Source organism: Promicromonospora sukumoe 327MFSha3.1, from assembly GCF_000385135.1.
Classification (GTDB): Bacteria; Actinomycetota; Actinomycetes; order Actinomycetales; family Cellulomonadaceae; genus Promicromonospora; species Promicromonospora sukumoe_B.
In genome coordinates this window covers 2054568-2166711 of sequence record NZ_ARQM01000010.1, presented here as the reverse complement: position 1 = coordinate 2166711, position 112144 = coordinate 2054568, and the positions used below count along the sequence as shown (strand labels likewise).

The 112144-nt window shown below is 72.7% G+C and carries 109 protein-coding genes (2 of these 109 only partly in view); 67 read left to right on the top strand and 42 right to left on the bottom strand.

Features of this window, described 5'->3' with window-relative positions; all coding sequences use genetic code 11:
• Both H291_RS0113500 and H291_RS0113495 read left to right on the top strand, forming a co-directional pair.
• Positions 1-132, top strand: partial view of an NADPH-dependent F420 reductase gene (locus H291_RS0113500; protein ID WP_033325959.1) — the end only. Its footprint begins 552 nt before the window's first position; only the last 132 of its 684 coding nucleotides appear in the window; its start codon lies off the left edge, out of view; the stop codon is at positions 130-132.
• A gap of 46 nt (positions 133-178) precedes the next feature.
• Positions 179-1048 carry a helix-turn-helix domain-containing protein gene (locus H291_RS0113495; RefSeq protein ID WP_020015535.1) on the top strand — a complete coding sequence of 290 codons (870 nt, stop codon included), beginning with the start codon at positions 179-181 and terminating at the stop codon, positions 1046-1048.
• Positions 1049-1153: 105 nt separating this feature from the next.
• Here H291_RS0113495 and H291_RS0113490 read toward each other — a convergent pair whose 3' ends face one another.
• Both H291_RS0113490 and H291_RS30010 read right to left on the bottom strand, forming a co-directional pair.
• Entirely contained in the window at positions 1154-2542 is a 1389-nt protein-coding gene (locus tag H291_RS0113490; RefSeq protein ID WP_020015534.1) for an FAD-binding oxidoreductase, read from the bottom strand.
• A gap of 69 nt (positions 2543-2611) precedes the next feature.
• A complete protein-coding gene (locus tag H291_RS30010; protein ID WP_020015533.1) occupies positions 2612-3475 on the bottom strand; it encodes an alpha/beta fold hydrolase in 864 nt (287 codons plus the stop codon).
• A 122-nt stretch (positions 3476-3597) separates the two neighbouring features.
• Between H291_RS30010 and H291_RS0113480 the strand changes: the two genes are divergently transcribed.
• Positions 3598-4428: an SDR family oxidoreductase gene (locus tag H291_RS0113480; protein ID WP_020015532.1), complete on the top strand. Its 831-nt coding sequence runs from the start codon at positions 3598-3600 to the stop codon at positions 4426-4428.
• Between the two features lie 23 nt (positions 4429-4451).
• Here H291_RS0113480 and H291_RS0113475 read toward each other — a convergent pair whose 3' ends face one another.
• The gene (locus tag H291_RS0113475) at positions 4452-4973 is read right to left on the bottom strand and encodes a J-domain-containing protein (RefSeq protein ID WP_020015531.1); all 522 of its coding nucleotides are present in this window, start codon (positions 4971-4973) and stop codon (positions 4452-4454) included.
• Positions 4974-5045: 72 nt separating this feature from the next.
• Here H291_RS0113475 and H291_RS0113470 point away from each other — a divergent pair, with 72 nt between their 5' ends.
• Positions 5046-5654, top strand: a complete 609-nt coding sequence (locus tag H291_RS0113470; RefSeq protein ID WP_020015530.1) for a TetR/AcrR family transcriptional regulator — start codon at positions 5046-5048, stop codon at positions 5652-5654.
• 36 nt (positions 5655-5690) lie between these two features.
• On the opposite strand, the gene H291_RS30005 is transcribed toward H291_RS0113470, so the two are convergent.
• Positions 5691-6149 (bottom strand): methylglyoxal synthase, encoded by a 459-nt coding sequence (locus H291_RS30005; protein ID WP_020015529.1) that lies wholly within the window; start codon positions 6147-6149, stop codon positions 5691-5693.
• A 395-nt stretch (positions 6150-6544) separates the two neighbouring features.
• Here H291_RS30005 and H291_RS0113460 point away from each other — a divergent pair, with 395 nt between their 5' ends.
• The 4 genes from H291_RS0113460 to H291_RS0113445 all read left to right on the top strand — a co-directional run bounded on the left by H291_RS0113460 (position 6545) and on the right by H291_RS0113445 (position 9192).
• Complete coding sequence (locus H291_RS0113460) at positions 6545-7051, top strand: GNAT family N-acetyltransferase (RefSeq protein ID WP_198012466.1); 507 nt, start codon at positions 6545-6547, stop codon at positions 7049-7051.
• Positions 7052-7087: 36 nt separating this feature from the next.
• Positions 7088-7576, top strand: a complete 489-nt coding sequence (locus H291_RS0113455; protein WP_020015527.1) for an Imm21 family immunity protein — start codon at positions 7088-7090, stop codon at positions 7574-7576.
• Positions 7573-7755, top strand: a complete 183-nt coding sequence (locus H291_RS0113450; protein WP_020015526.1) for a hypothetical protein — start codon at positions 7573-7575, stop codon at positions 7753-7755. The genes H291_RS0113455 and H291_RS0113450 overlap by 4 nt, the downstream gene beginning before the upstream one ends.
• Before the next feature lie 255 nt (positions 7756-8010).
• On the top strand, positions 8011-9192 hold the full coding sequence (locus H291_RS0113445) for a glycoside hydrolase family 76 protein (protein ID WP_020015525.1): 1182 nt from the start codon (positions 8011-8013) through the stop codon (positions 9190-9192).
• A gap of 25 nt (positions 9193-9217) precedes the next feature.
• On the opposite strand, the gene H291_RS0113440 is transcribed toward H291_RS0113445, so the two are convergent.
• Complete coding sequence (locus tag H291_RS0113440; protein ID WP_020015524.1) at positions 9218-11311, bottom strand: beta-galactosidase; 2094 nt, start codon at positions 11309-11311, stop codon at positions 9218-9220.
• Between the two features lie 107 nt (positions 11312-11418).
• On the opposite strand from H291_RS0113440, the gene H291_RS0113435 reads away from it, so the two are divergent.
• The gene (locus H291_RS0113435; RefSeq protein WP_020015523.1) at positions 11419-12945 is read left to right on the top strand and encodes an alpha-N-arabinofuranosidase; all 1527 of its coding nucleotides are present in this window, start codon (positions 11419-11421) and stop codon (positions 12943-12945) included.
• 72 nt (positions 12946-13017) lie between these two features.
• Complete coding sequence (locus tag H291_RS0113430) at positions 13018-15351, top strand: rhamnogalacturonan lyase (RefSeq protein WP_026365722.1); 2334 nt, start codon at positions 13018-13020, stop codon at positions 15349-15351.
• 34 nt (positions 15352-15385) lie between these two features.
• Here the strand turns inward: H291_RS0113430 and H291_RS0113425 are convergent, their stop codons facing one another.
• Positions 15386-16150: a class I SAM-dependent methyltransferase gene (locus tag H291_RS0113425; RefSeq protein ID WP_084468024.1), complete on the bottom strand. Its 765-nt coding sequence runs from the start codon at positions 16148-16150 to the stop codon at positions 15386-15388.
• Between the two features lie 162 nt (positions 16151-16312).
• On the opposite strand from H291_RS0113425, the gene H291_RS0113420 reads away from it, so the two are divergent.
• Positions 16313-16810 carry an ArsR/SmtB family transcription factor gene (locus H291_RS0113420; RefSeq protein ID WP_020015520.1) on the top strand — a complete coding sequence of 166 codons (498 nt, stop codon included), beginning with the start codon at positions 16313-16315 and terminating at the stop codon, positions 16808-16810.
• A gap of 49 nt (positions 16811-16859) precedes the next feature.
• On the opposite strand, the gene H291_RS0113415 is transcribed toward H291_RS0113420, so the two are convergent.
• From H291_RS0113415 to H291_RS0113405, 3 genes are read right to left on the bottom strand one after another with little or no spacing between them, the layout of a single operon-like run.
• Positions 16860-17099: a hypothetical protein gene (locus H291_RS0113415; protein ID WP_020015519.1), complete on the bottom strand. Its 240-nt coding sequence runs from the start codon at positions 17097-17099 to the stop codon at positions 16860-16862.
• Between the two features lie 34 nt (positions 17100-17133).
• Complete coding sequence (locus tag H291_RS0113410; protein WP_020015518.1) at positions 17134-17679, bottom strand: SRPBCC domain-containing protein; 546 nt, start codon at positions 17677-17679, stop codon at positions 17134-17136.
• Positions 17676-17987 (bottom strand): ArsR/SmtB family transcription factor, encoded by a 312-nt coding sequence (locus tag H291_RS0113405; RefSeq protein WP_020015517.1) that lies wholly within the window; start codon positions 17985-17987, stop codon positions 17676-17678. The genes H291_RS0113410 and H291_RS0113405 overlap by 4 nt, the downstream gene beginning before the upstream one ends.
• Positions 17988-18043: 56 nt before the next feature.
• On the opposite strand from H291_RS0113405, the gene H291_RS0113400 reads away from it, so the two are divergent.
• The gene (locus H291_RS0113400; protein WP_020015516.1) at positions 18044-18457 is read left to right on the top strand and encodes a VOC family protein; all 414 of its coding nucleotides are present in this window, start codon (positions 18044-18046) and stop codon (positions 18455-18457) included.
• An 11-nt stretch (positions 18458-18468) separates the two neighbouring features.
• Here the strand turns inward: H291_RS0113400 and H291_RS0113395 are convergent, their stop codons facing one another.
• The 3 genes from H291_RS0113395 to H291_RS30000 are packed head-to-tail and all read right to left on the bottom strand — an operon-like array spanning position 18469 to position 19878.
• Positions 18469-18942: a hypothetical protein gene (locus H291_RS0113395; RefSeq protein ID WP_020015515.1), complete on the bottom strand. Its 474-nt coding sequence runs from the start codon at positions 18940-18942 to the stop codon at positions 18469-18471.
• 44 nt (positions 18943-18986) lie between these two features.
• Positions 18987-19337 carry a TraR/DksA family transcriptional regulator gene (locus H291_RS0113390; protein ID WP_020015514.1) on the bottom strand — a complete coding sequence of 117 codons (351 nt, stop codon included), beginning with the start codon at positions 19335-19337 and terminating at the stop codon, positions 18987-18989.
• A gap of 31 nt (positions 19338-19368) precedes the next feature.
• On the bottom strand, positions 19369-19878 hold the full coding sequence (locus H291_RS30000; RefSeq protein WP_020015513.1) for a MarR family winged helix-turn-helix transcriptional regulator: 510 nt from the start codon (positions 19876-19878) through the stop codon (positions 19369-19371).
• Positions 19879-20019: 141 nt separating this feature from the next.
• Between H291_RS30000 and H291_RS0113380 the strand changes: the two genes are divergently transcribed.
• From H291_RS0113380 to H291_RS0113365, 4 genes are all read left to right on the top strand, one after another.
• Complete coding sequence (locus tag H291_RS0113380) at positions 20020-21006, top strand: aldo/keto reductase (protein ID WP_026365719.1); 987 nt, start codon at positions 20020-20022, stop codon at positions 21004-21006.
• 66 nt (positions 21007-21072) lie between these two features.
• On the top strand, positions 21073-22164 hold the full coding sequence (locus H291_RS0113375; protein ID WP_020015511.1) for a Gfo/Idh/MocA family protein: 1092 nt from the start codon (positions 21073-21075) through the stop codon (positions 22162-22164).
• Positions 22165-22514: 350 nt separating this feature from the next.
• Positions 22515-24338, top strand: coding sequence for an HNH endonuclease signature motif containing protein (locus H291_RS0113370; RefSeq protein WP_020015510.1), 1824 nt, complete (start codon positions 22515-22517; stop codon positions 24336-24338).
• Between the two features lie 386 nt (positions 24339-24724).
• On the top strand, positions 24725-25003 hold the full coding sequence (locus tag H291_RS0113365) for a hypothetical protein (protein ID WP_020015509.1): 279 nt from the start codon (positions 24725-24727) through the stop codon (positions 25001-25003).
• A 62-nt stretch (positions 25004-25065) separates the two neighbouring features.
• On the opposite strand, the gene H291_RS0113360 is transcribed toward H291_RS0113365, so the two are convergent.
• Positions 25066-25755 carry a GntR family transcriptional regulator gene (locus tag H291_RS0113360; protein ID WP_020015508.1) on the bottom strand — a complete coding sequence of 230 codons (690 nt, stop codon included), beginning with the start codon at positions 25753-25755 and terminating at the stop codon, positions 25066-25068.
• A gap of 172 nt (positions 25756-25927) precedes the next feature.
• Here H291_RS0113360 and H291_RS0113355 point away from each other — a divergent pair, with 172 nt between their 5' ends.
• The 11 genes from H291_RS0113355 to H291_RS0113305 all read left to right on the top strand — a co-directional run bounded on the left by H291_RS0113355 (position 25928) and on the right by H291_RS0113305 (position 37769).
• Positions 25928-27652, top strand: a complete 1725-nt coding sequence (locus tag H291_RS0113355) for a GH39 family glycosyl hydrolase (protein ID WP_232216040.1) — start codon at positions 25928-25930, stop codon at positions 27650-27652.
• Positions 27649-28494, top strand: coding sequence for an aldo/keto reductase (locus H291_RS0113350; RefSeq protein ID WP_020015506.1), 846 nt, complete (start codon positions 27649-27651; stop codon positions 28492-28494). The genes H291_RS0113355 and H291_RS0113350 overlap by 4 nt, the downstream gene beginning before the upstream one ends.
• A gap of 49 nt (positions 28495-28543) precedes the next feature.
• The gene (locus H291_RS0113345) at positions 28544-29467 is read left to right on the top strand and encodes a carbohydrate ABC transporter permease (RefSeq protein WP_020015505.1); all 924 of its coding nucleotides are present in this window, start codon (positions 28544-28546) and stop codon (positions 29465-29467) included.
• Positions 29464-30315, top strand: coding sequence for a carbohydrate ABC transporter permease (locus tag H291_RS0113340; RefSeq protein WP_020015504.1), 852 nt, complete (start codon positions 29464-29466; stop codon positions 30313-30315). Before H291_RS0113345 ends, H291_RS0113340 begins: the two co-directional genes overlap by 4 nt.
• A gap of 97 nt (positions 30316-30412) precedes the next feature.
• A complete protein-coding gene (locus tag H291_RS0113335; protein ID WP_020015503.1) occupies positions 30413-31783 on the top strand; it encodes an ABC transporter substrate-binding protein in 1371 nt (456 codons plus the stop codon).
• A 56-nt stretch (positions 31784-31839) separates the two neighbouring features.
• A complete protein-coding gene (locus H291_RS0113330) occupies positions 31840-32607 on the top strand; it encodes an SDR family NAD(P)-dependent oxidoreductase (protein ID WP_020015502.1) in 768 nt (255 codons plus the stop codon).
• A gap of 48 nt (positions 32608-32655) precedes the next feature.
• A complete protein-coding gene (locus tag H291_RS0113325; RefSeq protein ID WP_020015501.1) occupies positions 32656-33411 on the top strand; it encodes a triose-phosphate isomerase in 756 nt (251 codons plus the stop codon).
• Between the two features lie 54 nt (positions 33412-33465).
• Positions 33466-34419 (top strand): sugar phosphate isomerase/epimerase family protein, encoded by a 954-nt coding sequence (locus H291_RS0113320; protein ID WP_020015500.1) that lies wholly within the window; start codon positions 33466-33468, stop codon positions 34417-34419.
• Entirely contained in the window at positions 34416-36173 is a 1758-nt protein-coding gene (locus H291_RS0113315) for a dihydroxyacetone kinase family protein (protein WP_020015499.1), read from the top strand. The genes H291_RS0113320 and H291_RS0113315 overlap by 4 nt, the downstream gene beginning before the upstream one ends.
• A complete protein-coding gene (locus tag H291_RS0113310; RefSeq protein ID WP_020015498.1) occupies positions 36170-36655 on the top strand; it encodes a ribose-5-phosphate isomerase in 486 nt (161 codons plus the stop codon). Before H291_RS0113315 ends, H291_RS0113310 begins: the two co-directional genes overlap by 4 nt.
• Positions 36656-36848: 193 nt before the next feature.
• Positions 36849-37769, top strand: coding sequence for an SMP-30/gluconolactonase/LRE family protein (locus H291_RS0113305; RefSeq protein WP_232216039.1), 921 nt, complete (start codon positions 36849-36851; stop codon positions 37767-37769).
• A gap of 35 nt (positions 37770-37804) precedes the next feature.
• Here the strand turns inward: H291_RS0113305 and H291_RS0113300 are convergent, their stop codons facing one another.
• From H291_RS0113300 to H291_RS0113290, 3 genes are read right to left on the bottom strand one after another with little or no spacing between them, the layout of a single operon-like run.
• Entirely contained in the window at positions 37805-38137 is a 333-nt protein-coding gene (locus H291_RS0113300; protein WP_020015496.1) for an ArsR/SmtB family transcription factor, read from the bottom strand.
• Positions 38134-38607 carry an SRPBCC domain-containing protein gene (locus H291_RS0113295; protein WP_020015495.1) on the bottom strand — a complete coding sequence of 158 codons (474 nt, stop codon included), beginning with the start codon at positions 38605-38607 and terminating at the stop codon, positions 38134-38136. The genes H291_RS0113300 and H291_RS0113295 overlap by 4 nt, the downstream gene beginning before the upstream one ends.
• 45 nt (positions 38608-38652) lie before the next feature.
• Positions 38653-39843 carry an MFS transporter gene (locus H291_RS0113290; RefSeq protein ID WP_020015494.1) on the bottom strand — a complete coding sequence of 397 codons (1191 nt, stop codon included), beginning with the start codon at positions 39841-39843 and terminating at the stop codon, positions 38653-38655.
• 188 nt (positions 39844-40031) lie between these two features.
• Between H291_RS0113290 and H291_RS0113285 the strand changes: the two genes are divergently transcribed.
• A complete protein-coding gene (locus tag H291_RS0113285) occupies positions 40032-40406 on the top strand; it encodes a hypothetical protein (RefSeq protein ID WP_157236849.1) in 375 nt (124 codons plus the stop codon).
• A 30-nt stretch (positions 40407-40436) separates the two neighbouring features.
• Here H291_RS0113285 and H291_RS29995 read toward each other — a convergent pair whose 3' ends face one another.
• Complete coding sequence (locus tag H291_RS29995) at positions 40437-41618, bottom strand: hypothetical protein (RefSeq protein ID WP_020015492.1); 1182 nt, start codon at positions 41616-41618, stop codon at positions 40437-40439.
• A gap of 80 nt (positions 41619-41698) precedes the next feature.
• Between H291_RS29995 and H291_RS0113275 the strand changes: the two genes are divergently transcribed.
• Positions 41699-44167 (top strand): glycoside hydrolase family 2 protein, encoded by a 2469-nt coding sequence (locus H291_RS0113275; RefSeq protein ID WP_020015491.1) that lies wholly within the window; start codon positions 41699-41701, stop codon positions 44165-44167.
• Between the two features lie 21 nt (positions 44168-44188).
• Here H291_RS0113275 and H291_RS0113270 read toward each other — a convergent pair whose 3' ends face one another.
• The gene (locus H291_RS0113270) at positions 44189-44878 is read right to left on the bottom strand and encodes a TetR/AcrR family transcriptional regulator (protein ID WP_020015490.1); all 690 of its coding nucleotides are present in this window, start codon (positions 44876-44878) and stop codon (positions 44189-44191) included.
• A 60-nt stretch (positions 44879-44938) separates the two neighbouring features.
• Here H291_RS0113270 and H291_RS0113265 point away from each other — a divergent pair, with 60 nt between their 5' ends.
• The 5 genes from H291_RS0113265 to H291_RS0113245 all read left to right on the top strand — a co-directional run bounded on the left by H291_RS0113265 (position 44939) and on the right by H291_RS0113245 (position 50483).
• Complete coding sequence (locus H291_RS0113265) at positions 44939-45379, top strand: DUF952 domain-containing protein (protein ID WP_020015489.1); 441 nt, start codon at positions 44939-44941, stop codon at positions 45377-45379.
• A gap of 76 nt (positions 45380-45455) precedes the next feature.
• A complete protein-coding gene (locus H291_RS34190) occupies positions 45456-47000 on the top strand; it encodes an AAA family ATPase (RefSeq protein ID WP_020015488.1) in 1545 nt (514 codons plus the stop codon).
• A 6-nt stretch (positions 47001-47006) separates the two neighbouring features.
• Entirely contained in the window at positions 47007-48158 is a 1152-nt protein-coding gene (locus H291_RS34185) for a helix-turn-helix transcriptional regulator (protein ID WP_020015487.1), read from the top strand.
• A 67-nt stretch (positions 48159-48225) separates the two neighbouring features.
• Positions 48226-49731, top strand: coding sequence for a multicopper oxidase family protein (locus H291_RS0113250; protein ID WP_020015486.1), 1506 nt, complete (start codon positions 48226-48228; stop codon positions 49729-49731).
• A 59-nt stretch (positions 49732-49790) separates the two neighbouring features.
• Positions 49791-50483, top strand: coding sequence for an SRPBCC family protein (locus H291_RS0113245; protein WP_020015485.1), 693 nt, complete (start codon positions 49791-49793; stop codon positions 50481-50483).
• 63 nt (positions 50484-50546) lie between these two features.
• On the opposite strand, the gene H291_RS0113240 is transcribed toward H291_RS0113245, so the two are convergent.
• Positions 50547-50978, bottom strand: coding sequence for a MarR family winged helix-turn-helix transcriptional regulator (locus H291_RS0113240; protein ID WP_026365716.1), 432 nt, complete (start codon positions 50976-50978; stop codon positions 50547-50549).
• 155 nt (positions 50979-51133) lie between these two features.
• On the opposite strand from H291_RS0113240, the gene H291_RS0113235 reads away from it, so the two are divergent.
• Complete coding sequence (locus H291_RS0113235; RefSeq protein WP_020015483.1) at positions 51134-51646, top strand: DUF6790 family protein; 513 nt, start codon at positions 51134-51136, stop codon at positions 51644-51646.
• A 16-nt stretch (positions 51647-51662) separates the two neighbouring features.
• On the opposite strand, the gene H291_RS0113230 is transcribed toward H291_RS0113235, so the two are convergent.
• Complete coding sequence (locus H291_RS0113230) at positions 51663-52880, bottom strand: cytochrome P450 (RefSeq protein ID WP_020015482.1); 1218 nt, start codon at positions 52878-52880, stop codon at positions 51663-51665.
• A 94-nt stretch (positions 52881-52974) separates the two neighbouring features.
• Here H291_RS0113230 and H291_RS0113225 point away from each other — a divergent pair, with 94 nt between their 5' ends.
• Both H291_RS0113225 and H291_RS29985 read left to right on the top strand, forming a co-directional pair.
• Positions 52975-53463: a MarR family winged helix-turn-helix transcriptional regulator gene (locus H291_RS0113225; protein WP_020015481.1), complete on the top strand. Its 489-nt coding sequence runs from the start codon at positions 52975-52977 to the stop codon at positions 53461-53463.
• 65 nt (positions 53464-53528) lie between these two features.
• Positions 53529-54242 (top strand): YdcF family protein, encoded by a 714-nt coding sequence (locus H291_RS29985; protein ID WP_198012465.1) that lies wholly within the window; start codon positions 53529-53531, stop codon positions 54240-54242.
• A gap of 22 nt (positions 54243-54264) precedes the next feature.
• On the opposite strand, the gene H291_RS0113215 is transcribed toward H291_RS29985, so the two are convergent.
• Together H291_RS0113215 and H291_RS29980 are read right to left on the bottom strand one after the other, a co-directional pair.
• The gene (locus tag H291_RS0113215) at positions 54265-55395 is read right to left on the bottom strand and encodes an SLC13 family permease (protein WP_020015479.1); all 1131 of its coding nucleotides are present in this window, start codon (positions 55393-55395) and stop codon (positions 54265-54267) included.
• Positions 55396-55482: 87 nt separating this feature from the next.
• On the bottom strand, positions 55483-56034 hold the full coding sequence (locus tag H291_RS29980) for a CGNR zinc finger domain-containing protein (RefSeq protein ID WP_020015478.1): 552 nt from the start codon (positions 56032-56034) through the stop codon (positions 55483-55485).
• Between the two features lie 131 nt (positions 56035-56165).
• Between H291_RS29980 and H291_RS0113205 the strand changes: the two genes are divergently transcribed.
• Entirely contained in the window at positions 56166-57050 is an 885-nt protein-coding gene (locus H291_RS0113205; protein WP_020015477.1) for an alpha/beta fold hydrolase, read from the top strand.
• Positions 57051-57121: 71 nt separating this feature from the next.
• Here H291_RS0113205 and H291_RS0113200 read toward each other — a convergent pair whose 3' ends face one another.
• The 8 genes from H291_RS0113200 to H291_RS0113165 form a co-directional block, all read right to left on the bottom strand.
• Positions 57122-57484 (bottom strand): MerR family transcriptional regulator, encoded by a 363-nt coding sequence (locus H291_RS0113200; RefSeq protein WP_020015476.1) that lies wholly within the window; start codon positions 57482-57484, stop codon positions 57122-57124.
• A gap of 13 nt (positions 57485-57497) precedes the next feature.
• A complete protein-coding gene (locus tag H291_RS0113195) occupies positions 57498-59405 on the bottom strand; it encodes a pyridoxamine 5'-phosphate oxidase family protein (protein ID WP_020015475.1) in 1908 nt (635 codons plus the stop codon).
• Between the two features lie 144 nt (positions 59406-59549).
• A complete protein-coding gene (locus tag H291_RS32025) occupies positions 59550-60425 on the bottom strand; it encodes an MFS transporter (RefSeq protein ID WP_269637096.1) in 876 nt (291 codons plus the stop codon).
• Positions 60426-60515: 90 nt separating this feature from the next.
• Positions 60516-60857 carry a hypothetical protein gene (locus H291_RS0113185; RefSeq protein WP_020015473.1) on the bottom strand — a complete coding sequence of 114 codons (342 nt, stop codon included), beginning with the start codon at positions 60855-60857 and terminating at the stop codon, positions 60516-60518.
• Positions 60858-60904: 47 nt separating this feature from the next.
• Positions 60905-61735, bottom strand: coding sequence for a carbohydrate ABC transporter permease (locus tag H291_RS0113180; RefSeq protein ID WP_020015472.1), 831 nt, complete (start codon positions 61733-61735; stop codon positions 60905-60907).
• A complete protein-coding gene (locus H291_RS0113175) occupies positions 61735-62703 on the bottom strand; it encodes a carbohydrate ABC transporter permease (protein ID WP_198012464.1) in 969 nt (322 codons plus the stop codon). The genes H291_RS0113180 and H291_RS0113175 overlap by 1 nt, the downstream gene beginning before the upstream one ends.
• Before the next feature lie 3 nt (positions 62704-62706).
• Positions 62707-64050 carry an ABC transporter substrate-binding protein gene (locus H291_RS0113170; RefSeq protein ID WP_020015470.1) on the bottom strand — a complete coding sequence of 448 codons (1344 nt, stop codon included), beginning with the start codon at positions 64048-64050 and terminating at the stop codon, positions 62707-62709.
• Between the two features lie 73 nt (positions 64051-64123).
• Positions 64124-65110: a LacI family DNA-binding transcriptional regulator gene (locus tag H291_RS0113165; RefSeq protein ID WP_020015469.1), complete on the bottom strand. Its 987-nt coding sequence runs from the start codon at positions 65108-65110 to the stop codon at positions 64124-64126.
• Between the two features lie 224 nt (positions 65111-65334).
• On the opposite strand from H291_RS0113165, the gene H291_RS29970 reads away from it, so the two are divergent.
• Both H291_RS29970 and H291_RS0113155 read left to right on the top strand, forming a co-directional pair.
• Positions 65335-66378: an ADP-ribosylglycohydrolase family protein gene (locus H291_RS29970; RefSeq protein WP_020015468.1), complete on the top strand. Its 1044-nt coding sequence runs from the start codon at positions 65335-65337 to the stop codon at positions 66376-66378.
• Complete coding sequence (locus tag H291_RS0113155; RefSeq protein WP_020015467.1) at positions 66375-67382, top strand: ADP-ribosylglycohydrolase family protein; 1008 nt, start codon at positions 66375-66377, stop codon at positions 67380-67382. Before H291_RS29970 ends, H291_RS0113155 begins: the two co-directional genes overlap by 4 nt.
• A 4-nt stretch (positions 67383-67386) precedes the next feature.
• Here the strand turns inward: H291_RS0113155 and H291_RS0113150 are convergent, their stop codons facing one another.
• Complete coding sequence (locus H291_RS0113150; RefSeq protein WP_020015466.1) at positions 67387-68784, bottom strand: CitMHS family transporter; 1398 nt, start codon at positions 68782-68784, stop codon at positions 67387-67389.
• Positions 68785-68988: 204 nt separating this feature from the next.
• Between H291_RS0113150 and H291_RS0113145 the strand changes: the two genes are divergently transcribed.
• Positions 68989-70776 (top strand): sensor histidine kinase, encoded by a 1788-nt coding sequence (locus H291_RS0113145; RefSeq protein ID WP_020015465.1) that lies wholly within the window; start codon positions 68989-68991, stop codon positions 70774-70776.
• Positions 70773-71465, top strand: a complete 693-nt coding sequence (locus H291_RS0113140; protein ID WP_020015464.1) for a response regulator — start codon at positions 70773-70775, stop codon at positions 71463-71465. Before H291_RS0113145 ends, H291_RS0113140 begins: the two co-directional genes overlap by 4 nt.
• A gap of 97 nt (positions 71466-71562) precedes the next feature.
• Here the strand turns inward: H291_RS0113140 and H291_RS29965 are convergent, their stop codons facing one another.
• A complete protein-coding gene (locus H291_RS29965) occupies positions 71563-72597 on the bottom strand; it encodes an SGNH/GDSL hydrolase family protein (RefSeq protein ID WP_020015463.1) in 1035 nt (344 codons plus the stop codon).
• Between the two features lie 205 nt (positions 72598-72802).
• On the opposite strand from H291_RS29965, the gene H291_RS0113130 reads away from it, so the two are divergent.
• On the top strand, positions 72803-73561 hold the full coding sequence (locus H291_RS0113130) for a polysaccharide deacetylase family protein (RefSeq protein ID WP_051109490.1): 759 nt from the start codon (positions 72803-72805) through the stop codon (positions 73559-73561).
• Here H291_RS0113130 and H291_RS0113125 read toward each other — a convergent pair.
• Together H291_RS0113125 and H291_RS0113120 are read right to left on the bottom strand one after the other, a co-directional pair.
• Positions 73524-75527, bottom strand: coding sequence for a S9 family peptidase (locus H291_RS0113125; RefSeq protein ID WP_020015461.1), 2004 nt, complete (start codon positions 75525-75527; stop codon positions 73524-73526). The two genes, H291_RS0113130 and H291_RS0113125, sit on opposite strands and share 38 nt — an antisense overlap.
• A gap of 88 nt (positions 75528-75615) precedes the next feature.
• Positions 75616-76353 carry a MerR family transcriptional regulator gene (locus H291_RS0113120; RefSeq protein WP_020015460.1) on the bottom strand — a complete coding sequence of 246 codons (738 nt, stop codon included), beginning with the start codon at positions 76351-76353 and terminating at the stop codon, positions 75616-75618.
• A gap of 142 nt (positions 76354-76495) precedes the next feature.
• Between H291_RS0113120 and H291_RS0113115 the strand changes: the two genes are divergently transcribed.
• Positions 76496-78361 carry a carboxylesterase/lipase family protein gene (locus tag H291_RS0113115; RefSeq protein ID WP_020015459.1) on the top strand — a complete coding sequence of 622 codons (1866 nt, stop codon included), beginning with the start codon at positions 76496-76498 and terminating at the stop codon, positions 78359-78361.
• On the opposite strand, the gene H291_RS0113110 is transcribed toward H291_RS0113115, so the two are convergent.
• The 3 genes from H291_RS0113110 to H291_RS0113100 all read right to left on the bottom strand — a co-directional run bounded on the left by H291_RS0113110 (position 78340) and on the right by H291_RS0113100 (position 81627).
• Positions 78340-79620 (bottom strand): NAD(P)/FAD-dependent oxidoreductase, encoded by a 1281-nt coding sequence (locus H291_RS0113110; protein ID WP_026365709.1) that lies wholly within the window; start codon positions 79618-79620, stop codon positions 78340-78342. The two genes, H291_RS0113115 and H291_RS0113110, sit on opposite strands and share 22 nt — an antisense overlap.
• 106 nt (positions 79621-79726) lie before the next feature.
• Entirely contained in the window at positions 79727-80962 is a 1236-nt protein-coding gene (locus H291_RS32575; RefSeq protein ID WP_020015457.1) for a sensor histidine kinase, read from the bottom strand.
• Complete coding sequence (locus H291_RS0113100; RefSeq protein WP_020015456.1) at positions 80959-81627, bottom strand: response regulator transcription factor; 669 nt, start codon at positions 81625-81627, stop codon at positions 80959-80961. The genes H291_RS32575 and H291_RS0113100 overlap by 4 nt, the downstream gene beginning before the upstream one ends.
• A gap of 332 nt (positions 81628-81959) precedes the next feature.
• Here H291_RS0113100 and H291_RS0113095 point away from each other — a divergent pair, with 332 nt between their 5' ends.
• The gene (locus tag H291_RS0113095) at positions 81960-83453 is read left to right on the top strand and encodes a SulP family inorganic anion transporter (protein ID WP_020015455.1); all 1494 of its coding nucleotides are present in this window, start codon (positions 81960-81962) and stop codon (positions 83451-83453) included.
• 28 nt (positions 83454-83481) lie between these two features.
• On the opposite strand, the gene H291_RS0113090 is transcribed toward H291_RS0113095, so the two are convergent.
• Together H291_RS0113090 and H291_RS29955 are read right to left on the bottom strand one after the other, a co-directional pair.
• Positions 83482-83931: a DUF7144 family membrane protein gene (locus H291_RS0113090; RefSeq protein ID WP_026365708.1), complete on the bottom strand. Its 450-nt coding sequence runs from the start codon at positions 83929-83931 to the stop codon at positions 83482-83484.
• A gap of 159 nt (positions 83932-84090) precedes the next feature.
• A complete protein-coding gene (locus tag H291_RS29955; protein WP_020015453.1) occupies positions 84091-85044 on the bottom strand; it encodes an alpha/beta hydrolase family protein in 954 nt (317 codons plus the stop codon).
• A 111-nt stretch (positions 85045-85155) separates the two neighbouring features.
• Between H291_RS29955 and H291_RS0113080 the strand changes: the two genes are divergently transcribed.
• From H291_RS0113080 to H291_RS34570, 21 genes are all read left to right on the top strand, one after another.
• Positions 85156-86118, top strand: a complete 963-nt coding sequence (locus H291_RS0113080) for a daunorubicin resistance protein DrrA family ABC transporter ATP-binding protein (protein WP_033325951.1) — start codon at positions 85156-85158, stop codon at positions 86116-86118.
• Complete coding sequence (locus H291_RS29950; protein WP_020015451.1) at positions 86115-86942, top strand: ABC transporter permease; 828 nt, start codon at positions 86115-86117, stop codon at positions 86940-86942. The genes H291_RS0113080 and H291_RS29950 overlap by 4 nt, the downstream gene beginning before the upstream one ends.
• Before the next feature lie 124 nt (positions 86943-87066).
• The gene (locus H291_RS0113070) at positions 87067-89406 is read left to right on the top strand and encodes a hypothetical protein (protein WP_020015450.1); all 2340 of its coding nucleotides are present in this window, start codon (positions 87067-87069) and stop codon (positions 89404-89406) included.
• Between the two features lie 7 nt (positions 89407-89413).
• Positions 89414-90139, top strand: coding sequence for a hypothetical protein (locus H291_RS0113065; RefSeq protein ID WP_020015449.1), 726 nt, complete (start codon positions 89414-89416; stop codon positions 90137-90139).
• 105 nt (positions 90140-90244) lie between these two features.
• The gene (locus tag H291_RS0113060; RefSeq protein ID WP_157236846.1) at positions 90245-91417 is read left to right on the top strand and encodes an AI-2E family transporter; all 1173 of its coding nucleotides are present in this window, start codon (positions 90245-90247) and stop codon (positions 91415-91417) included.
• A 76-nt stretch (positions 91418-91493) separates the two neighbouring features.
• Positions 91494-92633 (top strand): AI-2E family transporter, encoded by a 1140-nt coding sequence (locus tag H291_RS0113055; protein WP_020015447.1) that lies wholly within the window; start codon positions 91494-91496, stop codon positions 92631-92633.
• Positions 92634-92720: 87 nt separating this feature from the next.
• Complete coding sequence (locus H291_RS0113050; protein WP_020015446.1) at positions 92721-93338, top strand: GNAT family N-acetyltransferase; 618 nt, start codon at positions 92721-92723, stop codon at positions 93336-93338.
• 59 nt (positions 93339-93397) lie between these two features.
• Positions 93398-94804, top strand: a complete 1407-nt coding sequence (locus H291_RS0113045) for a replication-associated recombination protein A (protein ID WP_020015445.1) — start codon at positions 93398-93400, stop codon at positions 94802-94804.
• A 200-nt stretch (positions 94805-95004) separates the two neighbouring features.
• Positions 95005-95631 carry a 30S ribosomal protein S4 gene (gene rpsD, locus H291_RS0113040; RefSeq protein ID WP_020015444.1) on the top strand — a complete coding sequence of 209 codons (627 nt, stop codon included), beginning with the start codon at positions 95005-95007 and terminating at the stop codon, positions 95629-95631.
• A gap of 796 nt (positions 95632-96427) precedes the next feature.
• On the top strand, positions 96428-96838 hold the full coding sequence (locus tag H291_RS0113035; RefSeq protein ID WP_020015443.1) for a DUF948 domain-containing protein: 411 nt from the start codon (positions 96428-96430) through the stop codon (positions 96836-96838).
• Positions 96835-97089, top strand: a complete 255-nt coding sequence (locus H291_RS29945) for a hypothetical protein (protein WP_020015442.1) — start codon at positions 96835-96837, stop codon at positions 97087-97089. The genes H291_RS0113035 and H291_RS29945 overlap by 4 nt, the downstream gene beginning before the upstream one ends.
• 146 nt (positions 97090-97235) lie before the next feature.
• On the top strand, positions 97236-99929 hold the full coding sequence (gene alaS, locus H291_RS0113025; protein WP_020015441.1) for an alanine--tRNA ligase: 2694 nt from the start codon (positions 97236-97238) through the stop codon (positions 99927-99929).
• Positions 99930-99933: 4 nt separating this feature from the next.
• A complete protein-coding gene (gene ruvX, locus H291_RS0113020) occupies positions 99934-100521 on the top strand; it encodes a Holliday junction resolvase RuvX (protein ID WP_020015440.1) in 588 nt (195 codons plus the stop codon).
• A 43-nt stretch (positions 100522-100564) separates the two neighbouring features.
• Entirely contained in the window at positions 100565-101704 is a 1140-nt protein-coding gene (gene mltG, locus H291_RS0113015; protein WP_020015439.1) for an endolytic transglycosylase MltG, read from the top strand.
• A 382-nt stretch (positions 101705-102086) separates the two neighbouring features.
• Positions 102087-103097, top strand: a complete 1011-nt coding sequence (locus tag H291_RS29940) for an endolytic transglycosylase MltG (RefSeq protein ID WP_198012463.1) — start codon at positions 102087-102089, stop codon at positions 103095-103097.
• A 2-nt stretch (positions 103098-103099) separates the two neighbouring features.
• Entirely contained in the window at positions 103100-104050 is a 951-nt protein-coding gene (locus H291_RS0113005; RefSeq protein WP_020015437.1) for a shikimate dehydrogenase, read from the top strand.
• 196 nt (positions 104051-104246) lie between these two features.
• Entirely contained in the window at positions 104247-105476 is a 1230-nt protein-coding gene (aroC, locus tag H291_RS0113000; RefSeq protein ID WP_026365707.1) for a chorismate synthase, read from the top strand.
• Complete coding sequence (locus tag H291_RS0112995) at positions 105473-106123, top strand: shikimate kinase (protein WP_020015435.1); 651 nt, start codon at positions 105473-105475, stop codon at positions 106121-106123. The genes aroC and H291_RS0112995 overlap by 4 nt, the downstream gene beginning before the upstream one ends.
• Positions 106120-107277 (top strand): 3-dehydroquinate synthase, encoded by a 1158-nt coding sequence (aroB, locus tag H291_RS0112990; protein WP_020015434.1) that lies wholly within the window; start codon positions 106120-106122, stop codon positions 107275-107277. The genes H291_RS0112995 and aroB overlap by 4 nt, the downstream gene beginning before the upstream one ends.
• A 137-nt stretch (positions 107278-107414) precedes the next feature.
• Complete coding sequence (locus H291_RS32570; protein ID WP_020015433.1) at positions 107415-108473, top strand: hypothetical protein; 1059 nt, start codon at positions 107415-107417, stop codon at positions 108471-108473.
• A gap of 222 nt (positions 108474-108695) precedes the next feature.
• Positions 108696-109472: an excalibur calcium-binding domain-containing protein gene (locus H291_RS34570; RefSeq protein ID WP_020015432.1), complete on the top strand. Its 777-nt coding sequence runs from the start codon at positions 108696-108698 to the stop codon at positions 109470-109472.
• A 6-nt stretch (positions 109473-109478) separates the two neighbouring features.
• Here the strand turns inward: H291_RS34570 and H291_RS0112975 are convergent, their stop codons facing one another.
• From H291_RS0112975 to H291_RS0112965, 3 genes are all read right to left on the bottom strand, one after another.
• A complete protein-coding gene (locus H291_RS0112975) occupies positions 109479-110252 on the bottom strand; it encodes a glycerophosphodiester phosphodiesterase (RefSeq protein WP_020015431.1) in 774 nt (257 codons plus the stop codon).
• A gap of 41 nt (positions 110253-110293) precedes the next feature.
• Positions 110294-111286: an alpha/beta hydrolase gene (locus H291_RS0112970; RefSeq protein ID WP_020015430.1), complete on the bottom strand. Its 993-nt coding sequence runs from the start codon at positions 111284-111286 to the stop codon at positions 110294-110296.
• A 61-nt stretch (positions 111287-111347) separates the two neighbouring features.
• Positions 111348-111887 (bottom strand): TetR/AcrR family transcriptional regulator, encoded by a 540-nt coding sequence (locus tag H291_RS0112965; RefSeq protein WP_020015429.1) that lies wholly within the window; start codon positions 111885-111887, stop codon positions 111348-111350.
• Between the two features lie 111 nt (positions 111888-111998).
• On the opposite strand from H291_RS0112965, the gene H291_RS0112960 reads away from it, so the two are divergent.
• Positions 111999-112144: the 5' portion of an SDR family NAD(P)-dependent oxidoreductase gene (locus H291_RS0112960; RefSeq protein WP_157236843.1), read on the top strand. Its footprint extends 880 nt past the window's final position; only the first 146 of its 1026 coding nucleotides appear in the window; the start codon lies at positions 111999-112001; its stop codon lies off the right edge, out of view.

The window sequence follows — 112144 nt, the reverse complement described above, 5'->3', positions numbered from 1 at the left end:
GCACGCAACATCGAGCAGCTCAACGTCCTGGTGCACCTGCTCGCCGAGCACCAGTTCGACGGCGCGCTCGATCGGATCGCGCCGGCCGTCGCGGTCGCTGCTGGTGCGCCCCACCGCCCGGCGTCCCTATGAGTTTCAGTACCACTCGGTGCCCGAGACCCCGGTCCATACTGGGCGGATGAAGACGCAGACCGAGCTCGGCGCCGCACTCCGGGCGTGGCGGGGCCGCGTTCGCCCCGCCGACATCGGCTTCGCGGCCGGCGGCGACCGCCGGGTGCCGGGCCTGCGACGCGAGGAGCTGGCGTTGACGGTCGGCATCTCGGTCGACTACCTGGTGCAGCTCGAACAGGGTCGCGCCACCACCCCCTCGCCCCAGGTGCTCGGCGCGTTCGCGCAGGTGCTGCGCCTGAACGCGGTCGACCGGGAGCTGCTGTACCGCCTGGCGGGCGCGGTCGCCCCGGCGTCGGGCTCGGTACCGAGCGAGGTGCCCCGCGGCGTGCAGCGGATGATCGACCGGATGAGCGACACACCGGTGGCGGTCTTCACCGCGTCGTGGGACGCAGTGCAGTGGAACCCGCTGTGGGGCGAGCTGTTCGGCAGCCCGACCGAGCACCGTGCCCGCGCGAACAACCTCGCCTGGGGACATTTCGCCGCGGTGAACCCAGGCGGCACCTCGCGGGTCGAGCGTGATGCCGACCAGACGGACGCGTTCGAGCGCAGGATGGTGGCCGACCTGCGTCGGGCTCGCGACCGCTACCCGGACGACCGCGCCGTCGCCGAGCTGGTCAGCGGCCTGCGCGACGCCAACCCGCGCTTCGACGACCTCTGGTCCCGCTACGAGACCGTCCCGGCCGGCCGGTCGCGCAAGACCGTGGTCCACCCCGAGCTCGGCGAGATCACCCTGGACTGCGACATCCTCACGATCGAGTGTGCTGACCTGCACATCGTGCTCAACTGGGCCGAGCCCGGTACCCCTGACGCCGACAAGCTGGACCGGCTGCGCGAACGGATCGCCCCGCTGTCTCGCAGCGGGGCGGGGCAGGACTGACCAGCTGTCGCAAGGGCCAGATCAAGGCCCTTCGTCGACGCCCAGACGCCCAGACGCATCACGCGGCCGGCCCGAGGGCCGACCCCGTGGTGCGTCCGGTGCTGATCAGCCGGCCGACGGCTCGACCGGGTGGTTCCCGCGGACCAGGTCCGTGGGGTCGTAGCGGTGCTTGACCCGCCGCAGGCGCGCGAGCGTGTCGGCGTCGGCGAAGGGAGCCCCGCCGGGGCGCTCGGTGAAGTTCAGGTACGACGTCGGCGCCGCCCAGTCGCCCAGGGCGTCGCGCAGCGCGTCGAGGTGGCCGTGGATCGCCTTGACGGCGGCCTCGTCGGGGGTGAGTGCCGCCGAGAAGATCGCGTACCCCGCGTCGAGGGCGCTCACGGCACCGCCCCGCGTGCCACCGGCGGACGGCGCCGGAGCGAGTGCCCCGCCCAGGTGCCGGATCTCCGTGCCCAGCACAGGGAAGTCCTGGTCCGGTCCGGTGACGGACAGGAAGGCGTCCAGGGCGGCCGCGGGCAGGTCCCTGAGCAGGAAGCCGTCACCGGTGGCGGGCACCGGAGCCGGCGGGTCCATGTGGATGGCGGCCAGCTCCGCAGGACCGCTCGCCCGGACCGTGTCCAGGTCCGGACCGAGCGCGCGGAGCGGTGCGAGCGCGGCATCGGTGGCCTCCTGCCCGAGCAGCGAGACCAGCTCGACGACGGCGAACGACCGGCCGCGCACCGCCTCCGGCAGCTCGGGCAGCGGTGGGAACCGCAGCAGGCGACCGAGCGAGGTGATCTCGTCCGGTGCGGTGCCGGTCCATTCCCGCCAGGCGTGCAGCACCTCCGAGGCACGTTCGAGGGGGAAGAACAGGGTGCCGCCGTGCAGGTCGGACACCCGCACCAGGCTGATCTCCAGTGCCGTCACGACGGCGAAGCTGCCGCCACCGCCACGGATCGCCCAGAACAGCTCCGGGTCGCTCACGGCGTCGACGTGGCGCAGCACGCCGTCGGCGGTCACCACGTCGGCCGAGACGACGTGGTTGGCGGCCAGGCCGTGCGCGCGCCCCAGCCAGGACAGGCCACCACCGAGGGTGTAGCCCACGACGCCGACGTCGGCCGCGGTGCCCGGCAGGCCGGACAGCCCGTGCGGTGCGACGGCGGCGGTCAGGGCGCCCCACGTCACACCTGCCTCCACGCGCACGGTGCCCGCGGCGACGTCGGTGGTGGTGCTGGCGAGGCCCGAGGTGCGCAGCAGCACCGTGCCGGCCAGCGGGCCCAGGGGGCCGGCGTTGTGCCCGGTCGCCTGGGCCGCGACCCGGAGGCCGGCCTCCCGGGCGGCGTTCACGGTGGCGACCACGTCGCTCACGGTGGCGGCGAGGACGACGGCGTCGGGATGCTGGTCTGCCGTCAGCTGCCACGCCCGGCGTGCGTCGTCCCAGTCCGGTTCGCCGGGCAGGACGAGGCGGCCGTCGAGGTCGGCTCGCAGCCGATCGGCGTCCAGGGTCTGCGGGTGCATCGTGCTCCTCGTTCGTTGGGTTGCGGTGCGCCCGACCGTAGGTCCCCGCGATGCCTGCAGGCCGACTTATTACGTTTCCGAAAGGTCCTCCGACCTGTGGTTTCGTGCATCCGCTGCGACAGGGCCCGGTCCCCTCGTCACCGCTCGCAGGAACGGGACGACGTGGCCGAGGACGCCTTCCCGGTCGCTGAGCGTCGTCGCGTGGTCGTGTCCTTCGAGCTCCACGACCCGGGCGTCGCTCATGACCCGTGCCGCCTCGTGCGAGGCGTCCAGGCGTGCCCGGTCCCGGTCGCCCGCCAGCAGCAGGGTCGGTGTGGTGACGTGTGCGAGCCGGGCTGCCGGCACGCCTGGCTCGTGCTCGATCGCGGCGAGGATCGCGCGCATCGCCGCCGGGTCGTTCGCCCGGAACGCGAGTGCGGTCTGGGGGTCCAGCGGCGTCCCGCGATGACGTTCCCAGCCCTCCACGAACCCGGCCATGCCGCCGCGGCGCAGTGCCTCGTCGAAGGCCGGGAAGAACACCTCCGCCGGACCACCGGCCGTGCTGCGATGGGTGCCGCCGAGCGAGACGAACGACGTGATCCGCTCGGGTCGGACGTCCAGGAGCGTGAAGCCGATCCGTGCCCCGAGCGAGTAGCCGAGGTAGTGCGCCCGGGGGACAGCGAGCGCGTCCAGGACGGCTACGACGTCGGCGGCGAACCGCGCCGCGGTGTAGTCCGACGGCGACGACGGGCGGCCGCTGCGTCCGTGTCCGCGAAGGTCCAGCGTGACGACCTGATGACCCGCGAGGGCGTCGACGTACCCGAGGCCTCGCCACACGACCTGGGAGAGGCCGGTGCCGTGCACCAGCACGAGCGGCTCGCCGTCACCGTGGGTCCGGTAGGCGATCTCGGTTCCGTCAGGGGCCCGCACCACACCACGCCGCGTCTTGCTCACCCGCGGAGCGTAGCTCGCCGTATGGGTACGATGAGCGCACGGTTTGATATGTATCGTGCATACCGGTTCACGTGCGCCGATCCCGTGCGTGATGTCCCGTGCACCAGGACGTGAGGGAAGCGATGAGCAGCAGCGCAACGGTTGGCGTCGTCGTCGGTGTGGGCGGGATGGGCGAGATCGTCGCCCGGCGGCTGAGGCACGACCGCCTGGTGCTCGCCGACTTCTCGACAGAGCGGCTGGAGGCCGCGGCTGCCACCGTGTCCGAGGGCGGCCGGGACGTCACCGTGGTGCAGGTCGACGTCTCGGAGCGGGAGTCGATGACCGCGCTGGCGCGACAGGCGGCAGCTCTGGGAGCGGTCACGTCGGTCGTGCACACCGCCGGGGTCTCACCGGTCCAGGCGCCGCTCGCCGCGGTGATCGGGGTCGACCTCGTGGGTGTCGCCCACGGCTTGGACGCGTTCGGCGAGGTGATCGCCGCCGGTGGCGCCGGGGTGGTCATCGCGTCGATGGCCGGGTGGTTCGCCCAGCCGTCGCTGTCCGCCGAGGTGGAGCTCGCGCTGGCGACGACGCCGAGCGACGAGCTCGCGGCGCTGCCGGTGGTGGCGGCGCTGCCGGATGCCGGGGCGGCCTACTCGGTCGCCAAGCGTGCCAACCAGCTGCGGGTGCAGGCCGCGAGCCTGGTCTGGGGTCGCCGCGGCGCCCGCGTGAACTCGGTCAGTCCGGGCGTGATCGCCACGGCCATGGGCGAGGCCGAGCTCGAGGGGGCCTCGGGTGACCAGATACGCGCCCTGGTCGCGGCGTCGGGCACCGGCCGCGTCGGGCGTCCCGAGGAGATCGCGGACGCGGTCGAGTTCCTGCTGAGCCCGGCCGCCGGCTTCGTCACGGGCACGGATCTGCTGGTCGACGGTGGGACCGTCGCGGCGGTACGTCTGGGAGCGGTGGCGCGCGGCTGACCGTCCGGCCTTGCCGGCGCCGGCTACCGGCGCCGCCTGCGGCCGCGTCGTCGGCGACGGCGGCTCTCGTCGGCCGCCTCCGCACGAGCCCTGGCTCGTGCCTCCGCGGCCCGCGCCCTGCGCTCCGCCCAGGCGGCGACCGTCGCCTCGACGTCCCGCGGCATGGTGACCAGGGGCGGTCCGGCGGGCGGCTGGTAGCGCCCACGGAGCACCCGCTTGTTGAACTCCTCGATCTCCTGACGCACCTCCGCCTCGCCCCACATCTCGTCGAGGCGGGCGTCCAGCGCGGCGTCCTCCTTGCGCAGCTGGATCGACGGCGGCAGCAGGACGAGCCGCTCGCGCTTCATGAGGTTCTTGAGCCACCAGTCGGGGTCGTGGCGGTCGGGCAGGTCGAGCGGCTTGCCGCTCCCGGGCAGGTCGTCGAACTCGCCACGTGCGATCGCGTTGCGGACGTGCAGGTCGGCCAGCAGGGCGATCGCCACCTCCTCGTCGATGGCGACGGCGTACGGGTTGAAGAACTCGGGCGGCGGGTGCGGGTCTGACATCGGCGCTCCGTCTCATGGTTTCGCGGTACGCGTGTATTATGTCATGTGTATTGCCAACGGGAAGGGGGCAGGGTGCCGAAGCTGGTGGATCACCAGGAACGACGTGAGGCGATCGCTCGTGCGCTGTGGCGGGTCGTCGACCAGCACGGCTGGACCCGGGCGACCCTGCGTGAGGTCGCCGGCGAGGCAGGCGTCTCGCTGGGACAGCTGCAGCACTACTTCGCGTCCCGCACGGCGATGCTGACCTTCGCGATGGAGTTCGCCGCCGAGCGGACCACCGACCGGGTCGCCCGCGGGCTGGCCGCGCTCGACCAGCCTCCGCACCCCAGGGACGTGCTGCGCCTGGTGCTCACCGAGATGCTGCCCCTGCACGACGACGCCCGCGCGTCGTCCCGGATGAGCGCCGCCTACGTCCTGGAGGCCCTGCACGATCCCGTGCTGCGCAAGCAGGCGACCCTCGGGCTCCGGGACGGTCGCTCCATGGTCGAGGGCCTCGTCCGGCAGGCGATCGGGGAGGGCCAGATCGCTCCGGACCGGGACCCGGACGTCGAGACGAACCTGATCATCGCGCTGACCGGGTTCACCTCGCTGCTCGAGCTCGAGGTGATCGAACCCCGGGCCGCGCTGGCGGCCATCGACCAGCACCTGGACCGCCTCTTCAGCACCCGTACCGGGGCCTGAGGCAGGGGTTGTCCCGCGTGCGGCGGGCCCTTCGGTTCAGGCCGGGTCTTCGGCGGTCTGGTCCCAGGTACGGGGTGTGAGGTCGGGCCGGCGGCTCTCGTAGTCGCTGGACAGGAGCGGCGAGGAGATGATCATGTCCGCGGTGGCCACGTTGCAGGCCATGGGCACGTTCCACACGGCACCGATCCGCAGCAGCGCCTTGACGTCCGGGTCGTGCGGCTGGGCCTCGAGCGGGTCCCAGAAGAAGATCAGCATGTCGAGGCTGCCCTCGGCGATCTTGGCACCGATCTGCTGGTCGCCGCCGACCGGACCGGACAGGAACCGGTGCACAGGGAGGCCGAGCTCGTACTCGAGCATCGTGCCGGTGGTGCCGGTCGCGTAGAGCTGGTGCTCGGCGAGCGTGCCCCGGTTGTACTCGGCCCAGCGCAGGAGCTCGACCTTCATGTTGTCGTGCGCCACCAGGGCGATGTGACGTTGCTTGACGGCCGGGTTCATCGAGACCTCCGATCGGCGGCGGGGCGGGTCGTCGCTCGCCCCGGCGCAGGCGTCGTACTCGAAGTATCTGGCCGCTGCCGGTGGTTGTCGCCCGGGGCGTGCCGCGCCGTCCCGGCTGCCGCAGCCGTCCGACGTGCCCAAGGAGCGGGACCCCCGTCCCCCAGGTCGGGGGTCCCGGCTCCTGCCCGAGTGCGGGCCCAGACCCCGCGCTCGGGTCCCGACCCGGGTCAGCCAGCCCCCGGGCCTCTGCCCTGCCCGGAGCCTACGTGGGTCGTGGGGCCGGGGTTCACTCCGGGACGGGTGAAATAACCGGTTGGCGGATGGTGCTGTCCGAGCCGCCCGGGCTAATGGTTCGCCGTCGCGACGGCGCGGCCACTACGGTCGCTCGGGTGGACGTGGAACTTCGACCGCTGACGCCGCAGGATGCCCCGGAGATGGCCGCGGCATTTCGAGCGCTCGGCTGGCCCGGCAAGGCCGAGGAGGACTACGCCGCGTACTTCGCTCGCCAGCAGTCCGGTGAGCTCGTCGTCCTGGTCGCTTGGTCAGGCGAGCAGTTCGCCGGCTACGGCTGCGTGTCCTGGCGAAGTGAGTACCCGCCGTTCCGGGACGGGTCGATCCCGGAGATCCAGGACCTCAACGTGTTGCCGGACCACCGCCGACAGGGCGTCGGAACGGCGCTGCTCGACGCCCTGGAGGGCCTGATCGCTGACCGGAGCGCCGTGGCCGGGCTGGGTGTCGGCGTCTACGCGGACTACGGCTCCGCGATGCGCCTGTACATCGCGCGTGGCTACCAGTTCGACGGGCGCGGACTGATGTCGGCCGGCCGGCCGGTCGAGCCCGGGAGCACGGTGCGCATCGACGACGACGTCACCCTCATGCTGACCAAGAGTCTCCGGCCCTGACCGGCCGCCTCTAGAACTTTGAAGGAGATCTCCCGGATGAAGTGGCTCGAGTCAACCGGCGGCCCCATGGTCGTGATGCAGGCGGCCTCGGTACCCGAGTGGTCTGGGTATCGAGGTCCCGACTACGACCTCGCCTGCGCCGTCCACGACATAGGCATGGTCGACGTGGTCAGGGCCGGGCGCGCGTTCTCCGCACTTTCTCTTTCGGACGAGCCGATGTCCACGACCTGGTCGGAGGACCTGGGCTGTGTGGTCCAGTGGCGGTGGGCCGAGGACGAGGAGGACCTGTTCCGAACGATCAGGTCGTCCTGGGAAGGTCTCGTGTGGGACGTCGTCGGGCCGGTCGACTGGCAGGGAGCGGTCAGAGTGTTCGATGCCGCGACCCCTGGTGCTGAACTCGTGAGCGACGAGTTCCTCGAATGGCCCGTCAGTGACCGCGGCGCGTCGGTCATGGTGGCGGAGGTCGAAGCCGGCACGGCCGCGTGCCGGTTGATCAAGGTCGTCCCGATAGAGTCCGCGCCGTGAGCAGCGGATGGAGCGACATCATCAGCTCGGCGCAGGAGGGCACGAACGGCCCGTGGTCGTGCCCGGAGTGCGACGAGTTCGCCGTCGAGCTGGGCCAACGATTCGTGCGTCGCGGCGTCGTCGAGTCGACGCTGCTCTGCCTTGCCTGCGAGGCCGGGGCCGACGTACCGGCTCCGTAGTGCGACGACGGGCGTCGTTGACCGGTCAGGTTCTGGCCCCATAGCCTGTCCGCCGGGTGTTCCGGGCGCCAGGGACCGATCGGAGTCGAAGGAGACTTCGCGAAGCCTGGGTCTGGCAGGGGTGACGCAGGGAATCGAGTCGAGGAGGACACCGAGCGCCCGCTCGTCAAGATGACAGCGCTGACATCGCCGCGTCGTCGCCCCGCCGAGTGGCCCCACCGAATGACCGAGCACCACCGAACGAAGGAGCGAACGATGAGGTTCACCAGAGTTGCCGGCACGGTCGTCGCGCTGGCCTGCGCACTGGGGGCGGCGGCCCCCGCCGGTGCGCAGGTCGGGGACGCCTCCGCGGCGTCGCAGCGCACGCAGGTGCAGCGGGCGGTCGCCTCGTACGACGCGATGCAGGAGTACATGGCCGCGGACGACGGCTCCGGCCTCTTCCGCGAGCGGTACCCGAGCGGGGCCGACGACCGCACCTACTCGTTCGAGTGGCCGCACTCGCAGGCGCACGTCGCGACGCTCGACCTCACCGGGCTGCCCGGGGCCGCGGGGCGGTCGTTCCGGGACGACCTCGCCGACGTCGCCCGCGGGCAGGAGCACTTCTGGAATGCCGACGGCGGCACCACCGGGCTTCCCGGCTACGACTCGTACCCGCGCGCCCCGTACGGCGGTGGCGGCGACATGTTCTACGACGACAACGAGTGGGTGGCGCTCGCCAAGGTGCAGCAGTACCTGGCGACCGGCGACGAGGCGGCGCTGAGGCGGGCCGAGGAGATCTTCGAGCTCGTGGTCTCCGGGTGGGACACCGACCCGTCGCACCCGGCCCCAGGCGGCGTGTTCTGGACCCAGGCCACCTGGAGCACCGACCGCAACACCGTCTCCACCATGCCCGGCGCGCAGCTAGCCACGCGCCTGTTCATGATCACGGGGGAGCGCGACTACCTCGACTGGGCGCAGCGGATGGTGGGCTGGACCGACGAGCACCTGCTCGCGCCGAACGGCCTCTACTGGGACAACATCAAGCTCGACGGGTCGATCGACCGCACGCAGTGGTCGTACAACCAGGGCGTGCCGCTGGGCACCTACACCCTGCTGTACGAGGCGACGGGCGACAAGAGGTACCTGGCCAAGGCGAAGGCGATCGCGGCGGCGTCCTACCGCTACTACGTCACCGAGGGGCGGCTGGACGGCCAGCCGATGTTCTTCAACTCGATCTGGTTCAAGAACCTCCTGCTGCTGGAGTCCGTGACCGGCGGCACGAAGTACCGGAACGCCATGGCGGACTACGCCGACCACCAGTGGCGCACCGAGCGGGAACCCGCGACCGGGCTGTTCAACGCCGGTGACGAGCACACCGAGCTGCTGGAGCAGGCCGCGATGGTGCAGATCTACGCCACCCTGGCCTGGCCGCGCGGGCAGGCGTCCATCCTGTACTGAGCCGGCTCCGGGTCGGCCGGCGCCGTCAGCCGACCCGGAGCACGCGGACGCCGCCCGCTGGCACCGTCAGGGTCCCGCTGACTCTCTCGCCGGTGAGCAGCTCGGTCCCGGTCACCGGCGCCGCCTCGGTGCCGACGGTCGCGGACTCCTCGGTGTGGTTGAGCACGAACACCCACGACGTCGGCTCCTGGCCGGCCGGGGGAGCGGCGTCCGACCACCGGCGGACGACCTCCACACCGGCGGGCGCCGAGAACTCCGGGCCCACGCCCGCCTCCGCGACGAGCGTGCCGGCCAGGTCGTCGAGGCCTTCGCGGTCCAGGCGGGTCGCGACGTACCAGGCGTGCCCCTGCCCGACGGCGCGCCGGGTGACCGCGGGGCGGTCGGCGAGCGCGCCGTCCTGGTAGGACGCCATCACCTCGGCGTCGTCGGCGACGTGCGACTTCTCGGTCCAGAGGTCCGCGGTCGCCGCGCCACCGACCGCCTCGCCGACGACGTGCACGGTCTCGCCGTCCTGCAGGGGGTAGAACTCCTCGGTGCGCACGCCCAGGAGGTCGCGGAACGCGCCCGGGTACCCGCCGAGGCGCACGTGGTCGTGCTCGTCGACGATGCCCGAGAAGTAGGTCACGACGACGGTCGCGCCCCGCTGCGCGGCGGCAGCCACGTTCGCGGCGTCGGCATCCGTGACGAGATAGGTGGTGGGCAGCACCACGAGGTCGTAGCCGTCGAGGTCCGCACCCGGTGACACCATGTCCGTGGTGACGCCGCGGCGCCACAGCGCGCCGTACCAGGCCTGCACCTGGTCCATGTACCGCAGCGCCTGCGTGGGGTGGGAGTCGAGCTCGGATCCCCACCACGACGGCCAGTCCACCACGATCGCCGCCCGCGAGCGCACGCGCGAACCGCGCACCTCGCCGAGCGCCTCGAGGGCATCACCGAGGCCGACGACGTCGCGCCACAGGTCCGTGTCCCGGCCGGCGTGGGGGACCATCGCCGAGTGGTACTTCTCGGCCCCGGCCCTGGACTGGCGCCACTGGAAGAACATCACCGAGTCCGCGCCGCGCGCGACGTGCTGCAGCGAGTTGCGCAGGAGCTCTCCGGGCAGCTTGGCGCGGTTGCGCGGCTGCCAGTTGACCGCCGAGGTCGAGTGCTCCATGAGGATCCAGGGGTCTCCGCCGGCGATCCCGCGGGTCAGGTCTGCGGAGAACGCGAGGTCGACGTGCCGCTCCGGGTCAGCCGCGGCCGTGTAGTGGTCGTTCGCCACGACGTCCAGCTCCGGGGCCCAGGAGAAGTAGTCCATGCCCTTGGTGTGGCTGGTCGCCATCAGGTTCGTGGTCACCGGCACGTGCGGCGTGATCTGGCGCAGAGTGTCGCGCAGGTCGCGGTAGTAGTCGAGGAGCGCGTCCGAGGAGAACCGGTCGAAGTCGAGCTGCTGGGTGGGGTTGGCGTACGTGGGCGCCACCAGCGGCGGGAGGACGTCGTCGAACGAGCCGTAGCGCTGCGACCAGAACGCGGTGCCCCAGGCGTCGTTGAGCGCGTCGACCGTGGTGTACCGCTCGCGCAGCCACTGGCGGAAGGCGTCGGCGGCGGCGGCGGAGTAGTCGCGGGGGACGTGGCAGCCGATCTCGTTGTCCACGTGCCACAGCGCCAGCGCCGGGTGGTCGCGGTAGCGCTCGGCCATGCGGGTGGTCATCCGCAGCGCGTACTCGCGGTGGACCGGGTGGGTGACCGCGTACGACTGCCGCCCGCCCTGGTGCAGCACGGTCCCGTCCGCGAGCCGCGGCAGGATCTCGGGGTGCTCGCGCGTCAGCCACGGCGGCGGCGACGCGGTCGCCGTGGCGAGCGCCACCTGGATACCCGCGCCGTGCAGGCGGTCCATCGTGGTGTCCAGCCAGGCCCAGTCCAGCTCGCCCTCGCGCGGTTCGATCGTGGCCCAGGAGAAGATCGCCACGCTCAGCAGGTTGACGCCCGCCTCGCGCATGAGCTCGAGGTCCTCGAGCCGCACGTCGTCGGGCCACTGCTCGGGGTTGTAGTCACCGCCGAAGCCGAGGCCGGCGAGGCCGGCGTTCCACGGGCGGACCTGAGCGGGATCGAAGGACTCCGGTGTCGTGCGTCGTCGCATGGCACCAGTCTGGCATGAATCGATTCATGGCAGTATGTCGCACCACGTGACAGAGCGCGGCACCCGACGCTCTGCCGGACCGCAACGACGCGACGAGAGAGAGCTCCATGGGTACTGATCTGACTGCCGTCATCAATCTCGACCTGCCGGGCGCCACCATCTCCCGGCACATCTACGGCCACTTCGCCGAGCACCTCGGGCGCTGCATCTACGGCGGCTTCTGGGTGGGGGAGGACTCCGACGTGCCGAACGTGGGCGGCATCCGCTCCGACGTCGTGGCGGCACTGCGCGCCATCGACATCCCCAACCTGCGCTGGCCCGGCGGGTGCTTCGCCGACGACTACCACTGGCGCGACGGCGTCGGCCCGCGCGACGAGCGGCCCCGGATGGTCAACTCCCACTGGGGCGACGTCGTGGAGGACAACTCCTTCGGCACGCAGGAGTTCATGGCGCTGTGCGAGCTGCTGGGCGCCGACCCGTACGTGTCCGGGAACGTCGGTTCCGGCTCCGTCCGGGAGATGAGCGAGTGGATCGAGTACCTCACCCGCGGCGACGACTCGCCGATGGCGTCGCTGCGCCGCGAGCACGGGCGGGACGCCCCGTGGCGGGTGCCGTTCTGGGGGATCGGCAACGAGGCCTGGGGCTGCGGCGGAAACCTGCGCGCCGAGCAGTTCGCCTCGCTCGCCCGGCAGTACGCGACCTACGTGCGTGAGCACGCCGGCAACGACGTCTACCGGATCGCCGCCGGTGCGAACGTGGACGACTTCCACTGGACCGAGACCCTGATGCGCTCGTTCGACGCGCTGGAGGACGGCGAGGGGCGTACGGCCCCGTTCCAGGGCATCTCCCTGCACTACTACACGATGACCGGTCCGTGGTCGGACAAGGGTTCGGCCACCGAGTTCGGCACCGACGAGTGGTACCGGGCGCTGGCCCGCGCGGCGCACATGGAGCACCTGCTCGAACGGCACGGCGCGGTGATGGACCGCTACGACCCCAAGAAGCGGGTGGGCCTGGTCGTCGACGAGTGGGGCACGTGGTGGAACGTCGAGCCCGGCACCAACCCGGGGTTCCTGTACCAGCAGAACACCCTGCGCGACGCCGTCGTCGCCAGCCGGCACTTCGACGCCTTCCACCGGCACGCCGGCCGCGTGGTCATGGCCAACATCGCCCAGACGGTCAACGTCCTGCAGTCGATGATCCTGACCGACCCGGAGACCGATGCGCTCGTCCTGACCCCGACCTACCACGTGTTCGCGATGAACACGGGGCACCACGACGCCGCCGCCCTGGACGTGCACTGGCGCGGCGAGGTGCCGACGTCCGCGGTCGACGACGTCGAGCTGCCGACGCTCTCGGCGTCGGCGTCCACCCGTGGTGACACCGCGCTGGTGTCGCTGACGAACCTGGACGTCGAGCAGGACCGGACGGTCGTCCTGGACCTGCGGGGTCGCGACCTGCTGGAGCACTCCGCCCAGGTGCTGACCGGCCCGACGCTGAACGCGCACAACACCGCGGCGCAGCCGGACGCCGTCGCGCCGGCCCGGCACGACGGCGTCCGGCCGCACCCGCGCGGCCTCGAGGTCGACCTGCCCGCGCACTCGTACGTCACGGTCTCGCTGGACCTGGCCTGACGGCTCTCGCTCGACTCGAACCAGTCCTTCTCCGAGCTGCTCGGAGTGCAATGACGCAGAGAGGAATGAGCCATGCGAACGACCAGAACCACCGTAGGGGCCGTGGCCGTGCTGATGGTGGGTGCGCTCGCCGTCGGGGGCGGCCCGGCAGGAGCGCAGCCCGGACCAGGAGGCGGCCCCGGGAGCACCGGGAAGGTACAGCTCGAACACCTCGACCGCGGGCTCGTCGCCGCGAGCACCAGCGAGGGGGTCTTCCTCTCCTGGCGCCTGCTGGGTGACGAGGTCACGGGACACACCGGGACCGGGATGGCCGGCCCGGGCTTCGCCGTCTACCGCGACGGCAGGCGGGTCGCCACGGTCACGGACTCCACGAACTACCTCGACGCCGCCGGCGACGCTGCGTCGAGGTACGCCGTCGCGCCGGTGACGCGGGGCAAGGGCGGAGCCGAGCGGATCGGCAAGCGCAGCGCGCCGGTGACCGCCTGGGCCGACGGCCACCTCGACATCCCGCTGAACAAGCCCGCCGACGGCGTGACGCCCGCGGGGGAGAGCTACACCTACTCGGCCAACGACGCGTCGATGGCCGACCTCGACCGGGACGGCGAGCTGGAGATCGTGCTCAAGTGGGACCCGTCCAACTCGAAGGACGTGTCGCAGAAGGGGTACACGGGCAACGTGTACCTGGACGCCTACGAGCTCGACGGCACCCAGCTGTGGCGCATCGACCTGGGGGTCAACATCCGGGCGGGCGCGCACTACACGCAGTTCCCCGTCTACGACTTCGACGGCGACGGGCAGGCCGAGGTCATGGTGAAGACCGCGCCCGGCACGAAGGTCACGACCTACCGCGACGGCCGGCCCGCGAGCGAGCGCTACGTGCCGATCTCGCGGGAGGACCGCCGGGCGGGCGTCACCGACGGATCCGACTTCCGCTGGAGCGCCGCGGACTACGCCGACCACCTGGTGGAGCTGTTCCAGGGGTGGACCGACGAGCCCGAGGTCCGCAGCGGCCAGTGGCCGGCGACGCTGGAGGAGGCGTTCGGCATCGAGCCGCGGTACACGTACCCGCTCTCGGCCGGCGACGCCCGCGAGCTGGTGGACTACTACATCGACGAGTGGGCGCCGGCCCGGTCCGACCGCAACGACCTGCGCACCTTCGAGGGCTTCGTCCAGAGCGGACCGGAGTACCTCACCGTCTTCGACGGCCGCTCCGGTCGCCCCCTGGAGACGGTCGACCACGAGCCCGGGCGCACTGACGACGGCCTGCGCTGGGGCGACTACGAGTGGACCCGCATCGAGCCCGGCAACCGGGTCGACCGCTTCCTCTCGGGCGTCGCCTACCTCGACGGCGAGCACCCGTCGGCGATCTTCGCCCGCGGGTACTACACGCGGGCCGCGATCGTGGCCTACGACTGGGACGGGCGGGACCTGACCACGCGATGGGTCGCCGACTCCGGGTCCAAACCGATGAACAACCCGTTCCTGGACAGCGCGAACAAGGGCGTCCAGCCCGATCCCGACAACGAGCTCACGCAGCTGTGGGGCCAGGGGTTCCACTCGCTGTCCGCGGCGGACGTCGACGGCGACGGCAGGCACGAGATCGTCTACGGCGCGGCCACGCTCGACGACGACGGCACGCTGCTGTACTCGTCGTCGGACATGCTGCCCGAGGGGTCGGCGGACCCCGGGGTGGTGAAGAGCCTGGGTCACGGCGACGCCATGCACGTGACCGACGTCGACCCGTCGCGCCCGGGCCTGGAGATCTGGACCTGCCACGAGGGCGGTGCGGGCGTGCCCTACGGTTCCGTGCTGCGCGACGCCGCCACCGGGGAGGCGCTGTTCGGCACGTACTCCGGCGTCGACACCGGGCGGGCGCTCCTGGGCGACGTCCGACCGGACGTGCCCGGCCTGGAGGTCTGGCACAGCGCCCGGGCGGGCGACGACCGGCCGGAGGCGGCCGGCCTGCTCAGCGCGACGGGTGAGCTCCTCGACGAGGAGGGCCCGGGCCTCAACCAGAGCATCCGGTGGGCCGGTGACGGCACCACGCAGGTCGTGAGCGGCGACCGCGAGGAGACGCCGACCATCGAGGACTGGTCCAGGGGCACGGTGCTGACCGCGGAGGGCACGCGCACCAACAACTACTGGAAGGGCAACCCGTCGCTCGTCGCCGACGTCCTCGGTGACTGGCGCGAGGAGCTGGTGGTCCCCACCGCGGACTCCTCGGCCCTGCGGATCTACACGTCGACCGAGGTGAGCGGGATCAAGATGTACACGCTGCTGCACGACCCGCAGTACCGGGCCGAGGTGGCGCGGCAGCAGACAACCTACAACCAGCCGTCGCACCCGGGGTTCTACCTCGCGTCCGACACCGACTGGGCGCGGGTGCCCGTTCCGTCCATCAAGTAGACCTGGGACTGCCGCCCGCCCCTGCGGGCGGCAGTCAGGTCTTCGTGAGGACGAAGAACAGGAAGCACAGGAACGTGCCCGACTCCCTCTGCGCGAAGATCTCGGGGAACCGTTCGCGGGCGCCGGGTCCCGGGGGCGGTTCGCTGATGACGTCGATCCGGAAGCCGGCCGCGGTGAACGCGTCGGTGATCGCGTGCAGCGGCCGGTCCCAGAAGGTCATCAGGTGCTTGGTGCCGCCGAGCTCCCACCACTGGGAGGTGGGGCGGGTCGCGAAGTAGTCGGTTCCGGGCGGTGCCGTCAGATGGCTGACGAAGGGGTGGTGGACCGACCCGATGAGGCGGCCGCCGGGCTTCAGCACGCGCCGGAGCTCGGCCAGGGCCGTCGTCCAGTCCTCCAGGTAGTGCAGGACCAGGGAAGCGACGACGTCGTCGAACCCGGCATCGGCGAAGGGCAGCGGGCCGCCCAGCTCGGCGCGTTCCAGCACGACGTCGTCGCCGAGCCGCTGCCGGGCCAGTGCCAGCATCCCGGCGCTGGAGTCGAAGCCGGCGACGACGGCTCCCCGCTCGCGCAGGGCCTCGGCGACGGGGCCGGCGCCGCATCCGGCATCGAGGATCCGGCGGCCCGCTACGTCGCCGGCCAGGTCGACGATCGCGGGATTCGAGTAGTAGGCGTTCAGGAGGCTGGTCTCGTTCTCGGCGGCGTAGGCCTCGGCGAAACTGTCGTAGTCGTTCGCCCGCTCACCGGGCCCCGGGGGAATCTCGACGGGGCTGACCCAGGACACTGCTTGCCGGTTCGGCATGTTCGACCTCGATTGTTCGGGCCCTGATGGGCGTGGTGGTAGATCCGTGGATCCGTGGAAGTCGAAGCGCACGACGACATCCTGGGCAAGTGATTGGGCTTTGTCAATCACTTACGCTCCAGCCCGTCACCGGTCTGCCCGCTCTTCAGTAGGCTGCTGACCATGACCGAACGCCGGCTGGCGACCGACGCGGAGGCGAAGGCGCTCGCCTCCGCCCTCCGCCTGCGCATCCTGCGCATCTGCCTGGAGGAGCCGCACACGAACAAGGAGATCGCGGCGATCCTTGGCCGAGACCCGGCCAGCGTGCTGCACCACACCAGGACGCTGGTCCGCACCGGGTTCCTGGAGGCGCAGGAGGAACGGCGCGGCGCGCGCGGCGCACGAGAGATCCCGTATCTCGCGACGCGCAAGAGCTGGCAGCTCGAATCGCCCGCGCTGGAGAAGTCGATGCTCGACGCGTTCCTGGAGGAGCTCGCCCTCGTCCCCGCGACCGAGGCCGAGGGCACCAGGATGGCGCTGCGCCTGCCACCGCCGCAGATGGAGGAGTTCCGCACCCGGCTCAAGGATCTGCTGGAAGAGTTCGCCGCCCGCCCGGAGGACCCGGCCGCGCCCGCCTGGTCGCTCTTCATGGTGGTGCACCCCGACCCGAACCGACCCTGACCGTACGGATCCATCGAGGATGTCGGCCTGGCTGCCGCCCCGGCCCAGGCTAGTGCCCAAGAGTGAGCCGCTCGACGCGGTCGAACCCGGCCGTCTCCCGGGGGTCGCCGACGTCGCCCTCGGGGGCGGTGTCCAGCGGCACGACCTGCCCGTCGCGCCGCAGACCCCACGCCACCAGGGGAGCGCGGACCTCGGCGTGCTCGTCCTTGTAGACGGCGACCCACCCGTCCGCGGGGATGAGCTGCACGATGCGGGCGTCGTCGGCGTAGATCTCCGTGGTCTCGGTCATGGCCGAGACGCTATGTGCCAGGTCGGAGGGGTGTCTACCCGGAGAACCGGCTCTCGTAGCCGTCGCTCAGCTCCTGCCAGCCGTAGGCCAGTGCGCGCCGGCCGGTCGGGCGCTCCCGGTCCGTACCGTCCTCGGCGGCCAGACGCCCGAAGCACACCTGCCAGCCTGCGGCCAGCATCGCCGCGGCGGCACGCTCGGCGGTGGTCTGGCGCAGCTCCAGGACGGTGCCGTCGCCGTCGGGCGTCAACGTCCAGCTCAGCAGGTCGTCGCCCCAGCGGTGGGTGAGGCGTCGCGGCGCGTCCGCGACGAGGACCTCGGCGTCGGCCGGGTCGTCGCCGGGGTTCTCCCGACTGGTCGCGGGCCCGGGCTCGGCCAGCGGACGGTCGGGCACGATCGGCGACCAGCGCGCCAGCTTCGCGGGATCGGTGAGCATGGCCCACACCTTCTGCCGGCCGTGCGGGAACCGGCGGCGCATGACGATCGTCCACCGGTCCTCCTCCAGCTCCAGCAGCACCTCGATCGGCGCGCGCACCTGCGCGGCGATCTCCTCGTCGCGCGGGGCCTGAACGGAGTCCGTCATCGTCGTTCCTCCTCGTCGTCGAGTGCCTCGGCCAGCCGGTCGAAGCTCGTGCTCCAGCGGTCGACGTAGGGCCTGACCCAGGCGAGCACGTCCGGCAGCGGACGGTCCGTGAGCCGGTAGATCCGGCGCTTGCCCGCGACCTCCGACTCCACCACGCCCGCCTGCCGCAGCACCCGGAGGTGCTTGGACACCAGCGGCTGCGACACCCGCAGCTCCTCGACGAGGGTGCCCACATCGCTCTCGCCGAGCCGGAGGCGGTCCACGATCGCGCGCCGGGTCGGCTCGGCGATCACCGCGAAACCGTCCATGGACCAAACATTACCGACCATTCATATGAACCACAAGACATGTTAGGATCACGGCCATGAGCCCCGTCACCGTCGTCGTCTCGCTCCCGGTTGCCGACCTGGAGCGCACGTTGCGCTTCTACCGTGACGGCCTGGGCCTCGAGACGCCCGGGATCGACGAGGGGATGATCGCGTTCGAGCTGCCGAACCTGTCGCTGTTCCTGATCGAGCAGGGCGAGTACGCGGCCTACGTCGAGCGCGCCGGTCACGCGCGCCCGGTGGTTCCGCACCCGGGCGCCGTGATCCTCTCGTGCGCGATGGGCGGCAAGGTGGAGATCGACGACGTCCTCGCCCGTGCGCCGGAAGCGGGTGGGTCCGCCGAGGCGGCGGCCGAGCGCGACGGGGCGTACACCGGGTATGTCAGCGACCCCGACGGGCACGTCTGGGAGCTGGTGTACAACGACCGGACCGCCGCCGCGGCAGCGGGCTGAACCGGAGGCCCCTACGTCCCATCGGGCTCCAGCAGCCGGCGGATGCGTTCGCGCTCGGCGGCCATCTCCGGTGCGGCGAGGAAGTCGTCGAGATCGGCGGACACCTGGTGGTCGACGTCCTCGATGGAGCGGATGGCGAGCTCGTAGAGCTCGCCGCGCCGGTTCTGCTCCAGGTAGCTGTGCCAGTGCGCCAACGCGCTGACGGCGGTCAGGACCTCGGCATCGAGATCGTCGTCGACCAGGATGCCGTCGTAGATCGTCGCGAGCGCATCGTGCAGTTCGCCTGCGCTGATCGTCAGGACGTTCGCGCAGGCGGTGGCGAGCGCGTCCCGGGCCTCTTGGGTGAGCTCGTCCTCGGCCGCACCGTGCAGCAGCACCGGCTGCACGAGGCGGGTGACTGTCTGCTCGCCGAAGGCGCGGACACTGCTGTCGGTCGCCCCGACGATGAGCCTGAGGACATCTGCCTCAAGTTGGTCGTATCTCACGCCCCGCAGCCTAGGGTCCTCGGGTGCGACGGCGGTCCACGGCACTAGCTCGCCGCGGCGCAGGCGATGCAGGTCCGAGCCGTGGGCCGGGCCAGCAGGCGCTCGCGGGCGATGGCCTGTCCGCAGCGCTCGCAACGGCCGTAGGTGCCCGCGTCGACCCGCTCCAGGGCGGCGTCGACGTCGGACAGGTGCTCCGTGGCCGTGGCGAGCAGGGCGCTCGCCTGCGAGCGCTCGAACGCGATCGTCGACCCCTCCGGGTCGTGCTCGTCGTCGGAGGCGGACAGCTGCGTCGCCTCCACCATCGAGGCGATGCTTCCGGTGAGGGACGAGATCAGCTCGGTCGTGCGCTCGCGGTCGGCGATCAGCAGCTTGCGGACCTCGGTGATCGAGACCATTGGTCCTCCGTCTCCTACTGCTCGGTGTCTCCTACTGCTCTGTGGTGGCCTGGGGGACCGCTGCGCCGTTGATCGCGGCCTCCACTGCGGTGCCGATGCGTTGCAGGGCCTTGAGGTCCCGCGGTTCCAGCGAGTCGATGAGGTACTCGCGGACCGCCGCGACGTGTCCGGGCGCCGCCGCGACGACGACGTCGTGGCCGGCTTCGGTCAGCGTCGTGTTGGTGCGGCGTCCCGCGCCCGGGATCCGCGACCGTGTAAGCAGCCCGCGCGTCTCCAGCCGTCCGACGACGTGGGACAGCCGCGACAGCGAGGCCGACGTCCGGACGGCCAGCGCGCTCATCTGCATGGTCCTGTCCTCCTGCTCGGAGAGCACGGAGAGAACCATGTACTCGAAGAAGGTCAGCTGGGACTCGCGCTGCATCCGGGCGTCGAGGGCCGCGGGCAGGCTGATCATGATCGCCGAGTTGGCCAGCCACGCCGCCAGCTCCTCCTGGTTCAGCCAGCGTGGTTCGGCTCGTCGCTCGTCCGCCGTCGAGGTCATGCGGTGCAGCCTACGGGCGCGTTGTTGACGCATCAAGTTCTGCACGGTAGAAATTGACGCATCAAGTTCATCTTGATGCGTCAAGTTCACTCGGTCGCGTGGGTGCTGCCCGCGGTGACCGATCCGGGAGAGGGCCATCCGTTGCGCACCACATCGCTCGGCGGGCTCGAGGTCTCGCGCCTCGGCCTGGGAGTCATGGGAATGTCCGACTTCTACACCGGGAAGGGAGAGTCCGAGGAGGACTCCGTCCGCACCGTCCGGCACGCCCTCGACCGTGGGGTCACGCACCTGGACACCGCGGAGGTCTACGGGCCATACACCAACGAAGCCCTGCTCGGCAGGGCGATCAAGGGACGCCGCGACGAGGTGGTGGTCGCCACCAAGTTCGGCCTGGTGTCCCACGCGCTCGTGTCCCACACGGGCGGGCCGGGTCCGGACAGCAGCCCCGCGAACATCCGGCTCGCCGTCGAGGGGTCGCTACGGCGCCTCGGCACCGACCGCATCGACCTCTACTACCAGCACCGGGTCGACCCGGGCGTCCCGATCGAGGACGTCGTCGGCGCCCTGGCCGAGCTGGTCGCCCAGGGAAAGGTGCGCCACATCGGCCTGTCGGAGGCCGGTCCCGCCACGATCCGCCGTGCGCACGCGGTCCACCCCCTCGCCGTCGTCCAGAGCGAGTACTCGCTCTGGACGCGGGACCCCGAGGCGGAGGTCCTGCCGGTGCTGCGCGAGCTGGGGATCGGCCTGGTGGCCTACTCCCCGCTGGGGCACGGCTTCCTGACCGGGAGCATCCGCTCACTTGACGGTCTCGACGCGGACGACTGGCGGCGCACCAACCCACGCTTCACCGGCGGCAACCTGGAACGGAACCTGCGCATCGTCGACGAGGTCCGGGCCGTGGCGACGGAGGCCGGAGCCACCCCGGCCCAGGTCGCCCTGGCCTGGCTCCTGGCGCAGGGCGACGACATCAGCCCCATCCCCGGCACCCGGCGCATCGCGCGGCTCGAGGAGAACCTCGGCGCCGACGGGATCCGGCTCACCCCGGAGCAGATCGGCCGGCTGAACGGCCTGGCGCCTGCGTCCGGCGACCGGCACGACCCCGACGGCATGGCCGCCGTCGGCCGGTGAAGCACGACCCCGCAGGGGTCGACACGACATGCCTTGACCACAGCAGACCGAACGGAGCAACACACCATGGCAAGCAACCCGATCCGTGTCGGGATCATCGGCGCGGACGCGAAGGCGAGCTGGGCCGGCGCCTCCCACATCCCCGCGCTGGCCGCCCAGCCGCAGCTCGTGCTCGCGGCGGTGGCCACCCGGCGCGAGGAGAGCGCACGAGAGGCCGCCGAGCTGTTCGGGGCCGAACGCTGGTACGCGGACCCGTACGACCTGATCGGCGACCCGTCGATCGACCTCGTCACCGTCGCCGTGAAGGTCCCGGCGCACCGCGAGCTCGTGCTCGCCGCCCTCGGGGCGGGCAAGGCCGTGTACTCGGAGTCCCCGCTGGGTGCGAGTGTCACGGAGACCGAGGAGATGGCGGCGGCGGCCGGATCGCTGCACACCGCGATCGGGCTGCAGGGCAGCCTCAACCCGTCGGTGCGCCGGGCGGCCGAGATCGTCGCCCAGGGCAGGCTCGGGCGGCTGCTGTCGGCACGTGTCACCGCCACGACCTTCGGGAACGGCCCGGAGTCGGTGAGCGCCTACGAGTACTTCGACAAGGCCGCGGCCGGGGCGGGCTTCCTGACGATCGCCGTCGGCCACGTCCTGGACGTCGTCGAGACCGTCCTCGGGGACATCACCGAGATCGACGCGCGGACGGAGCTCCTCTGGCCGGAGGTGAAGCTCGTCGACACCGGCACCGTCACCACCCGTGAGGTCCCGGACCACCTGGACGCCATCGTGAAGACCGCCTCCGGTGCGCCGGTGAGCGTCCAGGTCCTGGCTGGTGTGCCTGTGGCCGAGGCCGGGTTCAGCCTGGAAGTCCGTGGTGCCGACGGCTGGCTCAGGCTCACGGGCGACCATCCTGCCGGCGTCCAGGTCGGTGACCTCACGCTGACCTCGAGCGTTGGGTTCGAGGTGCCCGACGGTCCGGTGGCCACGGGCACGGGTCCGGCCGCGGCCGAGATCTGGACCGGAGCCTCCGTCAACGTGGGAGAGGTGTACGCGAGCCTCGCGCGGGACATGGCTGACGGCACCCGTCACACGCCGGGATTCGCGCGGGCCGCACACAACAGCCGGCTGGTCGCCCGGGTCGAGCGGGCGGCGCGGACGGGGGTGCGGCAGTAGTCCTGGCTGGGCGGGGTCGACGCGCCTTCGCACGGTATTGCGCCGTGGGTGGTCGCGTCGGCCGACGCCGGACGGCGCCCCTGGTGATGCGCCGTCCTCTTGGCGTCGGTCCTTCTGTCTCGACGTCGTCCTGGCTACCGCTGTGACCGCGCTGGCGCACCCCGACGGGAGCTGGTTACGCGGCGGGCAGAAGAACGAGCGGGTGTCAGTGGGTCCTCGTAGGATCGAACAAAAGTCCGCTGTAATGGTGTGGCTGGAGTGATATTAGGGTCGGGGGAGGTGTTGGCATGGGCAGGCAATGGTCGGACGGCGGTGGAGGCTCGGTATCTGCCGTGCGTGAGGATCCGTTCGTGGACGGCACCATGCCCGATGACGCGTGGCTCGCGGCGTTGTTCGCCGAGTGTGAGGCGTTGTTCGGTGACGATGACGGGCGGCACGGGCTGGACGTGCCGCCGGAGCCGGAATGGTGTGGCGCCGTGTCTGGTGGTCGGCCGGAGTCTGCTGCGGATTTCGGGCCGGTGGAGTTGTGGCCCGTCGAGGTGCTGCGGGAGGCGCTGGCGGAGGCGCCGGGTGCTGAGCTGGCGCGGGTTGTCAGTGAGGTCACGGGGCTGGGTGCCGGATCGCATGGTGGCGCTGGCCACGCGTTCGCCGAGGAACCCGATGTCGAGGGCAGTCCCGGGTCCGGTGCCGTTGCGGTCGTGCCGGCCCCGCTGGCGGCTCTGTCCGACGACATGTTGGGGGACCTCGTGGGCGCGTGTGCGCGGTTGCAGTCGTGGGCGGCCGGAGTGCAGGCGCACGTTGTGGCAGAGCGGGCGGGGCGGGAGTCGAGCCCGCTGGCTCATAACTCGTTGGTCGGGCAGGTCACGGCCGAGCTCGTGGTCACGCAGGCGGAGGGGTCTGAGGTGGTGGTGCGGGCGGAGTCCGGTGCCGAGCATCCCACGGTGATCGAGGCGTTGGTCGCTGGGCGGATCGACGTGAAGAAGGCGCACACCCTCCTCCGTTCGGCTGCTCAGCTGACGGTGGCTGAACGGGCCGAGGCGATTGCCCGGTACCTACCCCAGGCGCCGTATCGGACGTGGCGGTGGTTGCGGAACAAGATGCTGGCGTTCGCGAAGGCCCGCCACGGGGCCGAGGAGACCGCCCGGGCCGCGGCACTGGACCGCAACGTCCAGCTGGACCGTGCGGAGAACGACATGGGTTGGTTGTCGGCATATCTGCCGGCGGTAGATGCTGCGGCGGTGTGGGGCGTCGTGGACGACTTGGCGCACCAGCTGCGGTACATGGCGGGCGAGGAGCGGACCCTGGGTCAGCTCCGTGCTGATTGCCTGACCGGGATCGTGACCGGTCGGCTGGTGCCGGGGGGCCGGTTCGCTCCGAGGGGGCAGGTCGAGGACGCCGCAGGTACTGGTTCGGATACCGGAGATGCCGGTGTCGGTCCCGTCTGCTCGTGCGGCGGCCTGGCGCCCGTCGTTCACGAGACGGTCGTGCGGGTGACGCCGACACGGCCGGTCGTCCGGGTCACGGTCCCGGCGAGCGCGCTCCTGGGTCTGGACGACATGCCTGGTGAACTGGACGGGTTCGGGTCGGTACCCGCTGAGACTGCACGGCTTATCGCTGAGGACGCCACCTGGCAGCGCCTGCTGACCGACCCGGTCACCGGGGTGCTCACCGACTACTCCACTACCACGTACAAGCCGGGACGGGTGCTTCGCTCGGCGGTCGAGGCCAGGGACGGGACCTGCACCTTCATCGGCTGTGACGCGGTGGCGGTGTCGTGCGACCTGGACCATATCGAGCCGTTCGACCACGACCAGGAAGCCAGTCAGCACGCAGCCGGGAAGGCTGCGCGCGGCCAGACCCGTGCCGACAACCTCCACGCGCTCTGCCGCCGCCACCACCTGCTCAAGACGCATGCGGGCTGGGGTGTCGTGCGCGACCCGAGGACGGGAATCACGACCTGGACCACACCCGCAGGTCGGACGCACACCCGGCCGCCGACGGTCCTGGACACCCGAGTGGACCTGAACCAGGTCGACCCGGACACCAGTCAGGACCTGACCCTGCGTGCCCTGACCGGACGCCGGCTGCCTCGTGCTTACGCCACGACCGCACTGGCGACCGCCGACACGTCCGGCAACGCTGCCCCGTCCACACATGGCGAGCCGCCGTTCTGAACCAGGGAACAACCATGTCGACCGTGACCGTGACCGTGACCGTGGACTGGCCTGGGACTGGCCCAGGACTGGCCGTAACCGGCTCGGCACTGCCAGCGACCGGCTCGGCACTGACAGCGACCTGTCGGGAACCGACAGCCACGAGCCGATTTCGCCGACATCGCGCCGTCAACGGCGACCTGGCGGGACCCGGCAGCCGACCAACGCCGTCGGTGCGCCGCAGGACCACCGGCCCATCGCCACGGCGTCCGACAAGACCCACGCCCCGCCACGACCACTCGCCCCATGACCAGTCGCTACCCCCGGGAACAACCCGCCCGCGCCGACAGGTTGAGACGGGTGCGCCTCGAACTCAGGGGTGACCACGCGGCGAGAGGGACGAGCACATGGGCGAGTCGCGGGACGAAGGGCTGGACGCGCTGATCGGGGCGATCCCCGAGGGCTGGTCGCGCGCACGGATAGCTGGACAGACCTGGGGAGTCACCCGCACCACGCGTGCGGGCGGCAAGGTCGTCTCGTTCGAGGCGGAACGACTCGGTGGCGCCGAAGGGCTCGGCGCGAACATCTGGTTCACCACGGACGGCGCCGTGCTCAAGCCGTGCGAGGTCCCCGCCGAGAGCGTGCTGCAGGTCCTGCGCGCCGCGGCGTCATCGCACCGGCCCTGACCTCAGACGTCGACACCCCACCTCAGACGTCGACACCCCACCTCAGACGTCGACACCCCACCTCAGACCTCGACGCCTCCGTCCGAGTCCGACGGCAGCTCCAGCTGGCGCAGCCGCACGTAGGAGCCCGCCATGTGCTCCTCGACGGCCGCCCGGGCCCGGGCGGGATCGCCCTCGCTGAGCACCGTCCGCAGCTCCTGGTGCTCCGCGAACCCGACGGTGGGGAAGTCCGGGAAGTTGGCGTTGCGCGTGTGCAGGAAGAACGCCACCTGGCTGCGCAGCGAGGTCCACACCCGGCGTAGCCGCGCGTGGTCGGCGGCGTCGTAGATGACGTCGTGGAAGGCCAGGTCCAGGCGGACGGCCTCCTGCGGCTGGATGGAGCCGGAGCTCGCCCGCATGGCCTCCAGGATGCGGTCCATCTCGGCGAGGTGGTCGCTCGTCAGCCGAGTCGCCGCCCGCTCCGCGGCCAGGGCCTCGATGGCGGCGCGCAGGCTGTGCACCTCGTCGACGTCCTTCTGGGTCAGGACGCTGACGAACGCGCCGCGGTGCCGGCGGATCTCGACCTGGCCCTCGGCCTCGAGGGTGGCGAGCGCCTCGCGGATCGGTCCGCGGCTCACGTCGAGGGCGGAGGCGAGCTCGGACTCGCGCAGGTGCTCGCCCGGGCGGAGCTTCCCGGTGGCGATCTGTTCTCGGATCACGCCCACCACGTAGTCGGCGAGGGTGGGCCGCGGTGCCGTCCCGAGCGGATTCATCTGGGGCTCTCCTGTCGTCACGTCTCTATCGTTCCATCGCTTGCTCGTCGCGCGATCGGTTAATTGTTAGTTGTTGACAATCTACCGCAGCACGCCCTAGCGTCGGTCACCGGTCGTCGACGAGGACGACGTGGCCCACCGGCCACCGGGAACCTGAGAGGCGTGGGTGAACGTGAGCTCGAGCGTGAACATCAACCCTGGTATCGGCGTCGACGTGGCATTTCCGCGCTCGGCACCCAGCGACCCGAGCGCGCCGCACGTGCGGCAGGCCCGGGTCCGGGTCGACGGCGGGAAGGACCGGGGAGCGCTGGCCCGGATCTGGGAGAGCATCGGCTACGACGAGATCAACTGGACCTATACCCCGACCGGCCGCCGGCTGCTGCAGAGCTTCGGTGAGGTGACGGACCGCGGCTACCACGTGCGCCCGCACTACGTGTTCTGCTCCGGTACCGGCTTCGGCATCCCGCACTGGGGCAACGGGAACGTCTACCACGAGGACGCGGACGGCGTCCCGAGCTACGACTTCACCATCGTCGACCAGGTGTACGACGCCATCGTCGAGGCCGGGCACCACGTGCTGGTCGAGCTGGCGTTCACGCCGCGCGACATGCTGCCCGACGCCGCGGCCGAGCTCGAGGTGGTGCCGAGCCCCACCGTCTACAGCAACTACGAGGCCGGCGCCTGGTCCTACCCGCCCAAGGACTACGGCCGCTGGGGCGAGCTCGTCGCCGCCCACGCGCGGCACTGCCTGGAGCGGTACGGCGAGGATGAGGTGAACACCTGGCTCTGGGAGCTGTGGAACGAGCCCGACATCTTCTACTGGCGCGGCACGCCGCAGGAGTTCTACGAGCTCTACTCGGTCACGGCCCGGGCGGTCCGCAGCGTGCTGCCGGACGCCAAGGTCGGCGGGCCGGCGGTGACGGGCTCCGGCGACGAGTTCCTGCGCGGCTTCCTCCAGCACACGCGCGACCAGCAGGACCCGCTCGACTTCGTGTCGTTCCACACCAAGGGCTCGGCGTTCACGCCGTGGCGCGTCTACGGCCCCACCGGGGGCCCCGCGCCCGAGCAGCAGAACCCCTCGGCGCACAAGATGCTCTTCGAGATCCGCCGGATGCTGCGGGTGATCGCGGAGTTCGAGGAGTACCACGGGCTGCCGGCCATCGTGGACGAGTGCGACGCGGGCGTCCCCGCGCACTACAGCGTCTACGACAACGCCAACTTCCAGTTCCAGAACACCGAGTACTACCCGGTGTTCCAGGTCAAGCTGATGAAGAAGATCCTCGACCTCAACGAGACCGAGGCCGTCCAGGTCGAGCAGGCCACCTCCTGGAGCTTCTACTTCGAGGGGGAGCGGTACTTCGAGGGCACGCGGGCGTTCCTCACGGCGGGCGGCGTCGAGAAGCCGCTCCTGAACGCCTACCGGCTGCTCGGCAGGCTCGGCGAGCGCCGGATCGACGCCGTCTCGGACGCCGCGCACCCCGTCACGCTCCTCGACCAGGCCGAGGGCCGGAGCATGCCGGAGGAGGTCGACGCCCTGGCCTCGCGGTCGGCGTCGGGCACCATCGCGGTGCTCGTGTGGCGGCACACGGACGACCAGTACCAGCGGGACGACGACGAGGCGACCGTCACACTCGACGTGACCGGCCTGGACGCCGGCGCGTACACGCTCAGCCACCACCGGATCGACGTCGACCACAGCAACTCGCACACGGCCTGGGTGGCGCAGGGCTCCCCGCAGGTGCCCACCGACGAGCAGCTCGCGGCGGTCAAGGCCCGGCAGGGCGTCGAGGAGCTGGAGCCCGCGCGGCGCGTGGAGGCGACGTCGTCGGCCCTGGAGCTGACCGTGTGCCTGCCGCTGCCGGCGGTCTCGCTGCTCGTGCTGGAGCCGGTCCGATGAGCGAGTCCTTCGCCCGCACGGTCAGCCTGCGGGACGGCGTCGCCGTCCCGCAGGTGGGCCTCGGCGTCTTCCAGGTGCCGGCCGACGAGGCGCAGGCCGTGGTGGAGCAGGCGCTCGAGGTGGGCTACCGGCACATCGACACGGCGGCGGCCTACGTGAACGAGCGGGGCGTGGGCGCCGCGCTCCGCGCCTCGGGCCTGCCCCGCGAGGAGCTGTTCGTCACCTCCAAGCTCCGCAACGGCGACCAGGGCCTGGAAAGCACGCTGCGCGCGTACGACGACACGTGCGAGCGGCTGGGCCTGGACGCCCTGGACCTCTACCTCATCCACTGGCCCAACCCGTCGGCCGGGCTGTGGCAGGACAGCTGGCGCGCGCTGGAGCGGCTGCGGGCCGAGCGCCGGGTCGCGGCGGTGGGCGTGTCCAACTTTCTCGTGGAGCACCTCGACGAGCTGGCCGGGTTCGCGGACGAGATGCCCGCGATCAACCAGATCGAGCTGCACCCCACGTTCCAGCAGGCCGACGTCGCGGCCGCGTGCCGGGCCCACGGGATCGCCGTCGAGGCGTACTCGCCGCTGGGCCAGGGGGCCGACCTGGGCCACCCGAGCGTCACCGCTATCGCCGACGAGCTCGGCGTGACGCCCGCGCAGGTGATCCTGCGCTGGCACCTCGACAAGGGGCACGTCGTGATCCCGAAGTCGGTGTCGGCGGCCCGCATGCGGACCAACGCGTCGCTCGAGGGTGTCGCCCTCACCGCGGAGCACGTGGCCGCCGTCGACGCGCTGGACACCGGCCAGCGCATCGGCGGGGACCCGCGGACCTTCTCGATCAGCCAGATCCGCTGACCGAACCCGTTCCACCACCCGACACGACCCCGACACGACGGAGTGCTCGATGGCGAGTCAGACGCGGCCACGACGCCGCAACCTCTGGATCTACGCGTTCCTGATGCCGACGTTCGTCCTGTACGGCGTCTACACGATCTACCCGATCGTCGCGAGCTACTGGTACTCGTTCGTCGAGTGGAACGGCTTCAGCGCCGAGCAGCGGTTCGTGGGCGTCAGCAACTACGAGGCGGTGCTGGCCGACCCGCTGTTCTGGTCGTCGGTCCGCATCACCCTGCTGTTCATGCTGGTCGTCGCGCCCCTACGTATCTTCGGGGCCTTCTTCCTGGCGATCCTGCTGAACTCCCCGCGGCTGCCGTTCGCCAGGTTCTTCCGCACCGTCTACTTCCTGCCGGTCGTGACCACGACGGCGATCATCGGCGTCGTCATGCGGTTCATCCTCGACCCGGGCGCGGGACCCGTCGCGGCCGTGGTCGGGCTGTTCGGCCTGCCGCCCGTCGACCTGCTCGGCGATTCCGCCACGGCGCTGGTCACCACCGCGCTGGTGTACGTGTGGAAGTTCTTCGGCATCACGATGATCTACTGGCTGGCCGCGCTCCAGACGATCCCGCAGGACGTCTACGACGCCGCCCGGGTCGACGGCGCCGGCGGCGCGCGGATCTTCCGCCACATCACCCTGCCGATGCTGCTGCCGTTCCTGCTGATCATCACGGTGCTGACCATCGAGGACTGCTTCCACGCCTTCGACCTCATGCAGACGATGACGGCCGGCGGCCCGTTCTACAGCACCGAGATCATCGAGATCTACATCTACCGGTGGGCGTTCGCGGCCTCGATCCCGCAGCTCGGTTTCGCCTCGGCGGCCGCGGTGCTGTTCGGCGTGCTCGTGCTCGTCGTCGTCGCCCTGCAGGCCTGGGCGACGCTCACCTCGCAGCGGCTCCGGTCGCAGGGCACCGAGAAGGGACGAGCATGAGCACCCTCGCCACATCCCACCGTCCGCGCCGCCGCGGCTGGTGGCTCGTCGCCCTCGTGCTGGCCGCGGTCGCGTTCCTCTGGGTCTTCCCGTTCCTCTGGATGGTGTCCGCGTCGCTGAAGAGCTCCGGCGAGATCTTCGCGGGCGGCCTCGGCCTGATCCCCGAGACGTTCGCGTGGGAGAACTACGGCCGGGCGTGGACCGAGGGCGGGTTCGGGCACTACCTGCTCAACACCGTGATCGTCACCGTCGTGACCACGGCGATCGTCATCGTGCGGTGCGCGCTGGCGGGGTACGTCATCGGGCGCTACCGGTTCCCCGGCTCGCGCCTGATCATCGGGATCTTCGTCGCGACCCTGTTCGTGCCCACCGGTTACACGATCATCCCGATCGTCAAGGTGTCCCTCGAGCTCGGGCTGCTCAACTCCCTGGCCGGCATGATCCTCGCCCTCGGCGGGGCGTCCAACGTCGCGGCGATCCTCATCTACGCCGGGTACTTCCGCCGGATGCCCGCCGACCTCGAGGAGGCCGCGATCGTCGACGGCGCGGGGTTCCTCCGGGTGTTCCTGCGGATCATGCTCCCGCTGTCGATGCCCGTCACCGCCACCGTCGGGATCCTGACGTTCCTGGCCACCTGGAACGCCTTCTTCCTGCCCCTGGTCTTCTCGTCCACCAACCCCGACCTGCGCACGGTCAGCGTCGGCATGCAGGCGTTCGTGGGCGAGAACTCGACCGACTGGGCAGCCATGGCCGCCGCCGGCGTGATCTCGATCCTGCCCGTCGTCGTCCTGTTCGTCTTCATGCAGAAGTACTTCGTCGAAGGCATCGCCGGCGCCGTCAAGGCGTAGGCCACCCCACCCGATCGTCGTTCTCAAAGAGGAGACTGGCATGCTCGATCTATCGAGGCTTGAGATATCGCGTCGCACCTTCGTCGGCGGAGTCGGGGTGGGTGCGCTCGCGGGGCTGCTCGCCGCGTGCGGCGGCAGCGGCACCGCCCCCGGGGCGGGTGCGGGCATCCGCTGGTGGGACCACTTCGGCGGCCTGCAGGACCAGCACAAGATCTGGGCGGCCGAGCAGGCCAAGAAGCTCGGCCTGCCCGTCGAGTACACCTACAACGAGCCGGGCCGGGCGGTCGAGGCGCTCCAGCTCGCCAACCAGTCCAAGCAGCTCCCGGACGTCTACTCCAACATCGTCGGCCTGCCGCTGCCCGCCCTGGTCGACTCCGGCTGGGTCAGCCCGATCGAGCTGTCCGACGAGGCGCTGGCGCGCCTGCCCGAGGGCACCCTCGTCGAGGGCATCAGCATGCTCGACGGCGTGGTGTACGGCCTGCCGGTCATGTCCGACCGCCAGTACTGGGCCTGCACCTGGTACAACTCCGAGATCGCCGAGTCCGTCGGCTTCGAGCCGCCGCGCAGCTACGACGAGTTCCGCACGGCCCTGAAGGCCATCGCCGACGACGGCCGCTTCGCGCCCCTGACCCTGGCCCTCGGGGCGAGCGAGCGCATGCGCGACCAGGCCGACGACCTGGCGCAGTCCGGGGGATTCCCCGGCTGGCAGGGGCTGCGGTACGACACCGGCGAGTACGCCTACGAGGACGACGCGTACGTGAACGTCATCGAGCTGCTCAAGGAGATCTCGGACAACGGCTGGCTGCTGCCCGGCACCAACTCCTTCCAGGTGCCCGACGCGCGCGGCCGCTGGGCGGCGGGCAGCGTCGGCTTCGCCGTCGACGGGCCCTGGGCGCCCGGCGGGGTGCGGGCGCTCAACGAGGCGCACCTGCCCAAGATGGCGACGTCGGGCCAGCTCACCCCCGAGGGCGAGGACCTCGTCATCACCCGCGGCGCACCGGCGCCCGTGTGGTTCGTCGCCGGGAACACGAAGCACCCCGACGAGGTGAACCTGCTTCTCGAGTCGTTCACCCAGGACGACTACCAGGCGGTCCTCGCCGAGGCGATGGACCAGCCCCCGCTCAACCTCGACGTCGTGGCCGACGCCGACGTCATCGAGCCGTACGCCTGGCTGGTCGAGGACTACAAGAAGCGGGTCTTCCGCGCCCCGCAGCCCCAGGTGCGCAACCCCGCCGCGAACGAGGCCCTCGCCTTCATGATGCCGGCCGCGCCCCACCTCGGGGACATCATCCAGGGCTACCTGGGCGGCGACGTCACCGACCTGCGGGGCGAGCTCGTCAAGCTCAGCGACACCGCCAACCAGAACCTCGACCAGGCGATCGACAAGGCCGCCGGCGCGGGGGCGAAGGTGTCGCGGGACGACTGGGCGTTCACCGACTGGCAGCGCGGCGTCGACTACGCCTACTGAGCGGCCTGCCGGCACCGCATGCCACCGAGCTACACCGACTGACAGGAGAGCACACGATGCACGCATTTCCCGCCGAGCGAACGGCGATCGTCACGGGCGCGGCCTCCCTGCGGGGCATCGGCCGCGCCGCGGCCCACCGGCTGGCCCGGGACGGCTGGTCCGTCGGGGTGCTCGACATCGACGGCGCGGCGGTCAAGGACCTCGCCGAGGAGCTGACCAGGACCTACGGCGTCCGGGCCGCGGGGGTCGGCGCCGACGTCGGCGACGCCGACGCCGTCCGCGTGGCCATCGCGGAGCTGACTGCCGCGCTGCCGCCGGTCGTCGCGCTCGCGAACGTCGCCGGCGTCAGCTCCCCGACGCCGTACCTCGAGCTCGACGACGCCGAGTGGGAGCGCGTGCTGCGCATCAACCTGCACGGCGTGCACCACGTCACCCAGGCGGTCGTGCCCGCGATGGTCCAGGCCGGCGTAGGGCGCGTCGTGTGCCTGTCGTCCGTGTCGGCCCAGCGCGGCGGCGGGACCTACAGCCGCACGCCGTACTCCGTGGCGAAGGCCGGCGTCATCGGCCTCGCCCGCTCCCTGGCGCGCGAGCTCGGCGAGCACGGGATCACCGCCAACGCGATCGCCCCCGGACCGATCGACACCGACATCATGGGCGGCACCCTCAGCGAGGAACGCAAGGCCGAGCTCGTGACCGACCTCGTCGTGGACCGGGTCGGCACCACGGACGACATCGCCGCGGCCATCAGCTTCCTGGTGGGCCCGGAGTCCGGCTACATCACCGGCCAGACCCTCAACGTCGACGGCGGGCTGCACATGCATTGACCGCGCCCACGGCTGCCCGCACGCCACCTCACGGAAAGGAGAGACGCCATGCCCCCGCCCGGCACCCGCTGGATCGGCACGAGCTGGAAGATGACCAAGTCGCTGGCCGAAGCCCGCCGGTACGCCACGGCGCTCACCGACGCCGCACGCCCCGGGCGGTGGACGGGCCTCCAGCCCTTCCTGATCCCGCCCGCGACGGCGCTCACCACGGTCCGCGACGCCCTGCCGCTGTCGGCCGGGGTGCTGCTCGGCGCGCAGAACGCGCACTGGGCCGACAGTGGGGCCTGGACCGGCGAGGTCTCGGTACCCCAGGTCGCCGACGCCGGCGCGCGCCTCGTCGAGATCGGGCACTCGGAACGGCGCGAGCACTTCGGCGACACCGACGACGTCGTGCACCGCAAGGTCCGGGCCGTGCTGCGGCACGGCCTGGTCCCGCTGCTCTGCGTGGGCGAGCCCGCGTCCGTGCGGGCGGCGGGCGGGTCGGTGGAGCACGTGCTCGGACAGGCTCGCTCGGCGCTCGCGGGTCTCGACGACGCGAGCAGCGTGCTCGTGGCGTACGAACCCGTCTGGGCGATCGGGGAGCACGGCACACCAGCACGGCCCGACGACGTGGCCGGCGTCGTCGCGGCGCTCGCCGCCGAGCTGGGCTCGCGGATCCAGGGAGTCCTGTACGGCGGCTCGGTGGACCGGGCGAACATGCACGAGCTGCTGGCCGTGGACCACGTGAGCGGCCTGTTCGTCGGCCGGGCCGCGTGGGACGTGGACGCGTTCGTCGCGATCCTGGACGGCGCCGCGGAGGCGTGACCGACCACCTGACCACCCCGGTGCCAAAGGGCACCGCAGATCGACGGAGATCACATGCGCACAGCCGACAACTGGCCCGTCGCGGCCAACATGCTGTCCTTCGGGTCGACGACGCCGGACGGCACCCCCAACCTCAAGGCGCCCGCGGAGTCGTGGCGCGGCCAGCTCCAGCAGGTGGCCGACCTGGGGTTCGCGCACGTCGACCCCACCGACGCCTGGCTGTCGATCGGTGAGCTCAGCGACGCCCGGTTCGCGGAGCTGCTCGGCGTACTGGGGGAGACCGGGCTGACGGTCCCGTCCGTGTCGACCACCCGGCGCAGCGTCGTCGACGCCCGGTACGGCGAGGACCACCTGCGCCTCGGCCACGCCATCATCGACCGGGCCCCGGAGCTCGGGGCCGAGGTGGTGAGCTTCGGGTTCATGCAGGCGCTCACGCCCGCGCAGGAGCAGGCCCTGTGGTTCTGGCTGGCCGACGGTCACCACGACGACGTCGACGACCGGGACACGTACGACCTGGCCGTGGCACGTATCCGGGAGCTCGCGGACCATGCGCGCGACGTCGGGGTGCAGGTCAGCCTCGAGATGTACGAGGACACCTACATCGGCACCGCGGACCTCGCGGTGCGGTTCGCGCACGACGTCGACCGCGACAACGTGGGTCTCAACCCGGACCTGGGCAATCTGGTGCGGCTGCACCGGCCGGTCGAGGACATCCCGGCGATGTTCGAGAAGGTCCTGCCGCTGACCAACTTCTGGCACATCAAGAACTACACGCGGGACTTCGACCCGGCGACGGGCGCCTACGCGACGCACCCGACCCCACTTGTCCAGGGTGTCGTGAACTATCGCGCGGTGATCCGGCGGGCCCTGGAGCTGGGGTTCGAGGGGGTGTTCGTGTGCGAGCACTACGGCTCCGACAGCCTGGGCGTCGCCGCCATCAACCGCGAGTACATCCGCGAGGTGCTGCGCGGCGCCGGGCGGACCCACGAGAACAGGGGCACCCGATGACCTACGTGCACAACCGTCCGGAAGACTTCGCGGCCGAGGCGCTGCGTGGTCTGGTCAAGGCCCATCCCGGCCGGCTGCGCGCCGTGCCCGGGGGCATCGCCCGCGTGGAGGGCACCCGCCCGGGCAAGGTGGCGGTCGTCGTCGGCGGTGGTTCGGGGCACTACCCGGCCTTCGCCGGGCTGGTGGGTGCGGGCGTGGCCGACGCCGCCGTGTGCGGCGAGGTGTTCACGTCGCCGTCGACCCGCCAGGTGCTGGACGTGTGCCGCGCCGCGGACGCCGGCGCGGGAGTGTTCGTCACCTTCGGCAACTACGCGGGCGACGTGCTCAACTTCGGCGCCGCGGCCAGCCGCCTGCGGGCCCAGGGCACGGACGTCTCGATCCTCCTGGTGACCGACGACGTCGCGTCCGCCCCGGCCGACCGGGCGGCGGAACGCCGGGGCGTGGCCGGTGACCTGGTCGTGTTCAAGGTGGCCGGTGCCGCGGCGGAGCGGGGTGCCGACCTGGCCGAGGTGAACCGGCTGGCCGGCCGTGCCAACGAGCGCACCCGGTCGTTCGGCGTCGCGTTCGGCGGGTGCACGCTCCCGGGGCAGGACCACCCGCTGTTCAGCCTGGAGGCGGGGCAGGTCGGGTGGGGCCTGGGCATCCACGGCGAGCCGGGCGTGGGCGAGGAGGCGGTGCCGACGGCGGCCGGGCTGGCCGCCGAGCTCGTCGAGCGCGTGCTCGCCGAGCGCCCCGCCGACGCCGATGGGCGCGCCGCCGTGCTGCTCAACGGGCTTGGGAACGTGAAGTACGAGGAGCTGTTCGTGCTCTGGGACCGGGTGCACGACCTGCTCGCGGAGCACGGCGTGCGGCTGGTGGCGCCGCTGGTGGGGGAGTACGTGACGAGCCTCGACATGGCCGGGTGCTCGCTGACGGTGTGCTGGCTGGACGACGAACTGGAACCGCTGTGGCTGGACCCGGCCGACACACCGGCCTTCCAGCACGGGGAATGGCGGGCGGTGCCGGACGTGGTCCCGGAGGAGGTCGCCGCCGGGCGGGACACCGAGCCCGCCACCGCGCTCGTGCCCGCCACCACCGACACCGGGATCGCGGCGGCCCGGTCGGTGGCCCAGATCCTGCACCGGGCCCAGGCCGCGCTGCACGACGCCGAGGAGATGCTCGGCGACCTGGACGCGCGCGCCGGTGACGGCGACCACGGCCGGGGCATGTCGCGCGGGGTCGACGCGGCCGTCGAGGCGGCCGACGCCGCTGTGGCCGCCGGCGGCGACGCCCCGTCGGTGCTGCGCCGCGCGGCCGACGCCTGGGCCGACCGGGCGGGCGGCACGTCGGGCGCGCTGTGGGGCGTGGGGCTGTTCGCACTGGCCGACTCGCTCCCCGCCGACGCAGCGGTCACCTTCGACGACCTGGTCGCCGGGATGAGCGCGGCCCGGGCGCAGATCCGGTCGGTGGGCGGCGCGAGCGTGGGCGACAAGACGCTGGTGGACGCGCTCGACCCGGCGGTCGAGGTGCTGGCGGCGGCCACCGGCGCCGGTACTGGTGCCGGTGCCGCGTGGCCCGCCGCCGTGCGCGCCGCCCAGCAGGGCGCCGCCGCGACCACGCAGTTCGCGGCCCGGCTCGGCCGCTCGCGCGTGCTGGGGGACAAGAGCCTCGGCGTCGCGGACCCCGGGGCGACGTCGCTCGCCCTGCTGCTGGGCGAGGCGGGTGCCGCCGTCGGCATCGCCGTGCCCGTGAGCTCGACCAAGGAGGCGCGATGACGACCGGACTGCGGCTGGTGATCGGCTCGGACGACGCCGGCTTCGACTACAAGGAGATCCTGAAGCGGGACCTGGAGGCGGACGAGCGCGTCGCCTCGGTGGTCGACGTCGGCGTGGGGGACGACGAGCACACCGCCTACCCCCACATCGGCGCGGTGGCGGGCCGCCTGATCGCGGCGGGGGAGGTCGACCGCGCGCTGCTGGTCTGCGGCACGGGCCTCGGGGTCGCGATCTCCGCGAGCAAGGTGCCGGGCGTCCGGGCGGTGACCGCGCACGACTCGTTCTCGGTCGAGCGCTCCGTGCTGTCCAACGACGCCCAGGTGCTGTGCTTCGGCCAGCGCGTGGTGGGCATCGAGCTGGCCCGCCGCCTGGCGCGGGAGTGGCTCGGGTACACGTTCGACCCGACGTCGGCCTCCGCGCCGAAGGTGGCGGCGATCGGCGAGATCGAGCGGTCGGGCGATCGGGGAGAGCGATCAGGTTGAAAACGTACGCAGATGTACGTTTTGATGGGCGGGCGGCGGGGACGTCCGCCGTCCGCCGACGAGAGGCCTTGCCATGCGCTGTCCGACGAACCCACACGCCGTCCGCGCGGGCGGCGTCGTCCTAGGTCTCTGCGTGCTGGCCACCGTGGCCGGCTGTGCCTCGGGGCCGGCAGCCTCGGGTTCGGCGGCCTCCGTGCCCGACGATCGAGCGGTCACCGCCGAACGCGTGCTCCAGGTGACCTCGGTGCACGAGGCGACCGGGATGACCCTGCTGGAGGGGCCCACGTTCGGCGAGGACGGCCGGCTCTTCCTGGTCGACGTGACGGCCCCGGCCGGTGAGCCCAAGGTCATGTCGGTCGATCTCGACACGCGGGAGGTCGACGAGGTGTTCACCGACGACACCGGTGCCTATACCTCCGCGCAGTTCGGCCCCGTGGACGGGCGGCTCTACCTCACCGACTACGCGGGCGGGCGGGTCGTCAGCATCACGCCCGACGGCGACGACCCGCGGACCGTCGCGGAGGGCCGGGTCAAGGGCCGCGCCATGCACCCCGACGACCTCGCGTTCGACGAGGCGGGGAACATGTTCGTCACCGACTCCGCGTACACGCCCTACCCGAGCGGGGAACCGGCAGGCCGGGTGCTGCGGGTCGACGGCGGCACGGGCCGGGTGACCGTGCTGGCGGACGACCAGCCGAACCCGAACGGGATCTCGTTCGACGTCGGCGGCGACGCGCTCTGGGTCAGCCACCTCGACGCCAACCGCATCGACCGGCTGGTCCTCGACCAGGACCGGAAGGCGGTCGTCTCGGGGCACGCCGCGATCCAGGTCGACGGCGGCGTCGCCCAGACGGACTCGAACGCCGTCGACGCCGCCGGGAACGTCTACCAGGGCATGCACGGCCGCCCGGAGGTCCGGGTGTACGGCCCCGACGGCACGCACCTGACCACCGTCTCGGTCCCCGCGGAGGACGACGGCCTGCAGTCCGCGACAAACATCGCGATCCGGCCGGGGACCACGGACGCCTACGTGACGGTGAGCGGCCCCGCGGGCGGGTTCGTCTACCGGTTCGACGCGCTGGCCGAGGGCACCCGGCAGTCGAACGGCGGCTGACCCCCGGGGAGCGGTGGTGTCCCCGGGGGCTGCGGTCAGATGCTCTCGGCGATGTGCTTGATGGCGGCGAGGCGGCGGTCCCACTCGGTGCCGATCGCGTCGAGGCGGCGGGCCACGGCGCTGAGCTCGGTCCCGATGACGCGGTACCGCACCTCGCGGCCGACCTGCACGGTCTCCACCAGGCCCACCTCCTGGAGCACCGCGAGATGCTTCGCGATGGCCTGCCGGGTGACGGGCAGGCTCCGGGCCAGGGCGGACGCCGAGGCGTCGCCCTGGCCGAGGGCGGTCAGGATGCTCCACCGGGTCTCGTCGGCGAGTGCGCTGCACATGGCGACCACGGTCCCGTCCGGCGATGGTCCGGTGCTCATGCCCGGCCCTCGAGGAGGGCGACGAGCTTGTCGAGCTCCCCGTCCCAGCCGCCGCGGTGGTCGGTCATGAGCCCCGTCGGGTCGCCGGTGTGCTCGAAGCCGGTCTCGACGACGGTGAGCCGGGTGCCGCCGTCGGCCGCCTCGAGGGTGAAGGTGAAGACCGTCGAGCGCTCCTCGTCGACGGTGTCCGGGAGCGGGCCCTCCTCGTTGCACCAGCGGTAGGAGACCTCCCGCGGAGGCTCGAAGGTCTCGACCCGGATCGGTACCCGGCGCTCGCCCGGCCAGCCGATCGTCCCGAGGGCGCCGGCCCCGGAACCGGTGAGCGTCACCTGGCCGAACCACTGCGAGATCAGCTCGGGTTCGGTGACGGTGCGCCAGACCTTCTCCATGGGTGCGCCGATCTGGATCGTGCGTCGCACGGTGAAGGTGTCGGTGTCGATCACTGCCTGGGGGTTCTGCGTGTTCTCCATGAGTGTTCCCGTCTCTCTCTTGTCGGTGGTCGGTGGTGTCGGTGGTCAGGAGGCGGTGGCGGGCTCGGGTTCCCCGGGCGCGGCCGCCCGCGGTGCGAGCGCGGGGCGCAGCGAGCGGGTCACGATCGCGGCGGCGACGGACACCGTGGCGAGGACTGCCGCCACGACGATCGCCGCGGGGACTCCGCCGACGTCGATCGCCCGTCCTCCGGCGAAGGCGCCGATGGCGTCGCCGAGGTTGCCGGCCGATGCGGGCAGGGAGGCCGCGAGGATGGCGCCGGGGCCGGCGAGGTGCTCGACGCGGTGCTGCCAGGGGCTCGTGATGCCCGCACCGCAGATGCCGAGGGCGAGCAGCGCGACCACCGCGACGGCGGGGTTCGCGCCCCAGAGGGCGAGCCCGGCGAGCGAGGCCGCCACGCCGACGGCGCCGAGGATCAGGGCGCGCGCGGCGCCGGCGTCGGCGAACCTGCCGCCCGCGAACGAGCCGACCGTGGCCGCGAGCCCGAAGCCCAGCAGGCACGCCCCGATCCACGGTCCGGAGACCCCGGCGACGTCGCCCAGGAAGGGGACGAGGTAGGTCTGCGCCGCCGAGGAGCCGGCGAACAGCAGGACGCCCACCGCGAGCACCGCCAGCACGCGCGGTGCGAGCGCGAACCGCAGCTGACCCAGCATCCGGACCCCGGGCTCGGCAGGTACGCGGGGCACGACGAGCAGGGCGACCAGGAGGGCGCCTGCGGCTGCCAGGACGACGACGAGGAACGACGCGCGCCACCCCACGGCCTCGCCGAGCAGCCGGCCCAGCGGCATCCCCACCGCGCCGGAGACGGCGAACCCGGAGATCACGACCGCCATCGCCCGGCCGGTGCGGTCCCGGGGCACGATCGAGGTCGCCGTGGTGATCGCGGCGGCGATGAACAGACCCTCCACGGCGCCGATCACGACCCGGGCGGCGACGAAGGCCTCCAGGCCGGCGCCGAGGGCGGGCAGCAGGTTGAGCGCCGTGAACACGGCCAGCGCGGTGAGCAGCACCGGCCGCCGGTCGAGCCGGGCGGTCAGGAACGTCAGCAGCGGTCCGCCGATCGCGATCCCGATCGCGTTCGCGGACACGAGCGCGCCCACCGCGGACAGGGGGACGTCGAGGTCCGCGGCCATCAGATCGAGCATGCCCGCGACGAGCACCTCGGCACACCCCATCACGAACGTCCCGAGGAACAGCACGCTCAGGGCGATCGTCACTCGGGAACGACTTCCTTCGGTACGACTCCGTCGATCAGACATCAGGACCTCCGAGTATATGCAACTCTGTGGTTGCACAAGAGCCTGACACCATTCTCGGAGACATGCAACCCCAGGGTTGCATTTACTCGCCCGGTTCGCTGCGTTTCCGTGGCGCCGCCGCGTGCGCCGTCGATATCCTCCGGTTCGTGGGAGAAGTCGAGACCAGCGACCGCCGCCGTAGTGCCGCCCTCGGTTTCCTGGTGCTCGCCGTCGAGCTGGCTGTCGCGGCGGCGATCGTGGTCTGGGCGCTCCTGGACATCTGGGCGCTCGCCCGCCCGTCCGCCGTCGGCACGGTGTGCCCGCTGATCTATCCGGCACCGCCCGGGTGCGGGCCTGACGCCCGGTTCACACCGGCCTTCGTCTCGGCGGTCGTGCTCTCGGTCGGCTACAGCGCGGTGACGTTCCTCCTGCTGACCGTCGGCCGGCGGTCGGTCGTCGCTGCGGTGTGGGCGCTCTGCGGCCTGGCGATCCTCGGCGTACTGGCCGTCCAGCTCGTCACCTGGGGAGGCGTGCGCGGCTGAGCGGGCCCCGCCCTGCGGGGGCATCTCGCCTCAGGTCGCGAGGCGGGCCGCCGCGGCGCGGTCGTCGGGCAGCCCGACGCGCATCCGCGCCAGGTCCGCGTTGCCGTCGCCGCCGTCCCAGAGGGCGTCGTTGGCGACCAGCTCGCGCAGCACCGCCCGCTGCGACTCGTCCAGGTCCCGCGGCGGGTCCGGGCGGACACCCGGCCGGAACTCCACGCCGGGGAACGCCCGGAGCAGGATCGGGCCCCAGGTCATGTCCGACCACAGCTTGCCCTGGGCGACCCGGATCACGGGCAGGCACGCGGGCAGGATCTCGGCGAGCCCGACGTCCCGCGTCAGCAGGTTCGCCATCAGGTCGAAGTGGACGCGCATGCCGAACCGCGACGGGCGGCGGGTGAACCACTCGTCCGCCGCGAGCGGGTCGTGCAGCGCCTCGACGAGCACGGCGGTCGCCACGGCGGAGCCCGTCAGTGGCAGCGCGGCGCAGGCGCGGATCGCGGGGTCGTCGTCGGACAGCCAGCGGGTGGTGTCCGCGCCGAGGTCGCCCAGGCCCAGGACGAGCACGGCGCGCTCGTCCCGCCCGGAGGCGGCGTCCAGGGCGGCGGCCAGCGGTGCGGCCGACGCCGCCCGGTCCACCGGGTCCGGCTGGACCGCCGCGAGGCGGACGAAGGCGTCGAGGGCCGCGAGCCGCACGGCCCCGTCGTCGTCGGACAGGAGCGGCGAGACCGGGGCCAGCGCGGCGCCGCACGCCGCGGGGAGCCCGGTGATCGACCGGGCCCACAGGTACTCGCTGAGCTCGGACTCCCACACCGACTCGTCGTCCGCCGCCATCGCGCGGTAGAAGGCTTCGATCTCCGCGGCCGTGGGTTCGACGGCGTCCAGCTCGCCGGAGTCCTCGTGCCAGGACGCGCTGTCGCCCACGGCGTCGATCCAGCCCAGCAGCGCGGCCAGCCGCGACCGCCCGTCCCCGTCGCGACGGCGCAGCACGGGGTCACCCAGCAGCCCGGCCACGACCCGCAGCGCGGGCGCCGTCGCGGGATAGACCGTCCCCTGGTGCAGCACGGCGCCGTACAGGTGGTCGAGGCCCGCGCCGAACGCGGCGTCGTCGGCGGAGACGAGGCCGCGCAGGTGCCCCGGCGTGTCGGACGTGACCCCGTAGGCGTGGAACAGCCGTGCCCAGTCCACCTCGTCGACCAGCGGCGTCGTCGTCATGGCCCCGGACCCTACCGCGCCGTGCGCTTCGGTATCGTCCGCATCGAATCAGCGCTGATCTGCCGAAGGGACCTCTCCGCATGACGGTCGAACGACGCCTGCTCCACGACGGCTGGACCGTCGAACCCGGTCACGGACCCGTGCCCGACGCCGTCCGCGCGGCCGGCCCGGTCGCGGCCACCGTGCCCGGCAGCGTGCACACGGACCTGCTGGCCGCCGGGCTGATCCCCGACCCGTACCTCGACGACAACGAGGCGACGCAGAAGTGGATCGGCCTGACCGACTGGACCTACCGCACCACCTTCGAGTGGTCGGCCGGCGGCCACGACCGCCACGAGCTCGTCCTCGAGGGCCTGGACACCGTCGCGGTGGTGCGCCTGAACGGTGTCGAGCTCGGTGCGTTCCGCAACATGCACCGCACGTACCGGCTCGACGCCGCGAGCGCCCTGCGCCCGGGCGGGAACACGCTCGAGGTCGAGTTCTCCTCGCCGGTGCGGTACGCGGACGCCGCGAGCCTGTCCCTCGGCTACCGGCCGCACACCAACCGGCACCCGTACAACGCGATCCGCAAGATGGCGTGCAGCTTCGGCTGGGACTGGGGCATCGAGACCGCCACCTCCGGCATCTGGCGCCCCGTGACGCTGGAGAGCTGGTCCGGCGCGCGCCTCGGCGAGCTCCGGGTCGCCGGTGACGTCGTCGACGGCGTGCCGCGGGCGCGGGTGACGGCGCGCGTCGCCGGGTCCGGGGACGGCGCCCGCGTGCGGGTCCGGGTCGCGGGAGCCGAGGCCACCGCCGTGGTGGCGGACGGCGTGGCCGCGCTCGACCTGGCGGTGCCCGACGCGCGCCTCTGGTGGCCGCGGGGTCACGGCGAGCAGCCGCTCTACGACCTGGTCGTGGAGCTGGTCGACGGCGGCGACGACGCCGACGGCACCGGCGACAGCGGTGTCAGCGACGCGCAGACCCGGCGCGTCGGGTTCCGCTCCGCCGTCGTCCGGCTGGAACCCGACGCGGACGGCACCGGCTTCGCGATCGTCGTCAACGGCGAACCGATCCTGATCCGCGGCGCCAACTGGATCCCCGACGACGCGTTCCCGCACCGCGTGGACCGCGCCCGGTACGCGCGCCGCCTCGCCCAGGCCGAGTTCGCAGGCATCAACCTCGTGCGCGTCTGGGGCGGCGGCATCTACGAGTCCGAGGACTTCTACGCCGAGTGCGACGAGCGCGGCATCCTCACCTGGCAGGACTTCCTTACCGCGTGCGCCGCCTACGCCGAGGACGAGCCGCTCTGGTCCGAGTTCGAGGCCGAGGCGCGCGAGGCGATCGTGCGCCTGGCCGCCCACCCGTCGCTCGTCGTGCTCAACGGCAACAACGAGAACGTCTGGGGCCACCAGGACTGGCACTGGCAGGAGAAGCTGGAGGGCCGCACCTGGGGCGCCGGCTACTACTACGACCTGTTCCCGTCCCTGGTCGCCGAGCTCGCGCCGCACGTGCCCTACACCCCCGGCAGCCCGTTCTCGCCCGACCGGGACGCCTACCAGAACGACCCGGCGCACGGCACCGTCCACGTCTGGGACCTCTGGAACACCCGCGACTGGCCGCACTACCGCGAGTACCGCCCGCGGTTCGTCGCCGAGTTCGGCTGGCAGGGACCGCCCACCTGGTCGACGCTGACGCGCTCGGTCTCCGACGACCCGCTGACCCCCGAGTCGCCGGGGATGATCGTGCACCAGAAGGCCAACGACGGGAACGGCAAGCTCACGCTCGGCCTCACCGCCCACCTGCCGCTGCCGAACGACATGGCCGAGTGGCACTGGGCCATGTCGCTCAACCAGGCCGTGGCCGTCCGCACCGCGATCGAGTGGTGGCGCTCGCTGACGCCGCACAACACCGGCACGATCGTCTGGCAGCTCAACGACTGCTGGCCCGTCACCTCCTGGGCCGCTGTCGACGGCGACGAGCGGCGCAAGCCGCTGCTGCACGCCCTGCGCCACGCCCACGCGGAGCGGCTGCTCACCCTGCAGCCCGACGGCGGCGGCCTGGTGCTGGCCGCCGTCAACGACACCGCCGGCGAGTGGTCCGGCTCGGTCCAGGTGGAGCGCCGGGCGTTCGACGGGACGGTGCTCGCCACCGCGACCGTGGAGCTCGCCGTCGCGCCCCGGTCGGCAGAGCGCGTGGTGCTCGACGCGGCCGTTGCCGTGGCGGGCGACCCCGCGGCGGAGCTCGTCGTGGCGCGCCTCGGCGACGCCGTCAGCCACTGGTTCCCCACCGAGGCGCGCGACTCGAAGCTCGCCCCGGCGGAGGTCGATGTGGACGCGAGCCGGACCGACGACGGCTGGTCCGTGCGGCTCACGGCGCGCACCCTGGTCCGGGACGCCACGCTGCTGGTCGACCGGCTCGCTCCCGACGCCGAGGCCGACGACGCGCTCGTCACCCTGCTCCCCGGCGAGAGCACGCGGATCGTCGTCCGCGGGGCGGCCGACGCCGTGGTGTCCGACTTCGCGGACCGGCTGGTGCTGCGCGCGATGAACGACCTGGTGGCCACCGCCTAGCGCACGTGTCAGACCCACAGATCACTTGGGTGACCTGTGGGTCTGACACGTGAGTACGACGCCGAGGGCGCGGCGCGCGTGGGCGCGTGCTTCCGTGCGGGACGGCGCAGGGGTGAGCCCGAGCAGGCGCTTCCGGTGCGGTTCGCCGAGCAGGAGCGTGTAGAGGGCCTCCGCGGTCGCGCGCGTGGCGTCGCCCTGGGGCGCGAGGCTCGCGGCGAGCACCTCGATCGACCGGGCCGGGCCCCGCTCGTAGAACATGGCCGCGAGCTGCGGGAGCTGGCGCGACTCGGCGATGACCAGCCGGTGCAGCGTCACGGCGTCGTCCCCGTGCAGGATGTGCACCATCCGGGTGGCGAGCTCCTCCAGGTCCGCGCCGTCGTGGACCGCGGGCCGCTCGTGGGCGTGCAGCCGCTCCACCGCGGCGAAGAACAGCCCCGTCTTGTCCGTGAAGTGGCGGTAGACGGTCCGCTTGGTCGCGCCCACGGCGAGCGCCACCGCCTCGATGGTGGTGCCCGCGAACCCGCGCTCCGCGAACAGGCGGACGGCGGCCTCGATGATCTCCGCCCGGCGGGCGTCGACGTCCTCGCGGCGAGGGCGGCCGGGGCCGCGCCGCGGTTCTCCGCCGGCGGTGCGTGCTGCGCCGGGCACTGTGTTGTCGGGCTCTGTGGTGTCGGGCTCTGTGGCGTCGGTCTCGTCGTCGTCGATCCTCACGGCAGTAATGATACGTTGCCGTTTCATTGAAGGCGATCTCATGGATACGGAGGACGGTCGATGGCCGAGGAACGACTGCTGCACGTGGCGTTCAGCGACGACTGGGAGGCGTGCGAGCGGTTCGGGGAGTACGACGTCGCGACCCGCAGCACGCTGTTCGACGACACCGGGTACCTGCACGCCACCACGGCGGAGGCCCTGCCGGCGGTGCTGCGCGACGTCTACGGCGACGCCTCCGAGCCGCTCGTGCTCGCCGTGATCGACGAGGCGGCCCTCGCGGCGCAGGGCATCACGGTGCGCTGGGAGGCCGGCGCCGGTCCGGGTGGCACCGCGGCGCCGCGCATCGAGGGCACGCTGCAGATGGACCGCGTCACCGTTCCCGCGGTGCTGCCCGTGCCACGGGGTGCCGACGGGTGGGTCGCCCCGGACCTCGACGGGTGGAACGTGCGCCGGACGGCGCCGCCCGGCGTGAGGTCCACGGGGTACGTGTCGCCGGCCTGAACGGCCGCCAGGACGGCCTCGGCCCGGGACGAGCCGCGGCTGTGTGGCACGGGTGGCGCTCGCTAACCTACGCCCCATGCGAACGCCCGCGACACCCGCGCGTCAGCTGTTCGGCCGCGAGCCGGAGGCGCGGCGCCTGGCCGAGCTGACCGCCGCAGCACGCGAGGGCCGGGGCGGGGCGCTCGTGCTCCGGGGCGAAGCGGGTATCGGCAAGACCACGCTGCTCGATCACGTCGAAGGCGCGGCCGCCGGACACCGCGTGGTCCGCGTCTCCGGCGCGCAGCTGGAGGCCGACCTCCCGTTCGCGGCCCTGCACCAGCTCTGCCTGCCCCTGCTCGACCATCTCGCCGACCTCCCCGCCCCGCACTGCGAGGCGCTCTCCGGAGCGTTCGGCCTCGCCGACGCGGCGCCGGGCGTCCTCCAGGTCGGACTGGCCGCACTGGGGCTGCTCGCGGCCGCAGCCCGCGAGCGTCCCCTCGTGTGCCTGGTCGACGACGCCCAGTGGCTCGACGCCGACTCCGCCGGCGTGATCGCGTTCCTGGCCCGGCGAGTCTCCGCCGAGCCGGTCGCGATCGTCCTCGGTGTCCGCCTGCCCGACGAGGCGACCGCGCTGGACGGCCTGCCCGACCTCGTCGTCGGCCCGCTCGGTGACCCGGACGCGCGGGCGCTGCTGGCGGCCCAGACGCACGAGGTGCTCGACGAGCAGGTCCGCGACCGGCTCCTGACCGAGGCCCGTGGGAACCCGCTCGCGCTGCTCGCGCTGCCCCGCGCCGGGGGGTTCGCCCAGCCCGACGCCGCCTCGGCCCCGAACCGCGTCGAGCGTGGTTTCGCCGCGGTCCTGGCCCGCCTGCCGGACGACGCCCGCACGCTGCTCACGATCGCCGCCGCCGACCCGACCGGCGACCCCGCGCTGCTGTGGCCCGCCGCCGAGGCGGCCGGCCTCGACCTGGAGGCCACCGGAGCAGCCGCCTCCGCCACCGGCCTGATCGAGTTCGGGACCCGGATCCGCTTCCTCCACCCGCTGGCGAGAGCCGTGGCGTACCAGACCGCGGGTCTGCCCGAGCGGCGTCTCGCACACCGGTTGCTCGCCGACGTCACGGACCCCGTCACCGACCCGGACCGGCACGCATGGCACGGCGCGCAGGCCGCGGCCGTGCCCGACGACGACCTCGCCACCGCCCTGGAGGACTCCGCCTCGCGGGCCCAGGCCCGCGGGGGCGCAGCGGCAGCCGCGGCCTTCCTCGAACGCGCCGCGGAGCTGACGCCGGACCACGGCCGGCGCACCGCACGAACCCTGGCCGCGGTCCGGGCACAGCTCGACGCGGGCGCCGCCGACCGCGCGTCCGGGCTGCTCACGGCCGCCGACGGCACCATCGTCGACGAGCTCGGGCGGGCCGAGGCCGACCTGCTGCGCGGGCGCATCGCGTTCGTCCGCACGGGCGACGGCGACGGCCCGGCCCACATGCTGCGCGCCGCCGCACGCCTCGCCACCATCGACCCCGAACGATCACGCGCGAGCTATCTCGAGGCCCTGGAGATGAGCCTCCTGGTCGGCCGCGCCACCGGAATGATGGACCGCGTCCTGCGCGAGGCGCACGCGTCATCGACGCCCGCCCGCTGACCCGACGTGCTGGACGCCCTGAACGTACTGGCCGCCGAGGGCCACCGCGCCGGCGTACCACTGCTGCGCGAGGCCCTCGACGGCGCGGACGGAGCGATGTGGACCCGGCACCCGGCGCTCGCGGTCGTCCTCGCGTCCGAGCTGTGGGACCCCGACCTGCACGCGACGATCGTCGAGTGGCTGCTCAAGGACGGTCGCGCGTCGGGGTCGCCGCTCGTCCTGCGGCTGGGGCTTGCCCAGGTCACCTCCGCGGCCGCCTTCGCGGGGGACCTGGACCGGGCGACGTCGGCCGCCGCCGAGGAGGAGGCCGTCGCGGACGCGACCGGCGGGCCCCAGATCATCTACCACCGGGTGCAGCTCGCCGCGATGCGCGGCCGGCGTGACGAGGCGGTCGCCCTGTTCGAGGCGGTGACCGCCACGGCGGGCAGCGAGGGCCAGCTCGTCGCCAACGTCCACTGGGCCAGCGCGGTCCTCCACAACGGCCTGGCCGACTACCGCACCGCGCTGGCCGAGGCGCGCCGCGCCGTCGACCTGGACGACCTCTTCATCGCCGGGTTCTCCCTGCCCGAGCTGGTCGAGGCCGCCGTCCGGTGCGGCGAGCACGACGTCGCCGTCGACGCGCTCGAGTCCCTGACCGAGCGGACCGAGGCGAGCGCGACCACCACCGGCCTGGGCATCGCCGCCTACGCCAGGGGACTTGTCACCGGGATCGAGGAGCACTACCGGGAGGCCGTCGACCTCCTCGCCGACAGCCCCCTGCTGCCGTACCGGGGACGGGCCCACCTGCTGTACGGCGAGTGGCTGCGGCGGGAGGGCCGCAGGCGTGACTGCCGGCCGCACCTGCGGACCGCGCACGAGCTGTTCTCGGGGGCGGGCATCGAGGCGTTCGCCCGGCGCACGGCCGACGAGCTGCGCGCCACCGGCGAGACGGCGCGCAGCCGGTCGGGCCACAGCCGGGACGAGCTCACGCCGCAGGAGCTGCACATCGCGCGGCTCGTCGCGACCGGCGCGACGTCGAACGAGGTGGCCGCCCGGCTCTACCTCAGCCCCCGCACCGTCGAGGCGCACCTGCGCAACATCTTCCGCAAGCTCGGGATCAGCTCGCGCAGGCAGCTGCGGGACCGCGCCGACCTGGTCGGCGGCACGACGTCCGACTGAGGCCGACCGGGTACCTACGTAGTTCCTACCGACGCGATGACCTGGGCCGATACGAGAAGTTCCTCCCATGGAACGACGCACCGTCCTCAAGATCCTCGGAGTCGGCCTCGGCGGGGCGCTCGCCCTCGGCGGAGGCGGACTGGGGATCTACTACGCGGCCGCCCGGCGGGACACCGCGGGAAAGATCGACCTCGACACCCCGCTCCTGATCCCGCCTGTTGCCGAGGCCGCGGCCGGAGCCGCGGGGGCGCTGAGCTTCGCGCTCGGCGTCCAGGCCGGTGAGACCCAGTTCAAGGACGGGACGCCCACCCGCACCTGGGGTGTCAACGGCACCTACCTCGCCCCGACGATCCGCGCCCGCCGCGGTGAGAGCGTGGAGCTCGCCGTGCACAACGGCCTGGACCGGGAGACCTCCCTGCACTGGCACGGCATGCACCTGCCCGCGGCCATGGACGGCGGGCCGCACCAGCCCGTGGCAGCCGGGGAGACCTGGACGCCGCGGTGGACCGTCGACCAGCCGGCGGCCACGCTCTGGTACCACCCGCACGTGCACGGTGCGACGGCGGACCACACCTACCGGGGCCTGACCGGCCTGTTCATCGTCGACGACGACGAGGCCGACGCACTGGGCCTGCCCGCCACGTACGGCGTCGACGACGTGCCGATGATCGTCCAGGACCGGGCGTTCGACGGCGACAACCAGTTCACGGAGCGCATCCCGCTGGCGGGCTCGCTCGGCGTGATCGGCGACGAGATCCTCGTCAACGGCACCATCGGACCGTACTTCGACGTCACCACCCGGCTCGTCCGGCTGCGGTTGCTCAACGGCTCCAACGCGCGCCTGTACAACTTCGGCTTCTCCGACGACCGCTCCTTCGCGTTGATCGGCACGGACGGCGGCCTGCTGGCCGCGCCGTGGGAGACGAACCGGCTGTACCTCTCGCCGGGTGAGCGTGCGGAGATCGTCGTGGCGTTCGAGCCCGGCGAGACCGTCGACCTGCGCTCGTACCCGTCGCCGGACTACGGCGGCGCGTCCGGGCGGCTCGACGGCTTCGCCGACCGGCTGGACATCTGCCGGTTCCGCGCCGCCGACACGCTCGCCGACGAGACCACGCTGCCGGCGGCGCTGGGCGCGGCGCCCGACCTGGCCGACGCCGACGTGGCGGCCGAGCGCTCCTTCGTGCTCGCGTCGGACCAGATCAACGGCCGGTCCATGGCGATGGACCGCATCGACTTCGGCGTCCGCGAAGGCACCGTCGAGGTGTGGGAGGTCACCAACGACAACGGGTACATCCACAACTTCCACGTCCACGACGTCCAGTTCCAGGTGCTCACCGTCGACGGCGCCGTACCCCCACCCCACCTGCGCGGCTGGAAGGACACCGTGCTGCTGGCCCAGGGGAGCGGCTACCGGCTGGCGATGCGGTTCAGCGACCACACCGACCCGGACGTGCCCTACATGTACCACTGCCACCTGCTGCAGCACGAGGACGACGGGATGATGGGCCAGTTCGTCGTCCTCGAGGAGGGCCAGGACGTCGGCGTCGTCGCCGCACGGCACGACCACGGCTGACGTACCCGCTGCCCGGATCCGCACCGCTCGAAGCACCACCACCCGAACCGAGGACTGACATGACCGTCTCCAGCACGCCCCGCCACGCATCCCGCACCGTCGCCGCGCTCGCCACCGTGATCGGGACGGCTCTCGTTGCCGCCGGGTGCTCCGGGCCGCAGGACCACGACACCGAACCCGACGCCCCCGCGAGCGCGTCAGCTCCGGCGGCGGACGCCGAGGCGCCGGCCGCCGGCCAGGAGTGTGCCGGGCAGGGCATCGACGACTCGGCCGCCATCACCAGCTCGACCGACATCCTGATCGACGCCCCGCTCGACCACGTCTGGGACGTGCAGACCGACGTCGAGTCCTGGGACGAGTGGCAGGACGCGGTCCTGACCGTCGAGCGCCTCGACGCGGGCGACCTCGCGTCCGACTCGCGGTTCCGCTGGACCACGCCCGTTCCCGAGTCGGACTTCGCCCCTGCGGACACGCTGTCGATCACGTCCGGCGTGCAGGAGCTGGAACCCGGCGTGTGCGTCCTCTGGCAGGGCCCCGCCGTCGGGGAGTCGATCACGATCGACCAGGGCGTCCACCTGTGGACGTTCACCGCGACGGACGAGGGCACGCTCGTGCACACGGAGGAGTCCTGGGACGCCGAGATCCTGGATGCGCTCGAGGGACCGGACCACGAGGCCGTCGCGGGCATGCTCGGGGGCGGTCTGGAGATCTGGCTGCAGGCACTCAAGAGCGAGGCGGAGAAGCAGGCATGAGGGCCCGCGTGCGTCTGGGTGCCCTCACCAGCGCCACGAGCCGCGAGCCGATTCCGCCGGTGGTCAGGCGTCGGCTTCCTTGACGAGCTCGGTGAACCGCCGCAGCAGGTCACGCAGCTCGGTGACCCGCTCCGGGGTGAGCTCGGCGAGGATCGCGTCGTTCGAGCGCAGGGCCGCCTCGTTGATCGTGGCGAGCGTCGACTCCCCGGCGGGTGTCAGCCGCAGCAGTGGTGAGGTCTTGTGATCGGGGTTCGGCCGGGGCTCTATCAGCCCCTCGGTGGTGAGCTCGTTGGTGAGCCTCAGGATGTGCTGGCGGCTGACTCCCAGCCGCCGTGCGACCTGGGGCACCGTGAGCGGAGCCGTGCCAAGGGTCCAGAGCGTCTGCCAGCGCGCCTGGGTCTGCCCCGCGCGGGCGGCGATCGCCTCACCGAGCCGTCGGCCGGCGCCGGCTGCCTCGAACAGCTCGGCGAAGAGATGCTCCATTCCGGTGGCCATGCCATGCAATCTACCAGTTCGACACCTACGCACCAAAAGCGATCGCGAAATCAACCTTGACACCTAGTTGTCATCGGGTGACGCTGGTGCGATCAGGCGGCCTGGGCGATCGGCATCGATCCCACATCACCCCCAACGGAAGGGCAGGCCACGTCATGGCCACTTCACCGACGGGCGCCGCTGCCACGACGCAGCCCCCCAAGACCTCCCGGATCGGCGGGCTGCTGCCGTTCATCGGCCTCATCCTCTTCGTCGTCGCCACCATCGTGCAGTTCGCCGGCGGAGCGGGCGCGGACTGGGGGCCGACCCTCGTCGCGAACGCCGTCACCTACCTGATCGGCTGGGCGGGCGTCGGGGCGGGCATCTCGCACATCTTCTTCGGTCGCAGGATCTCCCGCACGATCGGCTTCCAGCAGAGCCCCTACGAGCTCGAGGTCGGGTTCGCCGACCTCGCGATGGGCATCGTGGCGCTCCTCGCGAGCGGGTACGCCCCGGAGTTCTCCCTCGCGGTGATCCTGATCAGCGCGATCTTCCGGGTCGGCTGCGGCATCGGCCACATCCGGTCGATGGTGCAGGACCGCAACTTCGCCATCAACAACACCGCGATCCTGTTCATCGACTTCGTGGTCCCGGCGTTCCTCGTGACGGCGTACTACCTCTGGGTGTGACCCGGGCCCGGCGTGGTCACCAGCGGACGGGAACCTCCCGCAGGCCGCCGACGACGAGACCCTCGATGCGGGTCAGCTCGCTGGTCGGGACGGCCAGCTCGAGGGTGGGCAGCCTGCGCAGCAGCACCTCGAGGACGACCTGGAGCTCGGTGCGCGCGAGGGCCTGGCCCAGGCAGGAGTGCGGCCCGGCGCCGAAGATGAGGTGCTGGTTGGGGCTGCGGCCCAGGTCCATCTGGTCCGCGTGGTCGAAGACGGTCTCGTCCCGGTTGGCGGCGGTCTGGCTGCACACGACGGTGGTGCCACGCGGCAGGGTCTCGCCGCCGATCTCGACGTCCTCGGTGATGAAACGGCGCAGGCCGAAGCCGAGGTTGGTGTCGAAGCGCAGCGACTCCTCGACGGCGGTCCGGACCAGCGCGGGGTCGGCGACGAGCTGCTCCCAGCGGCTGCGGTCGGCCAGGAGCAGGGCGACCATCTTGCCGATCATGTTGGCGGTGGTCTCGTGCCCGGCCACGAGCAGCCCCATGGCGGTCCCGAGGATCTGCTGGTCGGTCAGCCCCTGACCGTCCTCCGCGGAGTCCTGGATGAGCATGCTGATGATGTCGTCGGCGGGCTGCTCCCGCTTGGCGGCCACGTGCCCGGCCATGTACCGCACGAACTCGGCCTGCGCCCGGTCGGTCTCCTCGCGGGTGAACCGGTTGATGCTGAGCAGAGCGTCGGACCAGTGGGAGAACCGGTCCCGGTCCTCCGGGGGCACGCCGAGCATGTCGCAGATGACGTACACCGGCAGCAGGAACCCGAGGTGGGCCTTGAGGTCCGCGGGCTTGCCGGACGCGATCATCTCGTCGACGAGCCGGTCGGCGATCTCGGTCATCCCGGGGCGCAGGGCGGTCATGCGCTTGGCGGTGAACCACTTGCCCACGAGGCGGCGCCACTGCTGGTGCTCCGTGCCCTTGGCGGGGACGGCGAGCGCGCTCGTCTCGTTCGACGCCACGGCTCCGCCCTCGCCGTCCGGCACGATCCGGGCGGAGTTGTCCTGCGCCGTCGGGCGGACGAAGCGCGCGTCGGTCAGGAGCTGCCGGACGTCGGCGTGCCGGGTGAGCAGGGTCGCGTGGTCGCCGCTCGGCAGCTCGATCCCGGCGACGGGGCACTGCTTGCGCAGCCGCTCCCATTCCTCGGGGGCGTCCAGGGCGCCGTCGTAGGGCAGCGGGTAGCGCAGGGAGGGTGAAACCGTCATGGTGATGCACGCTACACACGCCGTGCATGGTGCACAAGCAGTGCATCATGCAATCGCTGGGCATGGTGCACAACGGCTGCCGTATCCTGGCCGCATGCAGACGCGGGAGCCCAGTTCGCCCGACACGGACGCCCGGCAGACCGGGGAGCGGATCGAGCGGGAGCTGATGATCCTCACCCGGCAGCGGGAGATGACCGTCCCCCACCGCCTGGCGGGCGTCGAGGGGCTGGACCGCAGCGCCTACGTGCTCCTGAGCCGGATCGAGGCGCAGGGCCCCATGTCGGTGACCGACCTCGTCGATGCGTTCGGCCTCGCACCCTCCACGCTCACCCGGCAGACCGCCGCCCTGCTCAAGGACGGGCTCGTGGAGCGCACCCTCGACCCGGACGGCGGCATCGCGCGCAAGTTCCGCATGACGCGCAAGGGGCGCGAGATGCTCCGGGCGAACCGCGAGGTCGTCGTCGACGGGATCGCCCGGGTGGTCGCGGACTGGACCCCCGAGCGGCTCGACGGCTTCATCGCCGACCTGCGCCAGTTCAACCAGGACATCGAGCAGATCACGGGCCGGCCCTGGCCGCGGTAGCCCGGCGCGTCGACGTGGGCGGGAACCTGGCGACCTTCACGAAGATCCTCTTCATGGTTGCGGGGGTGCTTCTGATCTGCGACGCGCTGCTCGTCGCAGCGATGATCAGCGTGAACACCGGTGTCATCGCGGCGTTCGCGATCGGCGTCGGCTACCTGCTCTACGGGCTGTCTCACGAGAAGGTCCGGGCCCGGACCAGCAGCGGACTCCCCAAGGCGCTGCGAATCTCGCTGCTGGTCGCCAACGCGGCGGTCATCCTCGCCATCTCGTCCGTCGCGGCCCTCGGCAGGGTGGACACCGTCTCGTACGACGAGGACGCCGTCGTCGTGCTCGGCACCGCGATCAGGGGTGAGACCGTCACCCCGCCGCTGCGGGAGAGGCTGGAGACGGCGGTCGAGTACCACGCGGCCAACCCGGACGCCCTCGTCGTCGTCTCCGGAGGGCAAGGACCCGGGGAATCCATCACCGAGGCGCTCGCGATGCGGAGATTCCTGGTCTCGGCGGGCATCCCCGAGAGCGCGATCGTTACCGAGGACGAGTCGACGAGCACCCACGAGAACTTCGTCCACACGAAGAGCCTGCTGGACGCCCGGCTGGGGGAGCGGTACAGCACGGTCTTCGTCACGAACGACTACCACGTCTTCCGGGCGAAGGAGCTGTCCCGGATCGCGGGTCTCGACAGCGCCTCGATGCACGCCGCGACACCGTGGTACACCGTCCCGGTCGACTACGTGCGGGAGTCGTTGGCGGTGGTGAAGCTGCTCGTCCTGCGGGAGTGACCCGTGCGTCGTCCGTCGGGCGTCAACCGCCGACGACGGCCAGTGCCAGGGCGGCCAGGGCCACGGTGGGCACGGCCGCGACCAGGCCCCAGGCGGCGAAGCGCCCCCAGGGGACGTCGACGCCGAGCGCGACCACCCGCTGGTGCCACAACAGCGTCGCCAGCGAGGCCCACGGCGTGACCAGCGGGCCCAGGTTCACGCCGATCAGGAGCGCCATCAGCACGACCGGGTCGCCCGCCGCGATCGGCTCCAGCACCAGGTAGGCGGGCAGGTTGTTGATGCCGTTCGCGGCCAGGGCACCGAGCCCCGCGACGCGCAGCAGCTCGCCCGGACCGTGGCCCGCGCCGGTCACCGCCGTCAGCAGGGCCGTGAGGCCGTGGGCGTGCGCCGTCTCGACCAGGACGAACAGCGACCCGGCGATGCCGAGGGCCTGCCACGGGACCAGCGCGGGCCGCAGGGCGCTCCGTCGTCGGACGAGGAACAGGACGGCGAGCGCGACGGCGGCGGCCGTCGCGGGGACCCATACGTGCGGCGTGAACGCGAGCAGCGGCAGCAGCACCAGGAGCACCAGCGCCGCGCCCCAGAACAGCACCGGGTCGGTGGGGACCCGCTGCGGCGGGACCTGGTAGGCCGAGAACAGGACGCCCCGGTACCGCAGGGTCAGGATCGCGACCGGCACCACGACGCCGACGACGGCCGGCGCCCAGCTCAGCGCGAGGAACGCGGAGGGGTGGTCGCCGATCGCCGGCGCGGCGAGCAGGTTGGTCAGGTTGGAGACCGGCAGGAACAGCGACGCCGTGTTCGCCAGCCAGATGGTCGCCAGCGCGAACGGCAGGGGCGAGATCCCGATGCTCTGCGCGAGCAGCACGACGAGCGGCGTCAGGATGACCGCGGTGGTGTCGAGCGAGAGGAACACGGTGCTGACCACGGCCAGCAGCACCACCCACACCCACAGCACGACCATCCGCCGCCGGCCCCAGCGGCCGAGGAGCTGCGCGAGCACCTCGAACACCGAGGCGTCGCGCGCCAGCTCGGCGACGATCGTGATGGCGACGACGAACCCGAGCACCGGGGCGGTGCGCGCGGCGACGGCGCGCGCGTCCTGGGCGGGCAGCAGGCCGGTCAGCACGCAGGCGGCCGCGAGAACGACCATCGCGAGGACGACCCAGGTGCCCGGACGCACTGCGGTGTATCTGGCGTTCACGCGCTGAGCATACGGAGCCGCGCGGGGGTGTCCGGACTACGCGACGGGGGCGGTGCCCTCTGCCTTCGCCTTCTCGTCGCTCACGTACCGCCGGTAGTGCCGCGCCGACTTGGTGCGGGCGCCGCACGTCTCCATCGAGTGCCAGCGCCGGCGGCCGTTGCGCGAGGTGTCGTAGAACCACAGGACGCAGTCCGGGTGGGCGCACTGCCGGATCCGGTCGGGGTGCGCCGCGAGCAGCTCGGTGAACGCCCGCGCCGCCGACCAGGCCGCGCCCCAGCCCAGGTCCGCGGTAGGCGCCGTCTCGGGGCGCCCGTCCGTCACGCGGGTGCTCTCGTACCCGTGGGACAGGACGTCGTTCATGCGGGCGTCCGCCTCGGCGCCGGGGGAGTCCAGGAGCGACCGGATCGCGGTGCGCGAGGCCCGCAGGGCGTCGACGTCCTGCTCCGCGGGGTCGAAACCGTACTCGCGGAACCAGAGCTCGGGCGCGCCGTCGGCGGCGAGGAAGTCGACCATGTCGCCGTGGTCGATCCACTCGGTGTTCACGAGGTCGAGCGACATCGTCTCCCCGACCAGCAGTCGTTCCAGCATCCCGAAATCATACCAGCAAAGTGCGGTTGACAGGTTAGATCGAGCCTGCCTACGGTTCTAACCGTTCATAAACCTGTAGACGGTTACAGGCTGTGGGCGCACCTCCATCCCCTCTCACCAGGAGAACCACCGTGACCACGTCAGCAACGGTTCCCGTCGTCGAGTACAGGTCCGAGACCTTCGACGGCTTCGACGTCTTCTACCGCGAGGCCGGCCCCCAGGACGCGCCCGTGGTGCTGCTCCTGCACGGCTTCCCCACCTCGTCGCACATGTTCCGCGACCTGATCCCGTACCTCGCCGACCGCTTCCGCGTGATCGCCCCCGACCTGCCGGGCTACGGGCAGAGCTCGGCCCCGGACCACACCGAGTTCGCGTACACCTTCGACAACGCGGCCGACCACGTACGCAAGCTCCTGACGCGCCTCGGCATCACCCGCTACGCGGTGAACGTGTTCGACTACGGCGCCCCGACCGCGTGGCGGCTCGCGCTCGCAGACTCGGACGCGATCACCGCGCTGATCGTGCAGAACGGCAACGCCTACGACGAGGGCCTGGACAACGACTTCTGGGTGCCGATCAAGCGCTACTGGGCCGAGCGGACCCCCGAGAACCGCGACGCGCTGCGTCCCCTGCTCACCATCGACACCACCCGGTTCCAGTACACCGACGGCATGGCCCACCTCGCGCGGATCTCGCCGGACAACTGGGTCACCGACCAGGCCCTCATGGACCGGCCGGGCAACGACGAGATCCAGCTCGACTACTTCCTCGACTACGGCACCAACCCCGGCCTGTACCCGGCGGTGCAGGAGTGGCTGCGCGCCAAGCAGCCGCCGACGCTCGTGGTCTGGGGCTCGAACGACGTCATCTTCCCCGAGGCCGGCGCCCACCCCTACAAGCGCGACCTGAAGGACATCGAGTTCCACGTGTTCGACAGCGGGCACTTCCTGCTCGAGGACCGCCCCGACGAGGTCTTCCCGCTCGTCCACGACTTCCTCGCGCGCAAGATCGGCTGAGGCCGGTAGCGTGAGCGCCGCGTCCCGGGGTCGGGTGCCGACCCCGGGACGCGGCGTCTCTGGGTTCCGCCTCAGGCGACGTGTGATCCGGCGACGGCGTCCAGGTAGTCGTCCAGGGCCCGCAGGTTCCGCGACAGCAGGGCGACGCGCTCCTGGAGGCGGTCCCGCTCCGCGGCGATCCGGCGCACGAAGGCCGCGTCGTCGTACCGCGAGCACGCGGCCTCCGCCAGGCACGGCAGTACCTCCCGGATGATCTCGGTCGTCAGTCCGGCTGCCAGCAGGCCGCGGATCTGCTCCACCTGGGCGACCATCGCCTCGTCGTAGTAGCGGTACCCGTTCTCCTCGCGCAGCGGGCACAGCAGCCCCTGCTCCTCGTAGTACCGCAGGAGCCGTGCGGAGACGCCGACGCGGTCGGAGAGCTCCTTGATCCTCATCGGGCCCTCCCGGTCAGTAGTCGAAGTCCACGAGGCTGACCTGCTCGCCGGCCAGCCAGTCCAGCAGGGACCGCCGCAGGCCCGGCCCGGCGCAGACCCGGAACCGCCGGTGTCCCTCGGTCCCGGCGTGCACGACGTCGTCCCTGCTCATCCGCCGGGTGCGGACGTCGACGCCGAGCCGGGCCAGTGCGCGGAGGTCGCCTTGCCCGCTCGCGGCGACCTCGCCGGTGACGAACAGCGTGACCCTGGAGCGGGTCCCGATCTTCTCGGCGACGTCGACGGCGAGCGGCAGGTCGTCGGCGTTCAGGCTCCACAGGAGCGACGAGCGTGGGCCGCCTTGCCCGGCGAGCGTCATGAAGGGCGTGATGCCGACGCCGCCGGCCACCATCACCAGGTCCTCGTCCGGTGCCGGGTGATCCGTTGCGCCGTCGAACCCTGCGCCGTCGAACCCGAGGACGGGAACCGTCAGCGTCGCCCCCGCTGGCCACCCCGCCAGCAGGCGCGTGACCGGGCCGTTCCGGCGGACCGTGACGTCGAGCTCGACGTCGGCCAGGGAAGCGGGCCCTTGCGGGGGTGGGCTCGAGACCGTGAAGGACCGGACGTAGTCGTCGTTGAGCGACGCCGGGTCGTGGTCGCGCATGTGCGACCACCCCTGGTCGAGGTGGCCCGAGAAGTCGAGCGTGACGTGCTGTCCCGGCTGCCACGCGGCGAGGCGCGGGAACTCCTCACGCGCCCGCGGGGACGACGGGTCCGGCGACAGCCGGAAGGTGTGGCGCGTGACCGTCGGGGTGATCCGGGCCGAGCGGACCAGGGTCGCGACCGCGACGGCTCCGGACCGGCCGTCGGGTCGTGCGTCGGCCTCGCCCGTAGCGTCGATCTCGCTCGCCAGCCGGCGCACCGGCGGGTTGTAGGGGGAGGGGTCCAGCAGGCGGCCGCGGAACGGCAGCCCGTCGCTCACGAACCGGGCCGCGTCCACCGTGACCTTGACCGCCATCCGGCTGTGCGGCAGCACCGCGGCGGCGTCGGCGCCGACGAGGATCTCCGCCCGCCCCGTGAGGTAGAGGACGTCTCCGGTCTCGAAGTCGGGGAACGTGATCCCGACGGCCGGGTCGGCCCGCAGGTTTCCCAGCGTCTGGAAGAGCCGGTTCCCCGAGTACTCCGGGTAGACCAGGCTCACCCCGTCGTCGGCGGAGTTGCTGAGGACCCGCACGAAACCCGGCGCGCCGCCGCGGTTGTTCGTGTCCATGCTCTCGGCGCCGTGCCGGCTGGAGAGGAAGAAGATGTCCGACCGGCCGACGAGCCGCACGGCGTCGTCGCTCAGGGGGAGCGAGTCGCTGACCAGGCGGGGTGCCGCCTCGTGGGGCCACACGGCCTTGCGGTTCAGGTACTTCGGGCAGTTGCCGAGGGTCTCGTCGATCGCCAGGGCGAGCTGCAGGTCCACGCGGGACGGATCCGTCGGGCCCGTGGTCGCGGTCGCGTCCTGCTCCAGGACGACGCCCCGCAGCATCCGCCCCGCGAGCTTGACCCGGGTCCGCTGCTCCAGGTCCATCGCGAGGCCGGCGACCAGCTTCCCGTCGGCGTGGTCGACGGCGTTCCCGTCCTGGGGGCCCGGGAACAGGGCCTCCAGGACGGGGTCGAACCCCGTCCGACTCGAACCGTCACCGTCGCCGTCGCCGTCACCGTCGCTGCCGCCGTCGACCGGGGCCCCGAGGTGCGCGGGCGTGGACAGCCCCAGCACGCCGGGGGCGATCGGCCTGACCACCCCGGCCCGTCCGCCGAGCACGGTGGTCCAGATCCGGTCGTCCCGGTCGACTGTCCCCAGTGCCAGGAGCGGGCTCTGCGCCATCCACTGCGCGTACGCGGCGGGCAGGCCGGGGATGGTCGGGTTGTCCTGCGGGGGCACGCCGAGCAGGCGGTGCATCGCCGCCTCCCCGGGGTGCCACTGGGCCGGTGGTCGCGGGTGATGTGTGTGCATGAGCCGTCCCCGGGGGCATCCCCGCTGATCGATGGTGCGCGACAGTGTCTTCTAACCGGCTAGTGTAACAACAGTGGTTATAAATCTGTTTCAGCGCCGCCCGGGGAACGCATGGCCGCGGGCGAGCACCACGACCACAACCGTGACGAGCACGAGCAGAGCGACGGCGATCATGAGCGACCCGGACCCCAGGCCCGCGAGGAGTACCCCGCCGATCAGCCCGCCGAGCCCGATCCCGCCGTTCCACATCGTCACCTGCAGGGGCTGGGCGGCGTCGGCGTGCTCCCGGGAGGCCGCCATGAGCGCCCCCTGGAACAGGGTGGCCGCCCCGCCGAAGGCGAGGCCCCACACGCCGACGGCGACGTAGTCGACGACGGGGTTCGCCGACCAGAGCGTCAGGGTGACGGCGGCCGCCGCGAAGAACGTGGTGCTGAGGATGACGAGCCGGCGGTGGTAGCGGTCGACGAAGACGCCCGTGAGCCAGATGCTCACGATCGACGCGATGCCGAAGTCGAGGAGGATCCACTGGACCTGGTCCTCGAGGCCGACCCCGGCGAGCACCGGGGCGATGTAGGTGTAGAGGATCGTGTGCGCGAGCACGTAGAGGCCCGTCACCAGCAGGGCGACGGGCGTGCCGGCGAAGGCGAACGCCATCGCGCGCCCCTTCAGGGCGTCGGGCGTGATGCGCTGCGCGTAGCCCCCGAGGAGGCTCCAGGTCACGCCGGACGCCGCGCCGGCGATGAAGCGGGCGGCCATCGTGAGGGCGTAGTCGCGCGAGACGGCCGTGACGAGGTTGGCGACGAGGAACCCGGCCAGCGCGAGCACGAGCAGGCGGCGCCGCGGCCAGCCGGTCGTGGCGATCGACACCGGGATCGCCGTGAGCATCGTCGCGACCGCGTAGATGGTGACGGTCTGCCCGGCGACGGGCTGGGACACGCCCAGCGCCTGGCTCATCTGGGGGAGCACGCCGGCGGGGAGCGACGTTCACACCGGTGTGAGGGCAAGCCGGGGCGCCACGTCGCCCCAGCTGCCGCCACTACGGGACGGCGTACTGCCTCAGCGCCAGTCCTCGTCGGCCGACAGCACGGTGGAGATGTCCCACTCGGGTTCGCGCTGGATGGGCGGGGCGTCCGTGAGCCAGCGCTCGACCGCGAGCCGGGCGACAAGCTCGTCCCGGGTGACGCTGGTCTTGCCGAACCTGCCGTCGACCCACGGGGTCCAGGACCACGCGTGTATCTCGTCGTCGCCCAGGTCCTCCATCATGAGGCGGTGGTTGTCGCTGGCCACGAGCATCGCTCCGACCAGACGGTTGTAGTTCTCGACGGTGACGAGGTCCACCAGGCCGAGGTCTATCTGGTCGGCCGCGGTGGAGTGCAGGATTTCCTTCGCGGAAGGCATGGACACTCCTTGGTCTGGTCGGGGATCCCGGGGCGATGACGGTCGGCTCATACGGCGATGCCGCGGGAGACGTAGCCGTCGATGAAGGTGCGTTGCATGGTCAGGAAGAGCACGACGACGGGCAGGGCCATGAGCAGCCCGGCCGCGCTGACCAGGGACCAGTCGGTCGTGAATCCCTGCTGGAACGAGTAGAGCGAGAGCGCGACGGGCTGGAAGTCGCGGTCCTGGATGAACGTGACGGCGAGCATGAACTCGTTGTAGGCCTGCAGCCCGGACACGAGGGCCGCCGTCAGGACCGCGGGCCGGATCATCGGGAGCACGATGCGGGCGAACACGCCGAGCTCGCCGGCGCCGTCCAGCCGGGCGGCCTCCTCGTACTCCTTGGGCATGCCGATCAGGAACGCCCGTACGAGCAGGGTGGCGAACGGGCTGTACACGGCCCAGTAGATGATGATCAGGCCGATGGGCTGGTTGTAGAGCCCCAGCGTCGACCACCAGCTCACCAGCGGGACCAGGAACAGCTGGATCGGCAGCGACGAGGACACCAGCAGCCACAGGATCCACGCGCCGCCGCCGGGCAGGTCCAGGCGGGTCATGGCGTAGGCGGCCATGGTGGCGATCAGTGCGACGCCCGCCGCGGTGGCCACCGCGATGACCAGGCTGTTCAGGAGCGCCCCGCCCATGTGGGCCTGCTCCCAGGCCACGGCGAAGTTGCCCCAGCTCCACGACTGCGGGAGCCCCAGCGGGTTGCTGTCGATCTCGCGGGCGGACTTGAGCGAGTTGAACGCGAACACCAGCAGCGGGCCGAGCGCGTACAGGGCGAGCAGCCCCAGGACGATCCAGCTCACGGGCTGGGCGCGGCGGGCGGTGGTGCCCATCAGATGTCCCATCGCAGTCGTCGGCGCAGCGCGAGGTAGCCGAGCACGGTCGCGGCGCTGATCGCCGAGAGCAGCATGGCGACGGCGGAGGCGTAGCCGTGGCGCTGGTTCTGGAAGGCCTCGCGGTACAGCACCGTGCTGAGCACGTCGGTGGACCCGGCCGGCCCGCCCTGCGTCAGCACGTAGACGTAGTCGAAGACGAGGAACGACCAGATGATCGTCATCAGGCCCAGGAAGACCAGCGTCGGGCGGATCATCGGCAGCGTGATGTGCCAGAACTCGCGCACCGGCCCGGCGCCGTCGAGCCGTACGGCCTCGTACAGGGCGGGGTCCACCGACTGCATCGAGGCCAGGAAGATCACCAGCAGGAAGCCCCACCACTGCCAGGTGTTCACGAAGGCGACCGAGCCCAGGGCGAGCGACGGGTTGCCGAGGAAGTTCACGTCCTCGAGGAACGGGAGGCCCAGGGTCGCCAGGGCGGCGCCGATCCCGCCGTCGGGATCGAGGATCTGCCGCCAGACGGTGGCGGAGACGACCGTCGCCAATACGTATGGGATGAAGTAGAGGACTCGGAAGACCGCCTGGAACCGGCGCAGCCGGGACAACAGGAACGCGCCCACCAGGCCCATCCCCATGGGCACGACGAGGAAGAACAGGGTCCACAGGACGTTGTGCAGCAGCGCGCTGCCGACCGCGCCGGAGCGGAGCATCTCGGCGTAGTTCGCCAGCCCTACGAAGCGGGGCGTGCTCAGCCCGTCCCAGTCGGTGAACGAGTAGAACACCGAGGCCAGGCCGGGCCCGGTGATGACGAGCAGGTTGACCACGAGCAGCGGAGCCACGAACAGCCACGCCAGGAGCCGGCGTTGTCGCCTGGCCCCCAGCGGCCGGCCCCGGAGGGCCGGCCGCGGTTCGCGACGCACCGGGGCCGCCGCCAGCGAGGCCCCGGTGGTCGCTGTCTCTGTGGTCACCGGTCAGCCCTGGCTCTGGGGGGTGAAAGGAGTCAGGGTCGTACCGGCGTCGAACTCCTCGTCGAAGACGTCCTGCATCCCGGCGAGGTACTGCTCCGCGGTGCTGTCGCCGGTCACCACCTTGTCGAACTCGGTGATGAGGTAGGAGTCGGTCTTCGGCGGGAAGAAGGTCCAGGTCGCGTAGCCGACGTTGGTCGACTCGGGGATCTGGCTGTAGAGGTCCACGGTGCGGTCGTCGACCTCGTCGGGGAACTGGTCGGCGCTGACCGCCAGCGGCGGCGGGTTCTCGCCCGTGCGCGCCGTGTACTCCAGCGCCCGGTCGACGTCGCCGGCCACGTAGTCGATGAACCCGGCGGCCGCGTCGGGGTCGGCGGAGTAGGCGCTGACGGACAGCGCGGTGCCGATCGCGAGGGGGAACACGCCCGGCTCGACGGAGTCGCTCAGTGACGGCAGCGGCGCCCAGGCCCACTGCGATGGGTCCTCGAACACCTCCGAGAGGGAGTTGAACGACCACGTGCCGCTGAGGTACATGGCGGTGGTGCCGTTGGCCAGGCCGGTGACGTTCGCGGTGTCGTCCGTGGTGAAGTACGACTCCGCGCCGCCGGCCAGCCAGCCCTTGTCGATCCAGTCCTGGATCAGCTCGATCGCCGAGACGAACTCCGGGTCGGTGAAGGACGCCTCGCCGGTCAGGACGTCGTGGATCTTCTCGGGCCCGACGGCGGCGTTGAAGACCGCCGTGACGAGCCACTCGCTCATGCCCTGGTAGCCGGCGTTCCCGCCGCCGAGCGGCACCATGCCCGCCTCGTCGGCCTCCTTGGCGACCTGCTCGAACTCCGCGAGCGTGGTCGGCGGGGTCCAGCCCTTCTCCTCGAACACCGCCGAGTTGTAGTACAGGACCATCGACCCGTAGCTGGCCGGCACGGAGGAGACCTTGCCGTCGACGGCGCTGAGCTCGTAGGCCCAGGGCAGGAACGTGTCCTGCCAGCCGTACTCCTTCGCGTACTCGTCGAGCGGGATGGTGCGGTCCGCGCGGGCGAAGTCGGAGGCCGACGACGGGCCGTCCGAGTACACGATGTCGGGTGCCTGCCCGGCCGAGACCGCCGTGTCGGTGAGCTGCCCGATCGTGGTCAGCTCCTTGACCTCCATGTCGACCTGCGCGTCGCCGTCGGCGTTGAACCCGTCGACGAAGATCTCCTGGAAGGCCTCCTCGGTGCTCGGCGCGTAGAACGCCCCCCAGTAGGTGACCGCGTCGCCGCCGCTGCCGCCGCCGCTCACGCAGCCGGCCAGGGCGACCGAGACCGCGGCGGCGAAGCCGATCGGAGCCAGTGCGCGCTTGGTGATTCTCAAAGTTTCGTGTCTCTCTCGCGAGGGTGGATGGTGCCAGGCGGATAGAACAGGTGGAACGAGCCGGGGGAGCGGGTCAGGTCGAGTCGCGCACGACCAGCCGGTTGGACAGGGCGACGGCGCGGGTCACCTCGGTGACGTCGCCGTCGAGCCGCTCGAGCAGCAGGCGCGCGCACGCGCGCCCGATCTCGCGGGCCGGGTTCTCGATGGTGGTCAGCGGCGGGCTGACCAGGGACGCCGCGTCGATGTCGTCGTAGCCGGTCAGCGCGACGTCCTCCGGCACGCGCAGGCCGCGGGCCCTGGTCACGTCGAGCACGCCGATGGCGATCAGGTCGTTGGCCGCGACGATCGCGTCGGGCTTCTCGTCGCGGTCCAGCAGCAGCGCGGCGCCGTCTCGGCCGCCCTGCCGCGTGAACTCCGTGCACACCACGTCGTCGTCCCGGAAGGGCAGGCCGGCCGCCTGCAGGGCGGCGCGGTAGCCCGCCAGGCGCTGCTGGGTCGGGATCACCGACTCCTCGCCGCCCAGGAAGGCGATGCGCCGGCGGCCGCGGGCGATCAGGTGCTCGGTGACGTCCCGGGCGCCGCGGACGTCGTCGCTGTGCACGTAGTCGCCGCCGCCCGGCGGCTCCTCGCCGAGGGTGACGAAGGGGATGCCGGCGTCGTGCAGCTCGGCGAGGCCGGCCGCCGGGATGCCGAACGGCGCGGCCACCATCGCGTCGACGCGCCGCGACAGGAGGCGGTGGATGGCGTTGGTCGAGCGGTCCATGCCGCTGGCGTCCGTGACGGTCAGCAGGATGTCGCGGGGCACGAGCACGTCCTGCATGCCGGCGGCGACCAGCGGGTAGAACGGGTTCTCCAGGGTCGGCACGATCAGGGCGATCGTGCCGGTGCGGCCGCCACGGAGCTGGGACGCGCCGGGGTGCGCGCGGTACCCGAGGTGGGTGATCGCGGCCTCCACCCGGGCCCGGGTGGCCGCCGAGACGGGCCGGTTGCCCGAGACGACCTGCGAGACCGTCGACATGCTCACGCCCGCGACCTCGGCCACCTCGCGTATTCCGACCATCACCCGCTCCTCGTCGACCCGTCGTGCGCCTCGGCGTGCGCAAAAGGTTTTGGAGTAGCATCCTGCAAAGTCACCCTGTGATGCAAGACACAAGCGCAAAAAGGTGCGCAAACACCTCGGCGACACGCATGCTCGCCTGGCTGTTGCATGCAAAACGTTACGTTTCGAGGCGACGTTCACGGAAGACGTCGCCGGGCGGACGAGAGGCTGAGGACCGGAGGAGCATGAACAACGACCGTGCGCGCGGAGCGCTGCTCGGCCTGGCGATCGGTGACGCCATGGGCGCCCCGACCGAGGGCATGACCCTTCCCGCGATCCGCGAGAAGTGGGGCCGGGTACGCGGCTTCGTCGACCCCGACGCCGCCGGCACGGACGACACCGAGTACGCCGTCCTGTGCGCCCGCGGCGTGCTGCGGGCGGGCGCGGACCTCACGTCCGCCGTGGTGGCCGACACCTGGCTGGAGGCCCTGCGCGCGCAGCGGACCGGGTTCAACCGGGCCGGCTTCAGCGAGATGATCGCGATCGCCAACCTCCACGCCGGCATGGCGCCGCCCGCCAGCGGGCAGCGCAACGCCGAGACCTGGAGCGACGGCGCCGCCATGCGCGTCGCCCCGATCGGCGTCTACGCCGCCGGGGACCCCGCGCTCGCGATCCGCATGGCCCGGGCCGACGCCGAGGTCAGCCACTCGCGCGACGGCATCTGGTGCGCCCAGGCGATCGCCGCCGGCGTCGCCGTCGCCATGGTCGCGGACGACGTCGACCCCGTGCTGGCCGCCATGCTCGCGGCGATGCCCGAGGACTCGTGGGCGGCCCGCCTGGCCCGCCGCGCGCTCGACGTCGCCGCGCGCGCCGGCTCGCCGGAGCAGGCCGAGGAGGCCCTCTTCGCGACCATCCCGCTGCGGCACTACATGTGGGCCGACGTCGCCCCCGAGGCCGTCGCGCTCACCATCGGCCTGCTGCGGGCCAACGACGGCACGCTCGGCGCCATCGAGTCCGGCGTGAACATCGGCCGGGACTCCGACACCATCGCGGCCATGGCCGGCGCGGTGGCCGGCGCCCTGCACGGCGCGAGCGCGCTCGACCCGGCGCACGTCGCCCAGGTGCGGTCCGTGACCGGCCAGTGCATCGCGGCGACGGCCGGCACCGACCTCGTGGACCTGGCCGACGCCCTGGCCGAGCGGGCGGCTGCCGACCGCGTGACCACCGACCGCGTGACCACCGACGATGTCCGCGGCGACGCGGACCGTGGCAAGGAGACCCGAGCATGACCGACCGTCTCGACCGCGCCCTGGGCGCCGTGCGCGGGCTGGCCCTGGGCGACGCCCTCGGTGCGCCGGCCAGCGAGCACCGGACCGTCCGCGACCCCTGGGTGCGGCAGATGCTCCGCAAGGGTGCGCTGGAGCTCGACGAGTCCCGGGTGCTCCGGCCGGTGGTGCCGTTCGTCCTGACGGCCATCGACGCGCCGGCGCTCGTGGCGACCGACGACGCCGACACCTTCGCCGTCGCCGCCCGCGTGCTGCTGGGGGCCCCGGGCCGCGACCAGGACGCCCTGTTCGACACGTGGCGCGCCCTGCTCGACACCCCCGACACCTGGACCAGCGCCGCGCAGCGGTCCGCGCTGCTCAACGCGGAGGCGGGCCTGCGCCCGCCCCACACCGGCGCCGACAACCCGGCGTTCTACGACGACACGGCGCTGCCCGGCGCCCTGGCCGTGGCGATCGCGACGGCCGACCCGGCCGCAGCGGCCGCGCTCGCGCGCACCTACGCGACCATCACGCACGACGGCATCGGGGTCCACGCGGCCGCGGCGTTCGCGCGCCTGGTGGGCCACCTGCTCCAGGGCGTGCCCGTCCGGGACGCCCTGGCCGCCGCCGACGAGGACCTCGCCGCCGACGACTGGCTCGCCGACGGCGTGCGCGATGCCCTCGCGATCGCCGACGGCGCCCGTACGCCCTTCGGGGCGGTCCCCGCGCTCGTGGCCCGGTTCGCGCCGCGCACCTACAGCCACCCGGGTACGGTCGCCGAGACCCTGCCGCTCGCGGTCGCGCTCCTCGTCCTGACCGACGGCGACCACGCGGCGGCCCTGCCGCTGGCGCTGTCGGTCACCCGGCACCAGGACAGCCTGCCCGCCCTGGTCGGCGCGCTGTGCGGCGCCGCGGGCAGCGCCCCGGAGGCGGCGGACCTGGACGTGCTGCAGGGCGTGACCGTCCCGGCCGTCGCCGGGCGGTCGCTCACCGCCCTGGCGACGGCGCTGGCGGAGCAGGCGCGCTAGCGGCTCAGGCGATGCCGATCGAACCGACCGCGATCCCGACCACGAGCATCACCAGCGCCACCACCACGGCCCGCCACAGCACCTTCTTGTGGTGGTCGCCCAGGTTGACGCCGGCGAGCGAGATGAGCAGCAGGATGGCCGGCACCAGCGGGCTCTGCATGTGCACCACCTGGCCCGTGATCGACGCCCGCGCCATGTCGACCGGGTCGACGCCGAACGCCGCGGCGCTCTCCGCGAGCACCGGGAGGATGCCGAAGTAGAAGGCGTCGTTCGACAGGAAGAACGTCATCGGGATGCTCAGCAGCCCCGTGATCACCGCCGAGAACGCGCCGAGCTGGTCGGGGATGCTGCCCGAGACCCACGCGGCCATGGCGTCGACCATCCCCGTGCCCTCCAGCACCCCGATCAGCACGCCGGCCGCGAGCACCATCGAGACCACGCCGACGATGGACGGGGCGTGGGCCACGATGCGCTGCGCCTGGTCCGAGACCCGGGGGAAGTTCGCGATGACCGCGACGGCGCTGCCGGCCATGAACACGTAGGCCAGCGGCAGCACGTCGGCGACGAGCAGCACCATCACGACGGCCGTGAGCGCCAGGTTGAACCAGAACATCTTCGGGCGCAGCGTGGAGCGCTGCGGGTCGAGCATGCTGTCGGCCATCGCGGTGTCGTCCGGCTTCACCAGCGTCTGGACGGCCACGGTCGAGATGCGCTCGACCTGGGTGACGGTCCCGCCGCCGCCGCGCGGGCCCGAGCCGGAGCCCACGCCGCCGCCCGACCCCGAACCCACACCCTCCCCGGGCAGGTCGATCGTGCCGAGCCGGCGCCGCTCCAGCAGGCCGAGGTGCCACGAGAAGACGAAGATCACGGCGAGCCCGGCCAGCAGGGAGGGCACCATCGGCACGAACACGTCGCTCGGCGACAGGTCGAGGGCCGCCGCGGCGCGGGCTGTCGGGCCGCCCCAGGGCAGGATGTTCATGGCGCCGTTCGCGAGGCCCGCGACGCAGGTGAGCACCACCGGGCTCAGGCCGAGCCGCAGGTAGATCGGCAGCATGGCGCTCGTCACGACGATGAAGGTCGTGGAGCCGTCGCCGTCGAGCGAGATCACCGCCGCGAGCAGGGCGGTACCCACGACGACCTTCACCGGGTCGTGGCCCACCACCCGCAGGATGACGCGCACGAGCGGGTCGAACAGCCCGACGTCGATCATCAGGCCGAAGTAGATGATCGCGAACATCAGCAGGGCCGCCGTCGGGGCGAGGCCACCGATGGCGTCCAGCGCCATGTCGCCGATCCCGAGCCCGGCCCCGGCGAACAGCCCGAAGACCGTGGGCACGATGACGAGCGCGAGCACCGGGGTCATGCGCTTGGTCATGATCAGCACCATGAAGGTGGCGACCATTCCGAATCCGAGCAGAACAAGCACGGGAGACTCCTTCGTCTGGCCGGCTGGGGGGACGGCGGGTGCGATGACCCGGTCACCCTAGGAACCGGTCGGCCCCCTGCGCGCGCTACTGCGCGTTCTGGCGGAATACCGCACAGAACTCGTTGTGCGCATTCTGCTCACCGCTCGGGAACCCGCCCCGCGCGTGGTTAGCATGCGAACATGGCGACGCCGCACCCGCTCCAGCAGCCCGCCCGGGCGGCCGCGGACGCGCCCCCGGCCCGGCGCTCGGCCAGGCCCTTCACCTCCCAGGTCAACCGGTCGATCGTGGCCGCGATGATCGTGGTGTCGCTCATCACGCTCGGGCTGTTCGCGGTCACCGGGTTCAACCGGCTCGTGCAGCAGACCCAGGAGTCCGCGCTGCGCATCGCGCAGACCGTGGCGCAGACCCCCGGCGTGCGGGCGGGCGCCGAGGCGGAGTCGGAGCGGCAGCCGCCGTCGACCGACGCCGAGCTCGTCGCCGGCACGCTCGACGACTACGCCCGCGAGGTCGAGGACCGCACCGGCGCCCTGTTCGTGGTGATCACGGACGACACGGGGCGGCGGCTGGCCCACCCCAGCCCCGACGAGATCGGCGACCCGGTCTCCACCAGCCCCGACGCCGCGCTGCGCGGCGAGGAGACGGTGAGCTGGGAGCGCGGCACCCTCGGCGACTCGGCCCGGGCCAAGGTCCCCGTGTACGGGCTCGACCGTCCCGACACCGTGGTGGGGGAGGTGAGCGTCGGGCTGCCGCCCACCGAGGTGTGGTCGACCGTGCTCACCGACGCCGTCCCCGTGGTGCTCTCGACGGCGCTGGCGCTCGCCGTCGGGGGACTGCTCGCCCGGTTCATCACGCGCAGGCTGCGCGAGAAGACGCTCGGCCTCCAGCCCGAGGAGCTGCTCGTGCTGGTCCACGACCAGCAGGCCGTGCTCCAGGGGGTCGACGACGGCGTGGTCGGGCTGTCCGCCGCCGACGTCGTCACGGTGTGCAACGACCGCGCCGCGGCCCTGCTGGGCCTGCACGACGCCGTGGGGCGCCCGGTCGAGGAGGCGGTCGGCCACGCGGGCGTCCTCGCGCGGATCAAGGGCCGACCGATTGAGCCGACTGAGCCGACTGAGTCGGCCGAGCAGCCCGAGCCGCCCGAGCAGCCGCTCCCGCCGCTCGTCGTGGACGGCCGGCTGGTCTACGTGGACGTGCACGAGGTGCGGCGCGAGGGCCGGCTGCTCGGGCGGGTCGTCATCGTGCGCGACGTGACGGCGGTCGAGGACCTGACCCGCCGCCTGACCGCCGTCGGCACCCTGGCCGGGGCCCTGCGGGAACAGCGGCACGAGTTCGCCAACCGCATCCACGTGGTCACGGGGCTGGTGCGGGCCGGGGACACGGCCGAGGCCCTCGACTACCTCGACCGCATCGGCGAGCACGGCCCGGTGCGCTTCCCCGTCGCCAACGCGGGCCTCGTCCGGGAGCCCTACCTGCAGGCGTTCCTGGGAGCCAAGGCGCTGGAGGCCGAACGCCAGGGCGTGACGCTGCGCGTCGGCCCCGACGCCGACGTGGCCGGGTCGCTGCTGCACCCCGAGGACGTCACCACCGTGCTCGGCAACCTCGTGGACAACGGCATCGCGGCGGCGGTGGCCTCGCGGCGCACGCCCCGCTGGGTCGAGGTGGAGGCGCTGCGGCACGGCGACGAGCTCCACCTGTCGGTCATGGACTCCGGCGACGGCGCGGCGGCCGACCCGTTCACCCCCGAGGCGCGACCCGCCGAGCTCGTGGGCGCGGGCGGCACCGCGGGGCCGGGGGAGTCCGGCGCGGCCGGGCCCGCGCACGGTCACGGCATCGGGCTGCGCCTGTCGGCCGAGGTGGCCCGGCGGCATGGCGGCGAGCTGCGGCTCGCGATGGGCCGCACCGAGCGGCACGGCGCGGTCTTCGTGGCGCGCCTGGAGCACCAGTTCGAACAGGAGGACGGCCGATGAGCACGACGAGGGACGCGGGCGCGGGGGTGCGGTTCCGCGTCGTCGTGGTCGACGACGACTTCCACGTGGCCCGGCTGCACACGCGCATCGTGGAGTCGGTCGAGGGTTTCGGCGTGGTCGCGACCGCCGGCACGGCGGCGCAGGCGGCCGCCGTGATCGACGCCGAGCAGCCGGACCTCGTGCTTGCCGACATCTACCTGCCGGACGGCTCCGGGCTCGACCTCATCGCGGGACGGGACGTCGACGCCGTCGTGCTGTCGGCCGCCGTTGCCACCGCGGCCGTGCGCAAGGCGCTCCAGCGCGGGGCGTTCGGCTACCTCATCAAGCCCTTCGCCGACGACGACCTCACCGAGCTGCTCCGCGCCTACGGCCGCTACCGCAACCTGGTCGACTCGCAGGCCGAGCTCGACCAGGAGGCGGTGGACCGCGCCCGCCGGGTCCTGCACGGCGCGGGGAGCCGCGACGGCGCCTCGCGCCGGTCGCCCACCGAGACCGCGGTCCTGGGGGCGCTCGCCGAGGCCGGGGCGGCGCTCTCGGCCCCGATGGTCGCCGACCGGGTCGGGGTGTCCCGGGCGACGGCCCAGCGCTATCTCTCGACGCTCGCCCACCAGGGGCACCTCGTGGTCGAGCTCCGCTACGGCTCCACGGGCCGTCCCGAGCACCGCTACCGGACGGCCGGACGGACCTAGGCCCGAGGGCCGCGCGCACGTCGACGGACGTGGCACGCGGCCCCCGGGCCGGTGGCTCGGTTCAGCGGCTCAGCTCAGTGGGCTCGGTTCAGTGGGCTCAGCCTCGGTGGGACCGGTCCGACGACTGCGTCCGGGCCCACCAGGCGTCGAAGTCGACGTCGCGCTCCTTCGCCAGCTCCTCGAGGCGGGCCTTGGTCGGGGGCTGGAAGAGCTTCGGCTCGATCCTGCGGTCGGCGGCCGCGTACTTCTGCTGGAGCTCGGCCTGCTCCGCCGCGTCGTCTTCCGCCTTCGCCACCACCGTGCTGGTCGCCGCGACGCTCGCGCCGGTCAGCACGCCGCTGACCAGCGGCAGGTAGCCGTTGGCGTGGCCGAGCCGGTTCGGGTGGTAGGACTCCTGGACGGGGTTGGAGAAGCCGTTGATCCACTCCGTCGAGTCGCACACGGCGTGGCCGGTGAACCGGCTGACCGGGTTGACGAAGGTGAACCCCCGGGCGGAGGCGGCCGCCTGGGTGACCGAGTTGATGTGCACGACGGCGTCGTTCAGCGCGGCCTCGTCCTCCGGGCTGAAGAAGGTGGCCACGTTGCAGTCCTCGCCCATGAAGATCTTCGGGTAGCCGACGACGACCACCTTCGCGCCCGGCGCCCTCGTCCGGATGGCGGCGTAGAGCGTGCTGAGCCGGCCCGGGAGCGTGCCGGAGATGAACGAGCGCGCGGCACCGACCGCGCCGGCGCAGTCGCTGGCCCACGCCGGCAGGGCGCACTCGGTCAGCACGTCGGCGAACCCGGCGTCGTTGCCGCCCACCGAGATCGTGACGTACCGCGTGCCCGTGCCCAGCGCGCTGAGCTGGGTGCTCGTCACGTCGGACACGACGGCTCCGGAGCAGGCCCGGAAGTTGAGGCTGTAGCCCTTGGCCGCCGCGGTCAGGCTGGCGTAGGCGTAGGTGGAGCGCAGGCACTCGGTGCCGTCGGCGATGTAGGACCGGGTTCCGGTACCCCAGGAGTAGGAGTCGCCGAGGGCGACGTAGGACTCCCCGGCGGCGTACGACGGTTCGGCCGGCGTCGTCACGAGCCCGACGGTGGCGAGGGTGGTGGCCGCGAAGGTGGCGACGATGCTCAACAGGCGTTGCTTCATGTGGGCAGCTCCCTGAAGGTGGGTCGGGGCACTCCAGTTGTGACCCGATCGCTACCTTTATAGGAGATTTCACCCATGCAGACAATGTCTGGCAAATGAATACTGCAAGATTGCGTCAGGTGTGCGCTGGCCGGCGCGCACGCGGTCGCCCCCTGCCCCAGGACTTTCGTCGTCGCCGCAGGTCAGGTCCCCTATGGTCGGCGCCATGCACGCACGACCCGCAGCACGACCCGCATCGCGACCCGCCCTCAGGTGGGCGCTCGGCGGAGCGGTGGTGATCGTCCTGCTCGCCGTGTCCGCCCTGGGCCTGGACCGGCTGGTCAACGCCAGGGGCTTCCAGCTCTACGGCGGCATCACCCCGCGCGTCGAGACCTCGGCCAAGGTGGTCGCGCTGACGTTCGACGACGGCCCGGATCCCGCGGGGGCGGGGCCGCTGCTCGACACGCTCGCCGAGGCCGGCGTCCCCGCCACCTTCTACCTGACCGGCCGCGAGCTGGCGCAGCACCCGGAGCTCGGGGCGCGGATCGCCGCCGACGGGCACGAGATCGGCAACCACACCTACTCCCACGAGCGGATGGTGCTGGTGTCGCCCGACTTCGTCGCGCGCGAGATCGAGGACACGGACGCGCTGATCCGGGCGACCGGCTACGCGGGCGAGATCACCTTCCGCCCGCCCAACGGGAAGAAGCTGCTGGCCCTGCCCCGGTATCTCGCGGAGCACGAGCGGCGCACGATCACGTGGGACGTCGAGCCCGACTCCTACCCCGACGTCGCGGCCAGCCCGGCGCGGATCGTGGACCACGCCGACGAGCACGTCCGCCCCGGCTCGATCATCCTGCTGCACGCGATGTACCCGAGCCGCGAGCAGAGCCTCCGGGCGGTGGGACCGCTGATCGAACGGCTCCGCGACCGCGGCTACGAGTTCGTCACCGTGTCGGAGCTGCTGGCCCACGAGGGACGGTAGGCCCCGGCCTGCCGCCCACGTGCCGGGCGAGGAAGAGCTCGAGCGTGCGGTACAGCTCGATGTTGCTGTCCGGGTTGATGAACCAGTGGCCCTCGGTCTCGTTGAGCAGGTACTCGACCTCGGCGCCGCGGGCACGTAGCGCCTCGGCCACGCGGTCGGAGTGCCGGCGGGGGACGCGGACGTCGTTGGCGCCGTGGACCAGCAGCACCGGGGCGGTGATGTCGTCGACCCGGCTGATCGGTGACCGGGCGAGCATGTCGGCCCGCTGGTCCGGGTCCTCCGGGTCGCCGATGTACCGCAGGAAGCTGTTCTCGATGCTGCGCCGGGCGAACGGCACCACCGACTCGACGAGGTCGACCAGGTCGGACATGCCGGTGTAGCTGACGGCGGCGGTGAACCGGCCGGGCGTGAAGGCCGCGCCCACCAGCGCCGCGTAGCCGCCGTAGGAGCTGCCGTAGATCGCCACCCGGTCGGGATCGGCCCAGCCCTGCTCGACCGCCTGGTCGAGTGCGTCGATCAGGTCGTCGTGCATGCGGCCCGCGAACTGGCCGATCGCGGCCTGGGTGTGGGCCTTGCCGTAGCCGGTGGAGCCGCGGAAGTTGACCTGCAGCACCGCGTAGCCGCGGTTGGCGAGGAGCTGGACCTCGGGGTCGAAGGTCCAGCTGTCGCGGTACCACGGCCCGCCGTGGACCAGCACCACGGTCGGCAGCCGGTGCGGCTCCACGCCGACCGGCAGCGTGACGTGGCAGGGCAGGTCGAGCCCGTCGCGGGCAGTCATGGTGACGGGCGTGACCGGGGCGAGCGTGGCTGGGTCGAGGTGCGGGAACGGGCGGAACAGCCGGCGCGACTGACCGGTGGCGTGGTCGTAGAACCAGGTGACGCCAGGGTCCCGGTCGTGCGTGAAGTCCACCACCCACCGCTGCGCCGTGGTGTCGCAGGACACGTGGGCCAGGTCGCCGTCGGACAGCTCGGTCAGCCGGGGGAGGACCTCGGCGAAGTGCTCGTCGAGGGCGTGGATCTCCTGCCGCTCCCCGAGGTAGCGGACGCCCAGCAGGTCCCCGGTGCCGGGGTGCAGGATCAGCGAGGACGGGAAGCGCGGGTCGGCCTCCGGGCGGGGCGTGTCCAGGTCGAACGTTGGGTGGCTGTCCACCCCGGCCTGCTCGCCCGTGTCCAGGTCGATCCGGACCAGGCGGGTACGGTCCGACCCGCGCGAGGAGCCGGTCCACAACCCGGCGCCGTCCGGGGTTGGCACGGCGGGCTGGAGCCCGAACGGGTGGTCGGTGCCGGAGAACCGCGCGATCGGCCGCCGCTCGCCCCGGTCCCACCGCGAGAGCACGTGGTCGCCGCCCTCCTCCATGGTGTGGGCCAGCAGCCGGTCGGCCGTGTGCAGCCAGCTCACGACGTCGCCCGGGTTCTCCGCGACGGCGGTCAGCTCGGCGGTCGCGAGGTCGAGCTCGAAGACGTCGGCCAGGTCGGGGCGGCGCAGGTTGAGCTGGACGACGGCGGTGCGCGGCCGCTGCGGCGAGAGGTGCGCCTGGAGCAGGCGCACGCCCGGGAACGGCGTCAGGTCCACGGCGGGCTCGGCGGGACGGGCGGGGTCCGCGCGGTGCAGGTGCCAGTTCTCGTCGCCGTCGGTGTCCTGCAGGAACAGCACGTAGCGCCCGTCGGCGGACCAGAAGAAGCTGTCGATGTTCCGCCGGGGGTCGGCGGTGACCCGGCGGGCGCCGGCCGGGTCGTTCCCGGCCCCGGCCCCGGCCCCGTCTCCGTCCCGGTCCTCGTCGTCGGGTGTCGCCCAGTCGGAGTCCACGCGGCGGACGAAGACGTTGAGCCGGTCGCGCCACGGCGCAAGGTAGGCGACCTGGGTGCCGTCCGGGGACAGCACGGCGCGGCTCCGGGTGGGCGGGCCGAAGAAGTTTTCGACGGCGATGAGGTCCGGCGGGGTGGTCGGCTCCGGCAGGGTGGTCATGGCAGGTCCTCGCTCTCGGTGGGTGGGTCACCCCCGAGTCCAGACCCCGACGCCGCGTCGGACTCAACACGTGGCCGAGTGACCCGGGTCACACCTTGCCGAGCCGTGCCAGCCGCCGCTGGACCCGGCGCAGCACGTCGCGCTGCACAGGGCGGAGCGTGCGCTCGGCCAGCTCGTCCAGCAGGGCCGCGGCCCGCGCGTCCACCGGGGGCAGGCCGGTCAGCCGCGCCAGTGCCGGCCCGAGGTGCGCCACGAGCTCACCGGCGAGCGCCGCGACGTCGTCGTCCGGGGCGTCGTCGGGAAAGGCGTAGAAGCGGGCCGTCAGGGCCGCGGACACGGCCGGCTCCTGGTCCGCGTCGCCGAGCAGTGCGGCCAGCCCCGCGGCGTCGCCCCCGCCGATCAGGTGGCCGGCCAGGACGAGCTGCTCGTGCTCGTAGCGGGCCATGCCCGCCGACAGCCCGGCCGCGGGGGAGCGCAGCGCCGAGAGCTCGGGCGGGAGGTCGGGCGGTGCGCCGCTGCGGCGCAGCGCCGCGATGTCGGCCCGGCGGGCGTTCAGGCGCTCGATGTCGGCGGCGGCCCGGCGGTCCAGCTCGTCGAGCAGCTCGTCGGCCGCCGCCGGGTCGTCCAGCACCTCCGGGAGCGCGGACAGGGGGAGGCCGAGCGCCGTCATCCGGGTGATGCGCAGGAGCCGGACCAGATGGCCGACGTCGTAGTGCCGGTAGCCCCCGGAGGTACGCGGGGGCTCGGGCAGCAGCCCGACCTGGTGGTAGTGGCGCAGCGTCCGGACCGTGACGCCCGCCAGCTCGGCGAGCTCGCTGCTGAGCACGGTCTGCCTCCCCCTGTCCGCGGCCGAGCGGAATACCCGCGGTCGCGCTGTGCTTGTCCGTGGCGACAATCCTCCCAGGTGACGATCCTCCCGGCTGACGATCCTCGCCAGCGACGACGACTGCACGACGAAGGAACACCGCGTGGCGACCACCGAGCAGGCGACACCTCGCACGACCCGATCTGGTGCCTCAGGGCGCTCGGCCTGGTTCTGGGCGCCGTTCGCGCTCCTGGGCGTGGCGGCGCTGGTGCTCGGCTGGCTCAACGGGACCCTGTGGTGGGGCTGGGCCCTGGTTGTGGCGCTCCTGCTGGTCGTGGTGCTGACCGCCCCGTGGTGGCTGCGGCGCGGAGCACTGCTCCGGGCGGGGGCGTGGCTGGTGGCCGCCGCGCTCGTGTGCGGCACGGCCGTGCTCGCCCATCCGGGCCCGCAGGTCCGGGTGGCCGGGGGCGCGGACCGTGCGGCCACGGCGCCGGTCGAGACCAGGGAGGGCCCGGTGACGGGCGTGCGCAACGACGCCGGCACGGTCGAGATCTTCGCCGGCGTGCCGTACGCGCAGCCCCCGGTCGGGGAGCTGCGCTGGCAGGCGCCCCGGCCGCCCGAGCCGCGTTCGGAGGTGCTGGTCGCCGACCGCTTCTCGGCCGTGCCGGTCCAGGGCACCACGACGTTCACCACCCGGGCCCTGACCAAGGTCGTCGACATCCCGCTGGAGGAGACGTTCCTCAACCCCTTCCCGGTCAGCGAGGACAGCCTCTACCTCAACGTCTGGCGTCCCACGGGGGCGTCCGCCGACCTGCCCGTGCTCGTCCACGTGCCCGGCGGCGGCTTCGCCACCGGCTCGGGAGCCCTGCCCCTGTACGACGGCGAGGCGCTCGCCGCGAGCGGCGAGGCGATCGTGGTCACGATCAACTACCGGCTCGGGGTCCTGGGCTTCCTTTCGCACCCGGACCTGGCGGCGGAGTCGGCGTACGGCGCGTCGGGCAACTACGGGATCCTGGACCAGATCGCCGCCCTGGACTGGGTGCGCCAGAACGTCGCCGCGTTCGGCGGTGACCCCGACCGGGTGACCGTCGCGGGCGAGTCCGCGGGCGGCGAGAGCGTCTGCATCCTGGGGGCGACACCCCTGGCCGAGGGCCTCGTCGACGGCATCATCGGCAGCAGCGGGGCCTGCATGGGCACGGAGGGGAACACCGAGGACGGCGACCAGAGCGACTCGCGGGCCGTCGCGGAGGACGCGGGCGCGCGGCTGCTCCGGGAGCTCGGCGTCGACACGGTCGACGAGGTGCGCGACCTGCCCGTCGACCGGATCGTCGAGGCGGCCGCCGCCGTCGGCCCGCACTGGCGGCCGTCCGTCGACGGGCACGTGCTCGACCGCAGCCCCGCGGAGATCTACGCCGCGGGTGACCAGCTCGACGTGCCGACGCTGGTGGGCAGCAACGCGGACGAGGACTCCCTGATCCGGGCGTTCCCGCCGGAACCGATGACCCCCGAGGAGTACCGCGCCACGGCGCGGGAGGACCACGGCGCGGACGCCGAGGAGTTCCTCGACCTGTACCCCGGCGAGACCGAGGACCAGGTGCTCGACTCGCAGCTCCAGGCCCAGACCGACCGGGTCTTCACCCGCGCGATGTACCGGTGGGCGCACCTGCAGACGAGCTCCGGGCAGGCGCCCGCGTACCTGTACTTCTTCACGCACACGCCGCCGGACCCGGGCCTCCGGGAGTTCGGGGCGTACCACGGCGCCGAGGTGATGTACGCCTTTGACAACCTGGGCGCGGACGGCGACGCCGACTACGGCCCGGCCGACCACGTGCTGCGCGACCAGCTCAGCGGGTACTGGCTCAACTTCGTCCGCACCGGGGACCCCAACGGCCCGGGCCTGCCCGGCTGGCCCGCGTTCGACCGGTCGGCGGACCGGGTCATGGAGCTCGGCGTCCCCAGCGGCATGACGGCCCGGCCGCGCCCCGAGGCCGTCGACTACTGGATGGGCTACGCGGGCCCGATCGCCTGAAGGACGGCGCGGGCGGCCCGGGTCCCGCTGGCCATCGCGCCCTGGATCGAGGGCGTGTCGCGGTGGTCGCCCGCGACGAAGAGGCCGTCGCCGAGGTCGTCGGGCCGGCGCAGGTCGCCCAGCGGCGGCTGCGCGGCGGGCAGGGCGTCCGGCACGTGCACCGTGCGCACGTGCGCCCACCGGTCGGTGGGCGTGCCGTACAGGCGGGCGAGGCGCCGGCGCAGGGCGGCCTCGTCGACGTCGGCCGCGGCGGCGCCCACCAGCGACGTCGCGACGAGCGCCCGGCCGTCGCGGCTGTACTCCGGCGCGGCGTCGGTCAGGACCACGGAGTTGGCGACCAGCCGGTCGTCGCCGCCCTCCAGCAGCAGGATCGGTCCCGTGCCCGGCGGCTCCGGCGCGGCGTGGTAGACGGTCGTGAGCGGGCGCATCGGCGGCACGGCCAGCGTGGGCAGGAGCCGGCCCGCCGTCCGCGGGTCGGTCGCGACGACCACCGCGCGGGCCCGCAGGCGCCCGCCGGAGTGTTGCACCTGGGCGCCGTCGGACCCGTTCGTGCCGGCCTTGCTCGCGTCGGCCCCGTCGACCCGGTGCACGTCCACGCCGCACATGAGCACGCCGTCCGGCAGCCGGGCGGCGAGCTGCCGCGGGATCGCGGACATGCCCGCGGCCGGCACGCCCACACGCCCGCGCGCGAAGCTGCGCCAGACCAGGTCCACGTACCGGCTGGAGGTCTCCAGCTCGTCCTCGCCCAGCACGCCCGAGAGGAAGGGCCGCAGGAAGCGCTCGATCCCGGCGTCCCCGATGCCGCGCCGCCGCAGGGCCTGCGCTGCGGTGGTCTCGGGCTCGGCGAGCAGCTCGGCGACGGGCCGGTAGCCCGCCCGCGCCGCGTACCGGGCCAGGGCCAGCTTGTCCCGCCAGGGCAGCAGGCCCGACGCGAGGGTGCTCACCAGGCCGCCCGGGTGCCGGCGCGGGTCGACGAGCCGGTGCAGCCGGCCGTCCCGGCGCACCAGCGCGCCCGAGACGAACTGCCGCAGGTCGAGCGCGGTCAGGTCGAGCCGGCGGCGCACCTGGGGGTAGGAGGTGTTGAGCACCTGGAACCCGCGGTCGACGACGAAGCCGTCGACGATCTCGCCGGCGACCCGCCCGCCGGGCTCCGCGGCCCGCTCCAGGAGCCGCACGTCGAGCCCGGCTCGCGTCAGGTCGAGCGCGGCCACCAGACCGGCCAGCCCCGCGCCGACGATCACCACGTCATGGTCGGTCACGAGCGCCTCCCCGGTAGTCCGGCGCACGTGCGCCACGGAACCTGCCCGGTCACGCGGACGGGCAGCGTCACCCCGGCGCAGCCACGGTAGTCCAGACCCGGGCCCCTCACACGCTCGGTGACAGGTGCACGGGCGCCTCCCGGTTCCCGCGCGGGATGCTCGACGCCGGGAACGACAGCGCGAACGTCGCACCGGACCCGGGCGCGCCGTCGATCGTCAGCTCCCCGCCGTGGGCCGTGACGATCTCGCTGACGAGCGAGAGACCCAGTCCCAGCCGCACGCTGCCCGCCTTGTCGTGCGACCCGCGCCGGAACCGCATGGTCAGCTCGCGTGCCCGGGCGGGGTCGAGGCCCTCGCCGTCGTCGATCACGGCCACGGCGATCCCCGCGCCGCGCGGCCGCAGCGAGATCACGATCCGGCCGCCGTCGTCCACGTGGGCCAGGGCGTTGTCGACGAGCGACGACAGCGCGCGGCGCAGGGCGGTGGTGGTGCCCGTGACCACGTAGTCGGTACCCGGCTGGGCGTCGACGAGCAGGTCGACGCCCGCGAGCTGCGCCCGCGTGGCGAACGAGGCCCGGACCTCGCCGGCCACCGCGCCCAGGTCGACCGGCACCCGGGGGAGCGGCCGGTGCTGGATCTCCGCGGCGAGGAGCAGGTCGTCGACCACCTCCGCGGCGATCTTGGCGTCCTGGGTCAGCTGCTCCAGCTCCAGCCGCTGGGCCTCGTCGTGCGCCGGACCGCGTTGCAGGAGCTGGGCCCGGGTGAGCAGGATCGCCAGCGGCGTCCGCAGCTCGTGGCTGACGTCGGAGACGAACCGCCGCTGGGACGCCAGGGCGTCGCCGAGCGACCGGACGGCCCGGCGGCCGAACGCCCAGCCGAGCACCGCCGAGGCGAGGACGCCGAGGGCGCCGGCCGCCAGCGAGAACCGGGTGAGCCGCTCGGTCTCCTCCTGCTGCTCGACGAAGTTCATGATCGCGGTGACGCGGGTGCCGTCGGGCGACTCGCCGACATAGGCGAGGAACGGGTTGCCGCAGACCTCGACCCGGGACTGGCCGTCGGGCAGCCGAGCCGCGGTCTCCCGCACGTGGCGCTCCGGGCAGTTCGTGGGCATGCCGTCCACGACGACGGTGTCGGTGCCGTCCAGGGTCACGTGGTGGCTCCCGGCCTCGGCGACCTTGGCCTGCAGCTTCACCTCGGACGCGTCCCGCCGGGCCTCGAGCCCCACGACGTACACCAGGGCGATCACCGCGGAGACGACGATCCCGACCGCGGCGCCGGTCTGGAGGGCGACGGCGAGGGACGCCTTGCGCAGCAGCCGGCGGTCGCTGATCGCAGCGCTCACGTGGCGCCGAGCTGGTAGCCGAGGCCGCGCACCGTGCGGATCATGCCGGCGCCGAGCTTGCGCCTCAGGTAGTAGACGTAGGTGTCGACGGCGTTCGGGCTGTCCGCGTTCTGGAAGATGCGCCGGTGCAGCTCCTCGCGGCTGCGCACGCGGCCCGGGTTGGCGGCGATGATCCGCAGCAGCGCGCACTCCTGGGCGGACAGCTCGACGGGATCGGCGTCGGGGGAGAGCACCCGCCGTGACGCGACGTCGAGGCGCCGTCCCCCGAGGTCGATCACGGGGGAGGTGTCGGTGTGCCGGCGCAGGAGCGCCCGCAGGCGCGCCAGCAGCTCGTCGCTGTCGAACGGCTTGACGACGTAGTCCTCCGCGCCGGCGTCGAGGCCCTCCACCCGGTCCTCGGTGGTGCCGCGGGCGGTGAGCAGCATCGTCGGCGTCGTGATGCCCCGCGAGCGCAGCCGGCGGACCAGGTCGACGCCCTCCATGGCGGGCAGCGTGCGGTCGATGACGAGCGCGTCCCACCGGCCCGTCAGCCCGTGGTGCAGCCCGGCCTGGCCGTCGTAGACGGGGACCACGTCGTAGCCCTCCGCGGTGAGCAGTCGGACGAGCAGCTGCGAGAGGCGCCTGTCGTCCTCGACCAGCAGGAGACGGCGGGCGTCGAGGTCCATGCGCCCGATTGTTTCACCCGCCCTCTGAGGTTGCTCTGAGATTCAGTCCCAAGACTTGGTCTCAGCAGGGACACGCCGAATCACGGCCTCGATCCGTACCGGGGCTCGTACCGGGTCACCACATGCACCTCACCTACCCGACGTTCCGCACTTTCGTCGACGACCGATGCGCTCAGGGGGCGCACCAGGGGGTATCTGATGCAGCATCTACTCGTTCATGCCGGTTCCTTCGCTGACCAGGCTCGTTTCTTCCGGGAACGGGCTCTCGGGGCTCGTGCTCGCCGGGCTCGAGCTCTCAAGGCCCGTCCCTCCGCCGGCAAGGGCGCGCCGCTGTGAGCGCGCCCGGGAGTGCGGCGGCCGCCCCGCCGTCGTCGCGCCGCCGGACGTTCCTGGCGGACCTGACCGCCTCGTTCGTCGTCTTCCTCGTCGCCGTCCCGCTGTGCGTGGGGGTGGCCGTCGCCTCCGGCGTCCCGGCGGAGCTGGGCCTGGTCACGGGCATCGTCGGCGGGCTGGTGACCGGGTTCCTCCCGGGGAGCAGCCTGCAGGTCAGCGGTCCGGCCGCCGGCCTGACGGTGCTGGTCTACCAGGCCGTGCAGCAGTTCGGCCTCCCGGTGCTCGGGGTGCTGGTGCTCGCCACCGGGCTGCTCCAGCTGCTGATGGGCGCGCTCCGGGTGGGCCGCTGGTTCCGCGCCATCTCCGTCTCGGTCGTCGAGGGGATGCTCGCCGGCATCGGCCTGGTGCTGATCGCCGGCCAGCTCTACTCGATGGCGGGGCTGGGCGCGCCCGCCACGAGCCTCGCGAAGATCGCCGGCCTGCCCGGCATGCTGGTCGACGTCGTCCGCTCGCCCGCCGCGCTCACGTCCTTCGCGCTCGGGCTGGGCACGATCGCCGTGCTCGTCCTGTGGGCGCGGATGCCACGCCGGCTGCGGGTAGTCCCCGCACCCCTGGTGGCCGTCGGCCTGGCGATCGTGGCGGGCGCGTTCCTCGAGCCGTCGGTGGCGATGGTCGAGGTGCAGGGCCTGCTCGACTCGATCCAGCCGCCCGGGCCCGAGGACTTCCGCCGGCTCGCCGAGCTCGGGGTGCTCGGCACGATCCTCGCCTTCACGCTGATCGCGTCGGCCGAGAGCCTGTTCAGCGCGGCCGCCGTCGACCGGCTGCACGACGGGCCGCGCACCCGCTACAACCAGGAGCTGATGGCGCAGGGCGCGGGCAACGCGGTGTGCGGTGTGCTCGGCGCCCTGCCGCTGACCGCCGTCATCGTCCGCAGCGCGGCCAACGTCCAGGCGGGGGCGCGGACCAAGGCGTCCCGCGTGCTGCACGGGGTGTGGCTGCTGCTCTTCGCGGCCCTGGTGCCGGCGGCACTCGGTCTCATCCCGGTGGCGGCGTTGGCCGGCGTGCTGGTGCACGCGGGCTTCAAGCTCATCCCGCTGGCGGAGATCCGGCGGCTGTGGCGGGAGCACCGGGGCGAGGCCCTCGTCCTGACGGCGACCGCGCTGGCGATCGTCTCGGTGGGCATGTTCGAGGGCGTGCTGGTCGGGCTGGCGCTCTCGGTGGTCAAGACCGCCTGGGACACCTCGCGCGTGCACCTGGACGTGACCGACCCGGGCACCGGCCCGCTCACCGTGCGCCTGAGCGGCAGCGCGACGTTCCTGCGGCTGCCCAAGCTGCTCGACCAGCTGGAGGCGCTCCCGCAGGACCGCCCCGTCGAGGTGGACCTGGCGGACCTGCACCACCTCGACCACGCCTGCCGTGCCTCCCTGGAGAACTGGGCGGCCCGGCACAGCGCGGAGACCGTGGAGCCGGTGCGGTTCGCGCAGCGGCTCTGAGAGGACCTCGGTCGGCGGTATGTGGTCGTCACGCCTCGGCACGCCGCGAGAAGCGGGTGCTCAGCGCCCAGATCACCAGGAGGTAGAAGGCGATGATGATCAGGCTCCAGATCGGGTAGTACGGGATGAACGCGAAGTTCGCCAGGCACGCCAGGCCGGCGAGCACGATCCCGGTGACGAACGCCCAGGTCTGGCGGCCCAGCACCCCGATCCCCGCGATCAGGGCGAGCACACCCAGGGCGATGTGGATCCAGCCCCAGGTCGTCACGTCGAAGGCGTAGACGTAGTCCACGCCCGTCACGTACACCGTGTCCTGGGCCACGGCGGAGATCCCCTGCAGGATCTGGAACAGGGACACCACGATGAGCATGGCGCCCCCGAAGCCCGCGGGGCTGGGGGCGTCAGGTGGAGGGCCGTAGTAGGCGACCGGGGTCATCCCGGGGTAGGGGTCGGGCCCGGAGGATTGTGCGCTGGTCATGTTCGCTCCTTGTCGGGCAGGAACGACGAGGTCAGTCCTCGCCGAAGACCGCGCGGAGCGCGCGGTCTCCCGTTCCCTCCTCACTCCAGTGCGCCGGTGGGCTCGTGCCCTCACCCGTTCCCGGTGAATCGCCCGGCTCGGGTGGCCGCGGCACGAGCACTACCGCCCGACGACGCCCTGCTTCGCCTGCGCGACCGCGAACTCGACCACGACCTCCGGGAATCCGGGCACGAACGCCCCTGGTCCCGCCCCGTCGTCCACCGCGCCCGGTGCCGCCATCCGGTGGTTCCCGCCCGCCAGCACTTCCGTGCTCAGCAGCCCGGCCGCTACCTCGCGCCGCAGCACCTCGACGCTCGCGACCGACGGCGTCACCGGGTCGTCGCCCCCGAACGCGGCCAGCAGCGGCACGGACAGCGAGCGCAGCGCCGGCAGCGGGTCGTAGGCACCGACCAGGACGAGGTGCGTCCATTCCTCCGCGGTGATGCCGGTGCTGATGCCCCAGACCCCGGCCAGTCCCTCGGCCTCGGCGGGGTAGGCCGACAGGAGCTCGGTCAGGTCGGCGTGGGGCGCCCCGTCCCGCATCAGGTCGAGCACCTGGTCGGCGGCCGCCACCGCGCTCGCTCGGTCGGCCTCCGGCAGGGCGCGGACGGCGTTGCGCACTGAGTACCGCTCCTGCTCGATCACGCTGACGGCGGGACCTGAGCTGGTCACCGCGAACCTCGGCCCGGGCAGTGTCGCTGAACCGAGACCCGCGCGGCGGCACGCCTCCAGCACGACCCAGCCGCCCTGGCTGTGCCCGAAGACACCCGCGGGCACCCCGGGCACCCGATCCACGGCGGCCGCCAGCCCGGCCAGCAGGTCGTCGGCCTGGTCCTCGATCCCGGCCGCCAGCCACGAACCGGTCGACCCGCCGACGCCGCGCTTGTCGAACGCCGCGACGGCGACCCCCGCGGCGAGCAGCGCGTTCCGGATCGGCGGGAAGTACACGTCGTTGTGCCGGTCGGACGGCCCGGACCCGGGGTGCATGACCAGCAGGGCGGTGGGGGCGTCGTCGGGCAGCCACAGGGTCCCGGAGAGCGTGACGGAACCCGAGGACGCGACGATCTCCACCATCCCGGCATCCTGACAGGACCGCCGGGCGGGTACAACGAAGACAGGCGGCCTCGCGCTCCGCGCGCTCCCCGTGCCCCGGCCTGCCACAGTGGTGTCACGGGAGGGACGGGCATGCCAGAGCAGGCAGTCGTGGCCCGCGGCATCGAGCGGCACTTCGGTGACAAGCGGGCGGTGGCCGGCGTCGACCTGAGCGTCGAGGCGGGTGAGGTCTACGGGTTCCTGGGGCCCAACGGCGCCGGGAAGTCGACGCTGACCCGGGTGCTCTGCACGCTCCTGGCGCCCACCCGGGGCACGGCCAAGGTCGCGGGGCACGACGTGGTCGACGACGCCACCGCCGTCCGGCTGCGCATCGGGGTGGCGCTGCAGGAGGCGGCGCTCGACGACAAGCAGACCGGCCTGGAGCTGCTGCGCCTGCAGGGCCGGTTCTACGGGCTGACCGCGCGGGAGACGGCGCAGCGGGTCGCGGAGCTGCGCGAGCTCATCGACATCGGCGACGCCCTCGACGACCGCGTGGCGACCTACTCCGGGGGCATGAAGCGCCGCCTCGACGTCGCGCTCGCGCTGGTGCACAACCCGCAGGTCCTCTTCCTCGACGAACCCACCACCGGGCTCGACCCGCTCAGCCGCGCGGCCGTCTGGGCGGAGATCCGGCGGCTCAACCGCGACCTCGGCATGACCGTCTTCCTGACCACCCAGTACCTCGAGGAGGCCGACGCCCTCGCCGGCCGCGTCGGGATCATCAACCACGGCCTGATCGTCGCCGAGGGCACCCCCGAGGATCTCAAGCGCACCATCGGGACCGACGTCGTCGTCGTGGAGGTCGCGGACCGGCCCGACGCGGCGCGCACCGCGCTGGCCGGCCTCGGCGGCATCCGGAGCATCGACGTCGAGGCCCACCGGCTCATGGTCTCCGTCGAGGACGGCGCCCGGGCCATCAGCCCGGTGGCGCTCGCGCTCGACCGCTCGGGCATCGGGGTCCGCGAGCTCGCCCTGCGCCGCCCGACGCTCGACGACGTCTTCTTCCGGGTCACGGGCGAGCGGATCCTGGACGACGAGGAGAAGGGCCGGCCATGACCACGGACCGGAGCACCGGCCGGAGCACGCAGGACGTCCGGCAGCAGACCGTCAAGGGCCGCCCCGCCGGCTTCTGGCACGACCTCGCCTCCGTCGCGATCCGCGCCCTGCGGCAGATCCCCCGGGAGCCGGAGGCGATCATCCCCGCGCTCGTCATCCCGGTCTTCTTCTTCGTCGTCAACGTCGGGGCGCTGTCCGACGTCGCCACGGTGGCCGGGATCGACGACTTCAAGGCGTTCCAGATCCCGGTCGCGATCGTGTTCGCGGTCACCGGCGTCTCGCGGGCCAGCGCGCTGGTCACGGACATCACCGGCGGCTACTTCGACCGGCTCCTGCTCGCGCCGATGCACCGCACCTCGCTGCTGCTGGGGCTGATGGTGGCCGACCTCGTGCTGGTCATCGCCCTGTCGGTGCCCGTGCTGGCGCTCGGCTTCGCCCTCGGGGTGCGGTTCGCCACGGGGGTGGCCGGCGTCGTCGCCTTCCTGCTGCTGGCCGGGTTCTGGGGTCTCGCCTTCACCGGGTTCCCGTACGCCATCGCGCTCCGCACCGGGAATCCTGCCGCCGTCAGCTCCAGCTTCCTGCTGTTCTTCCCGTTCGCGTTCCTGACCACGTCCTTCCTCCCGCTGGACGCCCTGACCGGGTGGCTCGCCACCATCGCGGTCTACAACCCCGTCACCTACCTGCTCGCGGCCCTGCGGTCCCTGATCATGGACGGCTGGGACGGCACCGCCCTCTGGCAGGGCGCCGCCTCGATCGCCGCGGTCGCGCTGGTCAGCTTCACCGTCGCCTTCCGGGCGCTGGCGGGGCGGACGTCGCGCAGCTGAGCGGGGCGGCGTGGTCCCCGGGAGCTCACCCGGGTGATTGCCGCCGCCGGGACGATCAGCACCGTCCGTCGGCCCCTCTCCTCCTGTAGCGGCCGCGTCCGCGGTCGGGAAGAGGGCAGAACCCATGGACAACGACTGCGGCTGCGGCAACGACGCCCGGGCCGCGCACGACTCGCACCACTCGCATCACGCCGGGCACCACAGCGCGCCCCTCGAGTTCGACGCCGGCGGCCAGCTCGTCGTCGGCCCCGTCATCCGGCCGGAGCTGCTCACCCGGCCGTGCCCCATCGGAACCCTGGACGGTTCGTGGCTGCTCGAGCTGGAGCGCCGCACCGTGTTCGGCCCCGAGGTGCGCGGTGCGATGCGCATCGAGGTCGGGACCTCGTCGCTGCGCGTCTCGGGCGACATGTACTCCCGCCGGGTCTTCCCGCCGGTCCTCGAACCGCGCCTGCCGATCCCGAGCCCGTTCCCGGTCCCCGACCCAGGGCCCCTCGCCGGCGGCGTCCCGGGCGGCGTCGCCGGCGGCACGCCGGGCGGTGACACCGGCGACACCGGTGGCGCGGACACCCAGGGGATCGACCCCGGGATCCTGGGCGAGATCCCGTCGCTGAGCTTCCGCTGGTACCCGGCCTTCCCCGCCTCGGAGTACTCCTGGTACTTCCGCTCGAACGGCTCCACCTACTCCGGCGGCACGCTGACCGTGCAGATCGTCCGGCACCTGTGGAACCGCACCACCCAGGAGTTCGTCTCGACCGACACGGGCACGCTCACCCTGAGCTGCCGGCGACCGCTGGTCGTCACGACGGCGTCCCGGTTCCTCGGCCCGTCCGACCGCATGACGGGCACGCTGTCGATCGGCGGCAGCGTCACCGACGTCACCGCGCGCAAGACGTCGCCGATGTACCGCGGCTGCCGCATCGAGGTCGACGCCATGGTCAACCGCGTCTTCCCGGCCTCCGCCACCATCGGCTCCGGCGCGACCGCCACGGTGCGCTCGGTCTACGCGACCGCGGGCTGGGACGTCACGGTCGTGACGGACGAGATCAACGTGCCGAACGACAACGACCTCACCAACGCCGAGCTCGCCACCCTCATGACGGGCCACCGCCAGACCGTCCCCGGCGAGGGCTGGCGGCTGTGGCTGTTCGTCGGCTCCTCGCAGGGCGGCCTGTTCGGGATCATGTTCGACGACGACACCGTGCCGCGCGAGGGCGCCGCCGGGTTCGCCGACGTGCAGCTCGGCAACGACGCCTTCATCGCGGCGTCGGCCCGCGGCCGCCCGCTCGACGAGGTGCCCGCCGCGTTCCTGCGCACGCTCGTGCACGAGGCCGGCCACGCGTTCAACCTGTGGCACCCCAAGCACGACGTCCACAACCCGGGCATCGGCATCGAGATCATGAACCAGACCGGCGACGTCATGGGCTTCGCCACCGCGGCCAACCCCTACCCGAACAACGCCGCGTTCGTGTTCTCGGACCACGACCGCACCTCACTGATCCACTCGCCCGACCCGCAGGTGCGGCCCGGCTGGAAGAACTTCGGCTGGGGACACGGCAACCTGTCGGCCGGGCTGCCCGCACCGGTCGACGTCGCCGGGCTCGGCGGCGACACGGGCGACGACGGGCTCGAGCTCACGGTCACCATGCCCGCGCAGGCGTACGTGGGGGAGTACGTCACCGCCGAGGTCGCCCTGACCAACGTCTCCGACCAGCCGCGCACCGTCACCACGCTGATCAACCTGTCCGAGGGCGACCTCGTGTTCCTCCACACGCCGCCCGACCGCACGGTGCAGCACCTGGTCGACGTCGCCGTCGGCTGCGGCCCGCGCCCCACCGTCGTGCTGCAGCCGGGGGAGTCGGTGCGCAACCATGTCCAGGTGTTCTTCACCAACCAGGGCGTCACGTTCACCGAACCCGGCCGCCACACGGTCGCCGCGCAGCTCGAGGTGGACCCGCTGACCACCGTGCGCTCCGCGTCCGTCACGGTCGACGTCCGCGGCCCGGCCTCCGCCGCCGAGGTCGACATCAGCGCCAAGACACTCACCCCCGGCGTCGGGCGGGCCATGGCCCTGGGCGACTTCGCCACGGACGAATCCGCCCGGGCCGTCCTCACCGAGCTCGCCGAGCAGCACAGCGACACCGACACCGGCGCGGCCGGGGCCCTCGTCCTCGCGAACGCGCTCACCCGCCCGTTCACCGACGTCCGCGCCCAGGACGTCCGGGCCGCGGCCCCCGACGACGCCGCTCGCTTCCTCGACCTGGCCCTCACGGGCCGCTCGGCCGAACGCGCGGCGGCGCTCGCGGTCACCGTGGCGAGCCCGACCGAGCGGAACGCCCCGGTCGTGGCCGACACGATCGCGGCGCTCAAGTCGCGTGCGAAGGGCGGCGCCCGCACGGCCGCGGGGAAGGACTTCGCGGCCGCGCAGCGCGTCGCGGCGGACTTCGTCGAGCCGCAGGCGCGATGAGGGCGCGATGAGCACGCACGAGACAGCGGGCGGGCTGGAGCTGCGGCTCCGGCCCGCCGCTGCCGCCCTGCCGCTCGACCGCATCGCGTTCGCCGACGTCGAGCTGGTCGCCACCGGCAGCCCGGCCACCGTCAGCGCCCGGCTGAACCTCGTCGAGGGCGACCTCGAGATCCTGGTCGCGGCTGCCGGGGGCACGCCCGTGCCCGCGACGTGGCCGTGGCCCGCCGACTCGGCGCCGAGGTCCGTCGACCTGCCCGCGGGCGGGCGCCTGGTCGCCTCGGTGCCGCTGCTGACGTCGGGGAGCGCACCCCTGTTCCCCGCGCCCGGCAGGTACGAGCTGACGGCGCGGTTCGCGGCGCGGCGGGGCGAGACCGTCGAGTCGCCTCCCGTCGCGCTCGTCCGCACGGCGCCCGACGACGCCGTGCTCGCCGGCCTGCTCGGCGACCGTGACGTGCTGCAGTCCGTGCTCGGCGCCGGCGTGCTGGGCGCAGCGGCCCTGTCGCTGGAGCTGCTGGCCGCCTCGCCCGACGCCGGCACGTCCGCCGCGGCGAACCTCGCCCTGGGCCGCACCGGCGCGCTGGCCGACGCCGCGGGCGACCCGGAGGTGGCGCGCGCCGTCGCCGCCCTGCTCCCGCCGGGCGCCACCGGGCAGGATGACCGGCGCGACGCCGTCGTCGCCCAGGCCGCCCCGCGCGACGTCGCGGCGCTGACCGGGCGGCCGCTCCGGGAGTGACTCTCCGGGAGTGACCGCCCGTCGGGCGGGAGTTGTCGGGAGAAGCGGGCCGCCGCTAGGGTCCGCCCTGGACAATTCGCCCATAACAAAATCGGGAGCAAGGCGATGACGGCACAAGCGCCGACGGTAGCGCCGACGACGGCGGCTGAGCCGCCCACCACCCCGCAGGACCCGGCTCCGGAACAGGCCGTACCCCAGAGCCCGCCCACGACCTTCGGCGCCCCGTGGATCCGCTCCGCGGGCGAGGTGGCCTGGAAGCTGGTCGGGATCGTGGCCGCCGTCGCGGTCGTGTTCTACGTGGTGGGCCTGGTCCAGGTGGTGTTCGTCGCCCTGTTCCTGGCCCTGGTGTTCACCACCGTGCTGCTGCCGCTGGGCGACTTCTACGACCGGGTCATGCCGCGCGGCCTGGCCATGGCGGCGTCGCTGCTGACGGCGGTGCTCGCCGTCGGCGCGCTCGTCACCTACGTGGTCTCGTCCGTGGTGAGCAAGTGGGAGGACCTCGCCACCGAGTTCGCCACCGGCCTGACCGACCTCGCCGAGCTGCTCACCGGCATCCCGATGCTGGCCGGCCTCGGCGGTCCGGACAAGTGGCTGGAGGACGGCGGCGCCTGGCTCCAGGCCCACGCCGGCGACTACGCCGGTACCGCCGCCCAGAGCGCCGGGTCGATCGCGGAGGGCGCGACCGCCGTCGTCCTCGCGATCTTCTGCACCGTGTTCTTCCTGACCCAGGGCGGCCGCATGTGGCGCTGGGCGCTGGACTTCGTGCCCGCCGACCGGCACGACCGCTGGGAGGCCGCGGCCGCCGCGGGCTGGAACTCGTTCTCCGGCTTCACCCGGGGCATGTTCTTCGTCGCGCTGTCCGACGGCATCCTGGCCGGGATCTTCCTGTCCGTCGTCGGCGTGCCGCTCGCCCTGCCCCTGTCGGTCGTGGTGTTCCTCGGCGCGTTCATCCCCATGATCGGCCCCGTCGCCGCCATCGTGATCAGCGTGCTCGTCGCGCTGGCCGCGAAGGGCCCCGTGCTGGCGCTGGTCGTGCTCATCGGCATGGTCGTCGTCGCCCAGATCGACGCCAACGTGCTCCAGCCGCTCATCACCGGCAAGCAGGTCTCGCTGCACCCCGTGGTCATGGCGCTCGTGGTGGCCGCCGGCTCCGTGCTCGGCGGCCTGCTGGGCGCCGTCGTGGCCGTCCCGCTCACCGCGGTGGCCTGGGCCGTCTACTGCACGATGCGCCGGACGGCTCCGGCACCCGGCGCGCCGGCCGTCGATGGGGCAGACTGACTCGGTGCCTGACCCCGCACCACGACCAGCCCCACGGCCCGATGTGACGCAGCCCGGTGTTCCCCACCGGGACCCTGTGCAGCGTGCATCCGGGCAGCGCGACTCGGCGCCGCCGCCGTGGCTGCGCACCTCCGCGGGCTGGTCGTGGCGCCTGATCCTCGTCGTCGCCGGCGTCGCGCTGGTCTTCTGGGCCGTCACCCAGGTGCTGATCGTGTTCGTCGCGGTCTTCCTGGCACTGGTCTTCACCGCCGTGCTCAACCCGCTCACCGACCTCTACGACCGGGTGATGCCCCGCGCCCTGGCCACCGCGGCGGCCATCCTGTCCGGCATCCTCGTGGTCGGCGGCCTCGTGACGTACGTCGTCGTCTCGGTCGCCGGCCAGTGGGAGCGGCTCGCGGGGGAGTTCAACACCGGCATCGACCAGATCGTCGGCCTCATCGAGAACAACCGGTTCCCGTTCGACGTCGAGCTCGACCGGCGCGACCAGTGGATCGACGACGCCGCCAACTGGATCCAGGAGAACTCCCAGACCCTCGTGAGCCGCGCCGCCGAGAGCGCCGGCTCGATCGTCGAGGGCATCGCCGTCCTCGCGCTCGCGATCTTCTGCACCGTCTTCTTCCTCGCGTCCGGCGGCGCCATGTGGCGCTGGTTCATGCAGCAGGTCCCCGCCCGCACCCGCGGCCGCTGGAACGACGCCGCGGGCGCCGGCTGGTACACCTTCTCCGGCTACACGCGCGGCACGGTGCTCGTCGCGATCACCAACGGCATCCTCGCCGGGATCTTCCTCTCGATCCTCGGCGTGCCGCTCTCCGCCCCGCTGGCGGTGCTGGTCTTCATCGGCACGTTCATCCCGCTCATCGGCGCGCCCCTGGCCATGATCATCGCCGCCGTCGTGGCGCTGGCGGCCGACGGGCTGCTGACCGCCCTGATCGTCACGCTCGGCATCGCCGGCATCGGCCAGCTCGAGGGGCACGTGCTGCAGCCGCTCATCATGGGCAAGCAGGTCTCGCTGCACCCCGTCGTCGTCGCCCTGGGCGTCACGTGCGGCACCGTGGTCGGCGGCATCCTGGGCGCGATCGTCGCCGTGCCGCTCATCGCCGTGGCCTGGGCGGTCTACAGCACGCTGCGCAAGCCCCCCGAGGAGGCCGTCGCGGCGGCGGGGGACACGCCGGGCGACGCGCCCCACGACGCGGACGACGACGTCGGCGAGGCGTGACCGACGTCACGCGCCCGACCCCCGCGACGTCGGCCACGGATCTGTAAACCTGCAGGTGGGGGCCTATTTCTGTGGGACCATCGAGAGATGGAACCGTTCGTCCTGGCCACGGAGCACGTCCGCCTGTCCGTCCCCACGTACGCGGACGTCGACGCGATCGCGGCGGCCTGCCAGGACCCCGCGGTGGCCGAGTGGACGGTGGTCCCCGTGCCGTACGAGCGGCGGCACGCCGAGAGCTTCGTCGGGTACCACGTGGCCGAGGGTTGGGCCAAGGGCTCCGTCTACACGTGGGCCGTGCGTGCCCCCGGCGACGCCGACGGGCCGCTGATCGGCATGGTCGGCCTCACCAACGAGGGCACCCCGGCCGAGGAGCGCGCGGGGGAGCTCGGCTTCTGGATGACGCCGGACGCGCGCGGCAGGGGGCTGTGCACCGAGGCGTCACGCCTGGTGCTCGACTGGGCGCTGGACCCCGAGGGTCTCGGCCTGTCCGTGGTGAGCTGGGTCGCCTACGTCGGCAACTGGGCCTCCCGCCGCGTCGCGTGGCGCCTCGGGTTCCAGCTCGAGGGCACCCTGCGCCGGCACGGGCTGCAGCGCGGGGTGCGGCGGGACGCCTGGGTCGGCACGCTGCTGCCCGAGGACCCGCGCGAGCCCAACGAGCCGTGGCCCGCGGATGCGCCCGGCCGGCAGGTAGTGCCCGGCAGGTGAGTGCCCGGCACGTGGGTGCCCGGCACGTGGGTGTCAGTGAGCATCCGTAGGCTGGGGCGGTGTTCGACGACCTCTTCAGTACGGTGACGACCGACAGCGCGGGTACCCCGACCGCGCGCGCGTCGTCGCCCCTCGCCGTGCGGATGCGCCCGGCCTCGATCGACGAGATAGCGGGGCAGGGGCACCTGCTGGTGCCCGGCTCGCCGCTGCGCCGGCTCATCGAACCCGGCGGGGGCGGCCGCGCCGCGCCGTCGTCGGTCATCCTCTGGGGCCCGCCCGGCACGGGCAAGACCACGCTCGCCTACCTGGTGGCCACCGTCTCGGGGCGCCGCTTCGTGGAGCTCAGTGCCGTCACCGCCGGTGTGAAGGACGTGCGCCAGGTGGTCGAGGACGCCCGGCGCCGCCTCGCCACGGGCGGCGACGAGACCGTGCTGTTCGTCGACGAGGTGCACCGCTTCTCCAAGTCCCAGCAGGACGCCCTGCTGCCCAGCGTCGAGAACCGGTGGGTCACCCTCGTGGCCGCCACCACCGAGAACCCGAGCTTCTCCGTCAACTCGCCGCTCCTGTCGCGCTCCCTGCTCCTGACCCTCAAACCGCTGGAGACCGAGGACGTGCGCGGGCTCGTGCAGCGGGCCGTCACCGACGAGCGCGGCCTGGACGGTTCGGTCGAGCTCGTCGAGGACGCCACGGAGCACCTGTTGCGGCTCGCCGGCGGCGACGCCCGCAAGGCCCTGACGATCCTCGAGGCCGCCGCGGGCGCGGTGCTGTCCGACGACGACCCGCCCACCGGCGCGGACGGCACCACCCCGCTGATCGGCCTGGCCGACGTCGAGCGCGCCGTCGACGTCGCCGCCGTCCGCTACGACCGCGACGGCGACCAGCACTACGACGTCATCTCGGCGTTCATCAAGTCCATCCGCGGGTCCGACGTCGACGCCGCGCTGCACTACCTGGCCCGCATGGTCGCCGCAGGGGAGGACCCGCGGTTCATCGCCCGGCGCCTGGTCATCTCCGCGGCCGAGGACGTCGGCATGGCCGACCCCTCCGCCCTGCAGACCGCCGTCGCCGCGGCCCAGGCCGTCCAGCTGATCGGCATGCCCGAGGGGCGCATCGTGCTGGCCGAGGCCGTGGTGCACCTGGCCACGGCCCCCAAGTCGAACGCCGCCTACCTCGGCGTGGACGCCGCCCTGGCGGACGTGCGCGCGGGCAAGGTGGGCACGGTTCCGCCGCACCTGCGCGACGCGCACTACTCCGGGGCCAAGCAGATGGGCCACGGCGAGGGGTACCGGTACGCGCACGACTGGCCGCACGGCGTCGCGCCGCAGCAGTACCTGCCCGACGTGCTCGCCGGCTCGCGCTACTACGACCCCAGCGACCGCGGGTACGAGCGGCAGGTGGGGGAGCGCCTGGAGCGCATCCGGGGGATTCTCGGGAGCGACGGCAGCAGCGGAGCCGGCGGGAAGTGAGCAGCCCCACGGCGAGCCGGAACGCCCCCGTGCGGTAAGATCGTCAGGTTGCCCATGGCAACGCCCTGGGACCTCGGCCCCGCGAGCACGGTGCTCACGCACCTCGCTCCATCGGCTGGTCCCGCACCCGGTGTGTTCCCTCCTCGTGGGGGAGCCGTGTCCGGGTGTGACCTTCAATATCTACAGGACAGGACATCACAGTGACTTCTGTGACCCGTGCGCGCCGTCAGGTGCGCCTGAGCCGCAAGCTGGGCCTCGCGCTCACGCCCAAGGCCGTCAAGCACTTCGAGAAGCGTCCGTACCCGCCCGGCGAGCACGGTCGTGCCCGTCGTCGCACCGAGTCGGACTACGCGGTGCGTCTGCGCGAGAAGCAGCGTCTGCGTGCGCAGTACATGCTTCGCGAGAAGCAGCTTCTCAAGGTGTACGAGAACGCCCGCAAGCAGGCCGGCCTGACCGGTGAGGTCATGGTCGAGGACCTGGAGACCCGTCTGGACTCCGTGGTGCTGCGTGCCGGCTTCGGCCGCACCATCCTGCAGGCCCGCCAGCACGTGACCCACCGTCACATCCTGGTGGACGGCAAGATCGTGGACCGCCCGTCGTTCCGCGTGAAGCCGGGGCAGACCATCCAGGTCAAGCCGAAGAGCCAGACCACGGTGCCGTTCCAGGTCGCCGCCGCGGGCGCGCACCGCGACGTGCTGCCGGCCCTCCCGGGCTACCTGGACGTCCAGCTCGAGAAGCTGACCGCCACGCTGACCCGTCAGCCGAAGCGCGCCGAGGTCCCCGTGACCTGCGACGTGCAGATGGTCGTCGAGTTCTACGCTCGCTGATCTCGTTCAGCAGTACCGGACGGCCCCGTCCGCGCCACGGCGCGGCCGGGGCCGTCTGCTTTCCCGGAGGGTGGCACCCCACACCCCCCGGCGGCGGCCTGCTGCCCACGCGCGCCAGCGCCGCGACGCCGCAGGCGCCGTCGAACGTAGGGTTCGTCGCTCCATAGACGCGCGGGAGCCGACGAACTCTACGTTCGACGCCGTACGCGTACTCCGACGCCGTGCCAGTACTACGCCGTGCCAGTGCTCCAGCGGCGGGCGTCCGCGCTAGTTGCGCCTGGCGCCGCTCCGCGCCCCACCAGGCCAGCCCGCCGTCGAACGTTGAGTTGGTCGGCTTCGACGCCGTCGAACGTAGGGTCGTCGCTCCATAGAGGCGCAGGAGCCGACGAACCCTACGTTCGACGCCGGGCCGGTACTCCGACGCCGTGCCAGCACTACGCCGTACCAGTTCCTACGCCGCGCCAGTACTCCAGCAGCGGGCGTCCACGCCAGGTGCACACGACGCCACACCGCGCTGCGCCACGCCAGCCCCCGTCGAACGTAGGCTGCGTCGCCTCAGGCGCCGTCGAACGTAGGGTTCGTCGCTCCATAGAGGCGCAGGAGCCGACGAACCCTACGTTCGACGCCCGGCCGGTCCTCCCGTGCCAGGTTCCCGTGCCGGGGACGGGAACCCGGCGCACCGCGGGGCGACGGGCGAGGGGGGCCGCCAGGGGGATAGGGTGATCGTCGACCCCCGGCAGTCGTCAGTGAGACGTCCGTGCCGGACATCCGCGGACCTTCAGGCAGGAGCTCACGCATGACCCTCGGCGACCTCGGAGACGTGGCGGGACTGATCGCGGCGATCGCGTTCGTGCTCCTCGTGGGCTTTCTCGCCGTCCCGTTGTGGAAGCTGGGCAAGCTCCTGGACGAGGCGCGGCTGAGCGTCAAGGACGTCACCGAGCACTCGGTGCCGATCCTCGACGAGGCCGCGAGCACCGTCGCCTCCGCGAACACGCAGCTCGTCAAGGTCGACACGATCACGACCTCCGCGGCCTCGGTCAGCGAGAACGTGTCCGCGCTGACGGGCCTGTACGCGGCCACGCTGGGCAAGCCGCTCGTCAAGGTCGCGGCGTTCTCGTACGGCGTGCGGCAGGCGTTCGGCCAGGCCAAGGGCCGGTCCGGCCGGCACGCCGACAGTGACGCGGGCACGAACGGGGCCGAGGCGTGATCCGCCGCCTGTTCTGGGTCGGCGTCGGCGTCGCGGTCACCGTGGTCGTGATCCACAAGGGCCGCCAGATCGTCGCCCGGTACACGCCCGAGGCCGTCAGCGAGCGCGCGGCCGCCGCGGTGGACGACGCCGGCGTGCGGCTGAACCGCATGGCGCACACGTTCCGGTCGGACTTCGCGACGGCGCGCGCCGAGCGGGAGGCCCAGCTGATGGCGTCCCTGCGCGGCGAGCTTCCGGGCGACCAGCGGTAACGGGACACCGCCCGATCTTTCAGTTTCCGTCTGCCGCGCTACCAGCGGCAGAATAGGCACGTGCCCGGACCACGGTCCCGCACCAGTATTCGTGCACCCATCATCACGATCCATCAGTACGACCGAGAAGAAGGACCACTGACCTCATGCGCACCGCCGAGATCCGCAAGCGTTGGCTCGACTACTTCGAAGCTCAGGGCCACGCGGTGGTGCCGTCGGCGTCGCTGATCTCCCCGGACCCGTCGACGCTGTTCACCATCGCGGGCATGGTGCCGTTCATCCCGTACATGACGGCCCAGCAGACCCCGCCGTGGACCCGCGCCACCAGCGTGCAGAAGTGCGTGCGCACGCTCGACATCGACGACGTCGGCAAGACGACGCGGCACGGCACGTTCTTCCAGATGAACGGCAACTTCTCGTTCGGCGACTACTTCAAGGCCGACGCCATCCGGTTCGCCTGGGACTTCCTGACGGGCTCCCTGGACGACGGCAAGCTGGGCATCGACCCCGACAAGCTGTGGGTCACCGTCTACTACGAGGACGACGAGGCCCGCCAGCTGTGGAAGGACATCGTCGGCCTGCCCGACGAGCGCATCCAGGGCCTCGGCAAGAAGGACAACTACTGGTCCACCGGCCAGCCCGGCCCGGCCGGCCCGTGCTCGGAGATCTTCTACGACCGCGGCCCCGCCTTCGGGCCTGACGGCGGCCCGCTGATCGACGAGGGCGGCGACCGCTTCGTCGAGATCTGGAACCTGGTCTTCATGCAGTACGCCATCGACGACGTGAAGTCCAAGGAGGACTTCCGGATCGTCGGCGAGCTCGCCAAGAAGAACATCGATACCGGCATGGGCCTCGAGCGTGTTGCCTTCCTGCTCCAGGGCAAGGACAACATGTACGAGATCGACGAGGTCTTCCCCGTCATCGAGGCCGCCGAGCAGCTGTCCGGCAAGAAGTACGGCGAGAACCACGACGACGACGTGCGCATGCGCGTCGTGGCCGACCACGTCCGCTCCGCGCTGATGATCATCGGCGACGGCGTGCGCCCCTCCAACGAGGGCCGCGGCTACGTGCTGCGCCGCCTGCTGCGCCGTTCCGTGCGCGCCATGCGCCTGCTGGGCGTCGACGGCGTCGCCCTGCCGTCGCTGCTGCCGGTCTCCAAGGACGCGATGGCCCCCTCCTACCCGGAGCTGGGCACCAACTTCGAGCAGATCTCGGCCGTCGCCTACGCCGAGGAGGAGGCCTTCCGCCGCACGCTGGCCTCGGGCACCACGATCCTGGACAGCGCCGTGGCCGGCCTGAAGAAGCAGGGCGGCGAGCACCTGGTGCTGCCCGGCGAGGCCGCCTTCCAGCTGCACGACACCTACGGCTTCCCGATCGACCTGACCCTCGAGATGGCCGCCGAGCAGGGCGTCCAGGTGGATGAGAAGGCCTTCCGCTCGCTGATGCAGGAGCAGCGCACGCGCGCCCGCGCCGACGCGCTCGCCAAGCGCACCGGCGGGGCCGACGTCGCCGCCTACGAGGCCCTGGAGAAGGAGCTCACCGCTCCCGTCGAGTTCCTCGGCTACACGCAGACCGACGCCACCGTGCGCGTCGTGGGCCTGCTCAGCGGCGGCGTGCCCGTCCCCGCCGTCACCGCCCCGGCCGAGATCGAGGTGGTCCTGGACCGCACGCCGTTCTACGCCGAGGCCGGTGGCCAGCTCGCCGACCACGGCACGATCGTGCTCGACAGCGGCGCCACCATCGAGGTCGACGACGTCCAGCGCCCGATCAAGGGCCTGAACGTGCACCGCGGCCGCCTGGTCGAGGGCACGGCCGCCCTGGGCGACCCGGGCACCGCGCAGATCGACACGGCCCGTCGCAAGGCCATCAGCCGCGCCCACTCGGCCACGCACATGATCCACAAGGCGCTGCACGAGCTCGTCGGCCCGGACCGCACCCAGGCCGGCTCGGAGAACGCCCCGAGCCGCATCCGGTTCGACTTCCGCTCGCCGTCGGCCGTCTCGGCGTCCGCCCTGACGGAGATCGAGGAGCGCGTCAACGTGCGCCTCGCCGACAACCTCGAGGTCACCGACCAGCTCATGCCGATCGCCCAGGCCCGCGAGGCCGGCGCCATGGCGCTGTTCGGCGAGAAGTACGGCGACGTCGTCCGCGTGGTCTCGATCGGCGGCGACTGGTCGCGCGAGCTGTGCGCCGGCACGCACGTCAAGCAGACCGGCCAGCTCGGCCGGGTCACGCTGCTGGGCGAGTCGTCGATCGGCTCCGGCGTGCGCCGCGTCGACGCCCTGGTGGGCGACGGCGCCTACGGCTTCCAGGCCAAGGAGCACGCCCTGGTGGGCCAGCTCACCGGCCTGCTCAACACGCGCCCCGAGGACCTGCACGAGCGGGTCGGCTCGCTCGTGACGCGCCTGAAGGAGGCCGAGAAGGAGCTCGCCACGCTGCGGCAGGGCCAGCTCCTGGCCGTCGCCGGCAAGCTCGCCGCCGAGGCCCCGCGGGTGGGCGACGTCCGCGTCGTCACGCACGACGCCGGCGAGGCCCAGGCCGACGACCTGCGCGCCCTCGTGCTCGACGTGCGCGGCCGCCTCGGCGAGGCCGAGCCGGTCGTGGCCGCCGCCGGCGGCGTGTCGGGCGGCCGCCCGGTCGTGGTGGTCGTGACCAACGCCGCCGCCCGTGCGGCCGGCTACAAGGCCGGCGACCTGGTGCGCACCGCCGCCCAGACGCTCGGCGGCGGTGGCGGCGGCAAGCCGGACATGGCCCAGGGCGGCGGCACCGACCCCGCCAAGCTCGGCGAGGCCCTCGCGGGCATCGCCGAGGGCGTGCGCCTGGTCGCCGTCGGCGCCTGACGTCATGACGGACACCGGTACCGAGCCGGGCCTCCCACGGGGGGCCCGGCTCGGGGTCGACGTCGGCATGGCCCGGATCGGGCTGGCCGCGAGCGACCCCGACGGCCTGGTCGCCACGCCCGTGGAGACCGTGCCGCGCGTGCTGGCGGGCTCGGGGAAGCAGGGGGCACCGAGCGCGAAGCAGCAGGCGCAGAGCGCGACGGGCACCACTGCCGACGTGCGGCGGATCGTGGACGAGGTGGTCGAGCGGTTCGCCGCCGTCGTCTACGTGGGGCTGCCCCGGCACCTGTCCGGCAAGGAGGGCGCGGCCACCGCCGACGCCCGCCGGTTCGCGGCCCGGCTGACGGTCGCGCTGGCCGCCGCGGGGGAGCACACCGCGGTGCGCCTCGTGGACGAGCGGATGACCACGGTCTCGGCACACCAGGCCCTCCATGCGGCAGGCCGCAAAACCAAGAAGCACAGGTCCGTGATCGATCAGGCAGCAGCCGTTATCATTCTGCAATCTGCACTCGACGCGGAGCGGGCGAAGGGGGAGCGCGCCGGCGAGCTCGTCGTGGTGGAGACCGTGCACGACACGCACGACCGACCGTAGCGCCACCCCCCTACACCCCCCGACGAAGGACAGTGAGTCTCCGGTGACGGACCTCTTCACGGCGCCCCCGCGCCCCCAGGCAGATCCCTCGTTCCCCGGGCCGCGATCGGACCGGCGGGCGCAGCGGCGGCGCCGGCGGAACCGGCGTGGCCGCGCGCTGGTCGTGCTGCTCGTCGCCCTCGTGCTGGTCGGCGGATCCGGTTACGCGATCTGGACCAACCTCGACTCCCTGACCGGCCTGACCAACCCGCTGGAGTCCAAGGACTTCCCGGGACCGGGCGGCGACCAGGTCGACGTCGAGATCCCCGAGGGCGCGACCGGCACGGTCATGGGCCAGCAGCTGTACGAGGCGGGCGTGGTCGCCAGCGTGTCGGCCTTCAAGGCGGCTTTCGAGGCGAACCCGGACTCCGTGTCGATCCGGCCGGGCACCTACAACATGCTCGAGGAGATGCCCGCGAAGGACGCCGTCGCGCTGCTCGTCAAGAGCGAGCGGGTGGACCTCCAGCTCACCATCCCCGAGGGCTACACGGTCAAGCAGATCGTCGAGCGCGCGGTGCAGGTCACGGGCGTGCCCGCCGAGGACTTCGAGGCCGCGCTGGGCAAGCCGTCCGAGTTCGGCCTGCCGAAGCAGGCCGGCGGCAACGCCGAGGGCTGGCTCTCCGCCGGCACGTACGAGCTCAAGCCGGACAAGGACACCGCCGTCGGGCTGCTCACGCAGATGGTCGACCGCACCGAGCAGGCCCTGCGGAAGAAGGACATCCCCACCGGCGGCTGGCAGACCGTGCTGACCAAGGCCTCGCTGGTCGAGCGGGAGGGCCTGCACGCCGAGGACAAGCCGAAGATCGCCCGGGCGATCGAGAACCGGCTCGAGGACGGCATGATCCTGCAGATCGACGCCGCGGTCGCCTACGGGGCCGGCAAGCCCGGTACCGAGCTGACCAAGAAGGACCTCGCCAACGGGAAGAACAAGTACAACACCTACCAGCACACGGGTCTCCCGCCGGGCCCGATCGCGACCCCGGGCGAAACCTCGATCGACGCCGTGCTGAACCCGACCCCGGGCGACTGGAAGTACTGGATCACGGTCAACCTCGACACGGGCGAGACCAAGTTCTCCGAGACCTACGAGCAGCACCTCGCCTACCAGCAGGAGCTCCGCGACTGGCAGGCCGCCAACAGCTGAGGGTGACTAATCCCGGGAGTTGGCCGGGAATGTGCAGATCGGGGTAGCGTTCGCCGCACCCGGGCTGTGATGCGATCGTGACATGTGGCTGAATTCTGGTTGCATAGTCGTGTTCCCGGTAGGTGACCAGTGTGGATCGGCCAGTGATCCGCGCACCGTAGAGGATGGAGCGAGCGTGACCGAGGCCCTTCCCGGAGTGGACTATCAGGGGCCACCGAGGCACGCCAGCGGCCGACGCGGAGGCCGGGGGGACCGCGACGGGCAGCACCGCAGGGGGCGGCGGAGCAGCGGGGGACGGAGCAGCGGGGGACGTGGCGGACGCAGCCGTGGGGGGCGCGGCGGCGGTCAGCGGGGCTCGCTGCGCACGGTGATCATCGCCGTCGTGGCGTTGCTCGTCGTCCTCGGCGCGCTCGGTGCGTGGACGGTGAAGAACGACGGCTACCTGTTCGGCATCAAGACCCCGCTCGCTGCGGCGGACTACGAGGGCACGGGCGGCGAGCCGGTCGACATCGACGTCCCCGAGGCCGCCAACGGGTACACGATCGGCGCGGAGCTGGCGGAGGCCGACGTGGTGGCGAGCGCCGAGGCGTTCGTGCGCGCCTTCAACGCCAACCCGGACGCCGCGGGCATCCAGCCGGGAACGCACACCATGAAGCTGCAGATGAGCGCCGAGTCGGCCGTGGCGCTGCTCGCGGCGAACGAAGTCAAGCGGGGCGGCCTGACCGTCGTCGAGGGCTACACGGTGGCGCAGATCAAGGACACGATGGTCGAGCAGGGCTGGCCCGAGGCCGACGTCGACGCGGCCCTCGCGAACACGAAGGCGCTCGGTCTGCCCGCGGAGGCCAAGGGCGAGCTGGAGGGCTGGCTGGCGGCCAGCACGTACGACGCCAAGCCGGAGTCCACCAGCGCCGCCGACGTCCTCAAGCAGATGGTCGCCCTGACGATCGAGGAGCTCGACGCCCTCGAGGTGCCGACCGAGCAGCGCAACGACCTGATCATCAAGGCGTCGCTGGTCGAGCGCGAGGCGCCGGACAAGTACCGCGGCGAGGTCGCCCGGGTGATCGACAACCGCCTGGCCGCCAACGAGCCGCTCGGCCTGGACGCCATCGACTCCTACGGCCGCAACAAGCCGTCCCACCTCATCACCACCGAGGAGTTCCGGGACAAGTCGTTCCCGTACGCCTCCCGGGTGGTCGCCGGTCTGCCGCCGACCGCGATCGGCGCGCCGAGCAACGCCTCGGTCGAGGCGGTCATGAACCCGCCGGAGGGTCCGTGGATCTGGTACGTCACGGTCAACCTGGAGTCCCAGGAGACCAAGTTCACGGACGACTACGACGAGTTCCTGGCCTTCAAGGACGAGTACCAGGCCTGGGCAGCGGAGAACGGCTACTGAGCATGAGCACCACCCCTAGCACCCTCACCACCCCCGCTCCGCGCAGGGCCGCCGTGCTCGGCCACCCCGTCGCGCACTCCCTGTCCCCGGTGCTGCACGGCGCCGCCTACCGGGCGCTCGGCCTTGAGGGCTGGGACTACGGGGTGCACGACGTCACCGAGGAGACCCTGGCGGGCTTCCTGGGCGGGCTCGGTCGCGAGTGGGCGGGTCTGAGCCTGACCATGCCGCTCAAGCAGGCCGTCTTCCCGCTGCTCGACCATGTGGAGCCCCTCGCCGCGGCGGTCGGGGCCGTGAACACGGTGCTGTTCACGGCGGTCGGCGGCACGGTCACCACCACCGGCACGAACACGGACGTCCACGGCATCGTCGCGGCCCTGCGCGAGGGGCTGGGGACGGGCCCGGGCGGGCGCCCGGTCGCCGACGCCGTGGTGCTCGGCGGGGGAGCGACGGCGGCGTCGGCCCTGGCCGCGCTGGCGGAGCTCGGCTGCGCCTCGGCGCGGGTCTTCGTCCGCTCCCTGGACCGCATCGGCCCGCTGCGCGAGGCCGTCGCCCGGATGGGCGTCAGCCCGTCGTTCGAGGTGTTCGACGACGCGGCGACGACGTCGGCGCTGGTGAGCGCGGACGCCGTCGTCTCCACGACGCCGAAGTACGCCGCCGACGTCTGGGCCAAGCTGCTGACGGACGGCGTGCCGGGGGCTGACGGCGCGGCCGCCGGGGGTATCACGGCCGACGGGTCCGGCGCGCCGCGCGGCGTGCTGCTCGACGTCGTCTACGACCCCCGGCCCACGGCCCTGCAGTCCGCGTGGACGGCGCTCGGGGCGCACGCCGTCGGCGGCGAGCGCATGCTGCTGCACCAGGCCGCCGAGCAGGTGCGCCTCATGACGGGGCAGCCGGCGCCGCTGGCGGCCATGGACCAGGCGCTCCAGGCCGCGCTGGCCGTCCCGGCCGCCTGAGCCGTCCGGCCCGTCGGGGCAAGACCTGTGCTCCCGAGGGGGTAACGGAGAGTGCACATCGTGCACTCTCCGTTACCCCCTCCGGGGCACCATGTTCACCCCGCGCGACACGCCGAAGCCCGAGCGGTGCGACCTTCGGTGTGTCGCCCACCGGACCGGTGCGCCGACCTCGTCACGCGCGTGAAACAATCCGACCATGCTGCGTTGGTTGACATCGGGTGAGTCGCACGGTCCTGCTCTCGTGGGCGTGATGGAGGGTCTGCCCGCCGGGGTGGAGCTGACCACGTCCGACATCCAGGGGGCGCTCGCGCGCCGCCGCCTCGGCTATGGCCGCGGTGCCCGGATGAAGTTCGAGCAGGACCAGGTGCGGGTGCTCGGCGGGCTGCGCCACGGCCTCACGCAGGGCGGTCCGCTCGCGATCGAGATCGCGAACACGGAGTGGCCCAAGTGGACCGACGTCATGTCGGCCGACCCGGTGCCCGCCGACGCGCTCCTGGTCGACGCCGGCACCGGCGACGAGCGCGAGGTGGCCCGCAACCGGCCGCTGACCCGACCGCGTCCCGGCCACGCCGACCTGATCGGCATGCGCAAGTACGGCTTCGAGGACGCGCGGCCCGTGCTGGAGCGTGCCTCCGCGCGCGAGACCGCGGCCCGGGTGGCGCTCGGCGTGGCCGCCGCGAAGTTCCTCGAGCAGGCCCTCGGCATCCGCCTGGTGTCGCACGTCGTCGCGATCGGCGAGGCCGAGGCGCCCGACGACGCCGCGCTGCCCACGCCCGACGACGTCGCCGCGCTCGACGCCGACCCCGTGCGCTGCTTCGACGCGGCGTCGTCCAAGCTGATGGTCGAGGAGATCGACCTGGCCAAGAAGGACGGCGACACCCTCGGCGGCGTGGTCGAGGTGCTGGCCTACGGCGTGCCGTCCGGCCTGGGCACCTACGTGCAGGGCGACCGCCGCCTCGACGCGCGCCTGGCCGCGGCCCTGATGGGCATCCAGGCGATCAAGGGCGTCGAGGTCGGCGACGGCTTCCGCACGGCCCGCCGCCGCGGCAGCGCCGCGCACGACGAGATCGTCCGCGGCACCGCGCCCGACGGGCGCCCCGGCATCGAGCGCACCACCAACCGTGCGGGCGGCATCGAGGGCGGCATGTCGAACGGCGAGATCGTGCGCGTGCGCGCCGCGATGAAGCCCATCTCGACCGTGCCCCGCGCACTGCCGACCGTCGACACCGCCACGGGCGAGCCGGTCACGGCCCACCACCAGCGGTCCGACGTGTGCGCCGTGCCGCCGGCCGCCGTCGTCGCCGAGGCGATGGTCGCGCTCACCCTGGCCGAGGCCGCCGTCGAGAAGTTCGGCGGCGACTCCGTCGCCGAGGTGCGCCGCAACCTGGACTCGTACGTGGCCGCCATCCCGGAGCTGCTGCAGTGACGGGCACGACCGGCTCGATGGGTTCGGCGGGTTCGGCGGGCGCGACCCGTCCGGTCGCCGTCATGATCGGGCCGCCTGGTTCCGGCAAGTCGAAGGTGGGCCGCACGCTGGCCGCCGGGCTCGGCGTCACCATCCGCGACACGGACGCCGACATCGAGGCGCACGCGGGCAAGCCCGTCAGCGAGATCTTCGTGGACGACGGCGAGCCGCACTTCCGCGAGCTGGAGTCGGCGGCGGTGCTCGCCGCGCTGACCGAGCACGACGGCGTCGTGTCGCTCGGCGGCGGCGCCGTCATGAGCCTGACGACCCAGGCGGCCCTCACGCGGTACGCGGCCGCCGGCGGGCACGTCGTCTTCCTCGACGTGCCGCTGGCGATCGCCGCGCAGCGCGTCGGCATGAACCAGGCCCGGCCGCTGCTGCTGGGCAACCCGCGGGCGCAGTGGCAGAAGCTGATGAACGAGCGGCGGCCTACCTACGAGCGGCTCGCGACACTGACGATCGTCTCGAGCGACCGGCCCGGCGAGCAGGTCGCGGCGGAGATCATCGAGGCGCTCGGCCTGGAGCTGCGCGTCCCCGAGCTCGTGGACCCGAAGCGGGCGGAGGAACACAACCCGCCCGAGAACAAGACCGAGGAGAGCATCTCGTGAGCACGGACAGCGCCCCCACCCGGATCACCGTCCGGGGAGAGGCGCCCTACGACGTCGTCATCGGCCGGCACCTGCTGGCCGAGCTGCCGGGCCTGGTGGGCGAGGCCGCCAAGGTCATGGTGATCCACCCGGCCGCGCTGTCGGCGACGGCGGACGCGATCGCCGAGGACCTCAAGGCCTCCGGCTACGAGGCCTACGTCGCGGAGGTGCCGGACGCCGAGTCGGCCAAGACGCCGCAGGTCGCGGCCTTCCTCTGGGGCCTGCTGGGCCAGCTCGACTTCACGCGCTCGGACGCGATCGTCGGCGTCGGCGGGGGAGCGACCACCGACCTCGCCGGGTTCGTGGCGGCGACCTGGCTGCGCGGCATCCGCGTGGTGCACGTGCCGACCACGCTCCTCGCGATGGTCGACGCCGCCGTGGGCGGCAAGACGGGCATCAACACGTCCGAGGGCAAGAACCTCGTGGGCGCGTTCCACCCGCCGGCCGGCGTGCTGTGCGACCTGGCGGCGCTCGGGTCGCTCGACAAGTGGGACCTCGTGGCGGGCCTGGCCGAGGTGGTCAAGACCGGCTTCATCGCCGACCCGGTGATCCTCGACCTGGTCGAGGCGCACGTCGACGAGCTGCGGAACTGGGCCGGCCCGGCCACCACCGACGGGACCTGGGCCGTCGTGGCCGAGCTCGTCGAGCGGTCGGTCCGGGTCAAGGCCGAGGTCGTGGGCGAGGACCTCAAGGAGGCCGGCTTGCGCGAGATCCTCAACTACGGGCACACGCTGGGGCACGCGATCGAGCTCGTCGAGCGCTACCAGTGGCGCCACGGCGCCGCTGTCAGCGTCGGCATGATCTTCGCCGCGGAGCTCGCCCGGATGGCGGGCAAGCTGCCCGACGACGTCGCCGACCGGCACCGGTCGATCCTCGACTCGCTGGGGCTGCCCGTGCACTACCGCGGCGACCGCTGGGACCAGCTCCTGGCCGCGATGCGCCGCGACAAGAAGTCCCGCGGCGACCTGCTGCGGTTCGTGGTGCTCGACGACGTCGCCAAGCCCGTGCGCCTGGAGGGCCCCGACCCGACGCTGCTGGCCGCTGCCTACGCCGAGGTGTCCAAGGAGCCGCCGACCAGGGGCCCGGGCACCCCGGTCACGCTGACCCTGGGCTGAGCCGCGCCCTCGGCTCGAGCCGTCCCCTTTGAGGCCTAAGTTTCTTCGCTTTGACGTAGCCCAAAGCGAAGAAACTTAGGCCTCAAAGGGCAGCGAGAATCGCAGCGCGGGAACGAAGCGGACATTAGCCTCAGCACATGACCTCCGATCCCGGCTTCCGGGCCGCACGCAAGGCCGGTGCGCAGGGCGCGTTCCGGCTGTTCTTCCCGCCGCTGTTCCTCCTCGGCTTCCTGGTCCTCTTCGCGGGCCCGTTCTCGTCCGGCGAGAGGTTCGGCATGTCGACGCCGTTCCTCGTCGTGGCGGTGATCGTCGCCGTGATCGTGCTGTTGATCTTCGCTACGAGGGCTCGCCGCTGGTCCCGCAACCGGAGCGCCTGGTCCCGGGCCGGGCGCGGGGCGGTGTCGCTGACGCTCCGTGGCGAGGCCGTCGCCGTGGAGCGGACGGTCTCGGGCCGGCCCATGCGGACGGTCGTGGTCGAGCACGGCGGCAGCCGGCAGTACCTGCACCTCCTGTTCGCGCCGGGTGCGCCTGCCCAGACCATGGGTCCCGGCTGGGTGACGGTCGAGTTCTTCGCCGGGGACACCGCCGAGGGCCCGGCGCGGCTGCTCCTGGCCGACGGCCGCACGCTGTGGGCGTTCTCCTCCCGGCTCGGGGCAGCTGCTGCCCAGCCCCGGTCCCGTGCGCGACGGTCCTCCGACACGACGGTGGTCGGTACCTCCGATGACAGCGCCGTGGTCCCGGCGGTCGTGGTCCCCGGCCTCCACGGCGAGGACCGCGGGCGAGGCGACGACCGCGGGCGGGGCGACGACCGCGGGCGGGGCGACGACCGGCCCGGCGACCCGGACCCGTCGCCGTCCGCGACGGAGCACGGCGGCTCGTCGGACGCCGGATCCTCGAACCCGGGATCCTCGAACCAGGGATCCTCGAGCGCAGGTTCGTCGGGTGCCGCAGTGTCCGGTGCGGCGGCGTCGAGCGCTGTGTGGGCCGGCGGCGACGGCTGGACCGGCGGCAGGTCCTGGGACGGCGACCCGACCTGGACGGGCTCGGACGGCGGCGGCGGCAGCGGCGGCAGCGGCTCGGACGGTGACTCCGGCGGCGGCGGTGGCTGGTTCGGCGGGGGCGACTCCGGCGGCTGGTCGGGCGGTGACTCCGGCGGCGGTGGCGGCGACTCGGGCGGCGGTGGCGGCGGCGACTAGGACGACGTCCGTCTCGGGAGCAGCGCCGGCGTCGCGGCGGTCGGCGCTGCCCCGCCCGGCGCTGCCCCGCCCGGCCCGCGTCGTCGTCGGCCCGGGTGGGGGATAACTGGGTGATCTTGTCCTATTTTCTATGCAATCCGGGACGTCCGGTGCCTACGGTCGAAGGGCAGGGGCGGACAGCGTGCGCGGTGCGGCCGCGTGCCGACCGGAAGGTGCCCCGTCATGCGCAGGATCTACAACCCCCCGCCCGGCTGGCCGGTCCCGCCCACGGACTGGAACCCGGATCCCGACTGGCAGCCCAACCCTGACTGGTCGGTGCCCGCCGGCTGGCGGCTGTGGGTCGATGTCCCGGACACGGCGCTGATCGGCACGGACGCGGTCGCGGTCGCCGTCCCCGACGAGGAGGCCGCCCCGCCCCGTACCCGTCACCCGTGGCGGGTGGTCGGCTGGCTGGCGACGGCAGTCGTGGCCTTCTTCTTCGGCGTCGGCATCGGCGTCGGCGGGGGCGGCGACAACGGTCAGGGCGGTTCTCCGAACGCCGAGGCCGAGGCGTCAGCGGCGGCGTCGGCTGCGGCGTCCGCCTCCGCGGCGGCCGCGGTCGTCGCGGAGGAGCGTGCGGAGCTGGAGAGCGAGCAGGCCGCCCTCGCCGAGGCCCAGACTGCGCTGAAGGCAGACCAGAAGGAGGTCAGGGCTCGCGCCTCCGCCGTCAAGAAGCAGGAGGACAAGGTCGACTCGCGGGAGTCCGACGTCGCGGACCGTGAGGCGGCCGTCGAGGCCGCGGAGGCGGCGGGCATCGCGGGCGGGGGCGCGGCGGGCGGCGGGTCCGGTGGCTCCGGCGGCTCCGGCGGCTCGGCCGACACCGCCGACGACACCTCGGGCACGACCTACTACGAGAACTGCGACGCGGCCCGGGCCGCGGGCGCCGCGCCCGTGCACCGGGGCGACCCGGGCTACGCCTCGCACCTGGACCGGGACGGCGACGGCGTCGGCTGCGAGTGAGCGCGCCTACCCCCAGAGCCCCCGCTCCAGGAGCACGTCCTTGAGCAGGTCGGCGCGGTCGGTGATCAGGCCGTCCACGCCGTCGTCGATGAGCTGGTTCATCTCGTCCGGCTCGTTGACGGTCCAGACGTGCACCTTCTTGCCGAGCGCGTGCGCCGCCGCGACGGACGCGCGGTCCACGACCGTGACGGAGCCCTCGCGCACCGGGACCTGCAGCGCGTCGGCGTCGCGCAGCGCACGCCGGGACAGGGCCGGCAGGCGCAGGCGCACCCCGGTCAGGAAGCTGGCGATCTCCCGGCGCCCGGCCGACGTCGCCACCGGGTGCGACAGCTTGGTGAGCGTGGCCCGGCGCCGGGCCACCTCGAACGAGGTGACGCAGACCCGGTCCCAGGACGCCGTCCTCTCGATGGCCCGCGCGACCGGGCCGACGCCGGAGCTGTGCTTGACGTCGATGTTGACCCGCAGCTCGGGCCAGCCGGCCAGCAGGTCCTCGAGCAGCGGCACGGGCTCCACGCCGCCGATGCGGGCCTCGCTCACCTCGGACCACGGCAGCTCGGCCACGAGGCCGGTGCCGTCGGTGGTGCGGTCCAGCGACTCGTCGTGCAGCGCGACGGCCACGCCGTCGACCGTCCCGTGCGCGTCCGTCTCCACGTACCTGTAGCCGAGGTCGACGGCGGCGCCGAACGCCGCCAGCGAGTTCTCCAGCCCCTCGGTTCCGGCCGAGGCGTGCGCGAAACCGCGGTGGGCGAGGGCTTGGAACGGCCCCTCGAAATAGGTCACTGGCTCGTCCCTCACGTAGTGGTGCCGATCTCGACGCTGTGTCAGTCGATCGGTTCGTCGATATGTCCGTCGATGCTGCTCTGGGTCCATTTCAACATGCCGTCGAGGTACGCCTCGCGCGGCCCCCGTGCCGACAGCGACAGGTCGTGCACGGCACCTGGCACGACCAGCTCGGTGACGTCCTGGCCGAGGTCCGGGGCGAGCGCCGCCATCTGCTTCACGTCGAGCACGGTGTCCTGCGCGTCGAGCAGCGGGTTGTCGAGCGAGTCAGGACCGGAGGAGTCCGACCGCGCGAGTAGCACGGGGCTCGCGATCTCCAGCCCGGCGGCCACGCGCGCCTGCCCGCGCCGGATCGCGACGAACCAGCCGACACGCCCGGGCACGCCCTCGGGGCGCTTGAGGGTGGTGTCGAACTCCCACCGCCCGCCGTTCGCGGCGAGCAGGTGCTCGGCGTACCGGGAGGGCCCGTCGCTGATGATCGCCGTGGTCGCCAGCCGCCCGACCGTGTCCAGGAACCGCGTCCCGACGGTGCGCTGCCAGTACGGCGCCCGCAGGTCGAGGAACGGCGAGTTCAGCACCAGCGCGTCGGGACCGGCGTCGGCCCCGGCGGCGTTGCGGTGCGCGTGGGCCCACAGGGACGCCGTGAGCCCGCCCGTGGAGTGGGCGTGCACCACGAGCGGCAGCCCGGGCTCCAGCCCGCGCACCGTGCGGGCGGCCGCCGCGATGTCCGTCGCCTGCTCGCGCAGGTCGAGCACGAAGTGCGGGATCTGGTCGGGCTGCAGGGACCGCCCGGCGGCCCGCAGGTCGACGGCGTAGAACGCGTAGCCGGCCGCCGTGAAGGTGCGGGCCAGGTGCTCCTGGAAGAAGTAGTCGTTGTACCCGTGCACGTGGATCACGGCCGCCCGCGGCGGCGGCCGGTCCGTCGGGTGCGGGTAGCGCACCAGGGTGGCGGGCCCGAGCGCCGCCTCCTGGAACGGCTCGCCGAGCAGGTGGTCGGTGCGCCAGTCGAGCGCGTCTTCCGGGGAACCAGGCACCTGCGGATCGTATGCTGCCGGGCGTAGTCGGCGCGTCCGGTCGCAGGTCAGGCGGGCACGATCACACGGGCCGCAGCCCCGCCAGCAGGATCTCCAGGTACGGCTCGCGGTCCGACGACGCGCCCAGCCGTACGGCGTGCTCCATCCCGCACACCAGGTGCTCGACCTGCTCGGTGGACAGGTCCGGCCGGACGACGCCGGCGGCGCGGGCGCGGACCAGGATCTGCTCGAAGCCGCCCAGGATCTCCTGCTTGGCCTCGTGCACCTCGTCGGACTCGTCCTCGGCCGACAGCAGCACCGGCTGCAGCCCGCCCTCCTCGAGCTGCAGGTCGAGCGCGGCGCGCAGCAGGTCCGCGATCGCCGTGCCCGCGTCGGACTCGGCGAGCGCGGCGCGCACCAGCACGCGCAGCCGCTCGAGCGTGTCCAGGGTGAGCGCCTCGACCAGGGCATGGGTGGTGGGGAAGTGGCGGTAGACCGTGCCGACCCCGACCCCGGCCTCCCGGGCCAGGTCGTTGAAGCGCAGGGCACCGGGGTCGTGGCGCCGGGCCACGTCGAGGATGCGCGCGCGGCTGCGGGCGGCGTCGGACCGGAGAACGGGCATGGGGTGAGCCTACCGCAGAAGCGGATGGAGAATCCGTTTCGGGTGCTACGCTCAAATGGATAGTTAATCCGGATGGGCCGCCGAGCCCGCAGAGCAGAGACCGAGGACCCCATGACCACCCCTGTGCCCGCTACTCCTGTGCCCGCCCCTGTGCCCGCCGTCCCCGTGCCCGCCACGGGCTGGGACCCCGCCCGCCTGCCCGACCAGACCGGCCGCACGCACGTCGTGACCGGCGCCACCGCCGGCATCGGCTACTT

Excerpts from the sequence above, each read along its gene's own strand:
- H291_RS0113390 (WP_020015514.1), bottom strand. The coding sequence starts at position 19,337 with ATGGTCTCGATCACCGAGGTCCGCAAGCTGCTGATCGCCGACCGCGAG.
- H291_RS0113070 (WP_020015450.1), top strand. The coding sequence starts at position 87,067 with ATGGACAACGACTGCGGCTGCGGCAACGACGCCCGGGCCGCGCACGAC.
- H291_RS0113265 (WP_020015489.1), top strand. The coding sequence starts at position 44,939 with ATGGCCGAGGAACGACTGCTGCACGTGGCGTTCAGCGACGACTGGGAG.
- aroC (WP_026365707.1), top strand. The coding sequence starts at position 104,247 with ATGCTGCGTTGGTTGACATCGGGTGAGTCGCACGGTCCTGCTCTCGTG.
- H291_RS0113060 (WP_157236846.1), top strand. The coding sequence starts at position 90,245 with ATGACGGCACAAGCGCCGACGGTAGCGCCGACGACGGCGGCTGAGCCG.
- H291_RS0113320 (WP_020015500.1), top strand. The coding sequence starts at position 33,466 with ATGCGCACAGCCGACAACTGGCCCGTCGCGGCCAACATGCTGTCCTTC.
- H291_RS0113230 (WP_020015482.1), bottom strand. The coding sequence starts at position 52,880 with ATGACGGTTTCACCCTCCCTGCGCTACCCGCTGCCCTACGACGGCGCC.
- H291_RS0113195 (WP_020015475.1), bottom strand. The coding sequence starts at position 59,405 with ATGCACCGCCTGCTCGGCGTGCCCCCGCAGGACAACCCGACCATCCCC.
- H291_RS0113240 (WP_026365716.1), bottom strand. The coding sequence starts at position 50,978 with ATGGCCACCGGAATGGAGCATCTCTTCGCCGAGCTGTTCGAGGCAGCC.
- H291_RS0113080 (WP_033325951.1), top strand. The coding sequence starts at position 85,156 with ATGCCAGAGCAGGCAGTCGTGGCCCGCGGCATCGAGCGGCACTTCGGT.
- H291_RS29950 (WP_020015451.1), top strand. The coding sequence starts at position 86,115 with ATGACCACGGACCGGAGCACCGGCCGGAGCACGCAGGACGTCCGGCAG.
- H291_RS0113330 (WP_020015502.1), top strand. The coding sequence starts at position 31,840 with ATGCACGCATTTCCCGCCGAGCGAACGGCGATCGTCACGGGCGCGGCC.
- H291_RS0113180 (WP_020015472.1), bottom strand. The coding sequence starts at position 61,735 with ATGGGCACCACCGCCCGCCGCGCCCAGCCCGTGAGCTGGATCGTCCTG.
- H291_RS0113345 (WP_020015505.1), top strand. The coding sequence starts at position 28,544 with ATGGCGAGTCAGACGCGGCCACGACGCCGCAACCTCTGGATCTACGCG.
- H291_RS0113480 (WP_020015532.1), top strand. The coding sequence starts at position 3,598 with ATGAGCAGCAGCGCAACGGTTGGCGTCGTCGTCGGTGTGGGCGGGATG.
- H291_RS34570 (WP_020015432.1), top strand. The coding sequence starts at position 108,696 with ATGCGCAGGATCTACAACCCCCCGCCCGGCTGGCCGGTCCCGCCCACG.
- H291_RS29970 (WP_020015468.1), top strand. The coding sequence starts at position 65,335 with ATGAACAACGACCGTGCGCGCGGAGCGCTGCTCGGCCTGGCGATCGGT.
- H291_RS34190 (WP_020015488.1), top strand. The coding sequence starts at position 45,456 with ATGCGAACGCCCGCGACACCCGCGCGTCAGCTGTTCGGCCGCGAGCCG.
- H291_RS0113445 (WP_020015525.1), top strand. The coding sequence starts at position 8,011 with ATGAGGTTCACCAGAGTTGCCGGCACGGTCGTCGCGCTGGCCTGCGCA.
- H291_RS0113325 (WP_020015501.1), top strand. The coding sequence starts at position 32,656 with ATGCCCCCGCCCGGCACCCGCTGGATCGGCACGAGCTGGAAGATGACC.
- ruvX (WP_020015440.1), top strand. The coding sequence starts at position 99,934 with ATGACGGACACCGGTACCGAGCCGGGCCTCCCACGGGGGGCCCGGCTC.
- H291_RS0113145 (WP_020015465.1), top strand. The coding sequence starts at position 68,989 with ATGGCGACGCCGCACCCGCTCCAGCAGCCCGCCCGGGCGGCCGCGGAC.
- H291_RS0113090 (WP_026365708.1), bottom strand. The coding sequence starts at position 83,931 with ATGACCAGCGCACAATCCTCCGGGCCCGACCCCTACCCCGGGATGACC.
- alaS (WP_020015441.1), top strand. The coding sequence starts at position 97,236 with ATGCGCACCGCCGAGATCCGCAAGCGTTGGCTCGACTACTTCGAAGCT.
- H291_RS0113130 (WP_051109490.1), top strand. The coding sequence starts at position 72,803 with ATGCACGCACGACCCGCAGCACGACCCGCATCGCGACCCGCCCTCAGG.
- H291_RS0113425 (WP_084468024.1), bottom strand. The coding sequence starts at position 16,150 with ATGCCGAACCGGCAAGCAGTGTCCTGGGTCAGCCCCGTCGAGATTCCC.
- H291_RS0113420 (WP_020015520.1), top strand. The coding sequence starts at position 16,313 with ATGACCGAACGCCGGCTGGCGACCGACGCGGAGGCGAAGGCGCTCGCC.
- H291_RS0113165 (WP_020015469.1), bottom strand. The coding sequence starts at position 65,110 with ATGGTCGGAATACGCGAGGTGGCCGAGGTCGCGGGCGTGAGCATGTCG.
- H291_RS0113100 (WP_020015456.1), bottom strand. The coding sequence starts at position 81,627 with ATGGACCTCGACGCCCGCCGTCTCCTGCTGGTCGAGGACGACAGGCGC.
- H291_RS0113140 (WP_020015464.1), top strand. The coding sequence starts at position 70,773 with ATGAGCACGACGAGGGACGCGGGCGCGGGGGTGCGGTTCCGCGTCGTC.
- H291_RS0113490 (WP_020015534.1), bottom strand. The coding sequence starts at position 2,542 with ATGCACCCGCAGACCCTGGACGCCGATCGGCTGCGAGCCGACCTCGAC.
- H291_RS0113215 (WP_020015479.1), bottom strand. The coding sequence starts at position 55,395 with ATGGTCGTTCTCGCGGCCGCCTGCGTGCTGACCGGCCTGCTGCCCGCC.
- H291_RS0113050 (WP_020015446.1), top strand. The coding sequence starts at position 92,721 with ATGGAACCGTTCGTCCTGGCCACGGAGCACGTCCGCCTGTCCGTCCCC.
- H291_RS0113315 (WP_020015499.1), top strand. The coding sequence starts at position 34,416 with ATGACCTACGTGCACAACCGTCCGGAAGACTTCGCGGCCGAGGCGCTG.
- H291_RS30005 (WP_020015529.1), bottom strand. The coding sequence starts at position 6,149 with ATGAACCCGGCCGTCAAGCAACGTCACATCGCCCTGGTGGCGCACGAC.
- H291_RS0113310 (WP_020015498.1), top strand. The coding sequence starts at position 36,170 with ATGACGACCGGACTGCGGCTGGTGATCGGCTCGGACGACGCCGGCTTC.
- H291_RS0113295 (WP_020015495.1), bottom strand. The coding sequence starts at position 38,607 with ATGGAGAACACGCAGAACCCCCAGGCAGTGATCGACACCGACACCTTC.
- H291_RS0113065 (WP_020015449.1), top strand. The coding sequence starts at position 89,414 with ATGAGCACGCACGAGACAGCGGGCGGGCTGGAGCTGCGGCTCCGGCCC.
- H291_RS0113275 (WP_020015491.1), top strand. The coding sequence starts at position 41,699 with ATGACGGTCGAACGACGCCTGCTCCACGACGGCTGGACCGTCGAACCC.
- H291_RS0113250 (WP_020015486.1), top strand. The coding sequence starts at position 48,226 with ATGGAACGACGCACCGTCCTCAAGATCCTCGGAGTCGGCCTCGGCGGG.
- H291_RS0113300 (WP_020015496.1), bottom strand. The coding sequence starts at position 38,137 with ATGAGCACCGGACCATCGCCGGACGGGACCGTGGTCGCCATGTGCAGC.
- H291_RS0113245 (WP_020015485.1), top strand. The coding sequence starts at position 49,791 with ATGACCGTCTCCAGCACGCCCCGCCACGCATCCCGCACCGTCGCCGCG.
- H291_RS0113155 (WP_020015467.1), top strand. The coding sequence starts at position 66,375 with ATGACCGACCGTCTCGACCGCGCCCTGGGCGCCGTGCGCGGGCTGGCC.
- H291_RS0113235 (WP_020015483.1), top strand. The coding sequence starts at position 51,134 with ATGGCCACTTCACCGACGGGCGCCGCTGCCACGACGCAGCCCCCCAAG.
- H291_RS0113360 (WP_020015508.1), bottom strand. The coding sequence starts at position 25,755 with ATGAATCCGCTCGGGACGGCACCGCGGCCCACCCTCGCCGACTACGTG.
- H291_RS0113350 (WP_020015506.1), top strand. The coding sequence starts at position 27,649 with ATGAGCGAGTCCTTCGCCCGCACGGTCAGCCTGCGGGACGGCGTCGCC.
- H291_RS0113440 (WP_020015524.1), bottom strand. The coding sequence starts at position 11,311 with ATGCGACGACGCACGACACCGGAGTCCTTCGATCCCGCTCAGGTCCGC.
- H291_RS29955 (WP_020015453.1), bottom strand. The coding sequence starts at position 85,044 with ATGGTGGAGATCGTCGCGTCCTCGGGTTCCGTCACGCTCTCCGGGACC.
- H291_RS0113410 (WP_020015518.1), bottom strand. The coding sequence starts at position 17,679 with ATGACGGACTCCGTTCAGGCCCCGCGCGACGAGGAGATCGCCGCGCAG.
- H291_RS0113035 (WP_020015443.1), top strand. The coding sequence starts at position 96,428 with ATGACCCTCGGCGACCTCGGAGACGTGGCGGGACTGATCGCGGCGATC.
- H291_RS0113225 (WP_020015481.1), top strand. The coding sequence starts at position 52,975 with ATGCAGACGCGGGAGCCCAGTTCGCCCGACACGGACGCCCGGCAGACC.
- H291_RS0113375 (WP_020015511.1), top strand. The coding sequence starts at position 21,073 with ATGGCAAGCAACCCGATCCGTGTCGGGATCATCGGCGCGGACGCGAAG.
- H291_RS0113405 (WP_020015517.1), bottom strand. The coding sequence starts at position 17,987 with ATGGACGGTTTCGCGGTGATCGCCGAGCCGACCCGGCGCGCGATCGTG.
- H291_RS32570 (WP_020015433.1), top strand. The coding sequence starts at position 107,415 with ATGACCTCCGATCCCGGCTTCCGGGCCGCACGCAAGGCCGGTGCGCAG.
- H291_RS0113005 (WP_020015437.1), top strand. The coding sequence starts at position 103,100 with ATGAGCACCACCCCTAGCACCCTCACCACCCCCGCTCCGCGCAGGGCC.
- H291_RS0113415 (WP_020015519.1), bottom strand. The coding sequence starts at position 17,099 with ATGACCGAGACCACGGAGATCTACGCCGACGACGCCCGCATCGTGCAG.
- H291_RS0113200 (WP_020015476.1), bottom strand. The coding sequence starts at position 57,484 with ATGAGGATCAAGGAGCTCTCCGACCGCGTCGGCGTCTCCGCACGGCTC.
- H291_RS0113365 (WP_020015509.1), top strand. The coding sequence starts at position 24,725 with ATGGGCGAGTCGCGGGACGAAGGGCTGGACGCGCTGATCGGGGCGATC.
- H291_RS0113150 (WP_020015466.1), bottom strand. The coding sequence starts at position 68,784 with ATGGTCGCCACCTTCATGGTGCTGATCATGACCAAGCGCATGACCCCG.
- H291_RS29995 (WP_020015492.1), bottom strand. The coding sequence starts at position 41,618 with ATGACGACGACGCCGCTGGTCGACGAGGTGGACTGGGCACGGCTGTTC.
- H291_RS0113475 (WP_020015531.1), bottom strand. The coding sequence starts at position 4,973 with ATGTCAGACCCGCACCCGCCGCCCGAGTTCTTCAACCCGTACGCCGTC.
- H291_RS0113495 (WP_020015535.1), top strand. The coding sequence starts at position 179 with ATGAAGACGCAGACCGAGCTCGGCGCCGCACTCCGGGCGTGGCGGGGC.
- H291_RS0113430 (WP_026365722.1), top strand. The coding sequence starts at position 13,018 with ATGCGAACGACCAGAACCACCGTAGGGGCCGTGGCCGTGCTGATGGTG.
- H291_RS29980 (WP_020015478.1), bottom strand. The coding sequence starts at position 56,034 with ATGCTGGAACGACTGCTGGTCGGGGAGACGATGTCGCTCGACCTCGTG.
- H291_RS0113125 (WP_020015461.1), bottom strand. The coding sequence starts at position 75,527 with ATGACCACCCTGCCGGAGCCGACCACCCCGCCGGACCTCATCGCCGTC.
- H291_RS30000 (WP_020015513.1), bottom strand. The coding sequence starts at position 19,878 with ATGACCTCGACGGCGGACGAGCGACGAGCCGAACCACGCTGGCTGAAC.
- H291_RS29965 (WP_020015463.1), bottom strand. The coding sequence starts at position 72,597 with ATGAAGCAACGCCTGTTGAGCATCGTCGCCACCTTCGCGGCCACCACC.
- H291_RS0112965 (WP_020015429.1), bottom strand. The coding sequence starts at position 111,887 with ATGCCCGTTCTCCGGTCCGACGCCGCCCGCAGCCGCGCGCGCATCCTC.
- H291_RS0113400 (WP_020015516.1), top strand. The coding sequence starts at position 18,044 with ATGAGCCCCGTCACCGTCGTCGTCTCGCTCCCGGTTGCCGACCTGGAG.
- H291_RS0113435 (WP_020015523.1), top strand. The coding sequence starts at position 11,419 with ATGGGTACTGATCTGACTGCCGTCATCAATCTCGACCTGCCGGGCGCC.
- H291_RS0113185 (WP_020015473.1), bottom strand. The coding sequence starts at position 60,857 with ATGCCTTCCGCGAAGGAAATCCTGCACTCCACCGCGGCCGACCAGATA.
- H291_RS0113340 (WP_020015504.1), top strand. The coding sequence starts at position 29,464 with ATGAGCACCCTCGCCACATCCCACCGTCCGCGCCGCCGCGGCTGGTGG.
- H291_RS0113455 (WP_020015527.1), top strand. The coding sequence starts at position 7,088 with ATGAAGTGGCTCGAGTCAACCGGCGGCCCCATGGTCGTGATGCAGGCG.